Raw genomic sequence first — 112021 nt, forward strand, 5'->3', positions numbered from 1 at the left:
CAGGAGCAGGGCCACGTACCGCCAGCCGAAGAGCGCGAAGAAGAAGGCCCACATGCCGGAGAGCAGGGCGTACCGAGCGCGGCGCTGGGCCGGGTCGGTCGGGTCCCAGCGCATGCCGTTGCCGGGCCCGGACCCGGAGCCGGACGGGCCGTCGGGGCCCTGCTGGCCGGGCCGCTCGCCGAAGCCGCCGCCCTGGGAGCGGCCGGGCTGCCGGTCGCTCCACTGGCTGCCCCAGGGGGACTGGCCCTGGGCGTCGCCGCCGTCGCCGCCGTTGCCGGGGCGGGGCCGCCACGGCTGGTCCGGGGTCCCCTCCGGCGGCGGCGCGAAGGGGTTGTCGTCCTTCTTCCCGGAGCCCCCGGAAGAGTCGGAGCTGCCCGAGCCCCCGGAGTCCTGGGAGTCCTGCGGCGGGGACGACGGGCGGCCGTCGCGCAGCAGCGTCGAGCCGCGCTCCCCTCCGTGCGTCAACCCGAACGCGAAGGACAGCGGGAGGCGGAGGCTACGGTCCGGCATCAGGTGTGCGTCTTCCCCTTGGTTGAGCGAGCTTCTGGACGGTGTGACGTCGCTGTGACGTCCTGGTGCAGACGCTACCTTCCGGCCGCGCCCCCGTCCCGTGAGGGGCCGCACCGTGTGCCGGTATCGTTGCTGACGGTCGGCCGCTTCGTAGAGTTCCCCGTATCGCGGGGTGCGAAGCCTTTGTACGACCCTACAAAGACGACGCACCTCCCGAGAAAGGGCCCCGCTGTGGCCAAGAGCCCTGTGGCCAAGCGCCTCGTCGTGCTGGTCTCCGGATCAGGCACGAATCTGCAGGCTCTGCTCGACAAGATCGCGACGGACGGGACATCGGGCTACGGCGCCGAGATCGTCGCCGTCGGCGCGGACCGCGACGGCATCGCGGGGCTCGAACGTGCCGAGAGCGCCGGGATTCCCACCTTCGTCTGCCGGGTGAAGGACCACGCGACGCGCGACGAGTGGGACGCGGCGCTGGCCGAGGCGACCGCCTCGTACGAGCCCGATCTGGTCGTGTCGGCCGGGTTCATGAAGATCGTGGGGAAGCGATTCCTCGCACGGTTCGGCGGTCGGTTCGTCAATACGCACCCCGCCCTGCTGCCCAGCTTCCCCGGGGCCCACGGTGTGCGCGACGCGCTCGCGTACGGCGCGAAGGTCACGGGATGCACCGTCCACTTCGTCGACGACGGCGTCGACACCGGCCCGATCATCGCCCAGGGCGTGGTCCCGGTCGGGGATGAGGACGACGAGAGCGCTCTGCACGAGCGCATCAAGGAAGTCGAGCGAAGGCTGCTCGTCGATGTCGTGGGGCGTCTGGCCCGCAACGGCTACCGCATTGAGGGACGAAAGGTACTTATCCCGTGACCGCCGAAGGTACGCACGGTTCGCAGCGCCCGATCAAGCGCGCGCTCATCAGCGTCTATGACAAGACCGGGCTCGAGGAGCTCGCGCGCGGGCTGCACGAGGCCGGCGTCGAGCTCGTCTCGACCGGTTCGACCGCCGCGAAGATCGCCGCCACCGGGGTGCCCGTCACCAAGGTCGAGGAGCTCACCGGCTTCCCCGAGTGCCTGGACGGCCGGGTCAAGACGCTGCACCCGCGCGTGCACGCCGGGATCCTCGCCGACCTGCGCCTCGATGACCACCAGCGGCAGCTCGCCGACCTCGGCATCGAGCCGTTCCAGCTGGTCGTCGTGAACCTCTACCCCTTCAAGGCGACCGTCGCCTCGGGCGCGACGCCCGACGAGTGCGTCGAGCAGATCGACATCGGCGGCCCCTCGATGGTCCGCGCCGCCGCCAAGAACCACCCCTCGGTGTCGGTCATCACGAGCCCCTCCCGGTACGCCGACGTGCTCGCCGCCGTCCGTGACGGCGGGTTCGACCTGACCGCCCGCAAGCGCCTCGCCGCCGAAGCGTTCCGCCACACCGCCGAGTACGACCTCGCGGTCGCCTCCTGGTTCGCGGACGACTACGCGTCCGACAGCACCGCCTTCCCCGAGTTCATCGGCAGCGCGTACGCCCGCAAGAACGTCCTGCGCTACGGCGAGAACCCGCACCAGGGCGCGGCCCTCTACGTCGACGGCAACGGAGGCCTCGCCGAGGCCGAGCAGCTGCACGGCAAGGAGATGTCGTACAACAACTACACGGACACGGACGCCGCGCGCCGTGCCGCGTACGACCACGACGACCCCTGCGTCGCGATCATCAAGCACGCCAACCCCTGCGGCATCGCGATCGGTTCGAACGTCGCCGAGGCGCACCGCAAGGCGCACGCCTGTGACCCGCTCTCCGCGTTCGGCGGCGTGATCGCCGTCAACCGCCCGGTCTCCAAGGAGATGGCCGAGCAGGTCGCCGACATCTTCACCGAGGTCATCGTCGCGCCCGAGTACGAGGACGGCGCCCTCGAAGCCCTCACCAAGAAGAAGAACATCCGCGTCCTGCGCGCCCACCAGGCCCCGTCCAACACGGTCGAGGTCAAGCAGATCGACGGCGGCGCGCTCCTCCAGGTCACCGACCGCCTCCAGGCCGACGGCGACAACCCCGCCAACTGGACGCTCGCCACGGGCGACGCCCTCAACGCGGGCGAGCTCGCCGAGCTGGCCTTCGCCTGGAAGGCGTCGCGCGCGGTGAAGTCCAACGCGATCCTGCTCGCCAAGGACGGCGCGTCGGTCGGCGTCGGCATGGGTCAGGTCAACCGTGTCGACTCCGCGAAGCTCGCCGTCGAGCGGGCGGGCGAGGAGCGCGCGCATGGTGCGTACGCCGCTTCGGACGCGTTCTTCCCGTTCCCCGACGGCCTGGAGATCCTGACCGCCGCGGGCGTCAAGGCCGTGGTGCAGCCGGGCGGTTCGGTCCGTGACGAGCTGGTCGTCGAGGCCGCGAAGAAGGCGGGCGTGACGATGTACTTCACGGGTACGCGGCACTTCTTCCACTGAGCCGGGCCGAGTCCTGTGCCGAACGGTGGCCGCGCCCTTCCCCCGAGGGCGCGGCCACCGTCGCTTCGCAGGCGGCCAGTGTGTGGGCGTGCCGGACGCGGGCCTCGCGGGACAGTCGGGCCGCGTAGCCCGGGTCGGTGTGGTCGTGGCCGTGCGCGGCCATGCAGAGCGCGAGCGGCAGGTCGATGCCGGGCCCCGATGACCGGGTCCCCGGTGGCGCCGCATCCCCCGTGGACGGCCCCGCGCACCCGGCCGCGGCGATCATCGACACCGCCGCCGCGGCCGTGCACGCCAGCCTGAGCGTGCGCTTCATGTGGTGCTTCCCCCCTGCCGTGCCGTCCCCCTTGGCGGCACGTGAACACCATGACGGCGTGAACGGCGGGGCGGTACCTAGGAGTTCTGAGGGTCGGCTCCGCACTCCTCGATCCAGCGGTGGGAGAGCACGACGTACGTGCCCGTCAGGTTGCCCTGCTGGCCGACGGACGTGCAGCCCACCGGATCGCGTTCGTCCCGGTAGAGGTCCTTCCACCGGAACTTCCAGTCGCGTCCCACGTAGTACGCGACGTCATGGAGCGGCGAGGCCGCGTCGCCGTTGTTGAAGATCGAATGCACCTTCTTGGTGCGCGTCCAGGGGCACGTGCGGCCCTCCTTCCCGAGCCAGTCGCGGTCGTCGCTCTCCCACGCGCACATCTCCCCATTGCCGTACCTCTCGCTGAAGAAGCAGACGGAGAGCCTCGGGCAGCGGTGATAGCCGTACGTGACGGGGTCGTCCCGCAGCACCTCCACGAGCCCCGCCGTGAGCGCCATGGCGGCCACCACCGCCCCGGCCCCGACCACGACGGGCCGCCCCGGCCTGCGCACCCGCGCCCACCGCGGAAGCCGCCGCACGGACGCGAGCCCCGCCGCCCGCTCCACCCGCCCGAGCAGCGCCTCCGTGTCCCGCACGGCCCGCGCGGAGTGCGTACGGGCCAGGCAGTCGACGACGATCTCCCGCCATTCCAGCGGGAGTTCGGGGGAGAGGCGCAGCTCGTCGAGGCCGCGCGCGTATCTCACGACGGCATCCCTGCGAGCCGACGGAGTGCCGCCGGGCAGGGGGTAGGTGCCGGTGAGGACGAGGTGGGCCAGGACGCCGAAGGCCCAGACGTCCGCGGTCGGACGGATCTGCTGTCCGCGCTCGCCGATGTCCGACCAGAGCAGCTCGGGCGGGGTGTAGTCGGACGTGGAGAAGGCGGGCGTGTACGCGTGGGTGCCCTCCAGCTCGGCGGCCATGTTGAAGTCCGCGAGGCGGGCCGAACCGTCCTTCATCAGCAGGACGTTGGCCGGTTTGAGGTCGCCGTGCACCCACCCCGCACGGTGCAGCTGATGCAGCCCCGCGCAGACCTCGGCGAGCAGCGCTGCCCCGTTCACCGGCGGCGGACCGGCCAGGAGCCCGGCGAGCGAGCCTTCCGCCTTCTCCAGGACGAGGACGGTGGCGCCGTCGAGCGCGGGGTGCTCCGGGTCGTCCACGGTCAGCGTGTCGTACATCCGGATGAGCCGCGGGGAGCGCAGCTTGCGCAGCAACTCGACCTCACGTGCGGTCAGTTCGCGCAGGTGGTTCAGCTGGCGCGGGGTGCGAAGGCCGGTGGGCAGGAACTTCAGCGCGACGGTCCGGGGCAGCCCCTCGGCGGGCGTGGCCCGGCGGGCGGCATAGACGCTCCCGAAGGCGCCACTGGCCAGGTGCGCACCCACGACCCAGGGCCCGACGCGATAGCCCTTCGGCACGTCGACGGCGTACGCACCGCCACTGGTGCTCATGGCTGCGCCCCCCATACTCCGGTTCCGGCGTGGGCCCAGAGTATGAGGGGTGCGGGATGCGGTGAGAGTGTCTCGGGTCAGGCGGCGCAGTTGCGACTGGTCACACTCGGCCATTCCTTGTTGGATCCGGTGTAGCGGACCCCGTTGAAGTGCACCGCCTTGCGGTGGCGCTCGTCGGTGAAGTTCCCGGACGCCAAGTACCGCTGCTCATAGTGCAGATGGGCCCAGCTGGAGTTCCCGCTGGTGCCGATGCGGCCGATCTTCGTGGACGCCTTGACCTTGTCGCCCTTCTGGACGTACTTCGTGGGCGCGTCCTTCAGGTGGTAGTACGCCGTGAACCAGCCTCCCCCGTGGCTCACCTGGATCGTGTTCCCGGAGCCGCGGTCCTTGTACGTGGCGGACACCTTGCCCTTCGCCGACGCGAGGACGGGCTTGCCGCCCGAGCCCGTATTGCCCTTCACGACCATGTCGATCGCCGGGCTGTGGCCCCAGGTGTTCAGCTGCCACTTGGTCCCGCACGGAAAGGGCATCTGAAAGGCCGGCTTCGCGGCGGCCGAGACCTGGTCGTCCCGCTGGTCGTGCGGCGCCGCCTGGGCGAGCCCCGGTGCGGTGAGCAGCGCGGCACAGACTCCCGCCGTGCCGATGACCGCCATCGCTGAACGCGTCGTAGTGCGCGTCGTTGCGTGCGCCTTTGTGCGCGTCTTTGTGCGCATGGAATCTTCCCCCTGGAATTCCGTGCCACCCCCGTGGTGGTGGCACTGACATTAGGAGGGGTGCGAGGGGCGGGGTACCTCGTACGTCAGAGGGTCAGCAGCCCTCGATCCAGCGGTGGGAGAGCGGCTTGACCGGCCGGGTGAGGTTCCGCTTCGTCTGCACCTCGACGCAGCCGAGGCGTTCGCCCTTGAGCCGCGGCTTCGCGAAGTAGACGACGTCGACGAACTTCGTTCCCATGTCGGTGTCATGGCCGTTGTTGTAGATCGACTGCGGGCTCTCCCGCGCCGTCCACGCGCACTTTCCGTCGCCCGTCAGCCAGTTGTTGTCGTCGCCGACCCAGGTGCACATCTGACCTTGGCCGTCCTTCCCGGAGAACGCGCAGACGGAGCCCACGACGCAGCGGGCGTAGCCGGACTTGGGTCCGCCTGCCGCCGTGCCCGGGTCTTCCTCGTCGAGAAGGGCGTTCAGGCCGAAGCCGAGTGCGGTGAACGTGACCGCCGCGGCGACGGTGGCCAGGACCGCGCGGCGGATGCGGCGTGTGCCGGGTCCTGGCCGCCGGGGGAGCCGGGGCGCGCGGTCGGCGCCCGCCGCCGCCTCGGCGCGGCGGAGGACCGACGGGGCGTCGTGGGCGGCGCGTTCCGCGTGGGTGCGGGAGAGGCAGTCGGTGATCAAGGCGTGCCATTCCGCCGGGAGTTCGGGGGAGAGGCGCAGCTCGTCCGTGCCGCGTGCGTAGCGGATGGCGGCGTCCCTGCGGGCCGACGGAGTGCCGCCGGGCAGCGGGTAGGTGCCGGTGAGCACGAGGTGGGCCAGGACGCCGTACGCCCAGATGTCGGCGGTCGGACGGATCTGCTGTCCGCGCTCGCCGATCTCGGACCAGAGGAGTTCCGGCGGGGTGTAGTCGGGCGTGGAGAAGGCGGGTGTGTACGCGTGCGTGCCCTCCAGTTCCGCCGCCATGTTGAAGTCCGCCAGGCAGGACGAACCGTCCTTCATCAGCAGGACGTTGGCCGGTTTGAGGTCGCCGTGCACCCAGCCCGCGTGGTGGAGCTGACGCAGGCCGTCGCCGATCTGGGCGAGCAGGGCGGGACCGGACTGCGGCCGGTGCGACCGGGCGAGCAGTACGTCCAGGGATTCCGCGGCCTCTTCGAGGACGAGGACGGTGGCGCCGTCGAGCGCGGGGTGCTCCGGGTCGTCCACCGTCAGGACGTCGTACATCCGGATCAGGCGCGGGGAGCGGAGCTTGCGCAGCAACTCGACCTCGCGTTCGGCCAGTTCGCGCAGGTGGTTCAGCTGGCGCGGGGTGTGCGTGCCGGTCGGCAGGAACTTCAGCGCGGCCCGCCTCGGCAGCTCCGGGTCGCCGGACGCGGTCCGCCGCGCCGCGTACACGCTGCCGAAACTGCCGGTCGCCAGCGGCTCGCGCACCTGCCACGGGCCGATCCGATAGCCCTTGGGCACCGAGACGGCGTAGACGAGACCGCTCGCGCCGCTCGTCGGGTCGTTGCCCGCACTCATCGGCCGACGCCGCCGGGGGGCGGGATCAGGACGACGAGATCGTCTTCGCGTACGAGATCGAAACGCAGCGCGAGCGAGACCAGCGACTCCTTCTTGCCGTTGAGGCGCGGCCCCGAATCGGCCGTGTCGGGGCCCGGCTTGAGGCGGAGCTTGACCGCGAGGTAGTCGATGTTCCACTGCACGGCGGCACGGTTCGCCGATGGCCAGCCGGGCCTGAGCCGGTCCACGACCTGTTCGACGGTGGGCAGCGGGGCGTGCGGGGCGCCGCGCAGGCGCGGTTCGCACAGGGCGGCGAGCACGGCGAAGTACCGCTTGGTGCGGTCGACGGAGAAGGCGGGACGGGTCGTCGCGCCGCCGAGCCCCGCGCGGTCCCGGCCGCCCAGGTAGTCGTGGCGCGGCGCCCACACCTCGAGGTGCAGGAGCTCGCCCGCGGCGGGCAGCACGATCCGGGAGAACTCGAAGGGGACCGGTGCGTCGAGGCGGCCGGGCCCGACCTTGATGTGCTCGCCCGCGCCCTCGGGGTTCTCCACCACGTACGTCTGGTGGGCGCTGAGGTTGCTCAGTATCCAGAACGCGCCGTGCGCGGCGATCTCGCCTGCCGCGCGTGAGACGCCCTCGTGGTCGATGGGCAGGTCGTTGGCCTCGGCCGATCTGCCGAAGGTGAGTCTTTCGCCCGGGGCGAGGCGGAGTTGACCCGCGCTCGCCGGCGGCTGTTCCCCTGTCCGTTGCTCCACTGTCCGTGGCGGCACGACGATGATGCTGTACAAGGCCTGTCCCCCTCACGCCCGACGTGGTCAGAGTAGAGCGAGAACCCACGGGCCGTGCCCCCCTCGACAGGGTGAGCACGGCCCGTGGGTGTGAATCGCGTGTGGTGCGCGGTGGTTTCTGGCCTCAGTAGCGGGGGCGGTTGAACCACGCGGTGCCGCTCGGCACGACCGGGGCGATCGTGATGATGACGGCGAAGGTGACCCAGATCAGCGGGCCGATGATGGCGGTCGCGAGACCGGAGTCGAGGCCGACGAAGAGGCCGATCAGACCGACGATCCCGCCCAGCGCGCCATAGACGACGGTGGTGATTCGGACACCCTGGCCGCCGCGGCTGAACTTCACGCCGAGCGTGATGGACAGGGCCCCGAGAGCGGCCGCTATGAGAGCGGCGATGATCGCGATGCCGGCGACCGCGTCACCGGCGTCGCTCATGCCGCTGAGGCCAAGGTCTTCACCGCTGTCACCGGCGTCGCTCGCGATCGCACCCAGGTAGAGGTAGACGATCGCCAGGATGATCTGCACCGCCGAGATCAGGAACAGGAAGACGCGCGCGGTGACCAGGAGACCCGGCATCGACTGCTGCATCATGTTGCCGCCGCCGCCCGGGTAGCCGGGGTAGGCCGGCTGCTGCGGGTATCCGTAGCCCTGCTGCGGCGGGACACCGGGCGGGGCCTGGGGATAGCCGTAACCGGGAGCGGCCGGGGGCTGCTGGGGCGGCTGCCCGTAAGGGTTGTTCGGGTCGCCGTAACTCATGGCGGTCTTCCTCCGTCGGGTAATGCGGGGACGACGCGGCACATCACGGAGGAAAGTTCTACAGATGCGGTCCGTCCCCCCGACACTGCCCGCGGCACTGTGCCGCATATCGTTCTTTAGGCCAGGCTTATTTGTCCAGCCGCATTCCCTATGTGTTGTGCAAGTGCAACAGAGCTGGTCAGGTCTCGGGACACAGCTGGGACACAGCCGGGCCGCGACGGCGCCCTGATTGGTACCGGGCGGGTCTCATCCGGGAAGATGGAGTCATGACCGCCCAGATTCTCGATGGCAAGGCCACCGCAGCCGCGATCAAGTCCGAACTGACCGTCCGCGTGGCGGCCCTGAAGGAGAGGGGCTTCACGCCCGGCCTGGGGACTGTTCTGGTCGGTGACGACCCGGGCAGCCAGAAGTACGTCGCCGGGAAGCACCGCGACTGCGCGCAGGTCGGCATCGCCTCCATCCAGCGCGAGCTGCCCGCCACGGCGACGCAGGACGAGATCGAGGCCGTCGTCCGCGAGCTAAACGAGGACCCGGCCTGCACCGGCTACATCGTGCAGCTCCCGCTGCCCAAGGGCATCGACGAGAACCGCGTCCTGGAGCTGATGGACCCGGACAAGGACGCCGACGGCCTGCACCCGATGAACCTCGGCCGCCTCGTCCTGAACGAGCCCGCGCCGCTGCCCTGCACGCCGAACGGCGTGATCACGCTGCTCCGCAAGCACGGCGTGGAGATCAACGGCGCCGAGGTCGTGGTCGTCGGCCGCGGTGTGACGATCGGCCGCTCGATGCCGCTCCTGCTCACCCGCCGCTCGGAGAACGCCACGGTGACGCAGTGCCACACCGGCACCCGTGACCTGGCCTACCACCTGAGGAAGGCCGACATCATCGTGGCCGCCGCGGGCGTCCCGCACCTGATCAAGCCCGAGGACGTGAAGCCGGGCGCCGCGATCCTGGACGTCGGCGTCTCGCGCGACGAGTCCGGCAAGATCGTCGGCGATGTGCACCCGGGCGTCGGCGAGGTCGCCGGGTGGATCTCGCCGAACCCCGGCGGCGTAGGCCCGATGACGCGCGCCCAGCTGCTCGTCAACGTCGTCGAGGCCGCCGAGCGCGCCGCGTCCGCCGTCGCGAGCTGAACGGGGAAGGGTGAAGCCCATGAGCGCAGAACCTGAGCAAGGGGCATCGCCGGCCGACGCTCCGGAGGCCCGGGAGACCGTGGAGGCCCCGCAGGCCCTGGAGGACGCCGAGGCCAAGGGCGCCGTCAGCGCCCCCGGTCCCGGCGGACCGAAGAAGACCACGCGGCGCTTTCCGCTCCTGACCCGGGACACCGCGCGGCCCGAGGGCGGCGGCAGGGCCGCGGGCGGCGACGCCCCCGCGCCCGCCCGGCAGTGGCCGCTGCTCAGCGTGCTCTCGACGGTGGGGCTCGGGCTGCTGCTCACGGCCTTCGACGTGTTCCGCGTCGGGACGATACTGATCGGCCTCGCGCTGATCGCGGGCGCCTTCATGCGGTGGGCGCTGCCCGGCGTCGGCATGCTGGCGGTGCGTTCGCGCTTCACGGACATGGTCACGTACGGCGCGCTCGGCGTGGCCATCGTGCTCCTCGCGATGATGGCGCAGCCCGATCCGTGGCTGGAGATCCCGTTCCTGGGCGACACCCTGCACCGGACGATCACCACGTAACAGGCGGTCGCACGACATGGCCGGCGGCCCGTCCTCTCCCCCGCGGAGGACGGGCCGCCGCCGTATTCCGGTGGCCCACGACGGCCCCGGCGGCCCCGGGCAAGAAGTTACGGCGGCGGGGCGGGGGAGTCGTCCCGTGCCGGGTTGAGGCTCGGGCACGCCCTGCGCTGTACGCCCGCGGTTCCTACAACTTCCGCTGTACCGCGGTGGTTTGACGTACCTGCGCCCGCACCGGGGCTACGCTGCGGCGATGCGGATCCGCCCCCTCGTCGCCGACACGTCGATCGCGGTCGCCCTGACCACGGTCGCCGTACTCCTCGGGCAGGAGTCGGCGCGGCAGAGGTGGCCCGAACTCGACGCCCTGGGCTACGCGTTGGTGGCGCTCGTCAATCTGCCGGTCGTGTTCCGCTCCAGGGCGCCGCTCGCGGTCCTGCTCCTGGTGCACCTGGTGTGGATCGGGTACGTCACCGTCGGCTACTGGCCCGTCGTGAACACCTTCGCGCCCATGCTCATGGTCTACACGGTCGCGTCCCTGCGGCCCGCCCGCGTCTCCGTCCCCTGCGCCGCGCTGATGAGCGCCGTCTGGATCTACGCGGGCGTGGTGAGCGAGGGCGCGGCGATGGCGTCCGTGGTCGGGCAGGCCATCGGATTCCCCCTGGTGATCTGGCGGTTCGGGTACGTCGCGCGCCGCTCCGCCGAACTGGCCCGGCAGCTCAAGCGCGAGCAGGACGAGCGGGCCAGGCGCGAGGTGGCCGAGGAACGCGGGCGCATCGCACGGGAGTTGCACGACGTGGTCGCCCACCACATGTCGGTGATATCCGTGCAGGCGGGCCTCGCGAAGTTCGTCTTCGCCTCGGATCCGGCCACCGCCCACGCCGCGCTCTCCACCATCTCCGGCACCAGCGGCGAGGCGCTTGAGGAGCTGCGCCGCATGCTGCGGGTGCTGCGGGCGCGGGAGGACGGCGACGGCGCGCCCGACGCCCCGATGCCCGGCCTCGCGCGGCTGGGCGAGATGGTCGAGCGGGTGCGGGCCGGGGGAGTCGCCGTCGAGCTGCGCGTCGAGGGGACGCGGCGGCAGCTCGCACCCGGGATCGAACTCTGCGCGTACCGCGTGGTGCAGGAGGCCCTGACCAATGTGCTGAAGCACGCGCGAGGGGCCGGAGCGGTGGTCGAACTGCGGTACACGACGCACCATGTGACGGTCTCGGTGACCAACGACGGAGAGGGGGTGATTCCGGACAGAGTGGTCACGGGGAGCGGTCATGGGTTGATTGGGATGAGGGAGCGGGCCAAGCTCTACGGCGGGACGATCAGCATCGGTCCGCTGAGCGAGGGAGGGTTCGCCGTGCGCCTGACTCTGCCGACCTCCGCGCAGACCGCATCGCAGGGGGACGGCGCGACTTAGATGACCAGGGTGCTCGTGGTCGACGACCAGTTCCTCATCCGGGCCGGTCTCGTGGGGCTGCTGCGCGCCGCGCCCGGCATCGAGGTCGTGGGCGAGGCGGGCGACGGTGCCGAAGCCGTCGAGCTCGCCGCGGCGACCCGGCCCGACGTGATCCTGATGGACATCCGGATGCCCGGCATGAGCGGCATCGTGGCCACCGAGAAGATCCTCGCCGAGGCCCCCGAACCGCCGCCGCGCGTCCTGGTCCTGACCACGTTCGACCTCGACGAGTACGTGTACGGGGCGCTGCGGGCCGGGGCGTCGGGATTCCTGCTCAAGGACTCCGGCCCGGAGCGCCTGCTCGCCGCGGTGGCCGCCGTCGGCGGCGGCGACGCGCTCTTCGCGCCCAGCGTCACCTGCCGCCTCGTCGAGGCCTTCGCCCGGCAGGCCGGGGCCGGGGCGGCCGGTGACTCCGCCGAACCACCCCCGGATCTGCGGGCGTTGACCCTGCGCGAGGTCGAGGTCCTGAAGCTGATCGCCACGGGCCTGTCCAACGCGGACATCGCCGACCGCCTCTACATCAGCGAGGCCACCGTCAAGACCCACCTCAACCGGACGATGTCCAAACTCGACCTGGACAGCAGGGCGCAGGCCGTGGTGGTGGCGTACGAGACGGGCCTCGTCACGCCGGGCGGCGGCGGCCGCTGACCCGGCGGGCAGGAGCCCCGCGGACAAGAAGGCGGGCAGGAGCCCCGCGGACAAGAAGACGGCGCCCGTCCTCTCCCCCGTGGGAGGACGAGCGCCGCCGGTCATGGGGGGGCCGTTCCAACGGGATCCAGCGTCATGCCCCCGCCAACTCCGTACAAGGGATGGGTTGCCTCTGTGGCACGGAGGTGACCATTCCGCAACGGTGTTCTCGGCCCGCTACAGATGGCCGCCCCGTGCGGAAGGAACCACTTCGGGTCGCCCCGCCGTCATGGGGGCAAACTGGGCACATGCTGGGGGTGAAGCATGAGTGCTGCCTGGCAGCCGCTTCCGGAGGCGCTTCCGCCGGAAGTGCGGCATTTCGTGGAACAGCTGCGGCTGCTCAAGGACCGCACCGGCCTGAGCCTGATCGCGCTCGGCAAGGAGACGGCCTACAGCAAGTCCTCCTGGCAGCGTTACCTCAACGGCAGACAGCCACCGCCCCGGCAGGCGGTCGCGGCGCTGTGCCGGGTGGCGGGGGAGGACGGCGAACGGTTCTGCGCGCGCTGGGAGATGGCCGTCCGCGTATGGCCGCGGGGCGGGGCGGGTGATGCGCGGTCCGCTCCAGGTGTCGTACTGAGCAAGGCGGTCGAGGACGCGCCCCCTGCCCGGCGGAGAAAGCCGAGGCGCCCGTCGCGTGCCCGTCCCCCGCGTGCCCGATCGTCGTGGACGTGGCGCTCCACCGCCGGGGTCACCGCGTTCCTCGTCCTCATGGTGCTGCTGGAAGGGCTGCTGCGGTACTTCATTCTGTAGGGCCGCCACGTCGTGGTGGCCCTGCCGGGGGTGCGGGCAAAGTCCGGGATCAGTCCGGGATCAGCCGCGCCAGTTGTAGGCGGCCTTCTTCCACTTGCCGTCGATCTTCACGTAGTACGTGCCGGAGAGGCGCTTGAAGCCGACGTCGTGTTGGTAGCCGCTGTAGGTGACATGGCCGCCGCCACCGGGGCCGTTCAGGAAGTCGTCCGCGACGCCGAACGTCTCCTTGCCGACGATCCCGTCGACGTCCTCCACGTCCTCGCGCTGCTGCCACCACTTGGTGGCCGACTCGGTCTTGCGGCCGAAGCTGCCGTCGATGTCCCACTTCTTGAACGTATGCCGCTTTCCGCTGCTGTCCTTCCACTTGGCCCCGTCCGCGTACAGGACGGACTGCCACAGGCGCGTGGCGTTGCTGTTCGCGTGGCGGTGACGGGACAGATTTCCCTCGTCGCCCCAGTCGTTGTACGCGGCACCCTTGCCGTCGACGACGTGTGGCCCACCGGCCTGCGCGAGCGACGCGGTGCCGCCGAGCGCGATCGCCGCCCCCGCCGTCACGCCGACCGCAGAGCCGAGCAGCCGCTTCGACCTGCCCTTACTGATGCGCATGTAATCCCCCTAGGTGGTGCGTTGACGTCTTCGATGCTTCCGCCCGGGGGTGCTTCGCAAAAGGGTCAAGCAGTGCAATCGGGATGCTTTGGGACGTCCCGGATCGCTACCAGGGGTTCCGCATCGTGGACCGGGACAGCGGTGGGACACTGGACGCTGGACCGCATGGAGTGCGACGGTGCACGCCAGTGGCCCGAATGCTCCCGTGCGCCCCCCGTCCGGGAACTGACATCCTGACTTTTGGCATCCCTCTGGGTAGCCCATGACAGGAGCAGCGGGGGCTGCCCCATGGGCAGAGCGGGGGACACCACGCGCGGGGGCACGTTGGCACGTACGGGGGGAATAGGGGGAGTAATGCCTCGTTGGAAGGCACTGCCGGATGAGCTCGATCCGCAGGTCAGGGAGTTCGCCAGTCAGCTCCGCAGGCTGGTCGACCGGAGCGGTCTGAGCATCGCCGCGGTGTCGGACCGCACCGGGTACAGCAAGACGTCGTGGGAGCGCTATCTGAACGGGCGACTGCTCGCTCCGAAGGGTGCGATCGTCGCGCTTGCCGAGGTGACGGGCACCAACCCCGTTCACCTCATCACCATGTGGGAGCTCGCCGAGCGCGCGTGGAGCCGCTCCGAGATGCGGCACGACATGACCATGCAGGCGATCCGGATCTCCCAGGCGCGGGCCGCGCTCGGAGAGCTGGGGCCCAATCCGCCCAAGAGCAAGGGCGGCGGCGGTACGGCGCGCAACGGCGCGGCGGGCGCGGGCGCGGGCGCCGGTGCGGGCCCCGGCGTCGATTCCGCCGACCGTCCCGGCCGTTCCGACCAGCCAGGCCGTTCCGACCAGCCCGGCCGTTCGCACCGTGCAGGCCGTCCTGGCGGGAGCGTCACCGGGGTCGCGGGCCCCGCGGGCGTCTCGCCCACGGTGCCGCCGCAGTCGCCGTCGTACGCGGCTGCGGGCTCGGGCGGGGGCGACCAGGGAGTCGTCCTGGGCCCGCCCGGTACGCACGAGCCGAGCCACGGCGGGGACTCGCCCGACCGGCAGCGGCGGCGCAGGAAGCTGACGATGTTCCTCGCGGGCGTCGTCGGCGCGCTGGTCGTCATCGCTGCCGCCGTGTTCCTGACGGACTTCGGCAAGGACGACAAGGGCGACGAGAGCGCCAAGCCCCCGGCATCCCCGAGCACGAGCGACAAGGACCTGCCCGAGGGCGTCGAGTGCAGCGGCAAGAGCTGTACGGGCAAGGACCCGGAGACCATGGGCTGCGGCGGCGAGCTGGCCGGCACGACGGCGCGCCAGACGGTGGGCAAGGCGCTGATCGAGGTCCGCTACAGCAAGACGTGCGGGGCGGCGTGGGCGCGGATCACGCAGGCGGCGCCGGGCGACAAGGTGACGATCTCGGGCGCGGGGGGCGCCGAGCAGAACGGCACCGTGAACGCGGACTTCGACGCCTACACCCCGATGGTGGCCGTCAAGGACGGTACGTCGGCGAAGGCGTGCGCGACGCTCAAGGCCGGACAGACCGGCTGCACGAAGTAAGCACAGCCGGTCCGCGCGCCGGGGGTGGCCACCGGGAGGGAGGTGGCGGCCACCACAGGGGGGGAGCGTGGCGGCCGCCTGGGGGTGTGACCACTCCCGTGGGGGTACTGGTCCGTGTGCCCGCACTTGCACGAGCCATGCCTGTCGATTTCGCAGAAATTTCGCGGGCCCGGAGCGCGGGCTTCGAACGGGGGCTCAGGACCCCGGCCGACCAGCCAGGACGGGCCTTTGTGGGGTGGGCCACACCCTCCCGTGGTTCGGGGGTCGGCGGGGCGCGATAGCCTGGCGGCGGATCTCTCTTGATGCCAAGAGATCGATCATCGAGAGGCGATCGACGAGGGCGTCGGCAGGGGATCCAGCACAAGGGGCAGGGACCCCCACCGCCAGCTGTCTTACGGAGATCGCCATGACCCGCACTCCCGTGAATGTCACCGTCACCGGCGCGGCCGGCCAGATCGGCTACGCGCTGCTCTTCCGCATCGCCTCCGGCCACCTGCTCGGCGCGGACGTGCCGGTCAATCTGCGACTGCTCGAGATCACGCCGGCCCTGAAGGCCGCCGAGGGCACCGCCATGGAGCTCGACGACTGCGCCTTCCCGCTGCTGAACTCGATCGAGATCAGCGACGACCCGAACGTCGCCTTCTCCGGCGCCAACGTCGCCCTCCTCGTCGGCGCCCGCCCCCGCACCAAGGGCATGGAGCGCGGCGACCTGCTCTCCGCCAACGGCGGCATCTTCAAGCCGCAGGGCAAGGCCATCAACGACAACGCCGCGGACGACATCAAGGTCCTCGTCGTGGGCAACCCGGCCAACACCAACGCGCTCATCGCGCAGGCCGCGGCCCCGGACGTACCGGCCGAGCGCTTCACCGCGATGACCCGCCTCGACCACAACCGCGCGCTGTCGCAGCTGTCGAAGAAGACCGGCGCCCCGGTCTCCGACATCAAGCGTCTGACCATCTGGGGCAACCACTCGGCCACCCAGTACCCCGACATCTTCCACGCGGAGATCGCCGGCAAGAACGCCGCGGACGTCGTGAGCGACCAGTCCTGGCTCGCCGACGACTTCATCCCGACCGTCGCCAAGCGCGGTGCCGCGATCATCGAGGCCCGTGGCGCGTCCTCGGCCGCCTCCGCCGCCAACGCCGCCATCGACCACGTCCACACGTGGGTGAACGGCACGGCCGCCGGTGACTGGACCTCCATGGGCATCCCGTCGGACGGTTCGTACGGCGTTCCGGAGGGCCTCATCTCCTCCTTCCCCGTCACCACCAAGGACGGCAAGTACGAGATCGTCCAGGGCCTGGAGATCAACGAGTTCTCGCGCACGCGCATCGACGCGTCGGTGCAGGAGCTCACCGAGGAGCGCGAGGCGGTCCGCGGTCTCGGCCTCATCTAGTACGGCACCTAGTACGTCATCTAGTACGTCCCGGCGCGCGGCTCGGTCCGTGCGCACGCGTCTCCACCTCGCCCCCGGCGGCCACCCGATCGGCTGCCGGGGGCGAGGTGCGTCCGGGCCCGGGTGCGCGGGAGCTGTTGCGCGCACGCGGATCCTCACCCGTGTGAGTGGCGGGATTTCACTTGTTCGAGGGGCATAATCACCTTTCTGTGGCCCCTGCACACACGCTCCGTTACCCTCCAATTCCGCTTCACCCCAACGGAGTTGGCCATGGCAGGTAACACCGAGGCCACCAGACTGCTGTGCGCCGGCGTCCATCTGGACGCGGTGTTCCGCAGGAGGGTCGTCTCAGAGCTGGTCGGTCACGCGGAGCGCCCCGTGGCGCCGCCGCTCGGTGCCGATGTGCTTCCGGTGCTGGCGCACGCGCTGCGCGCCCGGCGCGAGGAACTGATCACCGCACTGCTCCTGGCGGCGGTGTGGCTCGGTTTCCTCGTCACCGACGCGGTGATGCTCTGGGACACCCTCGAGGACTCCAGCGGCGGTGAGACGGGCATGTCCGGCGAGGACATCGCGCTGCTCGCCTTCGACCCGGACGACCTCGTGGACGCGGGCCCCGACGGCACGTTCGGCGCCTTCGTGCCGGGCGGCTGGGCGATCGGGTACGCCGTGGTGGTCCTGCTCCTGTGGCTGGCGCGGGTCGTCTCCGGGCGCGGCATGGACGGCGGGATCCTGCGGCGGATGGAGCTGCCCGCGCCGCTGGCCTGGCTGCGGCGCAGGATCGGCTGGCTGGTGACCGCCTTCGTGTGGTGGTGCGCCGCCGCGTACGCCTTCTCCGCGATCTCCGTGATCAAGGACACCCCGTATCCGGTGATCTTCCCGCTGCTCGTCGCGGCCGTGGTGTGGCGCCATCAGTTCCTGCGCAAGCGGACCCTGCGCACGCAGCTCGCCCGGCAGGCCTTCGCCGAGACCGAACAGCCGCGCATCCCGGGGCGGTTCTCCCGCATCGCCGACTGCATCCACCGCGAGCAGAACGCCCCGGTCACCCTCTACGACGCGAACCGCCCCTTCGTGGGCGCCGGAAAGCCCCGCAAGCCGTGGTCGGTCGTCCTCGAGCTGCAGCGCGCCGAGAAACAGACGAACGGCGCGCTGCCGACCCAGCGGGCCTACGAACCGCTCACCGCGCGCGAGGTCATCAAGATGATCGAGCCGCGCCTCAAGGACCTGCGCAGGTCCGCCGCTGCCACCAGCGTGGACCGGCTGCGCGACCTGGAGATCGAGGAGTTCGTCTACCTCCCCGCGGGCGCGGGCCGCGACGAGCAGCTCTACACCGGACAGGGGTACGAGACCGCGGGGCTCTACGACGCCGGGCAGGCCGCCCGGCATCTCGAACGGGCGGCGGGCGAGGGCGGCGAGGCGCGGCGCCACTTCCTGCGGATCCGGGTCGGCGCCTGGAACGAACAGGTCGTCGTCTCGCTCCTGGTCAGGGTGCACACGCAGGGCGGCATGCTGGTCCTCGAAGTGGTGCCACACGTGCTCGGGCCGATCGTCCCCGAGTTCCGCGAGGTCGACACGATCGTGGCCGGCGAACCGGAGGGCCCGGTCCGTGACGCCCTGCGCGCCTGCGTCGACGGTCCCGCGGTCGGCGTGGCGATCGGCATCGCCGCCCTGCGCGCACTGCCCTCGCTCATCCCCTCGTTCCGGCTCTGGCTGGCCCAGCCCGAAGCGCCCGCAGCGCCCGGCGGGGCGGCTCCCACGCCTTCCACGACCCCCGCCGCGCGTGCCGCGCGCGCCCTGCGGTCCGTGTGTTCGTGGCTGGAGATCGGCCGCCCCGTGCAGGCGCCGCCGGACGCCCCGCTGGTCTCGCTGCGCCAACTGGCGAGCACCGACGACCTCTCGCTCTTCCAGGAGATGGACGTCGCCCGCTACACCCGCACCCTCCAGGACCGCATCGGCGAGGGCGTCCGCGACGCGCTGCGGGCCGGCGGCTTCCGCACGGACCGGCTCGAACAGAACATCACGCAGATCAACAACAGCGGGGTCTACATCACCGAGATGTCCGGCGGCGCCATCGCCACCGGATCCCACGGCCAGGCCACGCACACCACCGAGAGGAGCACGGCATGAGTGGCGACGGGGACGACGGCGGCGGTGCGCACGTCCAGATCGGTTCGATCACCGGCGGTTCGCAGGCCTTCGGCTCGCACGGCAAGGCCGAGTCCACCAACCACACGGTGGTGGTGTCCGATCCGAGGCAGCAGCATCTGCTCACCCAGGTCCGTGCCCTGCGCGGCGAACTGCGTCAGGCCGCCGAGCGCACACCCGACGACGAGGCGCTCGACGCCGAACTGGGCGAGGTGGAGCGGGAGATCGGCCGCGCGGGGCATGGCGACAGCGGACTGCTCGGCAGGCTCAGGACCCGTCTTGAGCAGTACGGCGCCGCCGCCGCGACGGCCGCGTCCGTGACGGCGGTCCTCCAGGCGATCGCCCAGATCACGGGCTGAGGGACGAGCGGTGCGGATCTTCGACGCCGACCGCCAGGAGTGGGTCGGGCACGAGCAGGAACGGCGGATCGCCGAGCTCCACGACCGGGACGCCGTGCGCCAGGGCAAGGCGCTGCGCGGCGCCGTGGCGGTCCTCGCGGTGTGCGGCCTCGCCTTCGGCACCTGGGCCCTCGGCTGGAAGGACGAGCCGGGGCCGAGGGGGTATCTGACGGTGCTCCAGCAGCCCGCGCCGGGCGGGGACAAGGACAAGAACACTGAGGGGGACACCACGGCGCCGTCCCCCGCGGGCGTGCCCCCGGCCCCGTACGAGGAGGTGTTCGACCAGGAGGGCTTCCGGCTCGCGGTGCCGCGGGGCTGGGTCCGCGATCTGGTCGAACCGACCGAGGGCTTCAACGTCGTCAACTACCGCAGCCCTCAGGGCGATCGGCGGCTGCAGGTGTACCGCGTGGGGGAGCCGTCGCCGTACGCATCGCTGCGGACCTGGCTCGACGAGATGCCGATGCCCGCCGGCTTCGACCAGCTCGGCCCGCTGGAGCGCACGGACGACGAGGGCCGCCCGGCGGCCCGTCTCGACTACGTGGCCGACAAGTTCAAGGGCGAACCGGACATCGGCACGTGGCACGTCATCGACCATCGCTTCGAGGCGGTGGACGGCGAGCTGTACGCCCTCGCGGTCTACGGCTCCGACGCGGACGGCAGGGACGACGAGGAGGAGTTCATGTCGACGGCCCTGTCGTGGTTCTGCCCGCCGGACGAGGTCTGCCCCGCGCCGGGTTCCGGCTGAACCGGCTGAACTGACTGATCCGGCTGAACCGGCTGTCGTCACCTAGGTGATCACTGTTGCGTACCTGCTCACCGATGTAGTACTTCTTATACATGAGCGAGCAGGTGCACAACAGGCTGGCGATGGTGCGCGCGGAGCGGAAGGTGTCGCGCCAGAGCCTGGCCGAGGCGGTGGGGGTCCACTACCAGACCATCGGCTACATCGAGCGCGGGCAGTACAACCCGAGCCTCGACCTGGCGCTGAAGATGGCGGCGTTCTTCGGGCTTCCGGTGGAGGCGTTGTTCTCCCTGGAGCCGTTCCGCCCGCTCACGGACGAGGTCTACGGGAGGAGTCAGGCATGACGGGTCAGCAGGTGCGGGAGAAGTCGACGCAGCCGATGACCGGGTACGACCGGCGGATGTTCGCGCTCATGAACCGGCGCGAGGGGGCGCCGATGTACGCCACCGCCGCGCGCAGGCGGCTCGCGGTCGGCGCCCACATCACGCTGACGGTGGCGAGCGTCACGGCCTGGCTCCTCACGGTCGTCGGCGATCAGCGCTGGGCGATGTGGACGATGCTCGGCCTCCTGCTGCCGTGGTGCGTCGCCACCGGTGTCATCAACGGCGCCACGCGCGGCCTGCTCGAACTGCGCGAACGCGCCCTCGACGAGCGGCAGCGCGCGGAGCGGGTCCGTGTCGCGGCGCGCGCCCGCCAGGTGATGCAGTGGCTGCTCCTCGCGGCCGCCGTCTGCGCGGGGATCGCCGCCTACCAGGGGTGGGGCGCCGAGGGGCTGCTCTTCCCGGTGCTCTTCACCGCGTTCGTCGTGCACTGGCTGATGCCGCTGTGGGTGGCGGGGCTCGCCGTGCAGGACGACCCCGCGGACCTCGACGAGATGCAGGACGAGAGCCGGTAGGTGTCCGGCCTTCAGTAGGTGTTCGGCTTGTCCGTCACCTGGCCCTGCAGCTGGGACACGTCCACGGAGTCCTCGTCGGACGGAGTCTTCGAGGGGACCGGCTTGTCGTAGTCGCGCAGCGTCAGCGTCGAGTCGGTTCCTCCGCCCTTCTCCGTGGCCCTGAGCAGGTACGGAGTGCCTTCGGTCGCGACGTACAGCGTGGTGGTTTTGCCGTCGTCCTTGCCGGAGACGGAGATCGCGGGGGTGCCGTCGACCTTGGTCGTCCCGCCCTTCTTCAGGGCCGTGTTGTCGTCCGACTTGTCCTTGACCTCGTCCTGGATCGCGTTCAGGTCGCAGACCCCGGCCATGTCCTTGAGCAGGGCGTCGTCGGTCGTGCCGTAGAGATAGCGGTCCCCGACGACCTCGGCGGCGGCCTCGCCCTGGCCGCCGGGGAGCTGGGCCTTCCAGAAGGCGAGGTCGGGCTTCATCCACACCTTCTCGCCCTGTTTGATCAGCTCCAGGCTGCCGCCGTCGTCGGCCATGCGCAGCGAGCCGACGCAGTTGTCGTCCTGGTCCAGGGTGAGGTCCATGGAGACCGGCTCGGCGCTGTCGGTGCCCGTGCCCTTCTGCTCCAGCTTCAGGTGCACCGACTTCGCGTCGAGCAGTTCCTTCTCCGCCTTGTCGGAGATCTCCTGCGCGCTCAGATCCTCCGTGTCGGCGAGCGCGACGGATGGTGCGACCAGGAGCGCGGCCGCCGTACAGGCCGCCGTGCAGACCGCGGTACCCCAGGCATGCCTCGTGGATGTTCCGCGCATAGCGCCACCTCCAGGGATAAACCCCTCTTCGAGCGTACGTTTCGTCCCAGGTGCCTGCACGCGCAGTGACACAGCGCACTTTCAGTTATGTAATGCGCATGGTTTCTTCACGTCAGGGCAGGTGGACCCGGCTACCGCGAGTGACAGGCGGGGCGTATGACAGGAACGGAAGGCAAACGGGACGTGTCCGCACAACAGACCATCCATGTGGGCGGAGAGTGGCGTAACGCCCTCTCCGGCGCCACGCGCGAGATCCTCGACCCGGCGGATGCCAAGCCGTTCGCACTGATCGCCGAGGGCGGCACCGAGGACACCGACGCGGCCATCGCCGCCGCACGCGAGGCCTTCGACCACGGACCGTGGCCGGCCACGCCCGTCGCCGAACGGGCCGCGCTGCTGCGCCGCGTCGCAGACCTCCTCGTACGCGACCGGGAGAAGATCGGGCTCCTGGAGAGCCGCGACGCGGGCAAGACCGTCGAGGAGGGCCGCGTCGACGTCGACTGTGTCGCCGACGCCTTCCGGTACTTCGCCGACCTGGTGATCGGCGAGGGCGCGGGCCGCGTCGTCGACGCGGGCTCGGACGACATCCACAGCGTCGTCGTGCACGAGCCGGTCGGCGTCTGCACGATGATCACGCCGTGGAACTACCCGCTCCTGCAGGCCAGCTGGAAGGTCGCCCCCGCGCTCGCCGCGGGCAACACCTTCGTCATCAAGCCGAGTGAGGTCACTCCGCTGACGACGGTCGCGCTGATCGAGCTGCTCGTCGAGGCGGGCCTCCCGGCCGGTGTCGCCAACATCGTGACCGGCCCCGGCCACACCGTCGGCGCGCGCCTGTCCGACCACCCCGACGTCGACCTGGTCTCCTTCACCGGCGGCCTCGTCTCCGGCACCAAGGTCGCCCAGGCCGCGGCGCTCGGCGTCAAGAAGGTCGCCCTCGAACTCGGCGGCAAGAACCCGAACGTCGTCTTCGCCGACGCCTGTGCCACCGAAGAGGGCTTCGACACCGCCGTCGACCAGGCGCTGAACGCCGCCTTCATCCACAGCGGGCAGGTCTGCTCCGCCGGTGGCCGCCTCATCATCGAGGAGTCGGTGCGCGAGCGCTTCGTCGCCGAACTCGCCCGCCGCGCAAGCCGCATCAGGCTCGGCCGCGGCACCGAGGACGGCGTGGAGTGCGGCCCGCTCGTCTCGCAGCAGCAGCGCGAGAAGACCGAGTCGTACGTCGCGTCCGCCCTGGAGGAGGGCGCGGTCCTGCGCACCGGCGGCAAGCGCCCCGAGCCCAGCGAGGCACGCCCCGCGACCGGCTACTTCTACGAGCCGACCGTCCTGGACCAGTGCCACCGCGAGATGCGCGTCGTACGCGAAGAGGTCTTCGGCCCGGTCCTGACCGTCGAGACCTTCCGCACCGAGGACGAGGCCGTCGCGCTCGCCAACGACACCGAGTACGGTCTCGCGGGCGCCGTCTGGACCAACGACGCGGGCCTCGGCCGCCGCATGGCCAGGCGCCTGCGCCACGGCACGGTCTGGATCAACGACTTCCACCCCTACCTGCCGCAGGCGGAGTGGGGCGGCTTCGGCAAGAGCGGCGTCGGGCGCGAGCTCGGACCGGCCGGACTCGCCGAGTACCGCGAGTCCAAGCACATCTACCAGAACCTCGCACCGCAGCCGGTCCGCTGGTTCGCGGGCTGAGGCCCGACACGTAGAGGCGTGCGCGGGGGCGGAGGTCCCGCCCCCGCGCACGTATGTCCGAAGTCCGAGCACCCCCCGCTCATTACGCGCAAGCACCTTGGCACCACACCTCGCAGGAAGAGGAGCAGCACGCATGGCTGAGACCACCGAGTACGACTACGTCATCGTCGGCGGCGGCACCGCAGGGTCGGTGATCGCATCCCGCCTCACCGAGGACCCGGACGTCACCGTCGCCGTCATCGAGGGCGGCCCCAGCGACATCGACCGCGACGACGTCCTCACGCTGCGCCGCTGGCTCGGCCTCCTGGGCGGCGACCTCGACTACGGCTACACCACCACCGAGCAGCCGCGCGGCAACTCGCACATCCTGCACAGCCGCGCCAAGGTCCTCGGCGGCTGCTCGTCGCACAACACCCTGATCTCGTTCAAGCCGCTGCCGTCCGACTGGGACGAGTGGGAAGAGGCGGGTGCCGCAGGCTGGGGCGCCGCGGCGATGGACCCCTTCTTCGGCAAGCTGCGCAACAACATCGTGCGCGTCGCCAAGAAGGACCAGAACCAGATCGCCACCGACTGGGTCGCCGCGGCGCAGGACGCGCTCGGCATCCCCGAGGTCATCGGCTTCAACGACAAGCCCTTCGACGAGGGCGTCGGCTTCTTCGACCTCTCGTACCACCCGGAGAACAACAAGCGTTCCTCCGCGTCCGTCGCCTACCTCCACCCCCACATGGAGGCCGGTGACCGCCCGAACCTCCACCTCTTCCTGGAGACCTGGGCCACCAAGCTGGAGCTCGACGGCAAGACCGCGCGCGGCGTCCACATCCGCACCAAGGAAGGTGTGGAGAAGCTGCTGACCGCCCGCAGCGAGGTGCTCGTCTGCGCCGGTGCCGTCGACACGCCCCGGCTGCTCATGCACTCCGGCATCGGCCCGAAGAAGGACCTCGAAGCCCTCGGTATCCCGGTCGTGCACGACCTGCCGGGCGTCGGCGAGAACCTCATCGACCACCCCGAGTCGGTCATCGTCTGGGAGACCAACGGGCCGATCCCCGGCAACTCCGCGATGGACTCCGACGCGGGCCTGTTCGTGAAGCGGGACCCGGGCCACAAGGGCCCGGACCTGATGTTCCACTTCTACCAGATCCCGTTCACGGACAACCCGGAGCGCCTGGGCTACGAACGCCCGGAGCACGGCGTCTCGATGACGCCGAACATCACCAAGTCCCGTGCGCGCGGCCGTATCTACCTGACGTCGGCCGACCCGGAGGTCAAGCCCGCCCTCGACTTCAAGTACTTCGAGGACGAAGAGGACTACGACGGTCAGACCCTGGTCGACGGCATCAAGCTGGCCCGCAAGGTCGCGCAGTCCGAGCCGTTCGCCAAGTGGCTCAAGCGCGAGGTGTTCCCCGGTCCCGAGGTGACCGAGGACGCCGAGATCAGCGAGCTCGTGCGCAAGGCCGCGCACACGGTGTACCACCCGGCGGGAACCTGCCGCATGGGTGCCACCACCGACGAACTCGCCGTGGTCGACCCGGAGTTGAAGATCCGGGGACTCGAAGGAATCCGTATCGCGGACGCATCCGTCTTCCCGACGATGCCCGCCGTGAACCCGATGATCGGAGTGCTCATGGTCGGGGAGAAATGTGCCGAGATGCTGGGTGGTGACGGCCGATGAGCGAGGCCTCAGTGAAGAACACGGAAGACACGACGCCGCCGTCGAAGCAGGAGTCCGCCGACGGACCCGTCTTCGCCGTCGAGAACCTCTGGAAGGTCTTCGGCCCGAAGGCCGACCGAATACCGGGCGACACCTCGGTCCACGACCTCAGCCCCGCCGAACTGCGTGAGCAGACCGGCTGCACCGCCGCCGTGCGCGATGTGTCCTTCGAGGTGAAGAAGGGCGAGGTCTTCGTCGTCATGGGCCTGTCGGGCTCCGGCAAGTCCACGCTCGTACGCTGCCTCACCCGCCTCATCGAGCCGACCTCCGGGTCCATCGCGATCGACGGCGAGGACGTCCTCGCCATGGACAAGGCGCGGCTGCGCGAACTGCGCAGGCACCGTGCCGCCATGGTCTTCCAGCACTTCGGCCTCCTCCCGCACCGCACGGTCCTCGACAACGTCGCGTACGGCCTGGAGATCCAGGGCGTCGGCAAGGCCGAGCGCCGCGCCAAGGCCCTCGAAGTCGTCGCCAAGGTCGGCCTCGAAGGACTTGAGCAGCGCAAGCCCGGACAGCTCTCCGGCGGCCAGCAGCAGCGCGTCGGCCTGGCCCGCGCCCTCGCCGTCGACCCCGAAGTCCTCCTCTTCGACGAGCCGTTCAGCGCGCTCGACCCGCTGATCCGCCGCGACATGCAGGAAGAAGTCGTCCGCCTGCACCGCGAAGAGGGCCGCACCATGGTCTTCATCACCCACGACCTCAGCGAGGCCCTGCGCCTGGGCGACCGCATCGCGCTGATGCGCGACGGCCGCATCGTGCAGCTCGGCACGCCCGAGGAGATCGTCGGCTCCCCGGCCGACGACTACGTACGCGACTTCGTACGGGACGTGGCGCGCGCCGACGTGATGAGCGTGCGCACCGCCATGCGCCCCGCCGACGCCGACGAGCAGGACCGCGGCCCCGCCCTCGCGCCCGACGCCAAGGTCGCCGACGCCATCGAGGCCGTCGCCAAGTCCGGCTTCCCGGTGCGCGTGATGGACGGACCGCGCTGCCTGGGCGTCGTCGACCACGAGGCGCTGCTCGGCGTCGTCGCGGGCGTGGCCCCGGCGCAGAAGCCCGACAAGGGGCGCTCCGACACCGGCGAGGTGGTCGCCTGATGGCCACCGCCACCGCATCGAATCCCGTACGAGATACGGGCATCGGCGCGCTCCTGCGTCACCGTGCCGTCGGCAAGATCCTGCTGCTCGCCGTCGCCGCGGCGATCCTCGTGCCGATCGTCAACGCCAAGTGGGCGTCGGGCGCCTGGCCCGAGGCGCTCACCGTCGACCTGACCGAGCCGCTCGGCAAGACCACCGACTGGATCATCGACAACCGCGACAGCCACCCGCTGTTCGTCTATGTCCTCGGCAACATCTCCAACGGCATCGTGCTCTCCATCCGCGGCGTCTACCTCGTGCTGCTCGCGGCCGGCTGGGCCGGAGTGACCGTCGGCGCCGCGCTCATCGCGTGGCGCGTGGCCGGAGTGCGGCTCGCGGTCCTCGCCGCCGCCTCGTTCGGCCTGTGCGGGATGCTCGGCATGTGGGTGCCGACGATGCAGACGCTGGCCCTGATGGTCGTGGCCGTACTCGTCTCCGTCGTGCTCGGCATGCTGCTCGGGCTCGCCGGAGGTCTGAGCGACCGGATCTACCGCGTCCTGCGGCCGGTCCTCGACACCATGCAGGTGCTCCCCGCCTTCTCGTACCTGCTGCCCGTCGCCCTGGTCTTCGGCATCGGAGTGCCCGCCGCGGTCATCGCGACCGTCGTGTACGCGGCCCCGCCGATGGCCCGGCTCACCGCGCTCGGCCTGCGCGGCGCCGACGGCGGCGTGATGGAGGCGGTGACGTCGCTCGGCACCACCGCGCGCCAGCGCCTGCTCTCGGCGCGCCTCCCGCTGGCCCGCAAGGAGCTGCTGCTCGGCCTCAACCAGACGATCATGATGGCGCTCGGCATGGCCGTCATCGCGTCGATGATCGGCGGCGCCGGTCTCGGTGACCGCGTCTACCAGGCCCTCGGCTCGGTGGACGTCGGCGCGGCGCTCGCGGCCGGAATCCCGATCGTGCTGCTCGCCGTGGTCCTCGACCGGGTGACGGGCGCGGCGGGGGAGCGGCTCGGCGACAACACCGAGGACAGCTCACCGCTGCGCGGATGGCGCGGCTGGGCCGTGGCCGGAGCGGTCGCCGTCGTGGCGGCGCTCGCCGCGCGCTTCGCCGACCGCCTGGAGTGGCCGGAGAGCTGGATCGTCAACATCGTCGGGCCGGTCAACACCGCCAAGGACTGGATGGTCGACCACATCTACACCGACGTGCCCGTCGTCGGCGGCACCGCCGACTGGGCGGCGCACTTCACCACCTGGGTCCTCGACCCGGTCCGCGACGGCCTGCAGGGGATGCCCTGGTGGTCGATCCTGCTGATCATCGCCGCCCTCGCCTGGCTGATCGGCACCTGGCAGACCGCGCTCACCGCCGTCCTCGCGATGGCGGCGACCGGCGTGCTCGGCGTGTGGAAGCCGTCCCTCGACACGCTCGCGCAGGTCCTTGCCGCCGTCGCCGTCACGGTGGTCCTCGGCTTCGCGATCGGTATCGCGGCGGCGCGCAGCACACGGCTGGAGAAACTGCTGAGGCCCGTCCTCGACGTCTTCCAGACGATGCCGCAGTTCGTGTACCTGATCCCGGTCGTGGCCCTCTTCGGTATCGGCCGCGCCCCCGCGGTCGCCGCGGCCGTCGTGTACGCGCTGCCCGCCGTCATCCGCATCACCACGCAGGGCCTGCGCCAGGTCAACGGCGCCGCGATGGAGTCGTCCCGCTCCCTGGGCGCCACCAGCTGGCAGCAGTTGCGCCAGGTCCAGCTCCCGCTGGCCCGCCCGGCTCTCCTGCTCGCCGTGAACCAGGCGGTCGTCCTCATCCTCGCCGTCGTCGTCATCGGCGGCCTGGTGGGCGGTGGCGCGCTCGGCTACGAAGCGGTGTTCGGCCTCGCACAGGGCGACCTCGCGACGGGCCTGGTGGCCGGTGTGGCGATCGTCTGCCTCGGCCTGATGCTCGACCGGGTCACGCAGCCGACGGAACGCCGCGCGAAGAAGGGTGCCTGACATGCGAGTACGTACGCGTGTGATGAGCGCTGTCACGGCGAGCTGCGCCCTCCTGGCGCTCTCCGGCTGTGCATCGGACATGACCAAGCAGGCGTCCCCGTACGCCAATGCCGCGGGCGCCAAGACGGTGACGCTGTCCGTCCAGTCCTGGGTCGGCGCGCAGGCGGACGTGGCCGTCGCCGAGTACCTGCTCAAGAAGGAGCTCGGCTACCGGGTCGACAGGGTCCAGATCGACGAGGTCCCCGCCTGGGACGCGCTCAGCCAGGGCCGCGTCGACGCGATCCTGGAGGACTGGGGCCACCCGGACCAGGAACAGCGCTACATCAAGGACAAGAAGACGATCGTCCCCGGTGGGGACGTCGGCGTGACGGGTCACATCGGGTGGTACGTCCCGACGTACTTCGCGAAGAAGCACCCGGACGTCACCAACTGGAAGAACCTCAACAAGTACGCGAAGGACTTCCGCACCTCCGAGAGCGGCAGCAAGGGCCAGCTCATGGACGGCTCCCCGTCGTACGTCACGAACGACAAGGCGCTGGTGAAGAACCTCGGCCTGGACTACGAGGTCGTCTTCGCGGGCTCCGAGGCGGCGCAGATCACGCAGATCGAGCAGTTCGCCAAGCACAAGAAGCCGTTCCTGACGTACTGGTACAAGCCGCAGTGGCTGTTCGAGAAGGTGCCGATGACGGAGGTGAAGCTGCCCGAGTACAAGGAGGGCTGCGACGCCGACCCCGCCAAGATCAAGTGTGCCTACCCGCACACGCCTCTGCAGAAGTACTTCAACGCCGACTTCGCCAAGAAGGGCGGCGACGCGGCGGAGTTCCTGAAGAACTTCAAGTGGTCGGAGGAGGACCAGAACGAGGTCTCGCTGATGATCGCCGACAAGAAGATGTCGCCGGAGGACGCGGCGGAGGCTTGGGTCGCCGACCATGAGCAGAAGTGGCGGGGCTGGCTCCCGAAGTAGCCTCCCCCCGGGCGGGGCGGGCGCGGTCGCTCTCCACTCGGCGGCGCCTGCCCCCGCCCTCCAGGGGGTCGGCCTGCGGGGGTCTTTCGCGCCCGCCCGCCCGATTTCCCCGTGGCGGGTCTTTCCCACCCGCCCGCCCGATCACCCCGTGGCGGGTCTTTCCCACCCGCCCACCCGATCACCCCGCAGTGGGTCCTTCTCGCCCGCCCACCCGATCACCCTGCAGCGGGTCTTTCCCACCCGCCCGCCCGATCACCCTGCAGCGGGTCTTTCCCACCCGCCCGCCCGATCACCCCGTGGCGGGTCTTTCCCGCCCGCCCGATCACCCCGCGGCGGGTCTTTCCCGCCCACCCACCCGATCGCCCCGCAGCGGGTCTTTCCCACCCGCCCACTCGATTTCCCTGCAGCGGGGTCTTTCGCGCCCGCCCGCCTGATTTCCCCGCAGCGGGTCCTTCCCGCCCGCCCCTCCCGATCACCCCGCAGGGTCATGGGTGGGTGGGCGGGAGACTCCCGCCGCGAAGCGGCGGTCCAGGGCGATGCCACGACGGCGGCGCGCCCGGCACGGGGCGGCGCCACGACGGCCGCGCGCCCAGCGCCCAGCGGCGTCACGACCGCCGGGCGCCCGGCACCGCCCAGCGGCGTCACGACCGCCCCGTGCCCGGCACCGCCCAGCAGCGTCACGACCGCCCCGCGCCCGGCACCGCCCAGCAGCGTCACGACCGCCCCGCACCCGGCACCGCCCCGCGCCGCACCGCCCCGCACTCGGCGGTAAGACGGCAGCTACCCCAGCCCGGCGGCAATCTCCCGCAGCGCCTCCGCCGCGCGGACCTGCAGGCCCGGGCCGAACGTGATCCGCGTGGCTCCGAGCGAGCCCAGCTCCCGCAGGGCGGAACCGGAAGCCGGCTTGGCGCCCACGTTGATGGGGCCCTTGATGCCGGCCCGAAGCTCCGGAAGCACCTCCGGCGGCGCACCGATCGGGTAGACACAGTCCGCGCCCGCCTCCACATACAGCCGCGCCCGCTCGATCGCCTGCCCGGGATCCGCGACGCCCCGGATGAACGTGTCCACCCGCGCGTTGATGAAGACCCCCTGGCCCGCGACGGAACGTACCTCCGCCAGCCACTCCGCATGCTCGCGCGGATCCTTGAGGCCACCGCCCGAAGAGCCCGAGCCCGAGTCCTCCAGGTTGCAGCCGACCGCGCCCGTCTCCAGGAGCCGCTCCACCAGCTCCTTCGGCGGCAGGCCGTACCCGTCCTCGATGTCCGCGCTCACCGGCACGGCCCCGGACACCGACCGCACGATGCGGGCCACCGCCGCGAACATCTCGTCCGGCGGCACCGCACCGTCCGCGTACCCGAGCGACGCCGCGACCCCCGCGCTCGGCGTCGCGAGGGCCGGGAACCCGGCATCCACGAAGACGCGCGCGCTGGCCGCGTCCCAGGGCCCCGGCAGGACCAGCGGGTCACCCGGCGCGCGCCCACGGTGCAGCGCGCGGAAGTCGTCCACGAGGCTCATGGCGCGTACCCGCCCGGCTCCGTGCGGCGGCTGACCATCACCCGGTTCCAGCTGTTGATGACGGTGATCACCCCGATGAGATGGGCGAGTTCGGACTCGTCGAAGTGCTTGGCCGCGGCGTCGTACGCCTCGTCCGGCACGAACCCGTCCGTCAGGACGGTGACCGCGTCCGTCAGCGCGAGAGCGGCCCGCTCCCGCTCGCTGAAGACCTCGCCCGCCTCCGCCCACGCGTTGAGCAGGGCGATCCGCTTCGCCGTCTCGCCGTTCCGCACGGCGATGTCCACATGCATGTCCAGGCAGAACGCGCACGCGTTGATCTGCGAGGCCCGCAACATCACGAGCTCGGCGAGCACGGGGTCGCCGAGCCCCTTCTTCGCCGCCGCGCTCAGCGCGGACAACGCGGCCCCGACCCCCTTGTCGAGATGAGTGGTCCGAGCGCTCACTTGTGGTCACCGGCCTTGTAGTGGCCCGGCACCTGACGCGTCGAGACGCCGAAGCGGTTCCACGCGTTGATCACCGTGATCGCGGCGATCAGCTGCGTCAGCTCCTGCTCGTCGAAGAGGGCCGCCGCCTTCTCGTACACCGCGTCCGGCACGAAGCCGTCCGTCAGGACGGTGATCGCCTCGGCGAGCTCGATCGCGGCGACCTCCTTCGCCGTGTAGAAGTGCTGCGACTCCTCCCACGCGCTGAGCTGGATGATCCGCTCGACGCTCTCGCCCGCGGCGAGGGCGTCCTTGCTGTGCATGTCGACGCAGAGCGCGCAGTGGTTGAGCTGCGAGGCGCGGATCTTGACGAGCTCCAGGATCACCGGGTCGACGCCCTTACGGGCCGCCGCGTCGAGCCGGACCATCGCCTTGAAGACCTCGGGGGCGTGCTGGTGCCAGTCGAGGCGGGGCGTGTGCTCGTGGACGTACTCCTTGCTCTGGGCCTGGGTCTGGGTCTGGTTCTGGGCCTGGGTCTGCGTGTGGGGCTGGGTCTGTACCGGGGCGGGAGTGCTGTCATTCGTCGTCATGCCATCGACCGTACGGCCGGAGTAGCCCACAGGTATGGTCCATTCCCATGGAAGATTCCTGGGCCACTTTGGGCGTCGACCTCCACCTGGAGACCGCCGGCGAGGCGACGCACTCCGGCGTGCGCAAGGGACTCACGGACGCCCTGCGCGAGGCGGTGCGCGGCGGCAGGCTCGCCCCCGGCACCCGCCTGCCCTCGTCCCGCTCCCTCGCCGTCGACCTGGGCATCGCCCGCAACACCGTCGCCGACGCGTACGCGGATCTCGTCGCCGAGGGCTGGCTCACCGCCCGCCAGGGCTCGGGCACCCGCGTGGCCGAACGCGCCGTGCCGCGCCCCGCGGCGCCCGCACCGCGCCGCAGGGCCGCCGGCGGTCCGACGTACGACCTGATGCCGGGCACCCCCGACCTCGGCTCCTTCCCGCGCGCGGCCTGGCTCAAGGCCGCGCGCCGGGCCATGGCCGCCGCCCCGAACGACGCGCTCGGCTACGGCGACCCACGCGGCCGGATCGAACTGCGCACCGCCCTCGCCGACTACCTCTCGCGTGCGCGCGGCGTGCACGCGGACCCGGACCGCATCGTCATCTGCGCCGGGTTCGCGCAGGGGCTGAGCGTGCTGGGCGGTGTGCTGCGGGCGCGTGGCCTGCGGGAGATGACGGTCGAGTCGTACGGCCTCGACGTGCACTGGAATCTCCTGAAGCGGACGGGGCTGCGGACCAGGCCCCTGCCCTTCGACGAACTGGGCACATCCACGGCGGAGTTGGGATCCGGGTCGGCAAGGGCGGCGCTCCTGACGCCCGCGCATCAGTTCCCGATGGGGGATCCGCTGCACCCCGACCGGCGTGCGGCCGCCGTCGACTGGGCGCGGCGCGAGGGCGGGCTGATCCTGGAGGACGACTACGACGGGGAGTTCCGCTACGACCGCCAGCCGGTGGGCGCGCTCCAGGGCCTCGACCCCGACCGCGTGGTCTACCTCGGCACGGCGAGCAAGTCCCTCGCCCCCGGCCTGCGGCTCGGCTGGATGGTCCTTCCCGCACCGATCGCCGCCGAGGTCGTCGAGGCGAAGAGCGGCGCGGAATGGGCCTGCGGAGCGCTCGACCAGCTGACGCTCGCGGAGTTCATCACGTCGGGCGCGTACGACCGCCATGTGCGGGGCGCGCGCCTGCGCTACCGGCGCCGCCGCGACCAACTGGTGGCCGCGCTGGCCGCACGCGCGCCGGAGGTACGGGCCACGGGGATCGCCGCGGGGCTGCACGCGGTGCTCGAACTGCCGCCGGGCACCGAACGGTCGGTGGTCCAGGCGGCGAGCTGGCAGCGGCTCGCGGTCCAGGGCCTGTCCGCCTTCCGCCACCCGGCGGCGCGGGTCCCGGGCCGGGACGCGCTGGTGGTGGGGTACGGGACGCCGCCGGATCACGCGTGGGCGGGGGCGCTGGACGCGCTGTGCAGGGTCCTGCCGTGAGGTGCGGGGAATTCAGCCCCACCGGCGTTCGAGGGGCGGGTCCCTGCCGTGAGGCACGGCCGGCTGCGCGCAGCGCCGATCACCGGCTCCGCCGTTCACTGGCTCCGTCGTTCACCGGCTCCGCCGTTCACCGGCTCCGCCGAGTTCACCCTCAAGCGCCGGACGGGCTGGAATCCACCGCCTCCTCCGCAGGAGCCGGCGCCTCACCGAACCGAGCCAGCGCCAGCGCCCCCACCACGGCGACCGCGAACCCGAGGACCGCGACCCACTCCATCCCGCCCCGGGTCCGGTCCCCCAGCCACACCACCCCCACCACCGCGGGCCCGATCGTCTCCCCGATCACCATCCCCGCGGTGGCGGTCGTCACCGAACCCCGCTGCAACGCGGACGTGAGCAGCAGAAACGCCGCGCCCCCGCCCACCAGCAGGGCGTAGGAAGCGGGGTTCGTCACCAGCGCCCCCGGCGAGACATCGTCGATCAGCCGCACGGCCACCTCCACCACCCCGAACCCGAACCCGGCCCCGAGCCCCAGGGCCAGCGCCCGCCCCCGGCCGGGCAACCGCCCCGCCACGGCCCCCAGCAGCAACACCCCCACCGCCACGCCCAGCATCACGTACCGCAGAGTCGTCGACCCGACGCCCTCGCCCTCGTCCCCCGAAGCGAGCCCCAGCATCGCGAGCCCCGCGCACACCACCCCTACGGCGGCCCATTCCACCCCGCTCAGCCGCACCCGCAGCATCCGCGAGGCCACCACCGCCGTGACGGCGAGGCTCGCGGCGAGCGCCGCGCCGACGGCGTAGATCGGAATGGAGCGCAACGCCACGATCTGCAGCAGGAACCCGAGCCCGTCAAGCCCGAGCCCCACGACGTACCGCCACTGCTTCACCGCGCGCAGCAGCAGCGCGGGGTCGACCCCGGACCCCGTCCCCGGCGCCGTGGCGCGCGCGGCGATGGCCTGGAAGACGGAGGCCGTGCCGAAGCAGACCGCTGAACCGAGTGCGCAAATCATCCCAAGAGACACGAAGTGACTGTAGAGGAGAGGGATTCGGCTGAGCCGGTTGGCATGGCGCGCGGGCCCTTACCTACGCTGATCGCCGATCAAGTTTTGACACATGTACGACAACGGGGGCGGTGGACCTGATGGCAGCATCAGAGCAGGCGCAGAAGACGGAACAGGGGGCGCAGCGTCGGAGGCTGCGGTCCAGCACGGTCGTACTCGGCGGAATGGGCGTCCTCGCGGCGGCCCTGACCTCGTGCGGCTCGGAGCCGGACAAGCGGTGCGTGGACCGCGACAGCTACGACTCCCTCACCGGCTACAGAATCGTCGCCGACAAGAACTGCAAGAGCGGTACGTCCTCCTCCTCGTACGGCAAGGGCCGCCAGGCCGGCGGCAGTTCCTACGGAACGGGCACGGGCACGGGCACCGGTACAGGCACCGGCACCGGCAAGTCCGGCCGCATGGACGCCGACTGGTACTACGACGCCGACATCGACGGCCGCCGCGCCGACTACGGCACCTTCAGCCGCAGCGAGGCAGTCGACCGCGACGGCTTCGGCTGCTCGGGCAGCGGAAGCGGCGGCGGCTGAGCGGGACACGAGCGCACCCGGAGACGCGAGACCGAGACCCGAGGACATGGAACGCCGCACCCTCACCCCCCGCCCCGGCTGGCAGCAGACCGTCGAGGACCAGGGGCTCATCTACCCCCTCACCCGCTACCCCGACGACTCGCTGCGCCCCTACTGGGACGAGTCCGCCTGCTACGTCTTCTCGCTGCCCGAGGTGGAGGCCCTCGAAGAGGTCGTCGAGGAACTGCACGCGATGTGCCTCGCGGCAGCCGAGCACATCGTCACGCACGGCCGCCTCGCCGACCTCGGCATCACGGACCCCCGAGTGGCCGAAGCGGTCACCGAGGCCTGGCGCCGCCGCTCCGAACTGCCCTCCCTCTACGGGCGGTTCGACCTGCGTTACGACGGCACGGGCAGCCCGGCCAAGCTGCTGGAGTACAACGCCGACACCCCCACCTCGCTCGTCGAGGCCGCCAGCCCCCAGTGGTTCTGGATGGAGGAGCGCTTCCCCGGCGCCGACCAGTGGAACTCCCTCCACGAACGCCTCGTCGACGCCTGGAAGAAGCAGGCCGCGCTGCTTCCGCCCGGCGGCCCGCTGTACTTCGCGCACTCGGCGGGGGACGAGCTCGGCGAGGATCTGATGACGGTCGCGTATCTGCGCGAGACCGCGCAGCAGGCCGGGCTCGACACCGAGGCCATCTCCATGGAGGACATCGGCTGGGACCGGCTCTCGCGGCGCTTCGTCGACAAGAAGCTCGGCTTCATCCGCAGCTGCTTCAAGCTCTACCCCTGGGAGTGGCTGACCACCGACCGCTTCGCCCCGCACGTCCTGGAGACCCTCGACAACGGCGGCGGCACCGGTTCCACCCTGTGGATCGAGCCCGCCTGGAAGATGCTTCTCTCCAACAAGGCGCTGCTCGCGGTCCTCTGGGAGCTGTACCCCGGCCACCCCAACCTCCTCCCCGCCTACCTGGACGGTCCTCGGGAGCTCGCTTCCGGGCGCGGCTACGTCACCAAGCCGCTCCTCGGCCGCGAGGGCGCCGGAGTCACGGTCCACCCTCCGGGCGTCGAACCACTCGCGAGCGACCTCGTGCGTGAAGAGGCCTGCTGCTACCAGGAGTTGGCGCCACTGCCCGACTTCGACGGCAACCGTGTGGTGCTCGGCGCGTGGGTCGTCGAGGGCGAGGCGGCGGGGCTCGGCATCCGGGAGTCGGCGGGTCTGATCACGGACGAGTACGCGAGGTTCCTGCCGCACGTGATCCTCTGAGGCCAGGTTTCCCAAGGGGCTCGCTCGCGAAGTCCCTTGGGTACGCTGCCGGTTGATCGCGATGACGTACTCGGAGGCGAACCGGACATGGCCGACAACAGGATCAACACCACGCAGCCTCACACGGCCCGGATCTGGAACTACTGGCTCGGCGGCAAGGACAACTACCCCGTCGACCAGGCGGCCGGGGACCAGATCCGCACGCTGCACCCCGGTATCGGCGCGTACGCGCTCGCCGACCGGCAGTTCCTCGGGCGCGCCGTGAGCCACCTGGTGACCGAGTGCGGCATCCGGCAGTTCCTCGACATCGGCACCGGACTGCCGACCGCCGACAACACCCACGAGGTCGCGCAGTGCATCGCCCCCGAGTCCCGTGTCGTCTACGTGGACAACGACCCGTTGGTCCTCACCCACGCCCGCGCGCTGCTCACCAGCGCGCCCGAGGGCAGGACCGACTACCTCGACGAGGACCTGCGCAACGTCGACGCGATCCTCGAACACGCCGCCAAGACACTCGACTTCGACCAGCCGGTCGGGCTGATCCTGCTCGGAGTCGTCATCTTCATCGAGGACGACTCCGAGGCGTACGGCATCGTGCGCCGCCTGCTCGACGCGCTGCCGGCCGGCAGCCACCTGGTCCTCTCGCACACGATCACCAGCCCGGCGATGCCCGACGTGGACGATGCGGTGGCGTTCTGGAACGAGAACGGCACGCCCAGGCTCACGCAGCGCAGGCCCGAGCAAGTCGCGCGGTTCTTCGAGGGCTTGGAGCTCCTCGACCCCGGTGTGGTGTCGTGCAACCGCTGGCGTGCGGAGACGGCGGCCGGGGTCGAGGACGTGGCCATGTTCGGGGGCGTGGGCCTCAAGCGCTGAGGCCGGGGCTGCTCGGACCCGGTCGGCTGAGGCCCAGTCCGTCGAGTGCCGCGTCCGTCTCCTTGAACGCGGCATCGCCCGCGTTCAGCGAGTCGTACACGAAGTGCACCGAGGCGTCGCCGGACCCGATCCCGCAGAACTCCGAGACGCCGACCCGCAGCGTGCGCGTGACCGTCTCGTCCCAGCCGAGCTCGGCGAACTGCTCCCGCCCGTAGCTGACCAGGCTCAGCCACAGCATCCGCTTGCCGGCGAGGCGGGGGCGGGAGCGGCCGTAGGCGAACCCGTAGTTCCACACCCGGTCGATCCACCCCTTGACCAGGGCCGGAAGCCCGAACCACCACAGAGGGAAGACGACGATGATCGTGTCGGCGGCCTCCACACGCCGCATATGGGCGTGCACCTCGTCCGAGTACGTCTTGTCGCGGTCCGCCCAGTCCGGCTCGTCCGCCTCGCTCATCCGGGGATCGAAGCCCTCGGCGTGCAGGTCGAGGAGGTCGACGGTGTGGCCTTCGCGCAGGAGTCTGTCCCGGGCGTGACGGGTGAGCTGACCGGTCAGGGAGTCGGTGCGGGGATGGCCGGTGACGAGAAGTACGTGCGACATCAGCTGGCCTCCTGAACGGGTGCCGGTGCCGGTGCCGTGGCTGCGGCTGTGGCCGTGGCCGTGTCCGGTGCCAGGCGGACGAGCATCTTGCCGGTGTTGGCGCCGCGCAGTACACCGAGGAAGGCGTCGGGTGCCTGCTCGATGCCCTCGACGACGGTCTGTTCGGTGCGCAGGGTGCCGTCGGCGAGCAGGCCGGCGGCCTTGCCGATCCACTCCGGGAACAGGTCGAAGTGGCTGCTGACGAGCATGCCGCGCAGGGTCGCCTCGTGGGTCGCGGCGCGGAAGAGGTTGCTCGGTCCCGGCGCGGGTTCGGCGGTGTTGTAGCCGCTGATGGCGCCTACGAGGGCTATGCGTCCGCCGGTGCGGATGGCGCCGATGGCGGCTTCGAGGTGATCGCCGCCGACCGAGTCCAGGTAGACGTCGATGCCGTCGGGGGCGGCCTGGGCGAGCTGTTCGGGTATGCCGCCCTGGCGGTAGTCGATGGCCGCGTCGTAGCCGAACGTGTCGAGGAGCTTCTTGGTCTTCGCCGGTCCGCCCGCCGAGCCGATCACGCGGGAGGCGCCCAGCTCGCGGGCCAACTGCCCGGCGACGCTGCCGACCGCGCCCGCCGCCGCGGAGATGAAGACGACGTCGCCCTCGCGGACGGGGGCGGTGCGGGTGAGCGCGGCGTACGCGGTCAGGCCCGTGGTGCCCAGAGGGCCGAGGTAGGCGGGGGCCGGGGCGAGCGTGGTGTCGATGACCGTGGCGGTGGCGGCGTCCAGGACGGCGTACTCACGCCACCCGAGGAAGTGCGAGACGGTCGCGCCCACCGGCACGTGCTCGGCACGGGAGGCGACGACCTCGCCGACCGCGCTGCCTTCGAGGGCGGCGCCGAGTGCGAAGGGCGGGATGTAGGAGGGGACGTCGTTCATGCGGCCCCTCATGTACGGGTCCACGGACATCCAGGTGTTGCGGACCAGGATCTGTCCCTCGGCGGGCTCCGGGATGCCGGTGGTGACCAACTCGAAGTCGGCGGAGGTGGGTTCGCCGGTGGGGCGGGCGGCGAGGCGGATTTCGCGGGAGGTGGTGGGGGTGGGGTTTGTGGTGTGGGTGGAGGAGCTGGACATGGTGATGGTCCTTCCGGTTCGTGGCTCGTGCTTCTTTCGTTTTCGGTCTGCGTGACCGGGCTGCTGTCCGGCCCTTCCTGGTCACGTGGACTACCGTGCCCGGGGCCGCGCACGAACCACTGACGGCTCACGCACGGCCGCTGCGGCGCCGCGCACGGCCGCCGTGCGCGGCCGTTGGGGAACCCCGCTCATCCCCGACCCGACCCGCCCCGACCCGACCCGACCCGCATTAACGTGGCGGCATGCGATTCGAGGTGCTGGGCCCGTTGACGGTGCGCACGGCGGACGGGGCGGTCGTCCCGGTTCCCGAGCCGAAGGTCCGTGCCCTGCTCGCGAATCTCCTGATCCACCAGGGGCGGCCGGTCCCCGCCGACGTCCTGATCGACGGCCTGTGGGGCGAGCGGCTGCCGGGCAACCCCGCCAACAGCCTCCAGACCAAGATCTCCCAGCTGCGCAGGGCCTTGGAGAAGGCGGAACCGGGCGCGCGGGAACTCGTGGCGTACGGCCCGGCCGGGTATCTGCTGCGGGCTCCGGAGGGTGTCGCACCGGAGGAACTGACGGACGCGGCAAGGTTCGTGACGCTGACGTCACGCGCGTACGAGACGCACGACAACATCGACGCGCGTACGAGGATCTCGCTCCTCTCCGAGGCGCTGACGCTGTGGCGCGGACCGGCGTACGCGGATTTCCGCGACGCGGATTTCGTGCGAGTGGCGGTGGCCCGCCTGGAGGAACAGCGGCTCACAGCTCAGGAGGTGCGGGCGGAACTGCGCCTGGACCTGGCCGCCCCGGGTGAACACGCCGCGCTCGCGGACGAGTTGGCGGATCTGGTGGCCGAGCAGCCGCTGAGGGAGAGGCTGCGGGGCGCGTACATGAGGGCGCTGTACCTGGCGGGGCGCCCGACGGAGGCCCTGGATGCCTACCGGGACCTGCGCGAGCGCCTGGCCGACGACTTGGGCATCGACCCCGGCGCGGAACTCGCCGCACTCCACGAGGCAATGCTCCGCCAGTCACCGGAGCTGGCCCCGTCGCGAGCGGAAGGCCGACGGCCCTCGTCTGGGCCCTCCTCCGAGCCCTCCGAGGGGGCGCATGGTGAGCACGAGCCGGAGGTACTCCACCCCCGGACGAACCTGCCCGCCCCCGTCACCGCCCTCGTGGGCCGGGAGGACGCGGTCTCCCGGGTGCGAGACCTGGTCGGAGCAGCACGCCTCGTCACGCTGACGGGACCGGGCGGCGTCGGCAAGACCCGCCTGGCAGTGGAGGCGGCCACGGGCCTCACGGACGACTTCGAGGAGGGCGTCTGGCTGGTGGAACTGGCCGGCACGAAGGGCGACGTAGCCGAAACGGTGGCGGCAACACTCGGCATCCGGGACGACCCGTCACTCATCCGCGAGGAGGCGAGCGAGGGGAGGCGCGAGGCGACGTCGGAGGCGGACGGCATCGAAGCCAGGGCAACGGCCGAGCGACAGCAGAGTTCGGCCTCCGGCACAGGGCAGGCCTTCGGTACCGAGGAAACCTTGGGCACCGGGCGGGTGCTGGGCGCAGGGCAAGGTTTTGGGGCCGGGCAGTCCGCACGTGCGGGGCAGGCCTTCGACGCCGACTCGGCCTTCGAGGCCGGTCCAGTCCCCGGCACCGGCCAAGTCTCGGGCCCCGGGCAGGCTTCCGGCGCAAGGCAGGCCTCCGGCCCCGGGCAGGCCCTGAGCGCAGGGCAAGCCCTAGGCGCAGGGCAAGTTCTCGGCACCGGGCGGGCCCCCGGTACCGGTCAAGTCCCTGGCCCGGGGCAGGCCTCCGGCGCAAGGCAGGCCTCCGGCCCCGGGCAGGCCCTGAGCGCAGGGCAAGCCCTAGGCGCAGGGCAAGTTCTCGGCACCGGACAGGCGCCCGGCACCGGGCAGGCGCTCGGCACCGGACAGACCCCCGGCACCGGGCCCGCCCCCGACCCCCGGCCCGCCCCCGACCCCCGGCACACCCCCACCTTGGTGCGCCTGCTCGCCCGAGCTCTCGCCCCCCGTCGCCTCCTCCTCGTGCTCGACAACTGCGAGCACGTCCTGGAGCAGGTGGCCGCCCTTCTCTCCGAGCTTCTCCGGCACGCCCCCGAGCTGCGCGTCCTCGCCACCAGCCAGGAGCCCCTCGCCCTCGCCGGCGAGACCCTGGAGGCAGTCGCGCCGCTCTCGGAGGGCGAGGCCTTGGCGTTGTTCGCCGAGCGGGCCGCTGCCGCCGCCCCCGGTTTCGTACTGGATGCGGAGAGCACCCCCGACGCCGCCCTCATATGCCGCCGCCTCGACGGCATCCCGCTCGCCATAGAACTGGCCGCCACCCGCGTACGCGCCCTCGGCGTGCACGCCCTCGCCGAGCGGTTGCACGACCGGTTCCGGCTGCTCAACCAGGTACGCAGGGACGCCCCCGCCCGACAGCGCACCCTCCGCGCGATGATCGACTGGAGCTGGGAGCTGCTGACAGTGGAGGAGCAGGGCGCACTGCGCCAACTCGCCGTCTTCAGCGGCGGTTTCACCCTGGACTCCGCCGAAGCGGTGTATGGCATCACCCCCGGCGACGTCACTCCTGGCGGCTTCGCTCCTGGCGGCGTCACCCCCGGCGGCTTCACTCCCAGCGCCAGCACCCCCGGCGCCAGCACCCCCGACGACGCAGCTGAAGCAGCGGACGTACTCGACCTCGTCACCCGCCTCGTCGACCGCTCCCTCCTCACCACCACGACCCCCGCAGCAGCAGACCGCACCCACGGCCTCCGCTACCGCATGCTCGAATCCGTCACCGCCTACAGCCTCGAACGGCTCGACGAGGCGGGGGAGACGAAGGGCATACGCCGCCGCCACGCCCACCACTACGCCGACCTCGCCGAACGCGCCGCCCCCCAACTCCTCGGACCCGGCCAGCAACAGTGGCTGCACCGCCTCGACTCCGAGGCCGTCAACCTGCGCGCCGCGCTGGAGTGGGCCGAGGCCGAAGGCGACGCCGCCCTCGCCCTGCGCCTGGCCAACTCCCTGACCTGGTACTGGTTCCTGCGAGGTCGCCTGGGCGAAGCCGAACGCTCCCTGACCCTCGCCCTGAACCTGCCCCCGTCCAGGGAGACAGCCTCCGCCACAGCCCCGCCCCGCGCCTCCGCCCGCACGGCCCACGCCGCCCTCGCGCTGCTCACCGGCGACGACGCCCCCTACACCGACATCGGCACCGACGCCGACCTGGAAGGCGCCGACCTCCGCTCCCGCTGGCTCCTCGCCTACGCCCGCTGCGGATTCGACCGTACGACGAGCGAGGAGACCCAGGTCGACGCGCTCCTGGAGGAGTTCCGCGCGGCGGACGACCGCTGGGGCGTGGCCGCTGCCCTCAGCACCCGCGCCACCCGGGCCCTCTACCGCGGCGACCTCGCGACCCTGCGGCGCGACGCCGAGGCCAGCGCAGCCCTGTTCGCCGGACTCGGCGACCGCTGGGGCCAGTTGCAGGCCTCGGAGCAGCTGGGCGTGCTCGCCGAGATCGCCGCCGACTACGAGGGTGCCGCCCGGCTCCACCGCGACGGCATGCGCGGCGCGGAGGAGCTCCAGCTGTGGACCGACGTGTCCTTCCGCCTCGCCCGCCTCGGCCGCATCGCCCTGCTCACCGGTGACGCCGCTGGGGCCACCGACTTCCACGAACGCGCCGCACGCCTCGCCGCACGGCACTCGCACGGGCCCGCGCAGCAGTTCGCCGAGACGGGCCTCGCCATCGGTGCCCGACGCCTCGGCGAGCTCGACGCCGCCGAGAAGTACCTCCTGCCCTGGCTCGCCTGGAACCGCCGCCTCGGTGTCCACTCCGGCACCGCCCTGATCCTGGCCCAGCTCGGCTACGTCGCCGAGCAGCGCGGTGACGCGGCGCGGGCGGAGGAACTCCACCGGGAGGGCCTCACCGTGGCCCGCGGCACGGGCGACGAGCGCGCGGTCGCCCAGGCTCTCGAAGGCCTGGCCGGAGCCCGCTCCCTCGCGCACGACCACACCCGCGCCGCCGAACTCCTCGGTGCCGCCGCCGCCCTGCGCGAGGCGACCGGCAGCCCCCTGCCGTCGGCCGAACGCTTCGACGTCGACCGCGCCGCGCAACGCTCCCGCACAGCCCTCGGCGAGGACGGCTACGCGGCCGCGTACACCCGCGGCCACGACGCCCCCGTCCCCGCCCTCGCCCCGGACCCGGCTGACGAACCGCTCCCGAGCCGCCCGGCCACCGGCGGCTGACCGCGCCCCCCCAGCAAACGGAACTAGGCCAGCACGGACCGCAGTTGATCAAGCCCCCAGTCCAGGTCCTCCTTGCTGATCACCAGCGGCGGCGCGATCCGGATCGTCGACCCGTGGGTGTCCTTGACCAGCACACCCCGGTCCATCAGCTTCTCGGAGATCTCGCGGCCGGTGCCGTGCGACGGCTCGATGTCGACGCCCGCCCACAGCCCGCGGCCCCGCACCTGCGTCACCGCGGCCGTGCCCGCGAGCAGCCCCAGCTCGGCGTGCAGATGTTCGCCCAACTCGGTGGCCCGCTGCTGGAACTCGCCCGAGCTCAGCATGGCGACGACCTCGAGCGCCACCGCGCACGCCAGCGGGTTGCCGCCGAACGTCGACCCGTGCTCACCGGGCTTGAACACCCCAAGGACATCCGCGTCCGCGACCACCGCGGACACCGGCACGACACCCCCGCCGAGCGCCTTGCCCAGGATGTACACATCCGGCACCACGCCCTCGTGCTCGCACGCGAACGTCCTGCCCGTCCTGCCGAGCCCCGACTGGATCTCGTCCGCCATGAAGAGGACGTTCCGCTCCTTGGTCAACTCCCGCACGCCCTCGAGATATCCGGCCGGCGGCACCAGCACCCCGGCCTCACCCTGGATCGGTTCGAGGAGCACGGCCACGGTGTTCTCCGTGACCGCGGCGCGCAGAGCCGTCAGATCGCCGTACGGCACGATCTCGAAGCCCGGTGTGTACGGGCCGTAGTCCGCCCGCGCCTCGGGGTCCGTCGAGAAGCTGACGATGGTCGTGGTCCGCCCGTGGAAGTTGTCGCGCGCGACGACGATCTTCGCCCGCCCGTCGGGCACGCCCTTGACCTGGTACCCCCACTTCCTGGCCGTCTTCACGGCCGTCTCCACCGCCTCCGCGCCGGTGTTCATCGGCAGCACCATCTCCTTGCCGCACAGCTCCGCGAGCCGCGTACAGAAGTCGGCGAACCGGTCGTGGTGGAACGCCCGCGATGTGAGCGTCACCCGCTCCAGCTGCGCCTTGGCCGCATCGATCAGGCGGCGGTTGCCGTGCCCGAAATTCAGCGCCGAATACCCGGCGAGCATGTCGAGGTAGCGGCGCCCCTCGATGTCCGTCATCCAGGCACCCTCGGCCGACGCGACCACGATGGGCAGCGGGTGGTAGTTGTGCGCGCTGTGCGCTTCGGCCGACGTGATGAACTCTTCGGTAGTCGACACGGGGTCTCCGTTCGTCCTGCGGCATGGGGCGAGTGTGGCGCCCAAGTTCTATCGTCGCTCGGATCCTGGACGAGGAAACCTGCCGACCCGGCGTGCCCGATAGGCTGGTCTCCACTGCACGGCGACTGGCGCACGGGGAACGGACCCCGAGGAAGCCGTGCGAGGCAGAACCTTCGAGGTGCCGACCGCCTGGGCACCCCGGGACCACGACCGGACAGACACCGCTCGCCCCGGAGGACGCCATGACTCACTCCCCTTCGCCCAGTTCCCCGCATTCCGCGGTCTCCGCGGATGCCCCGAACACCCTCAGCCACCCCGCGCTCGCCGCACAGGACCCCGAGCTGTCCGCGCTCGTCGGCGCCGAGGAGCAGCTCCAGGCCGACACCCTGCGCCTGATCCCCAGCGAGAACTACGTCTCCACCGCCGTCCTCGAAGCCTCCGGCACGGTCCTGCAGAACAAGTACAGCGAGGGCTACCCGGGCCGCCGCTACTACGAGGGCCAGCAGAACATCGACCCCGTCGAGCGCCTCGCTGTCGCCCGCGCCAAGTCCGTCTTCGGCGTCGAACATGCCAACGTCCAGCCCTACTCCGGCTCCCCGGCCAACCTCGCCGTCTACCTCGCCTTCGCCGAACCCGGTGACACCGTAATGGGCATGGCCCTCCCGATGGGCGGCCACCTCACCCACGGCTGGGGCGTCTCCGCCACGGGCAAGTGGTTCCGCGGCGTCCAGTACGGAGTCCGCCACGACACGGGCCGCATCGACTTCGACGAGGTGCGCGACCTCGCCCTCAAGGAACGCCCCAAGCTGATCTTCTGCGGTGGCACCGCCCTCCCTCGCACCATCGACTTCGCCGCCTTCGCCGAGATCGCCCACGAGGCGGGGGCCGCCCTCGTCGCCGACATCGCGCACATCGCCGGCCTGATCGCGGGCGGCGCGCACCCCTCACCGGTGCCGCACGCCGACGTGATCTCCACGACCACCCACAAGACCCTGCGCGGCCCGCGCGGCGCGATGCTGATGTCCCGCGAGGAGCACGCCAAGGCCATCGACAAGGCCGTCTTCCCCGGCCTGCAGGGCGGCCCGCACAACCAGACCACCGCCGCCATCGCCGTCGCCCTGCACGAGGCGTCGCAGCCCTCCTTCCGCGACTACGCCCACGCGGTCGTCGCCAACGCCCAGGCCCTCGCCGAAGCGCTGCTCGCCCGCGGCTTCGACCTGGTCTCCGGCGGCACTGACAACCACCTGATCCTGATGGACCTCACCCCCAAGGACGTCCCCGGCAAGGTCGCCGCCAAGGCCCTCGACCGGGCCGGGATCGTCGTCAACTACAACACCGTGCCGTACGACCCGAGGAAGCCTTTCGACCCTTCCGGCGTCCGCATCGGCACCCCCTCGCTCACCTCCCGCGGTCTCGGAACGCAGCACATGCCGACCGTCGCCGACTGGATCGACCGAGGCGTCGCCGCGGCCCGTGCCGGTGACGAGGACGCCCTGACGAAGATCCGGTCCGAGGTCGCCGACCTGATGGCCGCCCATCCGGCCCCGGGCCTGCCGGCCCACTGACCCGCCGGGCCGAACAGCCGCCCCGGTCGGCCAACTCACCGGCCGGGGGCGGCCGCAGCCCTCACACGTCCCTCAACTCCTGGCGCGGGCCGTCCTCATGAGGCCGCCGCCCGCGCCGCGAGGCGAGGAAGGACCACCGCCCGGTGAGCGGCCCCCGCAGCAGCAGCGCTCCCGCGGCCCCCGCCGCGACGCCCCCTGCCGCCCACCACCAGTCCGTGCCGCCGTCCCCTGATGTGCCGTCGGTCCGTGCGGTGGCCGCCTGCCCGGATCCGGCGGCTTCCGGGGCGGACGCCGGTGGTGGGCCGGAATCCTCCCCCGGCGGTATCGCCTGATTGCCCCCGTCCGCCGACGCGCCCATGACCCCGAGCTTCTTGAACAGTGCCGTCAGACGAGCCGGATCCTTCGCCTTGTGCCAGGTGCCGTTCATGGACTCGACGTCCGTCGTCGTGTGGATCCACACGGCCTTGGCGCTCTTGCCGTCCTTGCCGCCCTTGCTGCCCTGGGAGCCGGACGCCACCGGATAGGCGCGGTCCACCCGCCACGGCTGCACGTCGTGGACCATCCACGTCACGTTGATCTGACGGCTGCCGTCTCCCATGTCGAGGCCCGGCGGCTGCTCGCGCCTGCCCTTGCCGATGTCGCCGATGGTGCCCAGACAGCGCTCCAGCTCGCCGTACTCCTCGTCGCTCACATAGCGCGCCGTGCTCTGTCCGCTCTCGGGCGAGACCACGAGGACGCTCGTCGGTCCGCCCGCCACTGCCTGCGGCGCTCCCATCACCACCAGCGCCAGCGCGGCCGCGAGCCCCGCCACCGACCCGCACCTTCCCCTTGCCGTCCGCATCCGCATGTCCGATCCCCCAGCCGCTCTCCGGCACGACCCGTCCGCACCGCGTCACTTCTGGTACACCGCCCGAGCCGTTCAGGTTCCCGATTCGCCCGACCGCGCCGGAACGGATGTCCCGATCTCCAGCGCGCGCTCCTTCGACGCCACGCCTTCGAGCCGCAGGGTGAGCTCCGTCCCGTGCGTCCACAGGAGCGTCGGCCCCGCCGTCCGCTCGGAGCGCGTCCACCGGTCGCCGTCGCCCTCCACCATCCAGAATGTGAGCCGATGCGGGTGCGGGAACCACAGTCCCGTCTCCCGGCCGACCTGGACCCAGTCGGGACGCTCCGTCACCGTCTTGCTGAAGCCGAGGTCGAGGAGCGCCCCGAACTCGTCGAGCCGTATCGTCCGGCCGTCGTCGCGCCAGCACAGGGTGACCAGGGCGCGCCCGCCCGGCTCCCGGGTCACCGCCACGGCGTCCGGCGCGCCGAGCGCCTCGGGCACCGCGGGCACGAACCCGGCCCGCCGCTCGGCCTCGGACAGACTCACCCCGCCGCCGCACCCCGGCACGCCGGCCTTGGCCGGCGGGGTCACCGACGGGTCGTACCGAACCTCGACCCCGCCGAAGTCGAACCACTCGAAGACCGTGGCCCGCACCGGCGGTGTGAGCACCGCCGCCGTCAGGAGCCCGCACAGCGCGGCCGTCAGGACACGCCACCGCGCCCGCAGCCATGACCGCAGCCGGGAGAGGCGACCGGGCGGCTCGGCCACCGGGACCGGCACCGACTCCGCGATGATCTGCGCCAGGACCCGCTCGGCCATCGACGCGCCGGAGGCCCCCGGCGGGTCCAGGGACCGGCCGAGTGCCCGCAGCTCCTCGGGAAGCCGACGGGCGCCGCTGCTTCCGGCCCGCCTTGTGCCGCCCTCGTCCTGATCGTCGCCCCGCTCACTCATGCCCGTCACCTCCTTGCGGCCCTTCCCGTCCTTCCGGACCCTGCGGCAGCAGCCGCCCCAGCTTCCGCAGCGCGCGGTTCAGCCGGGACTTCACCGTGCCCCGCGGCCAGCCAAGGGCCTGGGCCGTCTCCGTCTCGTCCATCTCCAGGAGATAGCGGTACGTGACGACCAGGCGGTGCTCCTCGCTCAGCCGGTCGAGCGCGGCGAGCAGGGCCGTCCGGCGCTCGCCCTCCAGCGCCGCCACGGCGGGGTCGGCCGATTCCGGTATCAGGGGCTCCGCCTCCGCGAGCGCTGCCTCGCGTCCGACGAGCGACCGCTGCCGCACCGCTGAACGCACTGTGTTCCTCGTCTCATTGGCGACGATCGACAGCAGCCACGGCTTGAACGCCGAGTCGTCCCTGAACCGTCCCAAGGAGCAGTACGCCTTGAAGAAGGCCTGCTGCACCACGTCTTCCGCGTCCGATCCCGCTCCGAGTGCCGCGGCCGCCCTGAGTGCGATCCCGGTGAAAGCGCGCACCAATTCCGCGTACGCCTCCGCCTCCCCGGCGCGCACACGCGCGATCACCGCACCCTCGTCGACGACGCGGCCCCCCTCCAGGACCTCCCCCTGTGCCCTCACACTCTTGATACACCGGCCGGACGAGATCGGTTCCGCATTCGCGCGACCCGATCGAAGCGGCGATCGAAGCGGCGATCGGGGCGGCGGTCGGGGCGCGCGAACGCGTCGGCGGCAGTGACAGATCCCAGCCACGCATCACAAGATCGCGGCACACCCGTCACACGTCTGTTTCCGAGCAATGAGAGACACCTGAGAGAATGAGCCTCATGGCCTCTGATCGTCCTCGCGTGCTCTCCGGAATCCAGCCCACCGCGGGCTCGTTCCACCTCGGCAACTACCTCGGCGCGGTCCGCCAGTGGGTGGCGCTGCAGGAGTCCCACGACGCCTTCTACATGGTGGTGGACCTGCACGCGATCACGATCCCGCAGGACCCGGCCGAGCTGCGTGCCAACACCCGGCTCGCCGCCGCCCAGCTCCTCGCCGCGGGACTCGACCCCGAGCGCTGCACGCTCTTCGTCCAGAGCCACGTCCCCGAGCACGCCCAGCTCGGCTGGGTCATGAACTGCCTCACAGGCTTCGGCGAGGCGTCGCGCATGACGCAGTTCAAGGACAAGGCGGCCAAGCAGGGTGCGGACCGCGCCTCCGTCGGCCTCTTCACGTACCCCGTCCTGCAGGTCGCGGACATCCTGCTCTACCAAGCCAATCAGGTCCCGGTCGGCGAGGACCAGCGCCAGCACATCGAGTTGACCCGCGACCTCGCGGAGCGCTTCAACGGCCGCTTCGGCGAGACGTTCACCGTCCCGGCGGCGTACATCCTCAAGGAGACGGCGAAGATCTTCGATCTTCAGGACCCGTCGATCAAGATGAGCAAGTCGGCGTCCACGCCGAAGGGCCTGATCAACCTCCTCGACGAGCCCAAGGCCACCGCCAAGAAGGTCAAGAGCGCGGTCACCGACACCGACACGGTCGTGCGCTACGACACCGCGGACAAGCCCGGCGTCAGCAACCTCCTGAGCATCTACTCGACGCTCACCGGCACGGGTATCCCGGAACTGGAGCAGAAGTACTCCGGCAAGGGCTACGGTGCGCTGAAGACTGACCTCGCCGAGGTCATGGTCGACTTCGTGACTCCCTTCCGGGACCGCACCCAGGCCTACCTGGACGACCCGGAGACGCTCGACTCGATCCTGGCCAAGGGTGCGGAGAAGGCGCGGGCCGTCGCCGCGGAGACCCTCGCCCAGGCGTACGACAAGGTGGGCCTGCTGCCCGCCAAGCACTGAGCCACACAGCCCCCTGCACCACGCCAGGTGCAACAGCGCCCTCTGCCCGCCATCCGACCGACAGGAGTACGACGTGGGGACCGTAACGATCGGTGTGTCGATCGCGGTCCCGGAGCCTCACGGCAGCCTGCTCCAGGAGCGGCGCGCGGGCTTCGGGGACCCCGCGGCGCACGGCATCCCCACGCACGTCACGCTGCTGCCGCCGACCGAGGTGGACTCCACGGCGCTGCCCGCGGTCGAGGCGCACCTGGGGGCCGTCGCGGCCGCCGGGCGCCCCTTCCCGATGCGGCTCTACGGAACGGGTACGTTCCGTCCGCTGTCGCCCGTGGTCTTCGTCCAGGTGATGGCGGGCGGCGCGGCCTGCGGCTGGCTGCAGGAGCGGGTGCGGGACGCGTCCGGGCCCATGGCGCGCGAGCTGCAGTTCCCGTACCACCCGCACGTCACGGTGGCGCACGGCATCTCCGAAGAGGCCATGGACCGGGCCTACGCGGAGCTTTCGGAGTACGAGGCCGAGTGGCCCTGCACCGGCTTCGCGCTCTATGAGCAGGGCGCCGACGGCGTGTGGCGCAAGCTGCGCGAGTTCGGCTTCGGCGGTGGCGGCCCGGTCGTGCCTCCGCAGGCCGCGGCCCCGGCCGCGCACGGCACGCTGCCCGCCCGCTGACCTCGGGCCCCGAAGGGCGGCGTCACACCGGCAGGCGCCGGAACACCGTCCGCGGCACGTGACGCAGCGCCGACATGACCACCCGCAGCGCGCCGGGTACCCACACCGTCTCCGAGCGGCGCCGAAGGCCCGTCTCGATGGCCAGCGCGACCGCCTCCGGAGTGGTCGCCATCGGGGCCTCCTCCAGGCCCGCCGTCATCTTGGAGCGCACGAAGCCGGGGCGTACGACCATCACGTGCACCCCCGTGCCGTGCAGTGCGTCGCCCAGGCCCTGGGCGAAGGCGTCGAGGCCCGCCTTGCTCGACCCGTAGATGAAGTTCGAGCGGCGGGCGCGCTCGCCCGCGACCGAGGAGAGCACCACCAGGGAGCCGTGTCCCTGGGCCTGCAGGGAGCGGGCGCACACCAGGCCCGCGGAGACCGCGCCGGTGTAGTTCGTCTGCGCGACCCGCACCGCCGACAGCGGCTCGTCCTCGTCGCGTGCCTGGTCGCCGAGGATGCCGAAGGCCAACAGGACCATGTCGATGTCGCCCTCGGCGAAGACCTTGCCGAGCGTGGCCTCGTGGGACTCGGAGTCGAGCGCGTCGAAGGCGACGGTGCGGACGTCCGCACCCATGTCGCGCAGGTCCGCGGCGGCCTTCTCCAGGCCCGGGGAAGGCCGCCCGGCGAGCCACACCATGCGGGTGCGCCGCGCGACCAGACGGCGGGCCGTGGCGAGGCCGATCTCGGAGGTGCCGCCGAGTACGAGCAGGGACTGAGGGGTGCCGAAGGCGTCCTTCATGGGACCAACTCCTGAGGTGCTAGAGGGCGAGGCGGCGCGAGAGGTCCGAGCGGAACACGCCGCGCGGGTCGATCTGCGCCCGCAGCGCGCGGAAATCGTCGAGCCGCGGATACATCGCGGCGAGCATCTCGGGCCGCAGGCGGGAGTCCTTGGCCAGGTAGACGCGGCCGTCGGACGCGGCGACCTCCTCGTCGAGCTCGTCGAGGAAGGCGCCGAGGCCCGGCAGGTTCGCCGGGATGTCCAGGGCGAGGGTCCAGCCGGGCATCGGGAAGGAGAGCCAGCCCGGATCGCCCTCTCCGAAGCGCTTCAGTACGGCGAGGAAGGACGGGCAGCCGCGCTCCGAGATGCGCCGCACGATGCGCCGCAGGGCCTCCTCCTGGCCGTACCCGACGACGAATTGGTACTGCACGAAACCGCCGCGCCCGTAGACGCGGTTCCAGTGCGGGACGCCGTCCAGGGGGTGGAAGAACGTCGACATCTTCTGCAGCTCGCCCACCCGCAGGCGCGGTGCCTTGCGGTACCAGAGCTCATTGAAGAGGCCCACCGACTTCGGGCCGAGCAGCCCTTCGGGCAGGAAGCGCGGGGCGGGCGGCAGCTGGCCGGGGCGGAACGTCAACGGGGCTCTACGCGCGCGTGCCGGAAGGGCGTCCAGGGGAGCGTGGTCGCCGCGCGTGAGCACCGAGCGCCCCATCGAGGCACCGCGCGCCAGGAGGTCGATCCAGGCGACCGAGTAGCGGTAGCGGTGGTCCGTGGCCGTGAGGCGGGCCATCAGGTCGTCCAGGTCGGTGGCGCGCTCCGTGTCCACCGTCATCAACGACGTCTCGACCGGCTGCAGTTGCAGGGTCGCGGCGAGGATCACGCCGGTCAGGCCCATGCCGCCGCCCGTCGCGTCGAACAGGGGAGTGCCGCGCTCGACCGCGTGCACCATGCCGTCGGCGGTGAGCAGTTCCACCGCCATCACATGGCGCGCGAACGACCCGGACCCGTGGTGGTTCTTGCCGTGGATGTCCGTGCCGATCGCGCCGCCGACCGTCACGTAGCGCGTGCCGGGCGTGACCGGCACGAACCAGCCGAGCGGGAGCAGGACCTCCATCAGGTGGTGCAGGGAGACCCCGGCGTCGCACAGGACGGTGCCCGCGTCCGCGTCGATGGCGTGCACGCGGTCCATGCCGGTCATGTCGAGGACCGCGCCGCCCGCGTTCTGTGCCGCGTCCCCATAGGCCCGTCCAAGGCCCCTGGCGATGCCGCCACGCTCCCCGCAGGCCTGGAGGGCGGCCACGGCCTCCTCGGGCGAACGGGGGCGGATCAGGCGGGCTGTGGACGGTGCGGTGCGCCCCCAGCCCGACACGGAGACGGACACGGCCTCGGGCTTCATCGCGGATGCGGAGTCGGCAGGCATAGGCGTGACCGTATCGTCCGAGCAAGGGCAGTTTGTTCCTATTCATCCAAGTTCTCACCGAAATGGGTGATTGATGGAGTGTCGTCCTATATTGCCGTAAATATTGAGAGGTTGCCTAGAAGAGTCGAGAGGTCAGGTCCTTGAAGTCCCCGGAGAAGGAGGCCACATGCACGACATGGACCACCGGCTGCTGTCGGCCCTGCGCGACTGCGGCTCCGACGCGCGCGTGGCCGCCGCCGCACGGGCCCTGTCCTGGACCGGCGAGCACGGCGCCCTCTGGCTCGTCGCGGGGCTCGCGGGCGCAGCGATCGACCGCGAGCGGCGCGGCGCGTGGCTGCGCGGCACGGCGCTGACCGCGGCGGCACACCTGGCCAGCATGGGCGTCAAGCGGGTCGTGCGGCGCCCACGCCCCGGCGGCGACACGGGCGTGGAGCCCCTCGTCAGGACCGCGGGACGGCACTCCTTCCCCAGCTCGCACGCCACTTCGGCCGCCGCGGCCACCGTCGCGTACGGAGCGCTGAGCCCCGTCGGAGCGCGCGTCGTCCCGCCGCTCGCCGCCGCCATGTGTGTCTCGCGGATGGTCGTCGGCGTCCACTACCCGAGTGACGTGGCGGCAGGCGCGGCCCTCGGCGCCCTCACCGCGCGCGTAGGCTCCGCCTGGATGAACGGGGGCCGCAGGCATGGCTGACCGCACCGCCCTGCTCGAACGCCCCCAGCCGCCCGGACCGTCGGGCCCGAGCGCCCTCGCGCTGCCGCTCGGCCTCCTGAAGACCGCGCGCCCCCGGCAGTGGGTGAAGAACGTCCTGGTCGTCGCGGCCCCAGCCGCCGCGGGCGAGCTCTTCTCGCGGCACTCGCTGATCCAACTCGGCCTGGTGTTCGCCCTGTTCACGGCCGCCGCGTCCGCCGTCTACCTCATCAACGACGCGCGCGACGCCGATGCCGACCGCGCCCACCCCACCAAGTGCCGCAGGCCGGTCGCCGCGGGCCAGGTGCCGGTGGCGGTCGCATACGTGGTCGGCGGGCTGCTCGCCGTGCTCGCGCCCGTGGCCGCCGCCGCGCTCTGCACGCCCCTGACGGCAGCGCTGCTCGCCGCCTACGTAGTGATGCAACTGGCCTACTGCGTGAGCCTCAAGCACATCCTCGTCGTCGACCTCGCCGTCGTCACCACGGGTTTCCTGATGCGGGCGATGATCGGGGGAGTGGCACTCGGCATTCCGCTCTCGCGCTGGTTCCTGATCACCACGGGCTTCGGCGCGCTCTTCATGGTCTCCGCCAAGCGCTACTCCGAAGCCGTCCAGATGTCCGGGAGCTCCGAGAAACTGGGCGCCACGCGCGCGTTGCTCACCGAATACACCACCGGCTACCTCCGCTTCGTCTGGCAGCTCGCCGCCGGGGTCGCCGTCCTCGCGTACTGCCTGTGGGCCATGGAGAGCGGCGGCACCGCCAACGGCAGCCTGCTGCCCTGGCGGCAGCTGTCGATGGCCGCCTTCGTCCTCGCGGTCCTGCGGTACGCCGTCTTCGCCGACCGCGGCACCGCGGGCGAGCCCGAGGACGTCGTCCTGCGCGACCGGGCGCTCGCCGTCATCGGCCTGGTGTGGATCGCGATGTACGGCCTCGCGGTGGCCGACTTGTGAGCCCCCTCAGGGAGCGGCTGCGGGCCATGGGCCCCGAACTGCTCGGCTTCGCCGCCGCCGGGATCTGTGCGTACGCCGTCGACCTCGGCTTCTTCATCTGGCTGCGCGGCCCCGTCGGCCTCGACCCGCTGACGGCCAAGGCGCTGTCCTTCGTGGCCGGTTGCACGGTCGCGTACGCGGGCAACGCGCTCGGCACCTACCGGCGCAGCGCGGGGGCCGAGGTCTCGCGCCTCCGTCAGTACGGGATCTTCTTCGCCGTCAACATCGCGGGAGCCCTGGTGCAGTTGCTCTGCATCGCGGTGTCCCATTACGGCCTCGGCCTCACCTCACAGCGCGCGGACACCGTCTCCGGCGCGGGAGTCGGTATGGCACTCGCCACTGTTCTGCGTTTCTGGGGTACTCGGACCTTGGTCTTCCGTACAGCGGGCAGGGAGGCATCATGGACTGGCTGAAAAAGCTCCCCGGCATCGGGCCCCTGGTGGAGCGTCTGATGCGCACGCACGCGTGGAGCGCGTACGAGCGGCTCGACAGTGTGAGCTGGAGCCGCCTCGCGGCGGCGATGACCTTCATCAGCTTCCTGGCGCTCTTCCCGCTGATCACCGTCGCCGCAGCCGTCGCCGCCGCGACGCTCTCCAAGAGCCAGCAGGACAAGCTCGAGGACACCATCTCGAAGCAGGTCCCCGGCATCTCCGATCAGCTGAACCTGGACGCCCTGGTCGCCAACGCGGGCACCGTCGGCCTCATCGCGGGTGCCCTGCTGCTCTTCACCGGCATCGGCTGGGTCGGCTCGATGAGAGAGTGCCTGCGGGTCGTCTGGGAGCTGGAGGACACCGACGAGAACCCCGTCATGCGCAAGGTCAAGGACGCCGGGGTGCTGCTCGGGCTCGGCGGCGCCGGGCTCGCGTCCGTCGTCGCGTCGACCCTCGCGTCGACCGCCGTCGGCTGGAGCGCCGACCTCCTGGGGGTCTCCAGGGACGGCTGGGGCGGCGTGCTGCTCCAGACCATCGCGTTCGCCATCGCCGTCCTCGCGGACTTCCTGCTGCTGCTCTACGTCCTGACGCTGCTGCCCGGAGTGCAGCCGCCCCGCCGCCACCTGATCACCGCGGGCCTGATCGGCGCGGCCGGGTTCGAGCTCCTCAAGCTGCTGCTCGGCGGCTACATGAAGGGCGTCGCCGCGAAGAGCATGTACGGCGCCTTCGGGGTGCCCGTCGCACTGCTCCTGTGGATCAACTTCACCGCGAAGCTGCTGCTGTTCTGCGCCGCCTGGACGGCGACGCGGAAGCAGACATGTACGGAACAGGAACAAGAAGAGCGGCAAAAACAGGAGCAGCAGAAACAGGAGCAGGCGGGGCCCGGTGAGGTCAGCGGCGGCTCTTCCGCCGCACCAGGTCCGGCAGCGGCATCCGGCGGCTGATCACGAACCACCCGGCGGCGATGAGCGCCAGGACGCCGCCGACGACCCCGAGCGCGACACCGACGCCGCTGCCCGAGTCCTTGTCGGAGGCGTGCGCCACGTTCTTGGCGGAGTCGGAATCGCCGCCCTTGCCCGCGCCGGGAGCACCCTTGCCGCTGCCCGTACCGGCACCCTTCGGAGCGACGAGTTCACCCACAGGATCGACCTTGCCCGAGGCCTTGAAGCCCCAGTCGAGGAGGCGCTCGGTCTCCTTGTAGACCGCGTGCTGCTCCCCGGAGTCGGGGTTCATGACGGTGACGAGCAGCACCTTGCCGTTGCGCTCGGCGACTCCGGTGAAGGTGTTGCCCGCGTTCGTGGTGCTGCCGTTCTTGACGCCCGCGATGCCCTTGTAGGCGTCGAGACCGACGTCCCCCGTAAGGAGCCGGTTGGTGTTCTGGATCTCGAAGGACTCGCGCTTCTTCTTGCCCTTGTCCTTGCCCTTCTTGACCTTCTTGGTCTCGCCGGGGAACTTGGCGGTGGCCGTCGAGCAGTACTCGCGGAAGTCCTTCTTCTGCAGCCCGGACCGGGCGAACAGCGTCAGGTCGTACGCCGAGGAGACCTGCCCCTTCTCGTCATAGCCGTCCGGGCTGACCACGTGCGTGTCGAGGGCCTGCAGCTCCTCCGCGTGCGACTGCATGTTCTTGACGGTCGCGGGGACGCCGCCGTTCATCGCCGACAGGACGTGCACCGCGTCGTTGCCCGACCGCAGGAAGACGCCGAGCCACAGGTCGTGGACCGTGTACGTCTCGTTCTCCTTGACGCCCACCATGCTGCTGCCCGCGCCGATGCCGGCCAGGTCGGAGAGCTCGACCTTGTGCTTCTGCGTCTTGGGGAACTTCGGCAGGACCGTGTCCGCGAAGAGCATCTTCAGGGTGCTCGCCGGGGGCAGCCGCCAGTGCGAGTTGTGCGAGGCGAGCACCTCGCCCGTCTCGGCGTCGGAGACCATCCAGGAGCGCGCCGAAAGGTCCTTGGGCAGCACGGGCGCGCCCGCCTTCAGGCTCACCTGGGTGCCCGGCTCGCCGAGCTTGGCGCCGCCGACGGTCGACATCTTCGACGGCGGCTTGGGCTTGTTCTCGCCCCCCGGCTTGCCGTCGGCCCATGCGGGAGCCGTGGTCGACATGGTCAGCAATGCGGCGGAAGTGACCAACAAGGCGGTCTTTTTTACGGCAGGCACGGACGAGAACGTACAGGGCGCCGCTGTGGAAGTCGCCGCCGAGGTGGCCTGAGTGTCGGGCCCCCCACCCCGGCGGCGGTGCGGAAGGGAGGCTCGCGATACTGAACGCATGAAGCTCAGCCGCCCGGTCTCCTGGTTCCTGCTCGCCTTCGGTGTGTGGAGCTGGTTCATCTGGATCACTTTCGTCAAGAACCTGTGGAAGGACGGCAGTGGGCTCGCCTTCGATGACGCAGGCGACCCGACCGCGTACTTCTGGGTCCACCTGACGCTCGCCGTCGCCTCCTTTGTCTTGGGGACGGTGGTAGGAGCCATCGGGTTGCGCGGAGTGCGTGCTCTGCGCCGTACGTCATAGCTGATCGGTCACTCCTGAGGGGCGCGCTCCGTGGTCATCCTGTTCGTGCTGGCCGGTCTCGCCGCGCTCGCGGCCCTCGCCGGGATGCAGTGGTACGCCTGGCGGCGCCTGGTGCGGGACACCACGGCCGGGCCCGGGTTCGCCCGGCGCGCGGGCGCCGTGGTCTTCGTCGCCGGGCCGCTGCTGATGTTCGCGGCGATCGCGAGCGAGCGGGCCGGGGCGCCGTTCTGGCTCCAGCAGGTGCTGGCCTGGCCCGGCTTCATGTGGATGGCCCTGTCGATCTATCTCGTTCTCGCGCTTCTCGTGGGGGAGCTCGTACGCCCCTTCTTCTTGAGGCGTCGCACGAAACCCACTCCTACGGAGGAGCCCGCTTCGGAGGGGCTGCCTACGAAGGACCCCTCTACGAAGGACCCCTCTACGGAGGTCCCGGCCGCCGAGGCGCCCGCCCCCGCACAGATGCGGGCGGACCCGGCCACCCCCTCGCGCCGCCTCTTCGTCTCCCGGATCGTCGGCGGGACCGCGGCTGCCGTCGCCGTCGGAACCGTCGGCCACGGAACGTACGGCGTCCTGCGCGGCCCCCGGGTCAAGCGCGTCACCGTGCCGCTGGCCAAGCTGCCGCGCGGGGCGCACGGTTTCCGGATCGCCGTGGTCAGCGACATCCACCTCGGGCCGATTCTCGGACGCGGCTTCACCCAGCGCGTGGTCGACACGATCAACGGCACGCAGCCCGACCTCATCGCGGTCGTCGGCGACCTGGTCGACGGCAGCGTCGAGGACCTGGGGCCGGCCGCCGCCCCGCTCGCCCAGCTCCGCGCGCGGCACGGCACGTACTTCGTGACCGGTAACCACGAGTACTTCTCGGGAGCCGAGCAGTGGGTCGATCACGTACGCGAACTCGGCCTGCGGCCGCTGGAGAACGCCCGCACCGAGCTGCCCGGCTTCGACCTCGCGGGCGTGGACGACGTGGCGGGCGAGAGCGAGGGGCGCGGCCCCGACTTCGCCAAGGCGCTGGGTGACCGGGACCGCTCGCGGGCGTCCGTGCTCCTGGCCCATCAGCCGGTCGTCATCCACGACGCCGTCAAGCACGGCGTCGACCTCCAGCTCTCCGGCCACACCCACGGCGGACAGCTGTGGCCGGGCAACTTCATCGCCGACCTGGCCAACCCGACGCTCGCGGGCCTTGAGCGGTACGGCGACACCCAGCTGTACGTGACACGTGGCGCGGGTGCCTGGGGACCGCCGGTGCGGGTCGGGGCGCCGTCCGACATCACGGTCGTCGAACTGGCCTCCCGCCAGGCGTAATCGCCAGTTGGTTCGATGCGGTACAAACCTGGCTGGATACTGCCGCGCCGGAAGGTGACGGTGTGACACCGAGCACTACCTCTGCGCAGCATTAAGTGTCGGAAGTGTGTGCGGTTCTTGATGCTTTGGTGTGCCATAGGGGGAACGTTGTTGCGACGTCATGCTTTCCGGCTGCCACCGCACCCGGCATCCGTCTCGCTCGCACGGCTCCGTGTGCACGACCATCTGGCCGCCTGGGGGCACAAGGAGGAGAGCGCGGCGCTGCAGGACGCCGTACTCCTCGTGTCGGAGCTGGCGACGAACGCCGTCTGTCACGGCCACGTCCTGGAGCGGGAGTTCGAGGTCGCGGTCACGGTGCTCGCCGACGGCGACTGCTTCATAGAGGTGTCCGACGAGAGTCCGACCGGCCCGGAACTGCGGGAGCTCGGCCCCTGGGAGGAGAACGGCCGCGGCCTGCGGCTGCTCGACGCGCTCTCCGAGGCGTGGGGCGTCTGGCAGCGGGGGCGGTACGGGAAGACGGTGTGGGCGCTCGTCCGGGGGTAGTCGGGCGCGGTCGGGCACAGCCGGGCCCCTGGGCCTCCAGCGAGGTGTCCGGTCCCTCCCGGCGGGCTCCCTTCCCCCGAACGGGCCTTCCTACCCACCCGCCCGGTTGCCCGGCATCCTCCCCTTACCGAACAAGCCTTTCCCGACCACCCGCCCGATCGCTCCGTAGCCTCACCTCGCCGGCAACGTAACCGTCACCGTGAGACCCGCCCCCGGTGCCGTCTCCACCCCCACCTCGCCGCCGTGCGCCACGACGACCCCCTGCACGATCGCCATGCCCAGCCCACTGCCCGCGCCCCCGCCCGCCCGGAAGAACCGGTCGAACACGCGCGCCGCGTCCTCCTCCGCCAGACCGGGCCCCTGATCGGCCACGCGCAGCCGCACCACCCCGTCCCGCCGCTCCACGCCCAGCGTGACCGGCGCGTCGGCGGGCGTGTGGACGCGTACGTTGCCCAGCAGATTGCCGAGCACCTGGCGCAGCCCCGACTCGTCCGCGCGGATCAGCACCGCCCCGTCGGCGCGGACCGTCAGCGGGCGCCCCGGCTCCTGCACCCGCAGGTCGTCGGCGGCGTCCCGTACCAGGCGGCTCAAGTCGACGTTCCGGAAGCGCAGTTCCGGCTGCTGGTCCAGGCGGGCCAGGGTGAGCAGCTCGTCGACCAGGTGCCCCATCCGGTCGGTCTCGGCGATGACGCGGCTCCACGCGCGCGTGCGCTCCGCCGGGTCGCGGAGCATCCCCTTGTCATACAGCTGGAGATAGCCGCGGATCGCCGACAAGGGCGTACGCAGCTCGTGCGAGGCATCGGCGACGAAGCGGCGCAGCTGCGCCGAGCTGCGCTCGCGGGTCTCGAAGGCGGACTCGACCTGGTGGAGCATGGAGTTGAGGGCGAGCCGCAGCTGCTCGGTCTCCGTCGCCGGGGCACGGCTGGAAGGCACGCGCCGGGTCAGATCGCCCTCGGCGATGGCGGACGCCGTCTCGACCATGTCCTCCAGAGGGCGCAGCCGGTGGTGCGCGGAGATCATCGTCAGGACGGCGAGCAGCCCCAACAGGACCACTCCGAAGGCGGCGTCGAGCTTGAGCGCCTTCTTGATGCCCGATTCCACGTTCTGTGTCGCCGCGGCCATCAGGACCGTCGTGCCGTCGGCGAGCCGCGCGCCCACCATGCGATGGGCGTCACCGTCCAGGGTGATGTCCTGCGGCTCGGACTCGTCGGCGACCGCCTCGGGGTCGCCGACGGCGGCGGCCAGGGCGCGCTGGCGCGGGGTCGGCGTGAGCGCGCCGATGGCGACGGGCTCGCCGCGCTCGTCCACCGCCACGAACACCGTGTCCCCGCGCGGCAGGGAGGTCGCGTGCTCCTTGCCGTCGGGCGAGAGCTTGTCGAGCACGACGCCCAGCTCGCTGAGCCTCTCGATGTCCTTCATGGTGAGCCCGGTGCTCAGCAGCGAGGTGCGCGACTGCGTCAGCTCGGCGTCCACGCTGCCGAGCAGGTAGTGGCGCATGCCCATGACGCTCACGCCGGTCGCCACGATGACGCCGAGGGCCAGCAGAGCCACGTTCACCCAGGTGAGCTTGGCGCGCAGCGAGCTCATGCCGCGGCGGTGCGCACGCCTCATGCGAGGCCGTATCCGACACCCCGCCGGGTCGTGATCACCGGCGGGCCCAGGGCGTCCAGCTTGCGCCGCAGATAGCTGATGTAGGTCTCCACGACGGTCGACTCGGGCGTGTGCTCGTACTGCCAGACGTGGCGCAGGAGTTGCTCCTTGGGCACCACTCGGCCGCCGTTGCGGACCAGGAAGCGCAGCAGGGCGTACTCGGTGGGCGTGAGCTGTGCCGTGCGGCCCGCCCTGCGCACCACGTACGTCGTCTCGTCGAGCTCCAGGTCTCCGTAGCGCAGCGGCGGGCGCTGGGGGAGCACGTCGCCGTCCCTGGTGCGGCGCAGGACCGCGCCGATGCGGGCGACGACCTCGTCGATGTTGAACGGCTTGGTGATGTAGTCGTCGCCGAAGCCGAGCGCGCCCACGACCTCCGCGGGCGCGTCCCGCGCGGTCAGGAAGAGCAGGCCCATCTCGGGGCGCCTGGCGCGCAGTTCCCTGGCCAGGGCGCGGCCGTCGCCGTCCGGCAGCATCACGTCGAGGAGCGCCGCGTCGGGCCGGGTGCGCTCGGCGAGTGCCAGGGCGTCGCGCACGGTGCCCGCCACCATCACGTCGAAGCGGTGGTAGCGCAGGGCGATGGCGAGCACGTCGGCGATGCTCGGCTCGTCCTCGACGACGAGGACGGTGGCCCCGGCGCCAGGACCGGTCGGCACTCCGACATCTGTTCCCTGCTGGCCTTCGGCGTGGCTCATGCCTTCAGTATCGGCACGGGCGTTGTACGAAGACCCGGTCCGTGCCTTGGAGTTACTTGAGAATCATGGCCGCGCGGCGCCGTTCGGGCGCGGTGCCGCCGATGCTGAGGCTCCTGAAAGCACGGACCCGGGGGGACCTGGCGACGCGGAGGAGGAGTGGATCGTGACGGCATTGGCGCGATGGTGCTATCGGCACCGTCTGGTGGTCCTTGTGCTGTGGGTGGGAGCCCTGTTCGGCCTGGGGGCGGCGGGGACCTCGGCGGGCACCAACTACTCGAATGTGTTCTCCCTGCCGGACACGGACTCCACGCGCGCGTACGACCTGATGACCAAGGCCTTCCCGGAGCGCTCCGGGGACACCGACACGGTCGTCTGGCGCGTCGACGAAGGCGCTTCGGCCCGTGACGAGGACGTACGGGCGCGCATCGAGCCCGCGCTCAAGGAGATCGCCGGCATGAAGGGCGTCGGCGAGGTTGCCAGCCCGTACGCGTCCAAGGAGGCGGGCGCCGCCCAGACCAGCGAGAACGGCCGCATCGCCTACGCCCAGGTGACGTTCACCGAGCAGGCGAACGAGGTTCCCAAGGACCTGGTCCAGGACGTCGTGGACACCGCCCAGAACGCCGAGAGGTCCGGCCTGCGGGTCGAACTGGGCGGCCAGGCGATCACCCGCATCCAGGAGCCGCCCACGGGCACCTCCGAACTGGTCGGCATCGCGGCCGCGGCCGTCGTCCTCTTCCTGGCCTTCGGTTCGCTCTTCGCGATGGCCCTGCCGATCGTCATCGCCGTCTTCGGAGTGGGCATGGGGATGCTCTCGACGATGCTGCTCAGCCATGTCACGGACATCCCCGAAGTGGCCCCGCTGCTCGGCTCGCTGATCGGCCTGGGCGTCGGCATCGACTACGCGCTCTTCATCGTCACCCGGCACCGGCGCGGCATCCTGCGCGGCATGGAGCCCGAGGAGTCCGCGGTGCAGGCCCTGAACACCTCGGGCCGCGCGGTGCTCTTCGCGGGCGGCACGGTATGCATCGCGCTCGCCGGGATGCTGGTGATGAACATGCGCTTCCTGGACGGCGTGGTCGTCGCCGCCTCCCTGACGGTGGTCCTGAGCGTCCTGGCGGCCGTCACCCTGCTGCCCTCGCTCCTCGGGCTGCTCGGACCCCGGGTGCTCAGCCGCAGGCAGCGGCGGCGCCTGGCGGCCGATGGACCGGAGCCGGCCGAGGCGAGCGGCCTCGCGGCGCGCTGGTCCTCGTACGTCCAGAAGCGTCCGCGCTCGATCGCGGCGCTCGCCTTCGTGGTGATGGCCTTCCTGGCCCTGCCGCTGCTCTCCTTGCGGCTCGGCGCGACCGACCAGGGCAACCACCAGGAGTCGACGACGACCCGGCAGGCGTACGACATGCTGGCCGAGGGATTCGGTCCGGGATTCAACGGCCCGCTCCAAGTAGTGGCCGAAGAGGCCGACACCGGGAACCTGGTGGCGACCATCCGTGAGACGGAGGGCGTGGCGAGGGTGGCGGCGGCTCCGCCCGCGGACGGCATCTCGGTCATCAACGTGGTCCCGACCACCTCCCCCCAGTCGGTGGAGACGGACCAGCTCATCGACCGTCTACGGGATGACGTGATTCCGGAGGCCGGGGTCGAGGCACACGTGGGCGGCGTCACGGCCATCTTCAAGGACTTCGCCGCGGTGACGGGCGACCGACTGCCCTACTTCGTAGGAGCGATCATCGCGCTCGGCTTCCTCCTGCTCCTTGTCGCCTTCCGCTCGCTGGTGGTGCCGCTGACGGCGGCCCTGATGAACCTGATCGCGGCGGCGGCGTCCTTCGGCGTATTGGTGGCCGTCTTCCAGTGGGGCTGGGGCACGGAGCTCCTCGGCGTCGGCAAGGAGGGGCCGATCACCGCCTTCCTGCCCGTCATCATGCTGTCGCTGCTCTTCGGGCTCTCGATGGACTACCAGGTGTTCCTGGTGAGCCGCATGCACGAGGAATGGGTGCACACGAAGGACAACGCCCGCGCGGTGAGGGTGGGCCTCGCCGAGACGAGCAGGGTCATCAACTGCGCGGCCCTGATCATGATCTGCGTCTTCTCCGCGTTCGTCCTGAGCGGCGACATGGAGGGCGCGATGGCGGGCATCGGCCTCGCGGCGGCGGTCGCCCTGGACGCGTTCATCCTGCGCACGGCACTCGTCCCGGCCGCCATGCACCTGCTGGGCCGCTCCAACTGGTGGCTCCCCGCGGGCCTGGAGAAGCGCCTGCCGCACCTGGCGGTGGAGCCGCGGGAGGCGCCGGACGAGCCGGATGCGCTGGATGAGCCGGCAACCGTGCCGCACGCGCGCGTGCCCGAGCCCGACGGTGAGGGCGGCGCCTCCGTGGTGCACGGTTTCATCCGCACCGCGGAGGGCGACCCGGTGGAGGGCGCGATCCTGACCCTGCTGTCCAAGGCGGGCCGCCAACTGGACCGCGTCACCTCACTCGCCGACGGTTCCTACATCGTCGCGGCCCCGTCGGCGGGCGCCTACCTGCTGGCCGTCACGGCCCCCGGCTACGCGGCCCGCGCGCGGCACATCCAGGTCGCGGGCGAACCGCTGGTGTACGACGTGGAGCTGGCGGTGGGTGAGATGGACACGGTGAACTAGCCGCCCGGGGGCCGGGTCAGAGGGCCCGGACCCTCGGCAGCCCCGTCACGGACATCACCAGCGAGTAGAGCGAGGTCGTCGCCGCGATGAAGAGCCGGTTGTTCCTCGGCCCGCCGAAGGCGATGTTGGCGACGGCCTCGGGGACGGTGATCCGCCCGATGAGGGTGCCGTCGGGGTCGTAGCAGTGGACGCCGTCGTGAAAGGCGGCGGCCCACAGCCGGCCTCCGTCGTCGAAGCGGATGTTGTCGAAGCCGGAGTCCTTGGACTCGGCGAAGACGACGCCGTCCGAGAGGGTTCCGTCGTCACGGACGTCGAAGGCGCGGATCTGGGTGGCGCGGGAGTCGGAGACGTACAACTGCCGTTCGTCGGGCGAGAAGACGAGGCCGTTCGGCCCGTCGAAGCCGTCGGCGACGATGCGCACGTCACCGGTCACGGGGTCGATCCGGTAGACGTGGCAGCCATCGATCTCGGCGGCGGCGCGATGTCCTTCGTAGTCGCTGGTGATCCCGAAGTCGGGGTCGGAGAACCAGACCGACCCGTCGGAGCGGACCACGGCGTCGTTCGGGCTGTTGAACCGCTTGCCCTCGAAACGGTCGGCGAGGACGGTGACGCGGCCGTCGTGCTCGGTGCGGGTGACGCGCCGGTTGCCCTGCTCGCAGCAGATCAACCGCCCCTCCCGGTCCAGGGTGTTGCCGTTGACGTACCCGGCGGGCGTACGGAAGACGCCGACGGTGCCGGTCGCCTCGTCCCAGCGCAGCAGCCGGTCGTTGGGTATGTCGCTCCAGATGAGCTGCCGCCAGGCGGGCAGGTAGAGCGGCCCTTCGGCCCACCGGCAGTCGTCGTGCAGGACTTCCAGCTTGGCGTCCCCGTTGGCGCACCGGCCTGTGCGGAAGCGGTCGTCCAGAACCTCGTACGACGTGGGCACCTTCTGGGAAGACATGACGACCCCTGTCTGACGTGTGTGCGAATGGTATTCGGTAACAGGAGGATATTGCAGTACGAGATATGGTGTACGTCAAGGATGGGTGAACGGAAGGCGGGGACGACGACGATGGACGGCATCGACCGGGAACTGCTGGCGCTGCTTCAGGAGGACGCCGCTCAGTCCTACGCGACCCTGGGCAAGGCGGTGGGCCTCTCGGCGGGCGCGGCCCACGAGCGGGTACGCAAACTGCGCGAGCGCGGGGTGATCCGCCGCACGACGGTCGACGTGGACCCTGCGGCCGTCGGCCAGGGCGTGCTGGCGTTCGTCATGGTCGACTCGACGGCGTGGATGGGGGACAGGGCGGAGGACTTCGCCGCGATCCCCGAGATCCAGGAGGCGCATGTCATCGCGGGCGCGGCGAGCGTCCTGGTCAAGGTCCGTACGGGGACGACGGAGCAACTCCAGGACGTGCTGCGGAGGCTGTACGCGATCGACGGGGTGAGCGGGACTCAGGCGACGGTGTCGCTGGAGACGTTCTTCGAGAGGCCGGTGTCACCGGGGGCGTCGTGAGGGCCGTCCGGGTCGCCTGGGCCGCTGGGGCCGTCCGGGCCGCCGGTGCTCGCCCTGAAGCCGCGCACTCCCGGCACGGCCGCCGTCCCCGCGCACGCGATCCCCACCACGGCTGCCGCGATCCACAGCGGGGCCGCCGTACCCCACGCGTCCGCGGCGAGCGGCCCGAGAACGTACGCCAGGGGCATCGCGGCCAACGACAACAGCCAGTCGTACGAGGTGACGCGGGCCAGCGCGCCGGAGGGTATCGCCGCCTGGACCGACGTCTGCCAGACGGGGCTGAGGAAGCCGAGTCCCGCCTGCGCGAGGCCGTACGCGGCGATCACGGCCGGTGTCGGGGCCTCGGCCGCGAGCAGGGCGAGGGGCAGGGCGTATGTCGCGAGGCCGAGGTTGGCCACGAGGACCGGGCGCTTCGGTCTCGCGCGCCCGGCGAGGAGGGAGCCGGCCAGCAGGCCGAAGGCGCCCGCCTGGAGGATCGCGATCCAGGTGCCCTCGCCGCCCAGCTCCTCGACGGCGATGACGGGTCCGAGTGTCATGAGGACGGCGGCGGCGCCGTTCCAGGCGGAGTGCGCGACGAGGCTGGTCCAGTACCAGTCGCGGCTGCGCACCTCGTGCCAGCCCTCGACGAGATCCCTGCCCAGCGAACGGCGCGCGGCGGGCTCCTTGATGCGGTGGAGGCGGACGGCCGTGAGGAGGCACGCGCTGACGGCGAAGGACGCGGCGTCGAGGACGAAGGCCCAGCCGGGCCCCGCGAGCAGGATCAGCAGCCCGGCCAGCGCGGGGCCGCCGACGCGGGAGCCGCTGCTGACCACGCCGATGAGGGCGTTGGCCGCGTGCCGGTCCTTCGCCGCGACCGTGCCGGTGATGAGCGGCGAGAGGGTCGGCATGGCGAAGGCGGAAGCGGCGCCGCCGATGGCTTCGGCGAGGGCGATCTGCCACAACTGGGGATCACCGCCGAGCAGTTGAACGCCGACGAACAGCTGGGTCACGCACCGCACCAGGTCGGTGGCGAGGGCCACGGTGCGGGGGTTGAACCGGTCGCCCACGACGCCGCCGAGCGGCAGCAACAGCAGCTTCGTGCCCATCGCGCAGCCGAGTACGAGTGCGAGCGCGGAGGTGGAGCCGGTGGCGCGGAGCACGGCGAGGGCGAGGGCGGCGGGGATGACGGCGTCGCCGATGAGGGAGAGGGAGCGGCCGAGGAAGAACAGCCGGAAGGACCGGTTGCGCAGCAGGGGGTGCGACAGCATGGAGGGGACTGTATTTCGGATCCGAATTATTCGTCAACGAAATATCAGAGACCGAAGCATACCGAAGTAGGCTGCTGAGCATGGCGAAGAGGCGCGAGAACGAGGGAGCCGCCGAGACCCCGGGGGCTGAGACGGATGAGCGGGACCGCGACTGGACCGACGGTCACGTGGAGCGCTGGCTCCCGGTGCTCCCCGCTCTCGACCCGGACATCGAGGGCGCGGTCACCCGCATGAAGAAGCTCACCGTCCATCTGCGCCGCGTCCGCGAGCAGTCCTTGGTCGACTTCGACCTGGAACGCCCGGAGTTCGACACCCTCCACAAGCTGGCGGGCCGCGGCGGCCGGGCGACCCCGTCGCAGCTGGCCGCCGACCTGGACCTGGCCCCAGCCTCCGTGACCGGCCGTCTGGACGGCCTGGAGCGGCGCGGCCTGATCCGCCGCACCCCGTCGAAGGCGGACCGCCGCCGGGTGGACGTGGAGCTGACGAAGTCGGGCCGGTCGATCTGGCTGGGCGCGATGGACGTACTGGGCCACGAGGAGTACCGCCTCCTCGGGGTGCTTCCCAAGGAGGAGCGGGCGCAGCTCTCGGACATGCTGCGCCGCATCATGGTGGTGGCGGAGGAGGGTGGCGGGGCGCAGTGGCAGTAGTGCACGCCCTGGGGGCTGGCGCCTTGTGGGCTGACGCCTTGTGGCTGACGCCCGCCGGACCGGCTAACTCCGGGCCAGCTCGGGCCGCTTGCGATAGTCCGTGAACCCGGTGACGTTCCCCCACGGGTCGGCGAACTCCACGGTGTACCCGGTGGCGACGGAGAAGGGCGGTGCCAGGAGCTTGACCCCGGCGCCCTCAAGGGCCCGCGCGGCACCCCGCGCGTCGGGCACCTCCAGCCACACCCGGGGCGTGGACCACGCGGAAGGCCGGTGCTCGACCCCGTCCTCCACCCGCAACAGAATCCCGGGTGTCTCTTTCCCCACCTTCAGGATCGCGAGCCCGATCTCGTCGATCCGGTGCGCCACGGGAAACCCGGCACGCTCGTAGAAGTCGACGGCCTCGCCGAGGTCGCCGACGGGGAAGAGCACGTTGTCGAAGCCGAGCAGTTCGGTCGACTGCTCACCGGATTGACGAACGGACTGGTCAACGGAAAGGCCGACCGACTGGTTGTCTGACATTCCGTCACAGTAGGCCGGTCGGCCGGAACCGTACGCAGGCGCGCATGAGCCGCGCTGCGGGTGTGCGTTTCTTCGGCCGTCCGGACCAGGCTTGTTCGCCGGGGCGTGGGGGGCGTGGGGGGGGGCAGGAAGGCGCCAGCCGCCTACGGCCCGAAGGCCGACGTCAGCGGCAAGGGCACGGCCGTGTTCTTCTACGAGACCGTCCCGGGCGGGTGCAAGTAGCGCAGATCACCCTTCGTCCGGCCCACGAAGTTCGCCCGGAACTCGGCCGGAATCTTGATCTCCGGCCACTTCGCACCGGCGGGCTTCGCCGACGGGCTTGCGGAGGCCTGCGAACCGCCGCCCCCGCCCCCTCGATCTTGTCCGAGGAGTCCTTGTCTCCCGTCACGAGCGGGCTGGGGCGGTTCGCTCTGGTACTCCCGTGGAGGCGGAGGCTGTGATTTCTCCGGTCGAGCGCAGCGAAGCATGCGCGCTCAGCGGTTGATCGACTGGACCTCCTGGACGTTGATGTCCTGCGTCCCGTCGAACGTGCCGTTCGGGAGGTCGCCGCCGGTGCCGCCGGAGCCTTCCCAGGTGATCTCCCAGGTGATGGACGCCTTCAGCTGGAACGGCTTGCCGCCGGTGGAGCGGAGGTACGCGATGCCGCACGGCGGGTCCTCCTTGGAGGAGCCCTTCGTGTACGGGGTGCCGATGCTGCCGTCCTCGTCGACCTTGCACTCGCCGGACGCGGGGAAGGTCCGCGCGTCCGCCGTGCCGGGCTCCAGGTGGAGGCTGACCGGCTTCGCCGTGGTCTCCGCCCACACCCCCGTACCCGGCAGCTCGGCGCGGACCTTGACGTCCTCGAAGGTGCCCTTGTCCAGCCAGACCCAGGTGGGCAGATTCACCGTCGACTTGGCTTCGGGCTTCAGCTCGACCTCGGTGTCGGGGACCTTGACCTTGTCGTACGCGTAGGAGGCGAGGACCTTGGGCGAGGGGGCGTTGGCGATCTTCGGAAGGGTCCCGGCATCCTGCCAGAAGAGGGTCTCCTGGCAGTTGTACGCCTCCGGGTCGTCCTCCATGTCAGGGTTGACGACGCCGCGCCAGAACTTGCCGTCCTTGCCGAGGTTGAAGTTCTTGTAGCTCTTGGTGCCGTCGCTCTGCGGCGTGCCCTTCTCGTAGTTGTCCACCATCAGCTGCTCGCCCCAGCTGAGCGTGGGTGTGACCGGGACCAGGTTCTCGTTCGGGTTCTTCTTGAGCTGCTCCGTCGCGGCCTTCACCTGCTCGGACGTCGCCACGGGCTCGTACCAGCAGGCCGGGGGCTTCCAGTTCGGGTCCACCGGAGCGAGGCCCTTGCCGGACGTTCCCGACTTCCCGCCGGAGACCTGCTCGACCGTCACGCTCGTGGCGGTGGCCCCTGCGTTGAGCGAGTTGCCGGAGGCACCGCCGGACGGACCGGCGGGCGGGTGGTCGTTGTCCTCACCGAACGCGTGCGCCGCCGTCGGCCAGGCCCCGAGGGCGAGCACCATCGTGGCCAGCAGAGGGAGCGACCTCCTGAGGGGCCTCATCACTTGTCGCAACCCCCGCGCACCGTCTCGAGCGAAACGGTGCTCCAGACGCCCTCGGACGTCTTCTTCAGGGTGGTGCGGTACTGGAGGACGGGGTTCACGTCGTCAGGAGTGCCCGTCTTCTCCTTGGTCTTGCGGTCCTCGGTGTAGCCCTTGCTCTCGTCCACGCAGTAGAAGAGCACGCCCCCACCGGTGTCGGAGATGCTCACCTGCGGATCGAAGACCCTGGCCTTGCCGATCAGGTTGTGGTTGTTGTCCACGTACCCCTTGATGTACGTCCTGGACGACGTCAACGCCTGCTGCGCGTTGTAGAAACTCACGGCCTTGGACTGCGGGTCCGAGTCGATGATGGCCAAGTACTCCGCCTTCAGGCGCTCCTTGCCGTCATCGAGGATCGCCTGCTTCTTCGGGTCACTGCTCTGCCAGCCGGCGAAGTCGGCCTTGAAGGAACCCGGCAGCTCCACCTCAGGACGCTTCGCACCGCCCGGCTTCGCCGAAGGGCTCGCGGAAGCCTTCGTTCCCCCGCCTCCCGCCCCCTCGATCTTGTCCGGGCCCCCGTCGTCCCCGCCTCCCGAACCGCACGCGGTCAACAGAAGGGCCGCGGATGCGGTGAGCGTGGCCGTCATGAGACGGATGGGGCGGTTCACTCGGGACTCCCGTGAGGTGGGGGGTAACTGAAGCGAACCAACGCTATCTCTGGGGCGAGTGCAGACACCAGGCGGATTCGGTCGACGACCTGGGCTTTTATGCGGGGAGGGTGGCCAGCTGGCCCGACGCGTTCACCGATGCGAGAGAGCGAGGGCCTGGCCGGTTGTCGCCGGGAACAGCGAGAGGGCCCCGCCCCGGCACAAGACCGGGAACGGGGCCCTCAGCAGCTCAGCAGCCGACGTACAGACGTAGAGACGTAAAGACGTACGGCCGACCAAGAAGAATCAGAAGCGCCGCGTGATCAGCGCCCGCTTCACTTCCTGGATCGCCTTCGTGACCTCGATGCCACGCGGGCACGCGTCCGTGCAGTTGAACGTCGTGCGGCAACGCCACACGCCGTCCTTGTCGTTCAGGATCTCCAGGCGCTGCTCGCCCGCCTCGTCACGCGAGTCGAAGATGAAGCGGTGGGCGTTCACGATCGCCGCGGGGCCGAAGTACTGGCCGTCGTTCCAGAAGACCGGGCACGACGACGTGCACGCCGCGCACAGGATGCACTTCGTCGTGTCGTCGAACCGCTCGCGGTCCTCCGGCGACTGCAGGCGCTCGCGCGTCGGCTCGTTGCCGGAGGTCACCAGGAACGGCATGACGTCGCGGTACGCCTGGAAGAACGGGTCCATGTCGACGACCAGGTCCTTCAGGACCGTCAGACCCTTGATCGGCTCGACCGAGATCGGCTTGGACGGGTTGATGTCCTTGATCAGGGTCTTGCAGGCCAGGCGGTTGCGGCCGTTGATGCGCATGGCATCCGAGCCGCAGATGCCGTGGGCGCAGGAGCGGCGGAAGGTCAGTGACCCGTCGAGCTCCCACTTGATCTTGTGGAGGGCGTCGAGGACACGCTCCTTGGGGTCGATCTCCACCTGGAAGTCTTCCCAGGTCGCGTCCGCCGAGATCTCCGGGTTGAAGCGGCGGATACGGAAGGTGACCGTGATGTACGGGGAGTCGGCGAAGCCGGCCTCGGGCTTGGCGTCTTCCTTGTCGAGGGTCGGGGTTGCCATCAGTACTTACGCTCCATCGGCTGGTAGCGGGTCTGGACGACAGGCTTGTAGTCGAGGCGGATCGACTCGGCGCCGTCGTCGCCGACCTCGCGGTACGCCATGGTGTGGCGCATGAAGTTGACGTCGTCGCGGTTCGGGAAGTCCTCGCGGTAGTGACCGCCGCGGGACTCCTTGCGGGCCAGGGCCGACTGCGCCATGACCTCGGCCAGGTCGAGCAGGTTGCCCAGCTCGACGGCCTCCAGGAGGTCGGTGTTGAAGCGCCGGCCCTTGTCCTGGATCGAGACGTTGAGGTAGCGCTCGCGGAGCTCCGCGATCTTCTCCACCGCCGTCTTGATCGTCTGCTCCGTGCGGAACACCATGACGTTGGCGTCCATGGTCTCCTGCAGCTCCTTGCGGAGCTCGGCGACCCGCTCGTTGCCCGTGGCGTCGCGCAGGCGCTCGACCTGGGCCACGACGAGCTCCTCGGCGTTCTCCGGGAGTTCGACGAAGTCGTTCTTCGCCGAGTACTCGGCCGCGGCGATACCCGCGCGACGGCCGAACACGTTGATGTCCAGGAGCGAGTTGGTGCCCAGGCGGTTGGCGCCGTGCACGGAGACGCAGGCGACCTCGCCCGCCGCGTACAGGCCCGGGACGACCGTGGTGTTGTCCGCGAGGACCTCACCCTCGACGTTCGTCGGGATGCCGCCCATGGCGTAGTGCGCGGTCGGCTGGATCGGGATCGGGTCCGTGTAGGGCTCGATGCCGAGGTAGGTGCGAGCGAACTCCGTGATGTCGGGAAGCTTCGCGTCCAGCTGCTCCGGCGGGAGGTGCGTCAGGTCGAGGTAGACGTGGTCGCCCTCGGGACCGCAGCCGCGGCCCTCTCGGATCTCCGTGTAGATCGACCTGGACACCACGTCTCGCGACGCGAGGTCCTTCATCACCGGCGCGTACTTCTCCATGAAGCGCTCGCCGTCCTTGTTGCGGAGGATGCCGCCCTCACCACGGGCGCCCTCCGTGAGAAGGATGCCCATGCGCCAGATGCCGGTCGGGTGGAACTGGAAGAACTCCATGTCCTCCAGCGGCAGACCGCGGCGGTAGCAGGCCGCCTGGCCGTCACCCGTCAGCGTGTGCGCGTTCGACGTCACCTTGAAGAACTTGCCGGTGCCGCCCGACGCGTAGACCACGGACTTCGCCTGGAAGATGTGGATCTCGCCGGTGGCCAGCTCATAGGCGACCACGCCCGCGCTCTTCTTGACGCCGTCGACCTCGACGAGGAGCTGGTCCAGGACGTAGAACTCGTTGAAGAACTCCACGCCCTCCTTGATGCAGTTCTGGTAAAGCGTCTGGAGGATCATGTGGCCGGTGCGGTCGCCCGAGTAGCAGGCACGGCGGACAGGAGCCTCGCCGTGGTTGCGGGAGTGACCGCCGAAACGGCGCTGGTCGATCTCACCCTTGGGCGTACGGCCGAAGGGCAGACCCATCTTCTCCAGGTCGAGGACCGCGTCGATGGCTTCCTTCGCCAGGATCTCGGCGGCGTCCTGGTCGACCAGGTAGTCGCCGCCCTTGATCGTGTCGAAGGTGTGCCACTCCCAGTTGTCCTCCTCCACGTTGGCGAGCGCGGCGGCCATGCCGCCCTGCGCCGCGCCCGTGTGGGAGCGGGTCGGGTAGAGCTTCGTCAGGACCGCGGTCCGGCTGCGCTTCGTCGCCTCGATGGCCGCGCGCATGCCCGCGCCGCCGGCGCCGACGATGACAGTGTCGTACTTGTGAATCTTCACTGGGTTCGCCTCGGCTTTAGCGGATGTTCGGGTCGAAGGTGAAGATCACCAGCGTGCCCAGAAGGATGGTGAACACCGTGGCGGTGTACAGCAGGCCCTTGAGCCACAGGCGCGTGTTGGCGCGCTCCGCGTAGTCGTTGATGACCGTGCGCAGGCCGTTGGCCCCGTGCAGCATCGCGAGCCACAGCATCAGCAGATCCCAGACCTGCCAGAACGGCGAGGCCCAGCGACCGGCGACGAAGGCGAAGCCGATCTTGCTCACGCCGCCGTCGAGCACCAGCTGGATCAGCAGGTGGCCGAGGACCAGGACGACCAGGACGACGCCGGACAGGCGCATGAAGAGCCATGCGGCCATCTCGAAGTTGCCGCGGGTCGAGCGCGGGGTCTTGGAGGTGCGCTTGCGCGGCGCCTCGATGAGGGGGGCCGGGTTGTCGACGTCGTAGAGCGAGGCGCCTTCGACGGGGCCCACTCCGGCTTTGTCGAGCGTGGTGTCGGACATGTCTGGCGTCAGCTCCCGAAGACTTCGCGGACGGCGTGGCCGAGGACCGGGTAGAGCGCCCCCACCATCAGGACGACCCAGATGCCCACGACGGTCCAGAGCATCTGCTTCTGGAAGCGCGGGCCCTTGGACCAGAAGTCGACGGCGATGACACGCAGGCCGTTCAGGGCGTGGAAGAGGATGGCGGCGACCAGGCCGTACTCAAGGAGTGCGACGAGGGGCGTCTTGTAGGTGCTGACGACATCGTCGTACGCCTCCGGGGAGACGCGGACGAGAGCGGTGTCCAGCACATGCACGAACAGGAAGAAGAAGATGAGGACGCCGGTGACTCGGTGAGCCACCCAGGACCACATTCCTTCCCGGCCGCGGTACAGCGTTCCAGCCGGCACGGCAGAACCCTCCGGGAGCGGGGATTGGGGCCAGCCGGCTTGGGTGGTCGGACGGGCCCGGCCGGGTACGGTCCACCGGCCGCTCGTCATCGTATCGACGAGTTGTCGGTTCGTTCGCGCGGGGTAGCCAGGTGTGATCAAACAGGCAATCAAACAGGCACGTACGGGCTATTCAGGTCGTGCACGAGCCGGGTGAGTCGCCCGCGTGCGAGCTTGCGCAATTCCTCGGCCGCCAGGACCCGCTCCTCCTCCGGGTCGTTGGCGAGACGGGCGCGGATTCCGGCGAGCAGATGGTCGAGGGCCTGGGTCGGCGGGACGTCGTCCAGGCAGATCACGAAGACGTGACCGAACCGGCTCTCGTACGCGGCGTGCGCGGCCCGCAGGGCGGTGTCGGCGGCGCCGTACGTGCCCTGCCGGGGGATGACCGGACGCAGAGGTTCGCAGGCCAGGGCCTCGGCGAGGTCCGCGAGCGGGAGGTCGTACGCCGCTTCGTCGGACGCCGCGAGCAGGGCGTCCAGGTCTGGATACGGCCGGTGCGCGACGAGCCTGCGGGCCCAGAGGTGGCTGCCGCAGCAGGTGAGGAGTGCGGCTTCGGCTGCGCCGGGCTCTGCGGTGTTCAAGCGCTCCGGGGTGCGGTTCGGCTCCGCCGGGGGGCTTGGTGAACTGTGCGGGGGCAGCGGGGACTCCTGGGCAGGGGGCATCGATGAGGGAGGCGTGGGGTTTTGTCGTAACGCTAGCGAGACGTGGTGAGGACTGTCTGACGTATGCGTGAATTTCACCCGGATGGGAGAGTTTCGCTTCGCGTGGTGGACGGTAGGGCCGCGGGCCCCGTTCTACCGTGTGCGGATGCTGGCTCTCACTGCTGATGTCCGTGGCGCCCGTGCCGTCCGGTGGGGGGTTCCCTGGACCGCCGCCTCGCGGCGGATCTCTCCCTCCCGTCCACCCCTTTGCCCCGCAGCGCATGGCCCGACGAAGGGCCGTGACCAGTGATCTCCCGCCCCCTCGCCATCGCCGCCGGCGCGGTGGCCGCCGGAGCCGTCGTCCTGACCGTTGCCGTCTGGCCCGACGGCGGGGACGGTGGCGCGCCCGCGAATCCGCCGTCCGACAGCAAGTCCGCCGTCTCCCCGACCCCCTCGCCCACGAAGTCGTACCCCCTCTCCAAGGCCCCCTCCACCATCCCCGCCGTACGCGAGCACACCGCGGCGCGCGGGCCGGGATGGAAGCCGCAGGACGGCGGGCGCGTGGTCGTCGGTGACGGCGACCTCGCGGACGAGGGGAAGCTGCTCGCCGGGGAGCTGAAGCTCAAGTACGCCGGTGAGGCCGACCCCCGCAAGGGCGACGTGGAGCTCGCGCTCACGCCGGAGAAGGCCGACGCCTCGGACGGCAGGGACGAGTCGTACACCCTCACCGTGAAGGGGCAGCGGGTGAAGATCACCGCCCCCGAGGAAGTGGGCGTGTTCTACGGGACCCGCACCCTGAAGCAGGAGGTGCGCGGCGAAGGGACCGCGCCCGAAGGCGTCGTACGCGACCGGCCCGCCAAGCCCCAGCGCGGCTTCATGATCGACATCGCGCGCAAGCACTTCGACGCGGCATGGATCGAGGACCGGATCCGGGAGCTCGGCGACCTCAAGTACAACCAGCTCGGCCTGCACTTCTCCGACGACCAGGCCTTCCGCATCGAGTCGGACTCGCACCCCGAGATCGTCTCGCGCGACCACCTCAGCAAGGCGCAGGTCCGCCGCATCCTCAAGCTCGCGGCCGGCCGCCACATCACGGTCGTGCCCGAGATCGACTCGCCGGGCCACCTCGGCGCGGTCATCGCCGCGCACCCCTCGCTCCAGCTCCGCGACACCCGTGGCGTCGCCGCGCGCGGCGCGGTCGACATCTCCAAGCCGCAGGCCGCGGAGATCGTGGACGACCTCCTGGAGGAGTACGCGGATCTCTTCCCGGGGCGCTACTGGCACCTCGGCGCCGACGAGTACCGCGCCCTGACGGTCGAGAATCCGGAGGCCAGCTATCCGCAGCTGGCCTCCGCCGCCCGCGAGAAGTACGGCTCCGACGCCCGCGTGCAGGACCTCGCGACCGGCTGGCTCAACGACCGGGCCGAGACCATGCGCCCCTACGAGCGCGGGCTCAGGGCCTGGAACGACGGGTTCTTCCGCGGCGGGGTCGTGCAGGCCGACGACGATCTCGACGTCGCGTACTGGACGGGCAAGGAGATCGGGGCGAGGGAGCCGGTCGAGTACCTGAAGGCGGGCCGCAACGTCATCAACTACAACGACGAGTACCTCTACTACGTCCTCGGCCAGCCCAACACCTTCCGTTACCCCACCGGGCAGCGGATCTACGAGGAGTGGACCCCGCTGGTGATCCGCGGGACGAAGCCGGTGAGCGCGGAGTACGACGACCAGATCCTCGGCGGCTCCTTCGCGGTGTGGTGCGACCTGGCCGACTCGCAGACGCAGGCACAAGTGGCGCAGGGGGTCCGGATGCCGCTGCGGGCGACGGTCCAGAAGCTGTGGGATGCGCGCAAACCGGGGCTGTCCTGGGGGGAATTCGTGAAGTTGGCCGACCAGGTGGGGTAGGTTCCGGAGGCCGTCGGCGCCCTGGGGAGGGACGTCGGCGGCCTCTTCTGTCCTGGATTACTGGAGTCCTGAATTCCTGAAGTCCTGGACGGATCCGTCGTCCTGTCCGAACCCGTCGTCCTGTCCGAACCCGTGGGGGGTTGCTCAGCCATGCTGTGCACGGAATGTCAGTTCAATACGGCGACGACGTCGGACGGCCTCTGCGGCGTCTGCGTCATCGCGGCCGCGCAGTCGCAGCCCGCGCCCCGCCCCGGGTACTCGGCCAACGGGCATCCCGCCCACCTGCGTTCGCCGGTCGGCCTCGCCTGGGCCACCATCGCGCTGCTCGGCGCCGTCATCGCCGCCGACCTGTACTCATTGTGGGCGGGCACGGTCGTCCAGGACGTGATGGACGACCTGCTCGGCTCGCGCTACGCGGTGGGCTACGGGACGGACCTGGTGCGGGAGGCCGAACGGGCCGACACGCTGTACTCCGTCTCCGGCTATCTGCAGACGGCCGCGCTCGTGGCCACCTGCGTCGTCTTCCTCTGCTGGTTCCACCGGGTCCGTGTGAACGCCGAGGTGTTCGAGCCGCACATCCACAGCAAGACGCGCGGCTGGACCGTGGGCAGCTGGTTCGTGCCGGTCGTGAACCTGTGGTTCCCGCGGCGGATCGCGCTGGACATCTGGGACGCGAGCGGCGACCGCTCCGTGGCCCTCGACCGGACGATGACCCTCGGCGACCCCTCGGCGCGCGCCACGCACCCGCTGATCAACGGCTGGTGGACGCTGTGGGTGGCGAGCCTGCTCGTCGGGCGGTGGGCGTCCTCGGGGTACTGGGCCGCTGAGGAGCCCGAGGAGGTCGACGCGGCGGTCTCCAGGCTGATGCTCGCGGACGTCCTGGACATCGCGGCCGCCGTGATGGCGATCCTCTTCGTGCGCCGTCTGACGCGGATGCAGGACGCGAAGGCGAAGGCGGACCCGCTGACGGTCGGGCATGTCTCTGCTTGATCTGCTTGACCTGCTCGATCTGCTTGAGGGGCCCGCCCTCCTTGAGCGGCCCTTGAGAGGTCCGTCCTTGAGCGGCCCCTTGAGAGGTCCGTGAGATCCGTTTTCTGCTTTTTGGTGGCGAACTTGCTTACGTCTGTGGTGTATTCGCCCAAAGCCGATCGCAGCCGCCAAGAGCAGTCGAGCAGCGTGAGTCGAGTACACGGGGAGAGACGCAGGCATGGGCTACTGGGGTTATTACGTCGTGGGCAGGAGCGAGCGGCCACTCGTGGAGCTCTCGGCGGTGGCGGGAGTGCGGGACGAGCTCAGCCTCCTCGTGCAGCGGGACGACGGCTGGCAGGTGTGGGAGGTGCCGGGCGGTGACGGCACGCGCGACGTCGGCAACATGAACACCCTGGCCCAGGAGACGGGTTCGCCCGCGCTCTTCGGCTACGTCATGGACAGCGACTGCGTGGTCGTCGAGGCGGCGGCCCCGGAGAGCGGCGTCTGGACGACGTGTCTGGCCCGCGAGGCGATGGCCGGGTACCTCGGCGACGACGGTCTGAGCCTTGACGACTACTTCCTCGAGCCGCGTGACGCGGCCACCCGCGCGGTGACCTGGGCGGCGGAGTCGGGCAGGACGGTGGGGGCGGCGCCCCTGCTCGATGTGCTGAACGCCGCCGCGGAGCCGTCGGCCGAGGAGCTCTTCTTCCGCTTCCTCGACCGGCTCGGCGTGGTGCCGCAGTGACGTTCCTGGGGGCCCGCACGCAGTAGGGGACGTGCATTGTCCGCAACGGGAGGCGTACGACATGGGCGGCCCGAGTCTGGTCGAGCTGATTGCCGAGGCCGACGAGAGGGGTCTGGCGGCGAGCGGGCTCGCCTGCCTCGACCGGTGTGTGCCGCTTCTCGGCGGCGGTGACGAAGTGCTGCGCCCGCTGTGGGGGAGCCTCGCGGAGGGCGGCGCCTGGGACATGGCGCTGGCGGAGGTGCGGGTGAAGCTGGGCGGCGCGGACGTCCTGGAGGACTCGTCCGCCGACGAGGCCATCACCCTCGCCTACCGCATGCTCGGCGCCGTCCCCTCCACGCGGTCCGCCGCCGAGCTGCGGGAGTGGGCCGACGCCTGCTCCGTCGCCGCGCTGCAGATCCACCGTCTGCTGGACACCGCGCCGGACGGAGGCGCCCGCCCGTCGTCCCTGAGCGCGAGGCGTGAGGGCCGTACGGACGGGATGTCGCCGCTGGTCGCCGCGGAGCTGCGGCGACAGGTGCGGATCCTGGAACTGCTCGCGAACCAGGGGGCGGGCGCCGGGGCGCTGCGGCAGGCGCTGGAGGTGTCGATCGAGGGACGGCGCGTCCTGCGGGCCGTCGTCTCGCGGCGGGAGCGCGGCAGCAGGGTGTAGCCGCCGCCTGCTTCGCCCCGACGTCGGCCTCTTGGTACGCGATGACCTTGCCGTCGTCCGCGACGCCGAGCGGGGCCAGCGGGCCGCCGTCGCTCCCTTCCGCCCTGCCGGACTGCTTGCCGGTCTTCAGGTCGTCTCTCCGGCCGCTGAGTTGAAGGGGGAGGAGTTGAAGGGGGAGGAATGGAAGGGTTCGACTTACGGCTTCGGAGCGTGGTCCGGCGGGGGACGCGGGTCCGGTTGATGGTGTTCGTGTGTTGCCTGGGCGCCCTGCCCTCGGCGCTTGTCCTGATGTACGCCGCGCTTGGGTCCGGGCCACACCCGTGGTTCGACGGTCTGGGGATGGGGCTGGTGTACACGGTGATGTGCGGCGGCCAGGCGTGGCGGAACCCTCGGCGGGTGCGGGCCCTGCTTGACGACGGTGAGGAGCTGGTGACGGCCTTTCCGGTCGGGTCGGTCCGGACCCCCTTGTAGAGGCGGCTCGTTGGGGTCGGCGGATTTCTCGTGGTCACCAATCGGCGGGTCCTGGTGTTCGCCCACAACCGGGTCATGGATGTCCCGACGGAGCTTGTCTGGCACGCGCAGAGGCGTGAGTGGTCGGCGAGAATCGGGCCGGGGCGGCGTGAGTTCACGCTTGCCTGCGGTGAGGAGTCCCGGGGGTGGTGGTGAGGGGTGGTGGTGAGTCCTCGCTTGCCCGTGCGCGTGTCGTTCCGTCTGCCGGAACGCCGAGCGCCGTGCTGCTCCCTCAACTTCTGGGAACAGCACGGCGCATGGGGCGTTTCCTGCGGATACGTCTACGGCGTCAGCGTCTCACCCAGGTGCGCCCCCGCCGGAGTACCCAGCTGCGTGCGCCCGTAGTAGACCCCGGTCGTCGTCGAGACGCCCGATGCCCCGCTGTCCAGTTGGAGGATCGTGCCGTTGCCCTCGTCCTCGCCGTCCACGCCGATCGCCAGATCCGCGCGGCCGTAGCCCGACAGGTCTGCCAGGAGCACCGACGAGCCCAGGCGGTCCGACGTCTCCGTCGAGCCGGTGATGCCCTCGGTGTCCTGGGTGAACGCCTGCGTGCCCGTGCCTGTCAGGCCGGACGACGTGCCCTTCATCAGCAGCGACGTGCCCGCGTCCTTCTTCGCCGCCCCGGATCGTGTGATGTCCTCGTTCGGCGCGCCCGTCAGGACGTCCGCGTAGCCGTCCAGGTTGAAGTCGCCCGCCGAGACCGACCAGCCCATCGCGTCGCCCGACTCGGCGGCGCCCGGGACGCCTGACGTGTCCTGGTGGATCGTCTTCATGCCGGTGGTCGTGAAGCCTGTCGAGGTGCCCGGGACCACTGTCACCTGGCCGCCCGCGTGTGCGCCCGACTCGGCCGTGTACGGCTGGCCGATGACCAGGTCGTCGTAGCCGTTGCCGTTCACGTCGCCCACCGCCAGTGACCTGCCGCCCTTCACCGTCAGCGAACCGACCCTGCTCAGGCCCGACCTCGTGCCCTTGAACCACTGCACGCGGCCGATCCCCGCCTGGTCGCGGTAGTTCAGCGCCACGTCCGCGTAGCCGTCACGGTTGAAGTCGCCGGACACGGCATCCGCGTACGAGATGGCCGTGTCGCCCGACGTCAGGGTGCCGCCCACCTCGTTGCCCGCCTTGAAGCGTGCCGCCCATGTGCCGCCGGTGCCGGTGGACGCCGAGAAGACGTCCGCCTTGCCGTCCGCGTTGAAGTCGCCGACCGCCACCGCGGAGCCGAACTTGGCGCCCGGGTAGTGGAAGTCGTCCGCCAGCTGCATGTCCGTGCCGGTGGTGAAGTCCGGGCCGTAGAGCATCGTGACCGCGCCGCGGTCCTTGTTCGTGGCGTCGTCCTCGCCGGGGGCGCCGATCGCCAGGTCCGCGTATCCGTCACCGTTGATGTCACCCCAGGCCGTGGCCGCCGCCCAGTTGTCGCCCGCCTCCGATGCGCCGGGGACGCCGGGGCTGGACTGGGTGAGGGTCTTCTTCAGGCCGCTCACCGGGCCGTCGAGGCCGCCCGGCACGACCGTCAGGCTGCCCACGCCGCCCGACGCCTTGGGCGTGCCCGCCACCAGGTCCGTGATGCCGTCCCGGTTGAAGTCGGCCGTGGGAATCGCGGAGTCGCGGGCCGGGCTTGCCGCGTAGCGGCGGATCTCACCGAGCTTGGCGTAGAGGGTCTTGCCGGGGCATGCCGTCGCGAAGCCGTCCCGGTGGCCGGAGATCGTGTTGAGCGACGGAGTGTCGCCCTTCTTCCACACGCCCGTGTCGTCGGCCGCCGTCAGCGTGACCTTGCCGGTGGGGTCGCCCTCGTACTGGCCCAGCTTCCAGGCCGCGACGCGCGACACCGACTCCAGGGCCGCGCGGGTCGGCCTGCCCGCGGGCTTGTTCGTGGCCGGGTCGCCCTCGAAGTCGCCGAGCACCGCGATGCCCGCGGACTCGCCGTTGAAGCCGTACGTGTGCGCGCCGCGCACCGGCAGATCGGTGCCGCCGCCGCGGCCCTCGAAGACCTGGCCGCACTTGTCCACGAGGAAGTTGTAGCCGAGGTCGTTCCAGCCCTCGGTCTCCACGTGGTACGTCATGATGCCGCGGACCAGGGACGCCGACTGGGCGCAGCTGTAGTCGTTCGTGCCGACCGTGTGGTGGACGAAGACCGCCTTGACCTTGTCTATGTACTCCGGCGGGTCCTTGACCTGCGACTCGTCCGCGCCCCATGCCGCCCTGCCGATCATGGGCGGCTTGGTGACGGTGGACGGCGGAGCCGGCGGAACCGTGGGCTCGGGCTCCGGGTCGGGGGAGGCGGAGCCCGAGGGGGTGGGGGCCGGTGATGACGTGGGGGCCTCGGACGGGGCCTGGGACGGGGCCTCCGAAGGCGTGGGCGACACCGGGTCGTTCGGCTCCGGGGAACTCGGTTCCGGGGTAGTCGGATCGGGGGTCTCGTCCGCCGCGAACGCCACCGGCGCCATCGCCGATCCGTCGAGCGCCGGGTTGTCCGCCTCCTTGGAGGTCACACCCGGGTCCACGAGGTTGACCTCAAGTCCCTTGGGAAGCGCCTCACTTGACGTGCCGTCCGCCGCCACCACGCGGACCTCGACGCCGTCCGACGGGCCGACCCACAGCGGCTCGGAGGCGGCGCGCATGCCCGCCTCGGCCTTCTCGGGCAGGTGCAGCTCCAGGTCCAGGTTCTGCCATCCGGTCCACTTGGCACTCTCGATGGAGCGGGTGCGGACCTGGGCCGTGCCCTCGAGTTCCTTCGTCACGCCGGTCCAGGAGACGCCGAGCAGCGAGAACTGCTTCGTCGACGTGCGCGGCAGCTCCCTCTCCTTGGCGCCGTCGGCCCTGAGCGCGATGTCGTGCACACTGACCGGGCGCTTGTCGCGGGAGACCTCGCCCGGCAGCTCCCCGGTCGAGGACTCCGCCATCGCGTACGTGACGGCCCCCGCGCCCCCCAGTACAACGGCTCCGATCGTCAGCCACGCCCTGCGCTTGAGACTCAGCGGTCTGTACGCATGCGTGGTTCGCGCCGATTCGCGCGGTTTGCGCGGGCTCAAATGCCCCACCCCTTAGCGGAATTGCCGGTTGACCAACAGCGAGTGCGTACGACTGCCCGACGGGGCAAACGGTTGTACGGAGGTGGGTGAAATGTGACGTGACGTATCCCGCACTCCAGGGGTGTGACAGGTGGACGGAAGATTGCGCTGGGTCCCCTGACAGCTGTGAACGGGGAGACAGTGAGTGAGAGAGAAGTGCGGGTGGGGGCTGTGGTTTCTGTGGTGGGCAAGAGACGCCGGATGTGGGTGCGGGGAGTCGCCTGCTGTCTGGTGATGGGGGCGCTCGCGTCCTGCGGCGGTGGCGGCGGGGGGAAGGTGTACGAGGGGCTGGTCACGCGTACGCCGTCGGAGCCGCCGAAGCCCGCCGGCGAGGTGCGGGGCGAGCGGCTCGCCGGGGAGGCGATGGGGCTGCTCAAGGACGCCGAATCGGTGCGCATCGGGGTCGAGATGACCTCACCCAAGGGGCACCAGGAGGTCTCCCTGCACATGGACCGCCGGAGCAACTGCACGGGCACCTTCGACTCGGGGCCCCTGCAGAAGGGCGAACTGCTCATGGTCGGCGGCGGGGATGTCTACATCCGGTACTCGGACGAATCGCTCGACGCGATCCGCGATGCCGCGGTGGCGCGCGGTCCGGAGATCGCGGCCACGGCCAAGGAGCGGACGGCGCTCGCGCGCGGCAAGTACATGAAGGTGCCCAAGAAGAGCGGGAGTTCGGGGGCCGCGTCGCCGGCGAAGATGTGCGATCTCGACAAGGTGCTCGGCCAACTGGGCTCGGGGCCCGACTCCGACATGACCGGCGCGCGTGCCCTGCCGGACCGGCAGTGGCACGGCGAGAAGGTCACTCCGCTCGCCGCGACGGACGGCGGGCACGACATGACGGCCTATCTGGCGGCGGACGGCGAGCCGTACATCGTCGGCATGACGCAGACGCGGGGCGACGAGCGGATGGAGATGCGGATGTCCGACTACGACAAGCCGGTCGCCGCACGCGTTCCCGACCCCTCCCTGGTCCTGGACCCCGAAGCGCTCGGCATGGGCATCGGCGGCGGTTCGCTGTTCGAGGTCTGAGGACCATCCGGGCCTGTGACATTTCTGCGGGCCCTGGCGCAGCTCAGCGTGGGGGCACGGACACGGTGAGCTGTGTCGCGTCGGTACGGATGGGAAAGCGTGGGTCGAGGAGGGGAACCCCGTCGCGCACGGGAGCGGGACGAGGGTCTGGGCGACGCGGTCGCGCGGGCGCAGGCGGGCGACGAGGCGGCTTTCGCCGTCGCCTACCGCCTGGTGCAGCCGGGGCTCGTCGGCTATCTGCGGGGTCTGGTCGGGCACGACGGAGAGACCGCCGAGGACATCGCGGCCGAGGCCTGGCTGGAGATCGCCCGTGACCTGGGGCGGTTCCGGGGCGACGGCGCGGGTTTCCGGGGCTGGACGGCGACCATCGCGCGCCACCGGGCGCTCGACCATCTGCGGCGCCAGAAGGTCAGGCCGCGCCCGTCCGCCCTCGAACAGGACGTGCTGGACCTTCCCGGCCCGTACAGCACGTCGGAGCAGGCGCTCGAATCGATCTCCACGGAGCAGGCCCTCGCGCTGATCGCGGGGCTGCCGCGCGACCAGGCGGAGGCGGTGCTGCTGCGGGTCGTCGTCGGCCTGGACTCCCCGGCGGCGGCGCGGGTCCTCGGCAAACGCCCCGGGGCGGTGCGTACCGCCGCCTATCGGGGGCTTCGGCGTCTCGCCCAGCAGCTGGGCGGTGCGGGATGAGGGGGCGCGTGAGGGTGGGGGCCGATGAGTCGCCGCTGCCTCTCGCCAGGCTCCTGGCGGAGGCGATTCGCGCCGATCGGGTCGACGCGGAGGCCCAGCACCGGGCTGTCGCGGCGTTCCGCTCGGCCCGCGACGAGACCGAGCTCCCCCCACCGACCCGCCCCGACGACGACTGGCGCGCCTGAGCGGTGCCCCGGCCGCGGGCTATCGGTGGCCGCCCGCGCAGTTCCCCGCGCCCCTGACGGGGCTGCCTCGTTGTCTTCGGCCGCGGGTCCGTCTGGGTTGCTCGCGCAGTTCCCCGCGCCCCTGACGGGGCTGCCTTGTCGTCTTCGGCTGCGGGTTCGTCTGGGTTGCTCGCGCCGTTCCTCGCGCCCCTGACGGGGCGCCCCGGAGGTCCGCCCCTGAAAGGGGCGCGGGGAACTGCGCGACCAGCCACCACCAACCCGCGGACGAACAAAGGGAGAGGGAGGGACGGCGCCCGAAGCCGCAGGGGGAGAGCCGCTCAAGGCCCCCGCCAAGGTGAGCGGCCGGGGTCGCCACCCCCCACAGGAGAGACCCCGGCCGTCACGCGGACGGACCGCACGCGGCCCGTACTCCCTTCAGCGCCGTGGGTGCGTTTTCTGTCACACCGCGTACTGTCACGCGCTAGTTGCACGTTGTACCAAACATGGACGTGAGCCCACTTCAGCCCGTAGCGTGCTGCTTCGCGCCAGGCTGCGGGGGCAGGACCGCAACCGGTGTAGGCGCATAGGGAGAAGTTGTGCTGGGGGACGACGCGGAACTGACCGCCGCGGTGCTTGCGGCGCAGGACGGGGACGAGGCCGCGTTCCGGACTGTGTACCGCGCCGTGCACCCGCGGCTGCTCGGCTACGTAAGGACGCTGGTCGGAGACCCGGACGCGGAGGATGTCGCGTCCGAGGCCTGGCTGCAGATAGCCCGGGACCTCGACCGGTTCAGTGGCGACGCGGACCGGTTCCGCGGCTGGGCCGCGCGCATAGCGCGCAACCGCGCGCTCGATCACATACGTATGCGGGGCCGCCGCCCGGCGATAGGCGGCGACGAGACCGAGCTGACCGGGAAGCCGGGCGAAGCGGACACCGCCGACGAGGCGATGGAGTCCCTCGCGACCGGAGACGCCCTCGCCCTGATAGCCCAGCTCCCGCAGGACCAGGCGGAAGCGGTCGTGCTCCGGGTGGTCGTCGGCCTCGATGCCAAGAGCGCGGCCCTGACCCTCGGCAAGCGCCCCGGAGCCGTCCGCACCGCCGCACACCGCGGCCTGAAGCGGCTCGCGGAACTGCTCGGCGCCGACGGCCCGCCGAGCGAGGGTGCGCTGGACGCGGTACCGCCCCAGAGGGAGCGCCGCGGGCCTGCGGTGACGTCCGCCGGTGTGACGCATTCGCGTATCCGGGCGCAGAAGGACATGTGATGGCCGACGAGGATTACAGGTGGCTGGACCGCGAAGCGGCGGAGCGTTTGCTGAGCGGTGAGCCCATCGACGGCACCGACGGCACCGACGGCACTGACGGCGCCGATGGCATCGGAAGCACCGACCCTCACGCGCGGGAACAGGCCGCGCAACTGGCCAAGGCCCTGGCCGCACTGGCCGCCGACGACCGCGCAGGCTCCGTCGTACCCGCCGACATTTCCTCCGAACTCCCTGGTGAAGCCGCCGCGCTCGCGGCGTTCCGGGAGGCTCGTGGCCCTCATGCACGGACAGCTTCTACGCGCGTGGGAGCGGGCGAAACGGGCGAAACGGTCCACATCGGACGCTCGGCCGAGTCTCCGCGCCCCGCACGCTGGGCCCGCCCCCTGCGGTACGGACTCGCCGCGGCGCTCGCCGGCTGCATGATCGGCGGAGTCGCCGTGGCCGCAGGCACGGGCGTGCTCCCCTCGCCGTTCGGCGACCGGGACAAGCCGGGCCCCGCGGCCTCCGCCTCGTCCGTCGCCTCGCCCGAACCGCTCTCGTCCCCGTCCGACGACGCGAGCGGCACGCCGGACGTCGAGCCCGACGACGTGACCACCACCCCGGAAGGCCCCTCGCACGAACAACCCGGCAGCAGCGCGCCGCCGCAGGAGGCCGAGGACCCGGAGAGCACCTCCAAGGGCGGCACCGGCGGCACCACGCAGCCCGGCTCCGGCGACCCGCAGCGCGAGGACGAGGCGAGCGACTGGTACCGCAAGGTGGTCTCCGCATGCCGCGACTACCGCAGCGGAGAGCTCCAGGGCGAGAAGAGGCGCCGCCTGGAGGAAGCCGCCAAGGGCCCCCGGCGGGTGACCGAGTTCTGCGGCCGTGTCCTGGACGGATCCGGCAACGACCGAGAGCACAACAACGGCGGCGGCAGCGGCGACGGCGGCGGTGACGACGACGGCGACAACGGCGGTGACGGCGACCAGGACAACGGCGGCGGATCGTCCGGCGGCGGCAACGACCACTGGGGCAACGGCGGCAGCAGCCCCGTCCCGCCGATCGTGGCCCCCTCGGTGCCGCATCCGGCGCCCACGGTGACCGCCTCCTACAGCGCGCGGCCCGTACTGCCGGGCAACGGGTCCTAGCGGCGTCCTGCTCGCGCCCCGGTGGGCCTCTGACCTGGTCGGAAACATCGCGCGCCGCAGGTGTGACGTTTTTTGGAGCAGCGACGCAGTAAGAAGTGAGCCGACTGGTCATCGGCCCGCGCACGAGCCAGGGGTTCCCCCCGTACCTTTGGCTCAGTGCCACCAGCGTGGGCGGGAGACGTTCCCCCGATCCCGCCCACGCTGATTAATCCGGCCCCGTGCCGTTCTCCGGTTCCTTTACCGGTTCTCCCGCCTCACTTGTAGACGACGACCTTGTCGCCGTTCTTGACCTGCGAGAACAGACTCGCGATCTTCTTCTCGTCCCGGACGTTCACGCAGCCGTGCGAGGCGCCGTTGTAACCCGTCGCCGCGAAGTCCGACGAGTAGTGCACGGCCTGGCCGCCGCTGAAGAACATCGCGTAGGGCATGGCGGTGTCGTACAGCGTCGAGACGTGGTGGCGTGACTTCCAGTAGACGGTGAACGTGCCGTCGCGGGTGGGGGTGTACTGCGAGCCGAAGCGCACGTCCATCGTCGAGACGGCCTTGCCGTCGATCATCCACGTCAGCGTGCGGCTCTCCTTGCTGATGCACAGGACGCGGCCGGTCATGCAGCGCTTGTCGGGCTTCGACGCCGGGATGCCGCCTCCCGAGTACAGCTCGTACTTCGTGGGCTTGCGCGTCATGGCGACCAGCTTCTGCCAGGTCACCGTGTCCGTCGTGCCCGTGCTCGGCAGCCCGCGCTTCTCCTGGAATCCCCTGACCGCGGCGGTCGTGGAGTCGCCGTACGTGGCCGAGGGGTTCTCGTAGAGCCATTGGATCTGCCGGAGCCGGGCCTGCAGCTCCCGCACCTGGTCGCCGCGCTGCCCCGGGGCGAGCAGCGTCTTCGGGGGCGGCTTCGGGCTCGCCGCCCGCTCCGGTGTCCCGGACGGCTCATCGGGGCCGTTCCCGTCCGACTTCGTCTTCGTGGGGGAGATCTTGACCGGCTGCGCCTTCCCGTCCGAGTCGACGGCCTGCGCCTTGCACCCGCCGACCAGGGCGACCGCGACCACGGCCCCCACGGCTATCGCACCTTTGCCCACAACGACCCCCGCCATCGCTCCACTGCTCCACAGCCTCGCTGAGAGTGTTCCCCGCGAGTGACCACCCCTGAACGTTGCCGCATGCTGGGGGAGGACCGCTATACCGGAGAAGTAACGGAGAAGGATCTCTCGCAGGAGGCACAGAGCGATGGCGCGTGATTCGGAGTCCGGACTGCCCGTCGAGCCCGTGTACGGCCCCGAGGCCCTCGACGGCTGGGATCCCGCGACGAAGCTGGGCGCACCGGGCGCCTATCCCTTCACGCGCGGCGTGTATCCCTCGATGTACACCGGCCGCCCCTGGACGATGCGCCAGTACGCGGGCTTCGGCACGGCCGTCGAGTCCAACGCGCGGTACAAGCAGCTGATCGCGAACGGCACGACGGGCCTCTCCGTCGCCTTCGACCTGCCCACACAGATGGGCCACGACTCGGACGCCCCGATCGCGTCCGGCGAGGTCGGCAAGGTGGGCGTCGCGATCGACTCGATCGACGACATGCGGGTCCTGTTCGGCGGCATCCCGCTGGACAAGGTGTCGACGTCGATGACGATCAATGCCCCGGCCGCCCTGCTGCTCCTCATGTACCAACTGGTCGGCGAGGAACAGGGCGTCGACGCAGGCGACCTGACGGGCACGATCCAGAACGACATCCTGAAGGAGTACATCGCGCGCGGCACGTACATCTTCCCGCCCAAGCCGTCGCTGCGCCTGGTCGCGGACATCTTCAAGTACTGCCGGGCCGAGATCCCGAAGTGGAACACCATCTCCATCTCCGGCTATCACATGGCCGAGGCGGGCGCGACGCCCGCGCAGGAGATCGCCTTCACCCTCGCCGACGGCATCGAGTACGTCCGCACGGCGGTCGCGGCGGGCATGGACGTGGACGACTTCGCGCCCCGCCTGTCCTTCTTCTTCGTGGCGCGCACGACCCTCCTGGAGGAGGTCGCCAAGTTCCGTGCCGCGCGCCGCATCTGGGCCCGCGTGATGCGCGACGAGTTCGGCGCGCGGAACCCCAAGTCGCTGATGCTGCGCTTCCACACGCAGACGGCCGGGGTCCAGCTCACCGCCCAGCAGCCCGAGGTGAACCTCGTGCGGGTCGCGGTCCAGGGCCTGGGCGCGGTGCTCGGCGGCACCCAGTCCCTGCACACGAACTCCTTCGACGAGGCGATCGCGCTGCCGACCGACAAGAGCGCGCGCCTGGCCCTGCGCACGCAGCAGGTCCTCGCGTACGAGACGGACGTGACCGCCACGGTCGACCCGTTCGCCGGGTCGTACGTCGTCGAGAAGATGACGGACGACATCGAGGCCGCGGCTCTCGGACTCATGGAGCGCGTCGAGGACATGGGCGGTGCCGTGGCCGCCATCGAGAACGGCTTCCAGAAGAACGAGATCGAGCGCAGCGCCTACCGCATCGCCCAGGAGACCGACTCCGGTGAACGCGTCGTGGTCGGCGTCAACCGCTTCCAGCTGGACGAGGAGGAGCCCTACGAACCCCTCCGCGTCGACCCCGCCATCGAGGCCCAGCAGGCGGCCCGCCTCGCGAAGCTGCGGGCGGAGCGCGACCGGGCGGCGGTGGACGCGGCGCTCTCCTCGCTCCAGGAGGCGGCGAAGGGCGAGGCCAACGTCCTCTACCCGATGAAGGACGCGCTGCGGGCGCGGGCGACGGTGGGCGAGGTGTGCGACGCGCTGCGGGAGGTGTGGGGGGCTTATGTGCCCACGGACGCGTTCTGAGGGATCGGGGATGAGGGATCAGGAATGAGGAATGAGGGCTCAGGTGTCCGCACAGCGGACACCTGAGCCCTCATTCCGTACACGCGTGCGACACTCCGCCCCATGCTGGGTGTCACCGATCTTCCGACCTATCTCGCGGGCCTCGCCCTGATCATTCTGCTGCCGGGGCCGAACTCGCTGTACGTGCTCTCCGTGGCCGCACGCCGTGGCGTACGCACCGGCTATACGGCCGCGGCCGGCGTCTGGTGCGGGGACACCGTCCTGATGACGCTGTCGGCCGCCGGTGTCGCCTCGCTCCTCCAGGCCAACGCCGTGCTCTTCGGGATCGTGAAGTACGCCGGTGCCGGCTATCTGACCTGGCTCGCGTTCGGGATGCTGCGGGCGGCCGTGGGCATGTGGCGCGCGCGGCGCGAGCCGGTCGTGGAGCAGGAGGGCGGGGAGTCCGGGGGCGCCGTGGAGCGGCCGTTCCGCAGGGCCTTGGTGATCAGCCTGCTCAACCCGAAGGCGATCCTCTTCTTCATCGCCTTCTTCGTGCAGTTCGTCGATCCCGGATACGCCTACCCCGCGCTCTCCTTCCTCGTGCTGGGCGCCTTCGCCCAGGTGGCGAGCTTCCTCTACCTCACGGCCCTGATATTCAGCGGCACCAAGCTGTCGGCCGCTTTCCGCCGCCGCAGGCGGCTCTCGGCGGGAGCCACTTCGGCGGCGGGTGCGCTGTTCCTCGGGTTCGCGGCGAAACTGTCGCTCGCCAGTGGGTGAGCAAGGGTGAGTGATGCGGATGGTCCTCAGTGGTGCCAGGCATCGCCGCCCACGTTGTGGATCATGCGCTGGAGGACCTTGAGGGTGCGGATGTACTCCTCGTCCGTGATGCCCTCGTGGATCTCCGCGCGGGTCTTCTGCTGGCGCAGGGCGGTGTTGTCCCGCAGGGCGCGGCCCTCGTCCGTGATGCGGATGCGGCCGTCGGCGTCCTCGGTCAGGAGGCCGCGGTCGCGCAGGGCGTCCATGTCGTGGTGCAGCTTGCCGTCGCCCACGTCGAGGTAGCCGCGCAGGATCCCCACGACGTCCGCGCGCTCGCGGCCGTCAGTGGAGCGGACCTGGTTCAGGATCCACCACTGGGGCTGGGTGAGTCCTGCCTCGGCGAGCATGGTGCGGATGTGGTGGACGACGGCCGAGCCCGCCGCCGATGCCCAGTAGCCGATGGGCTGGGTGATGAGGTCTTCGTCGCTGTGGGAGTACGTGAAAGTGTCCATGCCCAGAAGGTAGAACCTCAAGTTTGATTGAGGTCAACTGTCTTCTCGGTGACTTCCGCGGATCAGCCTGAAGTAGTCGCTCAGGCCCGTCGCGTCCCCGCCCGCCCAGCCGACGTACCCGTCGGGGCGGATCAGGAAGAGACCCCTGCCGTACGGCGCGTAGGCGTCGACGCGATGAACATGGACCAACTCCTCGTCCAGCGGCGGAAGTTCCGTATCGGTACCGACCACGAGCAGCGTGCAGTGCGGGCCCCTGAACGCGTCGAAGAGGCGTCGCGTGCCGCACGGCCCGTCCGGTGCGCGGTCGCCCGCCCGCAGCGCCTCGTCCGAGAGGTCCGTACGGGTCTCCACCGACAGGGAGCTGTCGCGGTAGCCGAGGCCCAGCTGGCGGGTGGCCTCCCCGCGCCGCTCCTCGCCCCGGTGGATGCGGGTGGAAAGGCCCAGCATCTGCGCGGCGTTGGGCAGCCGCTCGGCCTCGTACGTGTCGAGGAGGGCCTCGGGTGCGCCGCCCCGCAGGACCGCACCCAGCTTCCAGCCCAGGTTGTACGCGTCCTGCACGCTGGTGTTCAGGCCCTGGCCGCCCGCGGGTGAGTGCACGTGCGCCGCGTCGCCGGCCAGGAACACGCGGCCCTCGCGGAACCGGTCCGCCATCGCCGCGCGCGGCCGGAAGTCGGAGGCCCAGCGCACCTCGGTCACCGCGTCGGCGGCCAGGTGCGTACGGGCGGCGACGACCTTGCGGACGCCTTCGAGCGAGGTGTCGGGGGCGGTCCCGTCCGTGAACTGGGCCGTCAGCTGGAAGTCCGGGGTGCCCGACAGCGGGCAGATCGCCAGGAAGCCCCCGCCGTCGGCGGCGGGCGGGAACATGTGCCAGTGGTCGCGGTCCAGGGCGGGGACGCGGACGTCGGCCACCAGGATCGGGTTCGGGTCGACGGTCTCGCCCGTCATGCCGATGCCGAGCTCCGCGCGCACGGTCGAACGGCCGCCGTCGGCCGCCACGGCGTAGGCGGCGCGGACCGTCCGGCCGTCAGCGAGCCGGGCGGTGACGCCCTCGTCGTCCTGCGCGAGGCCGGTCAGCGCGGCGCCGAACTCGATCTCCCCGCCGCCGAGTTCGCGCAGGCGGGCGTGGAGGATCTCCTGCGTGCGCCACTGGGGGAGCATCAGCGGCCGGTCGTACGGGGCGTCCTGGGTCGGCTCCGTCTCCTCGAACATCCGGTGCTCGCCCTGCCGCTCGCCGTCCTGCCAGACCATGCCGACCGGGTAGGTGCCGCCCGCGGCCTCGGCCGCCGCGATGACCCCGAGGTCGTCGAAGACCTCCTGGGTGCGGGGCTGGATGCCCTTGCCGCGCGAGCCGGGGAAGAGGGCGTCGGCCCGCTCGACGACCAGGGCGGGTACGCCGCGTCGTGCGAGGTCGCAGGCGAGGGTCAGGCCCGTGGGACCGGCTCCCACGATGAGTACGTCGGTCATGACAGTCATGACGGCTCCTTCCTTAACGCTGTTAAGTGCCATGGTGGGAGCCTGCGCTTAACGGTGTTAAGTTGTCAAGGTGGCTACGACACCCCTGGACCGCACCCGCGTGGCGCGCACCGCCCTGAAGCTCCTGAACGAGACGGGCCTCGACGGGCTCTCGCTGCGCGCCATCGCCAAGGAGCTGGACGTCAAGGCGCCCGCTTTGTACTGGCATTTCAAGGACAAGCAGGCGCTGCTCGACGAGATGGCGACGGAGATGCTGCGGCGCATGAACGAAGAGCTCGCGGCGCAGGCGGTACCGGACGCCGACTGGCCGACCGCCTTCGCCGCCGCGATGCGCGGCCTGCGGCAGCACCTCCTGAGGTACCGCGACGGCGCGAAGGTCTACAGCGGTACGCGCTTCACGGACATGTCGTACGCCGCCCCCATGGAGGCCCACCTGCGCATGCTCACGGCGGGGGGCTTCACACCGGGCGGCGCGGCCCGCGCCTGGCTCACGGGGTACAGCTACACGATCGGTTACGTGATCGAGGAGCAGTCGATGGGGCCCGACCCCGCGACGGAGGAAGGGGGCTACGACCTGGAGGCCCGCGCACAGCGCCTCGCCGCGTATCCGCTCGCCTCGGCGGCCGGCGACGAGATGTTCCGTGACTACGACGCGGGGTTCGAGAAGGGCCTTGCCGCGGTGGTCGCCGGGATCGGGGCGACGATGCTGGAGACCCGGCACGCATAGTCTTGGCCCATGGATGAGGGCGAGACGCTGGAGCGGTTGGTCCAGGAGCTTGTGGACGCGATAGGGGAGGCCGAGGTCGTCATGGGCGAGGCCATGGACGTGGCCCGCGCGGTGGCGGTGGCCGCCGACGCCGACGCCGACACCGACACCGCCGCGGACGGAGTCACTTCCGAACCATGAGCCCGTTCCGGATCAGTGGCGTCAGCCGCTCCTCCACGAAACGGTTCAGGAGCCAGGCGAGCAGCAGCATGGCCGCGATCGTCAGACCGAAGGTCGCGTACGACGGAAGCCCGAGCCCCCGGTGCAGCGCGGCCACCGTCACCCAGCCCAGGTGCTCGTGCACCAGGTAGAACGGGTACGTCAGGGCGCCGGCCACCGTCAGCCACTTCCAGTCGACCCGGTGCAGCGCGCCGAGCGCGATCAGGAGCACCGCGGCGAAGCCCGCCGTCACGACCGCGATGATCCCGAAGGACGTGCGGTAGGAGAAGAAGTCCGGGTTCGGCGCGTGCCACAGGCGCGAGACCGCGTAGTGCTGGCCGATCAGCCAGCTCACCCCCACGATGCCCCAGGCCGTGAGGTCCCTGCGGTCGCGGTGGACGAGGTAGATGCCGATGCCGCCGATGAAGAAGGGGGCGTACTCGGGCATGAGGACGAGGTCGAGCAGCGGCTCGTTCGCACCCTCCGCGATGACCGCGGCCAGGGTCCACACCGCGCAGAACAGGATCACGCGGGCCCGGTTGGCGCCCGGCAGGACGACGAAGAGCGCGAACAGCGCGTAGAAGCGCAGCTCGGCCCAGAGCGTCCAGCAGACCCCGAGCACCCGGTCCACGCCCAGCGGCTGCTGGAGCATGGTCAGATTCACCAGGGCGTCGCTGGGCGAGACCGCCTGGTACGTCACGACGGGCAGCGCGAAGACCGCCGTCACCAGGATGATCGCCGCCCAGTAGGAGGGCAGGAGCCGCGAGGCGCGTGAGGCGAAGAACGCGCGCAGCGGACGGCCCCAGCCGCTCATGCAGATCACGAAGCCGCTGATGACGAAGAAGATCTGCACGCCCAGGCAGCCGTAGGCGAACCAGCTGTGTGCCGTGGGGAATTGAAGCTGCGGCGAGCCGCCCCATGCCTCGCTGATCTCGCCGTCGCGGCCGCCGTAGTGGTAGGCCGCGACCATCAGGGCCGCGATGAGCCGCAGCCCGTCCAGGGCCCTGAGGCGGGGCCGTGCGCGCTTGGCGGCCACGGGGGCCGGAATCGTGCGCGCGAGGGCGTCTGCCTTCTCCGCCCCCGGGGCGTGCTTCGGGAGCGTGGTTCCGGGAGAGGTCATCCGAGTGCGGTCCGCTTGATGGTGCGCTGGACCGAACGGGCCCGGCGCGCGACCCGGCGTACGGCCGCGTTGCGCGGGATGAACGAGAGCTGCGAGGGCAGCGCTCCGGGCAGGGCGAGGGCAGTGAGGCGGCGCCGCTTGAAGTAGCGCCAGGTGTGCGGGGTGAGATGCGTCGAGAGATACCGCTCGGCGGCCCCGCGCAGGCGCGGATAGATCTGCGGCTGCATGGCGAAGCCGACGGCGACGAGCAGCTCGCCCAGGTCGCCGACCGGCATGCCCGGCTGCCGCCCGGTGACCGCGCCCTTGTCGGCGAGGCCGGGGATCAGCGCGTCCACGATGGTGACCGGGACGCGGTTGCTGTTCTGGTAGGGCGCGAGCCGCTCCAGGAGCGTCTCGGTGCCGGTGCGGGCGACCGGCAGGCCGTACAGCGCGGACGCGGTGAGCAGCGCGGTCGAGAAGCAGCCGATGACAAGTGCGGGACGCATCCGCTGGTAGAGGACCTCGGCGAGGACCGGTGATTCGAGGACGGTCAGCTCCACGCCGATCGCCTCCGCCTCCTTCTCCAGCATGCGCGACCAGCGGGCCGGAGCCGTCGGATGCGGCTTGAACACCACGCGCGTGTGGCCGAGTTCGGCCGCGCCGCGCACCATGCGCACGTGCAGCTCCTCCTCTTCCTCGGCGGTCAGGATGCCGAGCGCGGAGAGGTACTGGCCAAGGAGCAGGGCGGGTTCGGCGATGTCGGGGATGTCCGCGGCGTCGGCCTCGGCGAGGCGGTCGAGCACCTTCACGAACGCCTCGGTCGGCACGATCTCCGGCTCCACGCCGAACTCGGTCAGGAGCAGCGGGGTCAGGCCCGGTACCAGGTCCAGGTGCAGCAGACGGCGCACCCGGGTGCCGACCAGCGGGTCGATCTTGTTGCGGGTGGGGCCGTAGCTCATCAGGCCGTCCGCGTAGACGTCCACGGGCGCGCCCGTGAAGATCTGCGTGATGGCCAGGGCCGGGTTGACCTGGATCGACTCGACGGCCAGCTCGATGTCGTCGTCACCGAGGTCCCACAGGAGCCGGATGTACCGCTCCCACATCGGGATGTCGTCCGCCCGGGGAGCCCAGCCGCCCGGATGAAAAGGGGAGATGGCCTCGTTCCAGGAACGTACGTCGTCGAAGCGGTCCCGGAGGCGCTCGAAGCCCGGCATCTCGTCCACGGCGACCGTCGTCTCCGGCGTCGCCGCGTTGTTGCTGACGAGCAGCAGCCGCCGGTCGGCGGGGCCGAAGCGGTCGGCGTCGATCGCCGCGGCCAGCGTCGCGGTGCCGTACAGCGTGGACACGAGGAAGATCTGTGTCGTCGCCATTACGCGGCCACCTCCGCCGACACCGGACGCCGGCGCAGCCGGCGAAGGCGCGTCGCCCGCTGTATGTCCATGGAGTCGAGGGCGTCGTCGAGAACGCCCTGCGGCATCCGCTTCAGTGCCGCCGCACTCAGTGACTTCAATTTCCGCGCCACTTGTGGCTCGAACCTTTCGATGGATCCCAGATGGTGGGAAATGATCGCGCAGTAAGTACGGACGGCCTTCGGCAGGAGTTTGTCCGCATCGCGGTCCTCGGCCGTTTCCCGGACCACCTGGTCGAATGCGCGGATGAAATCGAGCTGCCGTACGTCACCGATCTGCGTCAGTGACGAGGCGACCCCGCGCCGGTAGAAGACACCGAGCAGACCCACCGCCGCGAAGGATTCCGCCTCGCGGTGAAGGCGCCAGATCCACGGCCTGTCCTCCGCGGTGCGCAGGCCGTCCGTGAAGTGGAGCAGTCCCTGGTCGGCGAGGCGCCGGTGGTAGATGCCCGCCCAGGCGTAGGCGTAGTCGACGGACGTCGACCGGTCGGCGGGCAGGATGACGTCCCGCGGCGGCATGACGACACCGCGCCTGCCGTGCGGGACACGGTGGACGGTGCGGGCCCGAGCGGTGCACTGCACATGGTCGGTACGCACGAAGTCGCAGCCCAACTGCTCGATGGATGCCACGAGTTGCGCGTAATAACCGGGGGCGAGCCAGTCGTCACCGTCCAGGAAGGTGAGGTACTCGCCGCGCGCCGCGTCAAGGCCTGTGTTGCGGGCGGTCGCCAGACCGCCGTTCGTCTCATGTCTGAGATGGACGGCGCCGGGCAGTTCGCGCGCGGCACGCTCCAGGATCTCTGGAGTCTCGTCCTTCGAACAGTCGTCGACGAGAATGAATTCGAAGTCTTCGCGTGCGTTCGCTCGCAGACTCTTCAAGGTGTCGGGCGCGTATTGCTGCACGTTGTAGAACGGCACGATGACGGAGAGCTTAACCACGTGGGTGACGTTAGGTGTCGGCCCGGCATTCGTCTTGGCCGAAGGTGAGATGTCAGGTGAACGACGCATGGCGGAATGGTTAACCCGCCTGCCCATCGGTGGTTTCCCGCACTGATTCGCCATTCGTCGGCATGCTGTTAACCGTTTGTTGCACCTGAGTTGGGCCGCCAATCCCAATGCCTTCCTAGCGTCCTTCCTGTGCCAGTAAGCAACAGCGGGACGACACGGATCACCGTGCTCGCCGACTCCGACACCCGGTGGAAATGGGGTGCGCTCACCGCCAGCCGCCTCGCGGGTGAGGGAGCGGACACACGCCTCGACGGACGCCTCCTGAGAGGCCGGGCCACGCCCACCGTCCGCCAGCTCGAAGAGGTCGGGGTGCGCGCGGACTCGCTCCGTGAGGTCACCGCGGTCGAGTTCCTGCGCGAGGTGGAGCGCGAAGCACCCGACGTGATCGTGCTCGCCCTCGTGGGCGGCGCGGTCCAGGCGGTGCTGCACGGTCTGGCCCGCATAGCGGTGGCCTCCAGGCGGCGTCCCGTGATCGTCACCGGCTATGTCGGCGTCGTCTACGAGAAGCTCGCCGACGGCCTGCTGCTCCGGCACGGCGCTGACGTCGTCCTCGCCAACTCCCGTCAGGACGCGGAGCGTTTCCGCGCCGTGTACGAGGGAGTGGGCGCCGACGCGTCGGGCGTCGTGGAGAGCGCGCTGCCGTTCCTCGGCGGCGCGGCCTACCTCGAGAAGGACCAGAAGCACGACCAGAAGCACGACCCCTACACGGTCGTCTTCGCCGCGCAGCCCTCCGTGCCCGACAGCCGCGCACACCGCACGTACCTGCTGAGCCGCATGGTCAAGCACGCACGCCTGCACCCGGACCGCGAGGTCCTGATCAAGCTGCGCAGCAAGCCCGGCGAACACACCACGCACATCGAGGAACTGCCCTACCAGAAGCTCGCCAAGGGCGAGGACCTGCCGCCCAACTGCCGCCTCGTGTACGGAAACATGGGCGAGGTCCTGGACCGCACCGACCTGCTCGTCACGGTCAGCTCCACCGCCGCGCTCGAATCCCTGCACCGCCGCATCCCCACCGCGGTCCTCACCGACCTCGGGGTGCGCGAGGCGCTCGGCAACCACCACTTCATCGGCTCCGGATGCCTGGCGTCCTGGGACGAGATCGACGCGGGGTACAGCCCCGAGGCCGCTCCGGAGTGGGTCGCACGGCAGGGCGTCGCGCCCGACGGGACGTACGAGACGGCCTTCGACGCGGCACGTGAGCGCGTCGCGAGCCTCCTCGCGCAGCCCCAACTGCCGCCCGTCGCCCCGTACTACAGCCTCGTCACCGCCCCCGGATACCTCCCCGGCATCCTGGCCCGCCACCACCTCGGCCCGGACGGCGCCCCGCTGCCCGGCGCCCCCGCGGCGGACCGCGAGCCGGGCCCGGTGCGCCAGGCCGTCCGCAGCGCGGCGCGCGGCGCCTACCGGCACGGGGTGCAGCGCGTGGCCCCCGTCATCCGGCGGATGGGCGAGCTGTGATCCCCCACCCCACTCAAGGAGCCCCCATGTCCCACCCCGCCCCAGGAAGCGTGCCCGCACACCGCGTCCTCGCCGTCATCCCGGCCCGCGGCGGTTCCAAGGGCGTGCCCGCCAAGAACCTCGCCCCGGTCGGCGGTGTGCCCCTGGTGGCGCGCGCCATCCGCGAGTGCCTGGCCGCGCGGCTCGTCACGGACGTCGTCGTCTCCACGGACGACCACGTGATCGCCGAGGCCGCGCGCTCGGCCGGCGCCGAGGTGGTCCTGCGGCCCGCGGCGATCGCGGGGGACACCGCGACCAGCGAGGCGGCCGTCCTGCACGCGATGGACGCGCACGAGTCGCTGCACTCCACGACCGTGGACGTCGTCCTGCTCGTGCAGTGCACCAGCCCCTTCATCGTCCGCGAGGACGTCGACGGCGTGGTCGGCTCGATCATCGACGGCGGCGCGGACACGGCCCTGACCGTGGCGCCCTTCCACGGCTTCGTGTGGCGCGACGCCGACGACGAGCCCGCGGCCCTGGACGCGCGGCGCACCGGCGAGGTCGGCGGCACCACGAAGGTCGCCAACTCCACCGCCACCGACGGCGGTTACGGCGTCAACCACGACAAGTCCTTCCGCCCGCGCCGCCAGGACCGCCCCCAGGACCTCCTGGAGACCGGCGCGGTCTACGCCATGGACGTGTCCGGCTTCCGCGAGCACAAGCACCGCTTCTTCGGGCGCACCGAGCTCGTACGGACCGACCCGGCGCGCGTCCTTGAGGTCGACGACCCGCACGACCTCGCCCGCGCCCGCGCGCTCGCCCCGCTGTTCGACGGCGGCCGGGCCGACGCGCTTCCGACCCGTGACGACATCGACGCGGTCGTACTCGACTTCGACGGCACCCAGACGGACGACAGGGTGCTGATCGACTCCGAAGGACGGGAGTTCGTCTCCGTGCACCGCGGGGACGGCCTCGGCATCGCGGCCCTGCGTGACGCGGGGATTCCGCTGCTGATCCTGTCCACGGAACAGAACCCGGTCGTCGCCGCGCGGGCCCGGAAGCTGAAGCTTCCCGTCCTGCACGGCATCGACCGCAAGGACCTCGCACTCAAGCAGTGGTGCGAGGAGCAGGGCATCGCTCCCGAGCGCGTGCTCTACGTCGGAAACGACGTCAACGACCTCCCCTGCTTCGGCCTCGTCGGCTGGCCGGTGGCGGTCGCGAGCGCCCACGACGTCGTACGCGGCGCCGCACGCGCGGTCACCGCTCTCCCCGGTGGTGACGGCGCGATCCGAGAGATCGCCGCATGGATCCTCGGCCCCTCCCTCAACAAGTAAGGAAAGTTCCTGCCATGAGCTCCAACTCCCGTATGCGCACCTTCGGTTCGAAGACCGCAGGACCCGGTCAGCCCGTCTACATCACCGGTGAGATCGGCATCAACCACAACGGCGAGCTCGACAACGCCCTCGCGCTCATCGACGTGGCCGCCGACGCCGGCTGCGACGCGGTCAAGTTCCAAAAGCGCACCCCGGAGATCTGCACCCCGCGCGACCAGTGGGACATCGAGCGCGACACCCCCTGGGGCCGGATGACGTACATCGACTACCGCCACCGCGTGGAGTTCGGCGAGTCCGAGTACCAGGCCATCACCGAGCACTGCAAGAAGCGCGGCATCGACTGGTTCGCTTCCCCGTGGGACACCGAGGCCGTCGCCTTCCTGGAGAAGTTCGACCTCCCGGCCCACAAGGTCGCCTCCGCGTCGCTCACCGACGACGAGCTGCTGCGCGCCCTGCGCGCCACGGGCCGCACGGTCATCCTCTCGACCGGCATGTCCACCCCGAAGCAGATCCGCCACGCGGTCGAGGTCCTCGGCTCGGACAACATCCTGATGTGCCACGCCACGTCGACGTACCCGGCGCAGGCCGAGGAGCTCAACCTCCGCGTCATCAACACCCTCCAGCAGGAGTACCCGAACGTCCCGATCGGCTACTCCGGCCACGAGACGGGCCTGCAGACCACGCTCGCCGCGGTCGCGCTCGGCGCCACGTTCGTCGAGCGTCACATCACCCTCGACCGCGCCATGTGGGGCTCGGACCAGGCCGCGTCGGTCGAGCCGCAGGGCCTGACCCGCCTCGTCCGCGACATCCGCACCATCGAGGCCTCCCTCGGTGACGGCGTCAAGAAGGTCTACGAGTCGGAGCTCGGCCCGATGAAGAAGCTGCGCCGCGTCGCGGGCGTCGTCGCCGAGGCCGACGCGGCCGACCGCGAGCCGGTAGCGGTCTGAGCGCGCTGACGCTCTTACCGGGACCTTTCACCGGGACCCCTCACCACCAGGACAGGACACGGTCATACGACGATGAGCCCCCGACCCGGGCCGACGGCCCCCACCGCTGCGGCGCCCACCACTCTGGCGTTCGTAGAGAGCCCTGTGCAGCTCCTCAACGTCCTTGAGTGGGCGCATTCGGCGGGGGCGACCGGCCCGGCCGGGGGACTCACCGTCGTCGTCCTCTCCCCGAACGACCCGATGACCCGGGGCCAGTTGCGCCGCATGGCCCAGCTGGCCCGTGACGAGGGCCTGAGCGTCCGCTGGGAGGAGGCGCGCGGCGGCGCGGCTGCTCCCTTCCACACGATCGGCGGCCTGACGGGCCCGCTGCGGGCGGCGGACCGGATCGTGATCGGCGACCCGTTCTCGCGCTACGTACAGCTGCTCCTGACGATCACCAGGGCCCGCTCCCTCGTGGTCGTGGACGACGGCACGGCCACGATGGAGTTCGTGGCCCAACTGGCCGCGGGGGAGCGCCTGGTGCGCTGGCACCGCCGCGGCGGTCGCCCCGGCGTGCGCGACATCGCCTTCGCCCCGATCTCGGCCTCGGCCCGCCGCCGGCTGACACCCGGAGGCAAGCGCACGGTGGAGGTCTTCTCCTCCATGCCGATCGACTCGGCACCCGACGGGGTGCGGGTGACGGTGAACAGCTTCGCGTGGACGCGGGAGCGCTTCGGCCCGCCGCGCGTCTCCAAGGGCGCGGACCTGGTCGGCACATCGCTCGTCGAGACGGGCGTGGTGGACCTGGACCGCTATGTGGAGGCGGTCCGCACCCTGTCCCGCGCACACGGAGCGACACGCTATTTCGCCCACCGCCGCGAGAGCTCGGAGAAGCTGCACCGCCTGGCGGTGGAGACGGGCCTGCAGGTGGTCCGCCCGGACCTCCCCCTGGAGCTGATCGCCCGCCGGGGCCCGATCGGCAGCACGATCCTGAGCTTCCCCTCGACGGTGGTCCACACCCTGCCCCTGGCCCTGGCGGGCACGGAGGTCCGCATCGCCGTCTGCGACATCGACCCGGCGTGGCTGACGGAGAACGCCTCACCCAGGGCCCAGGGTTTCCTGTCGGGCGTCACGGGCACGGCACGTGACGTACACCGCCTGGCGTCGGTGGCCTCCGCGCATTCCGCGGCGCAGGGGGTCGCGGCCACGGCGTGACCAGCGGGTTTCCCCCTGGAAAGCGAGAGAGTTTACCCACCTCAACTAGCGCCTATGCGCCACGCGGCCACTTTTTCTTACCCTATCGGGCTGAACTTTTGTTGATCGTGGGTCAGTTGGCCCCTGCCTCGCCCTACCCTTCAGAGGGTGAACCAACTGATGTCACGAGAGTCCGAGCGAGGGTCCGAGGCCGATCTGCCCGGGGAAGCAGCGGGGGACGCCCCCGGGGAAGCAGCACTCCCCGGTGCGCTCCCGGCCGCCCTGCGCACCGAACTCATCGCCTTCCGCCGCGACTTGCACATGCACCCCGAGCTCGGCAACCAGGAGTTCCGTACGACCGCGGCCCTCAAGGCCCGGCTGGAGCGCGCGGGCCTCAAGCCCCGCGTACTCGACATCGGCACCGGACTGGTCTGTGACATCGGCACCGAACAGTGGGACGGCGTGCGCCCCATGCTCGCGCTGCGCGCCGACATCGACGGGCTCCCCATCCCGGACACCAAGCTCGGCGTCCCGTACCGCTCCACCGTGCCCGACCGCGCCCACGCCTGCGGGCACGACGTGCACACGACCGTGGTGCTCGGCGCCGGCCTCGTCCTCGCCGAGCTGGCGCAGCAGGGGCAACTGCCCTTTCCCGTACGGCTGATCTTCCAGCCCGCGGAGGAGGTCCTGCCCGGCGGTGCGCCCGATGCCATCGAGTCCGGTGTGCTGGACGGCGTCGGCCGCATCATCGGCGTGCACTGCGATCCCCGCGTCGACGCCGGGAAGATCGGGCTGCGGCACGGCGCGATCACCTCCGCCTGCGACCGGCTCGAAGTCTCGCTGGACGGCGCGGGCGGACACACCGCGCGCCCCCACCTGACCACCGACCTCGTCACCGCCGCCGCCAAGGTCGTCACCGAGGTCCCCGCCCTGGTCGCCCGGCGCATCGACGCCCGCTCGGGTCTCGCGGTGACGTGGGGCCGCATCGAGTCCGGCCACGCCTGCAACGTCATCCCGCAGCATGCCGAACTCTCCGGCACCGTGCGCTGCCTGGACCTCACCGCCTGGCGCAAGGCGCCCGACCTGGTGCACGGCGCCATCCAGGAGATCGCCGACCTCTACCGCGCCAAGTCCGAGGTGAACTACATCCGGGGCGTCCCGCCCGTCGTGAACGACCCGGACGTGACCGATCTGTTGAGCGAGGCGATGCGGCTGCGGCGCGGCCCGCACTCCGTCGAGGATACCGAACAGAGCCTGGGCGGCGAGGACTTCTCCTGGTACCTGGAGCACGTGCCCGGCGCCATGGCCCGCCTGGGCGTGCGTACGCCCGGCGAGCGCACCGTCCGGGACCTGCACCAGGGCGACTTCGACGCGGACGAGTCGGCGATCACGGTGGGCGTCGAGCTCTTCACCGCCGCGGCGCTGATCGACGGCGCGCGGTAGGTAAGCACCGCTATCGGCCGGTTACGGCGGACCCGTTCACCCGGACGTAACCGGCCCTCGGCACGAATAGGTAACGCAGTGCGAAACCCCGTTCCCCTCCCTTTCTACGCGCGTTACTGTGCGCCGAAATCAGGCCCTTCAAGGGTGCTTTGGGGAACGTAAGGGGTGCGTCCTATGCGTCTTCGTCGAGGATCTCGTGGAACCCGAGGATCGAAGCTCTCCCAAGTGGCCGTCGTGGTGGCGTCCCTCGCGCTCGCGGCCTCCGCGTGCGGCAAGACCAGCAGCGAGGCCTCGCAGGAGGACGACAAGGACGACAAGTCCGGCGGGTCGTCCTCGAAGTACGACGCCAAGGGCGTCGGCCTCGCGTACGACATCGGCGGCCAGGGCGACCAGTCGTTCAACGACGCCGCGTACGCCGGATACGAGAAGGCGCGCAAGGACTTCAAGATCGGCGGCGTCGACATGGAGCCCGGCGACGGCGAGTCGAGCGCCGACAAGGTGCAGCGCATCGAGCAGCTGGCCAAGCAGGGCTACAACCCGGTGATCGGCGTCGGCTACATCTACGCCCCCGCCATCAAGGAAGCCGCGGCGAAGTTCCCGAAGACCACCTTCGGGATCATCGACGACAACACCGTCAAGGCCGACAACGTCGCCGACCTCGTGTTCCACGAGGAGCAGGGGTCCTATCTGGCGGGCGTCGCCGCCGCGAAGGCGACCAAGGCCGACCACGTCGGCTTCATCGGCGGCGTCGACATCAACCTCATCCACAAGTTCGAGGCCGGCTTCGTGCAGGGCGTCAAGTCCGTCGACCCCAAGATCAAGATAGAGAAGCGGTATCTGACCGAGAAGCCCGAGGACGGTGGCTTCTCCAGCCCCGACAAGGGGCAGAACGCGGCGAGCGGTCAGATCGAGTCGGGGGCCGACGTGATCTACCACGCGGCCGGGCTCTCCGGGCAGGGCGTGATCCAGGAGGCGGGCTCCCAGAAGGTGTGGGCGATCGGCGTCGACTCCGACCAGTACAAGCAGAAGGCCCTGGCCAAGTACAAGGACTACATCCTCGGCTCGGCCCTCAAGGACGTCGGCGGCGCCGTCTACGACCTGACGAAGTCGGTCGTCGAGGGCAAGCCGATCACGGGCGAGCAGCGCTACGACCTGAAGTCGGGACGCGTCGGGTTCGCCGACTCGAACCCGAAGTACACGGCGATGAAGGACGTGGTCGCCGCCGTGGAGAAGGCCGAGAAGGACATCGTCGACGGAAAGGTCACGGTCAAGACGGTGCCGTAACCGGACCCGCACAGCAGGACCGTGACAGGTGGGGCGCCCCGTGACGTGCGGGGCGCCCCACCGTGCGTCCACGCTCCCGCAACCTCGCGGCCACAGCTCGATAACGGACGGGACAGAAGGGTTCTTATGTCAGGTCTACGCGCGTTACGCTGCGGCGAAATCAGCGCCAGGTGAGGCGCTCGTACGTGCTTGTGCTTGCTTGTACATAAGGAGTTCCTCTCTATGCGCCGGGTTTCCCGAATTGCCGCAGCGGGTGTAGCCACCGCCGCACTCGCCGTCTCCGCCACCGCCTGCGGCGGCACCTCCAGCGACGCCGCCGGTTCCAAGAGCGACGGCAAGAACAAGGGCGTCGCCATCGCGTACGACGTCGGCGGCAAGGGCGACCAGTCCTTCAACGACGCCGCGACGGCGGGCATGGACAAGGCCGCCAAGGACCTGAAGGTCGGCAAGAAGGCCGTCGAGCCGACGGACGGCGAGTCCGACGCGGACAAGGCCCAGCGCCTCACCGAGCTGGCCAAGCAGGGCTACAACCCGGTGATCGGCATCGGCTACGCCTACGCCCCCGCCGTGAAGGAAGTCGCCGCGAAGTTCCCGAAGGTCACCTTCGGCATCGTCGACGACGCCACGATCAAGGCGGACAACGTCTCCGACCTGGTCTTCAACGAGGAGCAGTCCTCGTACCTCGCGGGCGTCGCCGCGGCCAAGGCCAGCAAGAAGAAGAGCGTCGGCTTCATCGGCGGCGTGAACAACAACCTGATCCGCAAGTTCGAGGCGGGCTTCGTCCAGGGCGTCAAGGACACCGACAAGTCGGTGAAGATCAAGCGCCAGATGCTCACCGAGAAGGCCGAGGACGGCGGCTTCTCCAGCCCCGACAAGGGCAAGGAAGCGGCCAGCGGCCAGATCGAGGGCGGCGCCGACGTGGTCTACCACGCAGCCGGTCTCTCGGGCCAGGGCGTCATCGAGGCCGCCGCCGCCGAGAAGGTGTGGGCGATCGGTGTCGACTCCGACCAGTACAAGCAGAAGGCCCTGGCCAAGTACAAGAAGTACATCCTGACCTCGGCGACCAAGGACGTCGCCGGAGCGGTGTACAACCTGACGAAGTCGGTCCAGGATGACAACGCCAAGGGCGGCGTGGTCCGTGCGGACCTGGCGTCCGGCGGCGTCGCGCTCGCCGACTCGAACCCCGAGTTCAAGAAGATGAAGGACCTGCAGGCCGCCGTGAAGAAGGCCGAGCAGGACATCAAGAGCGGCAAGATCAAGGTCAAGACCACGCTGTAACCAGACTGCGCTGTAACAGCGAAGTCACGGCCGCGGAACGGGGTGTGGGGGACGATGGTTCCCCGCGCCCCGTTCGCGCGGCCGACTGCTCAACTCCCGTCGAACCAGGGGCGCTACGCGCGTAGGTGGCCCCTTTCCTGAGGATTCCCGAGGAGAGTGCGCCATCGACGCGTCCACCAGCCCTCCGCCCGTCGCCAAGGTCTCGACCGGCTCGGGTGGCACCGCCGTTGAACTCACCGGCATCACCAAGCGCTTCCCGGGCGTCGTGGCCAACCACGACATCCGCCTGACCGTCCGCAAGGGCACCGTGCACGCCCTCGTCGGCGAGAACGGCGCGGGCAAGTCGACCCTGATGAAGATCCTCTACGGCATGCAGAAGCCGGACGAGGGCACCATCGCGGTCGACGGCACCGAGGTGACCTTCGCCAGCCCCGCCGACGCCATCGCGCGCGGCATCGGCATGGTCCACCAGCACTTCATGCTCGCCGACCAGCTCACGGTCCTGGAGAACATCGTTCTCGGCAGCGAGAAGCTGCACGGCATCGGCGGCGCGGCCCGCCGCAAGATCACCGAGATATCCGACCGGTACGGCCTCGGGGTGCGCCCCGACGCCATGGTCGAGGACCTCGGCGTCGCCGACCGGCAGCGCGTGGAGATCCTCAAGGTCCTCTACCGAGGCGCCACCACGCTGATCCTGGACGAGCCGACCGCGGTCCTCGTGCCGCAGGAGGTCGACGCGCTCTTCGACAACCTGCGCGAGCTGAAGTCCGAGGGCCTGTCCGTCATCTTCATCTCCCACAAGCTGGGCGAAGTCCTGTCCGTGGCCGACGACATCACCGTCATCCGGCGCGGCACGACCGTCGGCACGGCGATCCCCTCGGAGACGACCCCGCGCCAGCTCGCCGAGCTGATGGTCGGCAGCGAGCTGCCCACCCCGGAGACCGCGGAGTCGACGGTCACCGACCGGGCGATGATCGAGGTCAAGGAGCTCAAGCTCCTCGCCGACGGCGATTCGGGCCGCGCCCTCCTCGACGACATCTCCTTCACCATCCACGAGGGCGAGGTCCTCGGCCTCGCGGGCGTCGAGGGCAACGGCCAGACCGAGCTGATCGACGCGCTCATCGGCCTCAAGCACGCGGACTCCGGCGTGATCCGCATGGCGGGCGAGGACATCACCGCCCTGGCCACGCGCCACCGCCGCGAGCAGGGCGTCGGCTACATCCCCGAGGACCGCCACCGCCACGGCCTCCTCCTGGAGTCGCCGCTCTGGGAGAACCGCATCCTCGGTCACGTCACCGAGAAGCCCAACTCCCGCGGCAAGGGCGGCTTCTGGCTCGACATCAAGGGCGCGCAGGCCGACACCCGGCGCATCGTCGAGCAGTACGACGTCCGTACGCCCGGCATCGACGTCACGGCCGCTTCCCTCTCCGGCGGCAACCAGCAGAAGCTGATCGTCGGCCGCGAGATGAGCCACAAGCCCCGCTTCCTGATCGCCGCCCACCCCACCCGCGGTGTGGACGTCGGCGCACAGGCCCAGATCTGGGACCAGATCCGGGAGGCGCGCCGCGAAGGACTCGCGGTCCTCCTCATCTCGGCGGACCTGGACGAGCTGATCGGCCTCTCCGACACCCTCCGCGTGATCTACCGCGGACGGCTCGTCGCCGACGCCGACCCGGCCACCATCACGCCGGAGGAGCTGGGTTCGGCGATGACGGGCGCGGCCTCCGGCCACCTCGAACACGTAGAAGAAGACCCCGAAGAGGGCTCTGCCGGCACTTCGGAGGACGAGGCCCGATGAAGAAGTTCGACAAGGAGCGTGTGCTCCTCGCGGTGGCCGGACCGGTCATCGCCCTTGTCGTGGCCGTGGCACTGACCTCGGTCGTGCTGCTCGCGTCGGGCAAGAACCCGATCGAGCCGTACACCCTGATGCTGGAGCAGATCAGCTACTCCGACGTCCAGGTCCTGACCATCAACCAGGCCGGGATGTACTACCTGGCCGCGCTCGCGGTGGCCGTCGGCTTCCGCATGAACCTGTTCAACATCGGTGTGGACGGGCAGTACCGCCTCGCCGCGATGACCACCGCCGTCGTCGGCGCGCACGTCGCGCTCCCCGCCCCGCTCCAGATCCCGCTCCTGATGCTGGTCGCCATGCTCACCGGCGCCTTCTGGGCGGGCATCGCGGGCATCCTCAAGACCACCCGCGGGGTCAGCGAGGTCGTCGCGACGATCATGCTCAACGCCATCGCGACGAGCGTCATCGGCTACATGACCCTCACCGACAACTTCGGTGTCCCGGTCGGCAACAACCAGACCACCGGCGAGATGCACAAGTCCGGCTGGTTCCCCGGCATCAGCATGGGCGAGTCCGGCGAGATCTACGGCTTCGTGATCATCGCCGCCCTCGCGGGCGTCCTGTACTGGCTGGTCCTCAATCGCACCCGCTTCGGCTTCGACCTGCGCGCCACCGGCGCCTCCACGTCGGCCGCCGCGGCCTCCGGCGTGAACGCCAAGCGCATGGTGCTCAGCGCGATGCTGATCTCCGGCGCGGTCGCGGGCCTCGCGGGCATGCCGATCCTGCTCGGCGACACCCACACCTACAGCCTCAGCTTCCCCGCGGGACTCGGCTTCACCGGCATCGGCATCGCGCTGCTCGGCCGCAACAACCCGGTCGGCATCGCGTTCGCCTCGCTCCTGTGGGCCTTCCTCGACAAGGCGTCACCCGCCCTCGACTACGCCCAGCCGGTGGCGTACGACAAGGAGATCGCGGTGATCATGCAGGGCCTCATCGTGATCGCGGTCGTCGTCTCCTACGAGGCCGTACGCCGTTGGGGCCTCAGCCGTCAGCAGCGCCGCGTCGGCGAGGAACTGGCCGCCGCCGCCCGTAAGGACAACGGCAACGATGGCAACAACGACACCGTGAAGGAGGTGGCTGCCCGATGAGCTCGACAACCGTGGCCAAGCCCCCGGCCAAGCAGTCCGCGCCGGGCCGCCGCCGCATCTCGCTCCCCGTCCTCCTGCTGATCATCGCGGGCGTCCTCGTCCTGACGTCCGTGGTCCGGCTGATCACCGACGCGAACGGCATCACCTCCACCGGCCAGATGTCCACCGCGCTGCGGCTCGCCGTGCCGATCGGCCTCGCGGGCCTCGGCGGTCTGTGGGCCGAGCGCGCGGGCGTGGTCAACATCGGCCTCGAGGGCATGCTCATCCTCGGCACCTGGTTCGGCGCGTTCGCCGGTTACCAGTGGGGCCCGTGGGTCGGCATCCTGTTCGGCATACTCGGCGGCGCGCTCGGCGGTCTCCTCCACGCGATCGTCACCGTCACCTTCAACGTCAACCACATCGTCTCCGGTGTGGCCCTGAACATCCTCGCCCTGGGCGTCACCCGCTACCTCTCGACCTTCGCCTTCGAGGGCAAGGAAGGCGGTACGTCCAAGCAGTCGCCCCCGGTCGACTCGCTCGGCAGCTTCTCCGTCCCAGGCCTCTCCGACTGGCTGCAGGACCTGAACGAGAAGCACTGGTTCCTGGTCTCGGACATCGCGGGCCTGCTCGGCGGCCTCTTCACGAACCTCTCGCCGCTCACCGTCATCGCCGTCGCGATGGTGCCCCTGAGCTGGTGGGTCCTGTGGCGCACGGCGTTCGGCCTGCGGCTGCGCTCCTGCGGCGAGAACCCGGTCGCGGCCGAGTCGCTCGGCGTCAACGTCTACAAGTACAAGTACCTCGCGGTGATCATCTCCGGCGGTCTCGCGGGCCTCGGCGGCGCGTTCCTCTCCCTGGTGGCCTCCAACATCTACCTGGAGGGCCAGACCGGCGGACGCGGCTACATCGGCCTCGCCGCCATGATCTTCGGCAACTGGATGCCGGGCGGACTCGCGCTCGGTGCCGGACTGTTCGGTTACACCGACAGCCTGAAGCTCCGGGGCGGCGGCACGAACGTGCACGCACTGCTCCTGCTGCTCGCGATCCTGCTGGTCATCGGCGCGGCGTACCTCGTATGGCGCAAGCGTTACGTCCCCGCGGCGATCACCGCGGCCGTCTCGGCGCTGATGTTCGCGTGGTACGGCTTGACCGACGAGGTGCCCAACCAGGTCGTCACCGCGACGCCGTACGTCGTCACGCTGCTGGTGCTCTCGCTCTCCGCCCAACGCCTTCGGATGCCGAAGGCGGACGGCCAGCCCTACCGAAAGGGACAAGGAACGTGACCGAGACCGACTGGGACGCGCTGCGGGATGCTGCGCGCGAGGCCATGTCCCGTGCGTACGCGCCCTACTCAGGCTTCCCGGTCGGTGCCGCGGCCCTCGTGGACGACGGCCGCACGGTGTCGGGCTGCAACGTGGAGAACGCGTCGTACGGCCTCGGCCTGTGCGCCGAGTGCGGGCTCGTCTCGCAGCTCCAGCTCACCGGGGGCGGCCGTCTGACGCACTTCACGTGCGTCGACGGCAAGGGCGAGATCCTGATGCCGTGCGGCCGGTGCCGCCAACTGCTCTACGAGTTCGGCGGCGCGGCGCTCCTCCTGGAGACGGCCGCGGGCATCCGGACCCTGGGGGACATGCTGCCGGACCCGTTCGGCCCGGAGCACCTCAACTGAGAGCCGGCCCCTGCCTGTTGTGGATCTTCGGGCGGGGGCCGTCTTCATCTCGCGGCTCTATGCGCGTAGAGTCGCGCTCACCGTTTTAGGCGCAAAGAGGGGTTATGCCATGGACGTCATCTCCGTCATCCGTACGAAGCGGGACCGAGGCGAGCTCAGCGACGAGCAGATCGACTGGGTCATCGACGCGTACACGCGCGGCGCGGTCGCCGACGAGCAGATGTCGGCGCTCGCCATGGCGATCCTGCTCAACGGCATGAACCGCGGCGAGATCGCCCGCTGGACGGCCGCGATGATCGCGAGCGGCGAGCGCATGGACTTCTCGTCCCTCTCCCGCCCGACGTCCGACAAGCACTCCACGGGCGGCGTCGGCGACAAGATCACGCTGCCGCTCGCCCCGCTGGTCGCGGCCTGCGGCGCGGCGGTCCCGCAGCTGTCGGGCCGGGGCCTCGGCCACACCGGCGGCACCCTGGACAAGCTGGAGTCGATCCCGGGCTGGCGCGCCCTCCTCTCGAACGAGGAGATGCTCTCGGTCCTGGACGGTGTCGGCTCGGTCATCTGCGCGGCGGGCGACGGCCTGGCCCCCGCGGACAAGAAGCTCTACGCACTGCGGGACGTGACGGGAACGGTGGAGGCGATCCCCCTGATCGCCTCGTCCATCATGTCGAAGAAGATCGCCGAGGGCACGGGCTCGCTGGTCCTGGACGTGAAGGTCGGCACCGGCGCCTTCATGAAGAACCTGGAGGACGCCCGCGAACTTGCGTCCACGATGGTGGGCCTGGGCACGGACCACGGCGTACGCACGGTGGCCCTGCTCACGGACATGGCCACGCCGCTGGGCCTGACGGCGGGCAACGCCCTTGAGGTCCGCGAGTCGGTGGAGGTCCTCGCGGGCGGCGGCCCCTCGGACGTGGTCGAGCTGACCCTCGCCCTGGCGCGGGAGATGCTGGACGCGGCGGGCCTGAAGGATGTCGACCCGGCGAAGGCGCTGGCCGACGGCTCGGCGATGGATGTGTGGCGCCGGATGATCTCGGCTCAGGGCGGCGACCCGGACGCGACCCTCCCGGTGGCCCGGGAGACGCACGTCGTGACGGCGCCTTCGTCCGGGGTCCTGACCCGCCTCGACGCGTACGACGTCGGCGTCGCCGCATGGCGTCTCGGCGCGGGACGTGCCCGCAAGGAGGACGTGGTCCAGGCGGGGGCGGGCGTCGAGCTGCACGCGAAGCCGGGCGCTCAGGTCCGCGCGGGGGAGCCGATCATGACCCTGCACACGGACACTCCCGAGCGCTTCGAGTACGCCTTGCAGGCGGTGGCGGGGTCGTTCGACATCGCCCCCGAGGGCACGGAGTTCGCGGCGACGCCGATCGTGCTGGACCGCATCGCGTAGGCAACCGCGTAGGCAATCGCGTAAGCAGTGGGGGAGGGGCGGGCCCTGCGGGGCTTCCCCCCATCCCGCCCCTTTCCGAAACCAGGGGGCTCCGCCCCCTGGACCCCCGAGCAAGATGTCCTCAATCGCCGGACGGGCTGAAAGATTCAGCCCGTCCGGCGATTGAGGACGAACTCGGCGAAGCCGGTGATGACGGCGCGCAAGGCCCCCGCGCCAGAGCGGGTTCTCGGGAAGGGGCGGGGTTGGGGAAATGCTCGCGCAGGCGGACCTACCGATGAGTTCCGGCCCCCAGGCCAGTCATCCCAACGTGAACCCCAAACCGCAGCCAGACCTGACCCTCACCGGCACCCTCGACCGAGAGGCCACGCACCGCCTCTGCGAGGAGGCCCGCGCCACGCTGCAAGCGACCGGCGCGGACGTCCTCGTATGCGACGTCGCGGACCTGGGCCCGCCCGTCCTCGCCGCGATAGACGCGCTGGCCCGCCTCCAGCTCACCGCCCGCCGCGCGGGCGGCCGGATCCGCCTGCGGAACCCGGCCCCGCACCTGCGCGAGCTACTGGACCTCGTCGGGATCCCCATTGAAATCGAGATGGAGCGGCAGGCCGAACAGCGGGAACCACCGGGGCGTGTCCAGGAAGCAGTGGAAGCCCGCGATCCGCCCCTCTGAGATCTCGATGACCTGAACCGCCCACGGCGCGAACCCGCCCTTCTCGGGGTCGGGCTTGTAGTGGGCGAAGCCCGGCGTGCCGTTGACCTCGACCGGGAACAGTTTGCTGTCGGCGCAGGACGCGCCGATGGTCGACATGAAGCCGGTGATGTCGGACGTGCCGCGCAGCCACAGGTCGAACGGGGGCATCGTCATGATGGCGTCTTCGTGCAGCAGCGCCGTCAGCGCCGCCATGTCATAGCCCTCGAAGGCCGCGACATAGCGCTCAAGCAGCTTCTGCTGCTCGTCGTCCAGAGGGTCGGAGACGGCCGTGTCGTCCGCATGACCCTCGGCCAGCGTCGCCCGCGCCCGCTGCAACGCGCTGTTGACGGAGGCCACGGAGGTGTCCAGGAGCTCGGCCGCCTCGCTGGCCTTCCATGCGAGGACCTCGCGCAGGATGAGCACCGCCCGCTGCTTGGGCGGCAGTTGCTGCAGGGCGGCGACGAACGCGAGCCGCACCGACTCCTTCGCCACGGCCGCCTCCGCGGGGTCGCTGACGGACGGCAGCACGCGCGCGTCCGGCATCGGCTCCAGCCACACATTGTCGGGGCGCGGCGTCAGCGCGGCCTGGGCCAGCGGCGCCGCCGCGGTCAGGTCCATGGGGCGGGCGCGGCGGTTGCCCGCGTTCAGCATGTCCAGGCAGAC

105 protein-coding genes and 1 riboswitch (2 of these 106 only partly in view) are annotated in these 112021 nt (G+C 70.8%); of the genes, 63 read left to right on the forward strand and 42 right to left on the reverse strand.

Going from position 1 to position 112021, the window contains the following annotated elements; all coding sequences use genetic code 11:
- A protein-coding gene (locus tag AC07AG_RS11675; protein ID WP_478754208.1) for a hypothetical protein crosses the window boundary here: on the reverse strand, window positions 1-510 show its 5' portion. 309 nt of this gene lie to the left of the window's left edge; 510 of the gene's 819 nt are visible here — the first part of the coding sequence; the start codon lies at window positions 508-510; its stop codon lies beyond the left edge, outside the window.
- 231 nt (window positions 511-741) lie between these two features.
- Here AC07AG_RS11675 and purN point away from each other — a divergent pair, with 231 nt between their 5' ends.
- Entirely contained in the window at window positions 742-1371 is a 630-nt protein-coding gene (purN, locus tag AC07AG_RS11680) for a phosphoribosylglycinamide formyltransferase (RefSeq protein WP_478754210.1), read from the forward strand.
- Complete coding sequence (gene purH, locus AC07AG_RS11685; RefSeq protein WP_478754212.1) at window positions 1368-2936, forward strand: bifunctional phosphoribosylaminoimidazolecarboxamide formyltransferase/IMP cyclohydrolase; 1569 nt, start codon at window positions 1368-1370, stop codon at window positions 2934-2936. Before purN ends, purH begins: the two co-directional genes overlap by 4 nt.
- Here the strand turns inward: purH and AC07AG_RS11690 are convergent.
- The 6 genes from AC07AG_RS11690 to AC07AG_RS11715 form a co-directional block, all read right to left on the reverse strand.
- Window positions 2908-3249 carry a hypothetical protein gene (locus tag AC07AG_RS11690; RefSeq protein WP_478754214.1) on the reverse strand — a complete coding sequence of 114 codons (342 nt, stop codon included), beginning with the start codon at window positions 3247-3249 and terminating at the stop codon, window positions 2908-2910. The genes purH and AC07AG_RS11690 overlap by 29 nt on opposite strands.
- Before the next feature lie 77 nt (window positions 3250-3326).
- Entirely contained in the window at window positions 3327-4730 is a 1404-nt protein-coding gene (locus AC07AG_RS11695; protein WP_478754216.1) for a protein kinase domain-containing protein, read from the reverse strand.
- A 77-nt stretch (window positions 4731-4807) separates the two neighbouring features.
- On the reverse strand, window positions 4808-5443 hold the full coding sequence (locus AC07AG_RS11700; protein WP_478754218.1) for a M23 family metallopeptidase: 636 nt from the start codon (window positions 5441-5443) through the stop codon (window positions 4808-4810).
- Window positions 5444-5537: 94 nt separating this feature from the next.
- Window positions 5538-6953, reverse strand: coding sequence for a protein kinase domain-containing protein (locus AC07AG_RS11705; protein WP_478754219.1), 1416 nt, complete (start codon window positions 6951-6953; stop codon window positions 5538-5540).
- The gene (locus AC07AG_RS11710) at window positions 6950-7720 is read right to left on the reverse strand and encodes an FHA domain-containing protein (protein WP_478754221.1); all 771 of its coding nucleotides are present in this window, start codon (window positions 7718-7720) and stop codon (window positions 6950-6952) included. Before AC07AG_RS11710 ends, AC07AG_RS11705 begins: the two co-directional genes overlap by 4 nt.
- Window positions 7721-7844: 124 nt before the next feature.
- Window positions 7845-8474, reverse strand: coding sequence for a hypothetical protein (locus AC07AG_RS11715; protein WP_478754223.1), 630 nt, complete (start codon window positions 8472-8474; stop codon window positions 7845-7847).
- Between the two features lie 266 nt (window positions 8475-8740).
- Between AC07AG_RS11715 and AC07AG_RS11720 the strand changes: the two genes are divergently transcribed.
- From AC07AG_RS11720 to AC07AG_RS11740, 5 genes are all read left to right on the forward strand, one after another.
- The gene (locus AC07AG_RS11720) at window positions 8741-9607 is read left to right on the forward strand and encodes a bifunctional methylenetetrahydrofolate dehydrogenase/methenyltetrahydrofolate cyclohydrolase (RefSeq protein ID WP_478754225.1); all 867 of its coding nucleotides are present in this window, start codon (window positions 8741-8743) and stop codon (window positions 9605-9607) included.
- 19 nt (window positions 9608-9626) lie between these two features.
- Window positions 9627-10151 (forward strand): DUF3017 domain-containing protein, encoded by a 525-nt coding sequence (locus tag AC07AG_RS11725; RefSeq protein ID WP_478754226.1) that lies wholly within the window; start codon window positions 9627-9629, stop codon window positions 10149-10151.
- Between the two features lie 250 nt (window positions 10152-10401).
- Window positions 10402-11556, forward strand: a complete 1155-nt coding sequence (locus tag AC07AG_RS11730; protein ID WP_478754228.1) for a sensor histidine kinase — start codon at window positions 10402-10404, stop codon at window positions 11554-11556.
- Window positions 11557-12243 carry a response regulator gene (locus tag AC07AG_RS11735; protein ID WP_478754230.1) on the forward strand — a complete coding sequence of 229 codons (687 nt, stop codon included), beginning with the start codon at window positions 11557-11559 and terminating at the stop codon, window positions 12241-12243. It begins immediately after the preceding gene.
- Between the two features lie 303 nt (window positions 12244-12546).
- On the forward strand, window positions 12547-13032 hold the full coding sequence (locus AC07AG_RS11740; RefSeq protein WP_478754232.1) for a helix-turn-helix domain-containing protein: 486 nt from the start codon (window positions 12547-12549) through the stop codon (window positions 13030-13032).
- 60 nt (window positions 13033-13092) lie between these two features.
- Here the strand turns inward: AC07AG_RS11740 and AC07AG_RS11745 are convergent, their stop codons facing one another.
- Window positions 13093-13638: a peptidoglycan-binding domain-containing protein gene (locus AC07AG_RS11745; RefSeq protein ID WP_478754234.1), complete on the reverse strand. Its 546-nt coding sequence runs from the start codon at window positions 13636-13638 to the stop codon at window positions 13093-13095.
- Between the two features lie 354 nt (window positions 13639-13992).
- Here AC07AG_RS11745 and AC07AG_RS11750 point away from each other — a divergent pair, with 354 nt between their 5' ends.
- The 7 genes from AC07AG_RS11750 to AC07AG_RS11780 all read left to right on the forward strand — a co-directional run bounded on the left by AC07AG_RS11750 (window position 13993) and on the right by AC07AG_RS11780 (window position 20738).
- Window positions 13993-15165, forward strand: coding sequence for an XRE family transcriptional regulator (locus AC07AG_RS11750; RefSeq protein ID WP_478754236.1), 1173 nt, complete (start codon window positions 13993-13995; stop codon window positions 15163-15165).
- Between the two features lie 406 nt (window positions 15166-15571).
- Window positions 15572-16561, forward strand: coding sequence for a malate dehydrogenase (locus AC07AG_RS11755; RefSeq protein WP_361053798.1), 990 nt, complete (start codon window positions 15572-15574; stop codon window positions 16559-16561).
- Between the two features lie 270 nt (window positions 16562-16831).
- Complete coding sequence (locus tag AC07AG_RS11760; RefSeq protein WP_478754237.1) at window positions 16832-18685, forward strand: hypothetical protein; 1854 nt, start codon at window positions 16832-16834, stop codon at window positions 18683-18685.
- Window positions 18682-19062, forward strand: a complete 381-nt coding sequence (locus AC07AG_RS11765) for a hypothetical protein (protein ID WP_478754239.1) — start codon at window positions 18682-18684, stop codon at window positions 19060-19062. Before AC07AG_RS11760 ends, AC07AG_RS11765 begins: the two co-directional genes overlap by 4 nt.
- A 10-nt stretch (window positions 19063-19072) precedes the next feature.
- Entirely contained in the window at window positions 19073-19846 is a 774-nt protein-coding gene (locus tag AC07AG_RS11770; RefSeq protein WP_478754241.1) for a hypothetical protein, read from the forward strand.
- Between the two features lie 92 nt (window positions 19847-19938).
- A complete protein-coding gene (locus AC07AG_RS11775; protein ID WP_478754243.1) occupies window positions 19939-20187 on the forward strand; it encodes a helix-turn-helix transcriptional regulator in 249 nt (82 codons plus the stop codon).
- On the forward strand, window positions 20184-20738 hold the full coding sequence (locus tag AC07AG_RS11780) for a hypothetical protein (protein ID WP_478754245.1): 555 nt from the start codon (window positions 20184-20186) through the stop codon (window positions 20736-20738). Before AC07AG_RS11775 ends, AC07AG_RS11780 begins: the two co-directional genes overlap by 4 nt.
- A gap of 11 nt (window positions 20739-20749) precedes the next feature.
- Here AC07AG_RS11780 and AC07AG_RS11785 read toward each other — a convergent pair whose 3' ends face one another.
- The gene (locus tag AC07AG_RS11785) at window positions 20750-21532 is read right to left on the reverse strand and encodes a hypothetical protein (protein WP_478754247.1); all 783 of its coding nucleotides are present in this window, start codon (window positions 21530-21532) and stop codon (window positions 20750-20752) included.
- A gap of 156 nt (window positions 21533-21688) precedes the next feature.
- On the opposite strand from AC07AG_RS11785, the gene AC07AG_RS11790 reads away from it, so the two are divergent.
- The 5 genes from AC07AG_RS11790 (at window position 21689) to AC07AG_RS11810 (ending at window position 28951) form a co-directional block, all read left to right on the forward strand.
- The gene (locus tag AC07AG_RS11790) at window positions 21689-23218 is read left to right on the forward strand and encodes an aldehyde dehydrogenase family protein (RefSeq protein WP_478754249.1); all 1530 of its coding nucleotides are present in this window, start codon (window positions 21689-21691) and stop codon (window positions 23216-23218) included.
- Window positions 23219-23351: 133 nt separating this feature from the next.
- Complete coding sequence (locus tag AC07AG_RS11795; RefSeq protein WP_478754251.1) at window positions 23352-24887, forward strand: GMC family oxidoreductase; 1536 nt, start codon at window positions 23352-23354, stop codon at window positions 24885-24887.
- On the forward strand, window positions 24884-26020 hold the full coding sequence (locus tag AC07AG_RS11800) for a quaternary amine ABC transporter ATP-binding protein (protein ID WP_478754253.1): 1137 nt from the start codon (window positions 24884-24886) through the stop codon (window positions 26018-26020). Before AC07AG_RS11795 ends, AC07AG_RS11800 begins: the two co-directional genes overlap by 4 nt.
- On the forward strand, window positions 26020-27987 hold the full coding sequence (locus AC07AG_RS11805; protein WP_478754255.1) for an ABC transporter permease subunit: 1968 nt from the start codon (window positions 26020-26022) through the stop codon (window positions 27985-27987). Before AC07AG_RS11800 ends, AC07AG_RS11805 begins: the two co-directional genes overlap by 1 nt.
- 1 nt (window position 27988) lies before the next feature.
- Window positions 27989-28951, forward strand: coding sequence for an ABC transporter substrate-binding protein (locus tag AC07AG_RS11810; RefSeq protein ID WP_478754257.1), 963 nt, complete (start codon window positions 27989-27991; stop codon window positions 28949-28951).
- 780 nt (window positions 28952-29731) lie between these two features.
- Here AC07AG_RS11810 and AC07AG_RS11815 read toward each other — a convergent pair.
- The 3 genes from AC07AG_RS11815 to AC07AG_RS11825 are packed head-to-tail and all read right to left on the reverse strand — an operon-like array spanning window position 29732 to window position 31478.
- Window positions 29732-30466, reverse strand: a complete 735-nt coding sequence (locus AC07AG_RS11815) for an isocitrate lyase/PEP mutase family protein (protein WP_478754259.1) — start codon at window positions 30464-30466, stop codon at window positions 29732-29734.
- On the reverse strand, window positions 30463-30909 hold the full coding sequence (locus AC07AG_RS11820; RefSeq protein WP_478754261.1) for a carboxymuconolactone decarboxylase family protein: 447 nt from the start codon (window positions 30907-30909) through the stop codon (window positions 30463-30465). Before AC07AG_RS11820 ends, AC07AG_RS11815 begins: the two co-directional genes overlap by 4 nt.
- Complete coding sequence (locus tag AC07AG_RS11825) at window positions 30906-31478, reverse strand: carboxymuconolactone decarboxylase family protein (protein ID WP_478754263.1); 573 nt, start codon at window positions 31476-31478, stop codon at window positions 30906-30908. Before AC07AG_RS11825 ends, AC07AG_RS11820 begins: the two co-directional genes overlap by 4 nt.
- A 47-nt stretch (window positions 31479-31525) precedes the next feature.
- On the opposite strand from AC07AG_RS11825, the gene pdxR reads away from it, so the two are divergent.
- Window positions 31526-32932 (forward strand): MocR-like pyridoxine biosynthesis transcription factor PdxR, encoded by a 1407-nt coding sequence (pdxR, locus tag AC07AG_RS11830; RefSeq protein ID WP_478754265.1) that lies wholly within the window; start codon window positions 31526-31528, stop codon window positions 32930-32932.
- A 151-nt stretch (window positions 32933-33083) separates the two neighbouring features.
- Here the strand turns inward: pdxR and AC07AG_RS11835 are convergent, their stop codons facing one another.
- The gene (locus tag AC07AG_RS11835; protein WP_478755507.1) at window positions 33084-33941 is read right to left on the reverse strand and encodes a hypothetical protein; all 858 of its coding nucleotides are present in this window, start codon (window positions 33939-33941) and stop codon (window positions 33084-33086) included.
- 131 nt (window positions 33942-34072) lie between these two features.
- Here AC07AG_RS11835 and AC07AG_RS11840 point away from each other — a divergent pair, with 131 nt between their 5' ends.
- From AC07AG_RS11840 to AC07AG_RS11850, 3 genes are all read left to right on the forward strand, one after another.
- Window positions 34073-34519 (forward strand): hypothetical protein, encoded by a 447-nt coding sequence (locus AC07AG_RS11840; protein WP_478754267.1) that lies wholly within the window; start codon window positions 34073-34075, stop codon window positions 34517-34519.
- Between the two features lie 46 nt (window positions 34520-34565).
- Entirely contained in the window at window positions 34566-35765 is a 1200-nt protein-coding gene (locus tag AC07AG_RS11845) for a glutathionylspermidine synthase family protein (protein ID WP_478754269.1), read from the forward strand.
- An 87-nt stretch (window positions 35766-35852) separates the two neighbouring features.
- The gene (locus tag AC07AG_RS11850; RefSeq protein ID WP_478754270.1) at window positions 35853-36638 is read left to right on the forward strand and encodes an SAM-dependent methyltransferase; all 786 of its coding nucleotides are present in this window, start codon (window positions 35853-35855) and stop codon (window positions 36636-36638) included.
- Here the strand turns inward: AC07AG_RS11850 and AC07AG_RS11855 are convergent.
- Both AC07AG_RS11855 and AC07AG_RS11860 read right to left on the reverse strand, forming a co-directional pair.
- Window positions 36628-37239, reverse strand: a complete 612-nt coding sequence (locus tag AC07AG_RS11855) for an NAD(P)H oxidoreductase (RefSeq protein WP_478754272.1) — start codon at window positions 37237-37239, stop codon at window positions 36628-36630. The two genes, AC07AG_RS11850 and AC07AG_RS11855, sit on opposite strands and share 11 nt — an antisense overlap.
- Window positions 37239-38345: an NADP-dependent oxidoreductase gene (locus tag AC07AG_RS11860; protein ID WP_478754274.1), complete on the reverse strand. Its 1107-nt coding sequence runs from the start codon at window positions 38343-38345 to the stop codon at window positions 37239-37241. Before AC07AG_RS11860 ends, AC07AG_RS11855 begins: the two co-directional genes overlap by 1 nt.
- A 242-nt stretch (window positions 38346-38587) precedes the next feature.
- Here AC07AG_RS11860 and AC07AG_RS11865 point away from each other — a divergent pair, with 242 nt between their 5' ends.
- Window positions 38588-42562 carry an AfsR/SARP family transcriptional regulator gene (locus AC07AG_RS11865; RefSeq protein ID WP_478754276.1) on the forward strand — a complete coding sequence of 1325 codons (3975 nt, stop codon included), beginning with the start codon at window positions 38588-38590 and terminating at the stop codon, window positions 42560-42562.
- A 23-nt stretch (window positions 42563-42585) separates the two neighbouring features.
- Here AC07AG_RS11865 and rocD read toward each other — a convergent pair whose 3' ends face one another.
- Entirely contained in the window at window positions 42586-43788 is a 1203-nt protein-coding gene (rocD, locus tag AC07AG_RS11870) for an ornithine--oxo-acid transaminase (protein ID WP_478754278.1), read from the reverse strand.
- 111 nt (window positions 43789-43899) lie between these two features.
- A riboswitch (ZMP/ZTP riboswitch) is annotated at window positions 43900-43990 on the forward strand.
- A gap of 40 nt (window positions 43991-44030) precedes the next feature.
- Between rocD and AC07AG_RS11875 the strand changes: the two genes are divergently transcribed.
- Window positions 44031-45353, forward strand: a complete 1323-nt coding sequence (locus tag AC07AG_RS11875) for a serine hydroxymethyltransferase (RefSeq protein ID WP_478754280.1) — start codon at window positions 44031-44033, stop codon at window positions 45351-45353.
- A gap of 61 nt (window positions 45354-45414) precedes the next feature.
- Here AC07AG_RS11875 and AC07AG_RS11880 read toward each other — a convergent pair whose 3' ends face one another.
- The 3 genes from AC07AG_RS11880 to AC07AG_RS11890 all read right to left on the reverse strand — a co-directional run bounded on the left by AC07AG_RS11880 (window position 45415) and on the right by AC07AG_RS11890 (window position 47746).
- Window positions 45415-46164 carry a hypothetical protein gene (locus tag AC07AG_RS11880; protein WP_478754282.1) on the reverse strand — a complete coding sequence of 250 codons (750 nt, stop codon included), beginning with the start codon at window positions 46162-46164 and terminating at the stop codon, window positions 45415-45417.
- A gap of 108 nt (window positions 46165-46272) precedes the next feature.
- The gene (locus AC07AG_RS11885) at window positions 46273-47127 is read right to left on the reverse strand and encodes a hypothetical protein (RefSeq protein WP_478754284.1); all 855 of its coding nucleotides are present in this window, start codon (window positions 47125-47127) and stop codon (window positions 46273-46275) included.
- A complete protein-coding gene (locus AC07AG_RS11890; protein ID WP_478754286.1) occupies window positions 47120-47746 on the reverse strand; it encodes an RNA polymerase sigma factor in 627 nt (208 codons plus the stop codon). Before AC07AG_RS11890 ends, AC07AG_RS11885 begins: the two co-directional genes overlap by 8 nt.
- Before the next feature lie 206 nt (window positions 47747-47952).
- Here AC07AG_RS11890 and trpS point away from each other — a divergent pair, with 206 nt between their 5' ends.
- Window positions 47953-48966, forward strand: coding sequence for a tryptophan--tRNA ligase (trpS, locus tag AC07AG_RS11895; RefSeq protein WP_361053873.1), 1014 nt, complete (start codon window positions 47953-47955; stop codon window positions 48964-48966).
- 73 nt (window positions 48967-49039) lie between these two features.
- A complete protein-coding gene (locus AC07AG_RS11900; RefSeq protein ID WP_361053876.1) occupies window positions 49040-49627 on the forward strand; it encodes a 2'-5' RNA ligase family protein in 588 nt (195 codons plus the stop codon).
- Window positions 49628-49649: 22 nt separating this feature from the next.
- Here AC07AG_RS11900 and AC07AG_RS11905 read toward each other — a convergent pair whose 3' ends face one another.
- Window positions 49650-50405, reverse strand: coding sequence for a decaprenylphospho-beta-D-erythro-pentofuranosid-2-ulose 2-reductase (locus AC07AG_RS11905; RefSeq protein WP_478754289.1), 756 nt, complete (start codon window positions 50403-50405; stop codon window positions 49650-49652).
- A 19-nt stretch (window positions 50406-50424) separates the two neighbouring features.
- Window positions 50425-51804, reverse strand: a complete 1380-nt coding sequence (locus AC07AG_RS11910; RefSeq protein ID WP_478754290.1) for an FAD-binding protein — start codon at window positions 51802-51804, stop codon at window positions 50425-50427.
- Between the two features lie 166 nt (window positions 51805-51970).
- Between AC07AG_RS11910 and AC07AG_RS11915 the strand changes: the two genes are divergently transcribed.
- From AC07AG_RS11915 to AC07AG_RS11930, 4 genes are read left to right on the forward strand one after another with little or no spacing between them, the layout of a single operon-like run.
- Window positions 51971-52492, forward strand: coding sequence for a phosphatase PAP2 family protein (locus AC07AG_RS11915; protein WP_478754292.1), 522 nt, complete (start codon window positions 51971-51973; stop codon window positions 52490-52492).
- Window positions 52485-53438 (forward strand): decaprenyl-phosphate phosphoribosyltransferase, encoded by a 954-nt coding sequence (locus tag AC07AG_RS11920; protein ID WP_478754293.1) that lies wholly within the window; start codon window positions 52485-52487, stop codon window positions 53436-53438. Before AC07AG_RS11915 ends, AC07AG_RS11920 begins: the two co-directional genes overlap by 8 nt.
- Window positions 53439-53464: 26 nt before the next feature.
- A complete protein-coding gene (locus tag AC07AG_RS11925; protein ID WP_478755508.1) occupies window positions 53465-53890 on the forward strand; it encodes a GtrA family protein in 426 nt (141 codons plus the stop codon).
- Window positions 53878-54852 (forward strand): YihY/virulence factor BrkB family protein, encoded by a 975-nt coding sequence (locus AC07AG_RS11930; protein ID WP_478754295.1) that lies wholly within the window; start codon window positions 53878-53880, stop codon window positions 54850-54852. The genes AC07AG_RS11925 and AC07AG_RS11930 overlap by 13 nt, the downstream gene beginning before the upstream one ends.
- On the opposite strand, the gene AC07AG_RS11935 is transcribed toward AC07AG_RS11930, so the two are convergent.
- Complete coding sequence (locus tag AC07AG_RS11935) at window positions 54800-56011, reverse strand: D-alanyl-D-alanine carboxypeptidase family protein (protein WP_478754297.1); 1212 nt, start codon at window positions 56009-56011, stop codon at window positions 54800-54802. The two genes, AC07AG_RS11930 and AC07AG_RS11935, sit on opposite strands and share 53 nt — an antisense overlap.
- A 163-nt stretch (window positions 56012-56174) precedes the next feature.
- On the opposite strand from AC07AG_RS11935, the gene AC07AG_RS11940 reads away from it, so the two are divergent.
- The 3 genes from AC07AG_RS11940 (at window position 56175) to AC07AG_RS11950 (ending at window position 58262) form a co-directional block, all read left to right on the forward strand.
- Window positions 56175-56417, forward strand: coding sequence for an SCO4848 family membrane protein (locus tag AC07AG_RS11940; protein ID WP_160506782.1), 243 nt, complete (start codon window positions 56175-56177; stop codon window positions 56415-56417).
- A 30-nt stretch (window positions 56418-56447) separates the two neighbouring features.
- Complete coding sequence (locus AC07AG_RS11945) at window positions 56448-57719, forward strand: metallophosphoesterase (protein ID WP_478754300.1); 1272 nt, start codon at window positions 56448-56450, stop codon at window positions 57717-57719.
- A gap of 147 nt (window positions 57720-57866) precedes the next feature.
- Window positions 57867-58262, forward strand: coding sequence for an ATP-binding protein (locus AC07AG_RS11950; protein WP_478754301.1), 396 nt, complete (start codon window positions 57867-57869; stop codon window positions 58260-58262).
- Between the two features lie 171 nt (window positions 58263-58433).
- On the opposite strand, the gene AC07AG_RS11955 is transcribed toward AC07AG_RS11950, so the two are convergent.
- Both AC07AG_RS11955 and AC07AG_RS11960 read right to left on the reverse strand, forming a co-directional pair.
- Window positions 58434-59849 carry a sensor histidine kinase gene (locus tag AC07AG_RS11955; RefSeq protein ID WP_478754303.1) on the reverse strand — a complete coding sequence of 472 codons (1416 nt, stop codon included), beginning with the start codon at window positions 59847-59849 and terminating at the stop codon, window positions 58434-58436.
- 20 nt (window positions 59850-59869) lie between these two features.
- Window positions 59870-60565, reverse strand: coding sequence for a response regulator transcription factor (locus AC07AG_RS11960; protein WP_478755510.1), 696 nt, complete (start codon window positions 60563-60565; stop codon window positions 59870-59872).
- 211 nt (window positions 60566-60776) lie between these two features.
- Between AC07AG_RS11960 and AC07AG_RS11965 the strand changes: the two genes are divergently transcribed.
- Window positions 60777-63236 (forward strand): MMPL family transporter, encoded by a 2460-nt coding sequence (locus tag AC07AG_RS11965; RefSeq protein ID WP_478755512.1) that lies wholly within the window; start codon window positions 60777-60779, stop codon window positions 63234-63236.
- A gap of 16 nt (window positions 63237-63252) precedes the next feature.
- Here AC07AG_RS11965 and AC07AG_RS11970 read toward each other — a convergent pair whose 3' ends face one another.
- On the reverse strand, window positions 63253-64176 hold the full coding sequence (locus tag AC07AG_RS11970) for an SMP-30/gluconolactonase/LRE family protein (protein WP_478754305.1): 924 nt from the start codon (window positions 64174-64176) through the stop codon (window positions 63253-63255).
- Between the two features lie 111 nt (window positions 64177-64287).
- On the opposite strand from AC07AG_RS11970, the gene AC07AG_RS11975 reads away from it, so the two are divergent.
- The gene (locus AC07AG_RS11975; RefSeq protein WP_478755514.1) at window positions 64288-64731 is read left to right on the forward strand and encodes an Lrp/AsnC family transcriptional regulator; all 444 of its coding nucleotides are present in this window, start codon (window positions 64288-64290) and stop codon (window positions 64729-64731) included.
- On the opposite strand, the gene AC07AG_RS11980 is transcribed toward AC07AG_RS11975, so the two are convergent.
- Window positions 64671-65978: an MFS transporter gene (locus AC07AG_RS11980; RefSeq protein ID WP_478754307.1), complete on the reverse strand. Its 1308-nt coding sequence runs from the start codon at window positions 65976-65978 to the stop codon at window positions 64671-64673. The two genes, AC07AG_RS11975 and AC07AG_RS11980, sit on opposite strands and share 61 nt — an antisense overlap.
- An 80-nt stretch (window positions 65979-66058) precedes the next feature.
- On the opposite strand from AC07AG_RS11980, the gene AC07AG_RS11985 reads away from it, so the two are divergent.
- On the forward strand, window positions 66059-66625 hold the full coding sequence (locus AC07AG_RS11985) for a MarR family winged helix-turn-helix transcriptional regulator (RefSeq protein ID WP_478754309.1): 567 nt from the start codon (window positions 66059-66061) through the stop codon (window positions 66623-66625).
- A 63-nt stretch (window positions 66626-66688) separates the two neighbouring features.
- Here AC07AG_RS11985 and AC07AG_RS11990 read toward each other — a convergent pair whose 3' ends face one another.
- From AC07AG_RS11990 to AC07AG_RS12025, 8 genes are all read right to left on the reverse strand, one after another.
- Window positions 66689-67144: a VOC family protein gene (locus tag AC07AG_RS11990; RefSeq protein WP_478754310.1), complete on the reverse strand. Its 456-nt coding sequence runs from the start codon at window positions 67142-67144 to the stop codon at window positions 66689-66691.
- Between the two features lie 473 nt (window positions 67145-67617).
- Window positions 67618-68688 (reverse strand): hypothetical protein, encoded by a 1071-nt coding sequence (locus AC07AG_RS11995; protein WP_478754312.1) that lies wholly within the window; start codon window positions 68686-68688, stop codon window positions 67618-67620.
- Window positions 68688-69335 carry a hypothetical protein gene (locus tag AC07AG_RS12000; RefSeq protein WP_478754314.1) on the reverse strand — a complete coding sequence of 216 codons (648 nt, stop codon included), beginning with the start codon at window positions 69333-69335 and terminating at the stop codon, window positions 68688-68690. The genes AC07AG_RS11995 and AC07AG_RS12000 overlap by 1 nt, the downstream gene beginning before the upstream one ends.
- Window positions 69336-69620: 285 nt before the next feature.
- A complete protein-coding gene (locus AC07AG_RS12005) occupies window positions 69621-70391 on the reverse strand; it encodes a succinate dehydrogenase iron-sulfur subunit (RefSeq protein ID WP_478754315.1) in 771 nt (256 codons plus the stop codon).
- Window positions 70391-72145, reverse strand: a complete 1755-nt coding sequence (gene sdhA, locus AC07AG_RS12010) for a succinate dehydrogenase flavoprotein subunit (RefSeq protein WP_478754317.1) — start codon at window positions 72143-72145, stop codon at window positions 70391-70393. The genes AC07AG_RS12005 and sdhA overlap by 1 nt, the downstream gene beginning before the upstream one ends.
- 16 nt (window positions 72146-72161) lie before the next feature.
- Window positions 72162-72644 carry a succinate dehydrogenase hydrophobic membrane anchor subunit gene (locus AC07AG_RS12015; RefSeq protein WP_351172835.1) on the reverse strand — a complete coding sequence of 161 codons (483 nt, stop codon included), beginning with the start codon at window positions 72642-72644 and terminating at the stop codon, window positions 72162-72164.
- A gap of 8 nt (window positions 72645-72652) precedes the next feature.
- Window positions 72653-73033 carry a succinate dehydrogenase, cytochrome b556 subunit gene (gene sdhC, locus AC07AG_RS12020; protein ID WP_283779093.1) on the reverse strand — a complete coding sequence of 127 codons (381 nt, stop codon included), beginning with the start codon at window positions 73031-73033 and terminating at the stop codon, window positions 72653-72655.
- A gap of 149 nt (window positions 73034-73182) precedes the next feature.
- The gene (locus tag AC07AG_RS12025) at window positions 73183-73653 is read right to left on the reverse strand and encodes a 2-oxo-4-hydroxy-4-carboxy-5-ureidoimidazoline decarboxylase (RefSeq protein ID WP_478754319.1); all 471 of its coding nucleotides are present in this window, start codon (window positions 73651-73653) and stop codon (window positions 73183-73185) included.
- A 366-nt stretch (window positions 73654-74019) separates the two neighbouring features.
- Here AC07AG_RS12025 and AC07AG_RS12030 point away from each other — a divergent pair, with 366 nt between their 5' ends.
- The 4 genes from AC07AG_RS12030 to AC07AG_RS12045 all read left to right on the forward strand — a co-directional run bounded on the left by AC07AG_RS12030 (window position 74020) and on the right by AC07AG_RS12045 (window position 77981).
- Window positions 74020-75618 carry a beta-N-acetylhexosaminidase gene (locus AC07AG_RS12030; RefSeq protein WP_478754321.1) on the forward strand — a complete coding sequence of 533 codons (1599 nt, stop codon included), beginning with the start codon at window positions 74020-74022 and terminating at the stop codon, window positions 75616-75618.
- Window positions 75619-75768: 150 nt separating this feature from the next.
- Window positions 75769-76608 carry a DUF4328 domain-containing protein gene (locus AC07AG_RS12035; protein WP_478754323.1) on the forward strand — a complete coding sequence of 280 codons (840 nt, stop codon included), beginning with the start codon at window positions 75769-75771 and terminating at the stop codon, window positions 76606-76608.
- Between the two features lie 217 nt (window positions 76609-76825).
- Window positions 76826-77332, forward strand: coding sequence for a hypothetical protein (locus AC07AG_RS12040; protein ID WP_478754324.1), 507 nt, complete (start codon window positions 76826-76828; stop codon window positions 77330-77332).
- A gap of 61 nt (window positions 77333-77393) precedes the next feature.
- A complete protein-coding gene (locus AC07AG_RS12045; RefSeq protein ID WP_478754326.1) occupies window positions 77394-77981 on the forward strand; it encodes a hypothetical protein in 588 nt (195 codons plus the stop codon).
- A 791-nt stretch (window positions 77982-78772) separates the two neighbouring features.
- On the opposite strand, the gene AC07AG_RS12050 is transcribed toward AC07AG_RS12045, so the two are convergent.
- On the reverse strand, window positions 78773-81391 hold the full coding sequence (locus AC07AG_RS12050) for an FG-GAP-like repeat-containing protein (RefSeq protein WP_478755516.1): 2619 nt from the start codon (window positions 81389-81391) through the stop codon (window positions 78773-78775).
- A 351-nt stretch (window positions 81392-81742) separates the two neighbouring features.
- Between AC07AG_RS12050 and AC07AG_RS12055 the strand changes: the two genes are divergently transcribed.
- The 5 genes from AC07AG_RS12055 (at window position 81743) to AC07AG_RS12075 (ending at window position 85831) form a co-directional block, all read left to right on the forward strand.
- Window positions 81743-82591, forward strand: a complete 849-nt coding sequence (locus AC07AG_RS12055; RefSeq protein WP_478754328.1) for a hypothetical protein — start codon at window positions 81743-81745, stop codon at window positions 82589-82591.
- Between the two features lie 99 nt (window positions 82592-82690).
- Window positions 82691-83278 carry an RNA polymerase sigma factor gene (locus AC07AG_RS12060; RefSeq protein WP_478754330.1) on the forward strand — a complete coding sequence of 196 codons (588 nt, stop codon included), beginning with the start codon at window positions 82691-82693 and terminating at the stop codon, window positions 83276-83278.
- A 14-nt stretch (window positions 83279-83292) separates the two neighbouring features.
- Window positions 83293-83463 carry a hypothetical protein gene (locus tag AC07AG_RS12065; RefSeq protein ID WP_478754332.1) on the forward strand — a complete coding sequence of 57 codons (171 nt, stop codon included), beginning with the start codon at window positions 83293-83295 and terminating at the stop codon, window positions 83461-83463.
- A gap of 575 nt (window positions 83464-84038) precedes the next feature.
- On the forward strand, window positions 84039-84704 hold the full coding sequence (locus tag AC07AG_RS12070; RefSeq protein WP_478754333.1) for an RNA polymerase sigma factor: 666 nt from the start codon (window positions 84039-84041) through the stop codon (window positions 84702-84704).
- A complete protein-coding gene (locus tag AC07AG_RS12075) occupies window positions 84704-85831 on the forward strand; it encodes a hypothetical protein (protein WP_478754335.1) in 1128 nt (375 codons plus the stop codon). The genes AC07AG_RS12070 and AC07AG_RS12075 overlap by 1 nt, the downstream gene beginning before the upstream one ends.
- Before the next feature lie 254 nt (window positions 85832-86085).
- On the opposite strand, the gene AC07AG_RS12080 is transcribed toward AC07AG_RS12075, so the two are convergent.
- On the reverse strand, window positions 86086-86925 hold the full coding sequence (locus AC07AG_RS12080) for a L,D-transpeptidase family protein (RefSeq protein WP_478754337.1): 840 nt from the start codon (window positions 86923-86925) through the stop codon (window positions 86086-86088).
- Window positions 86926-87058: 133 nt separating this feature from the next.
- Here AC07AG_RS12080 and AC07AG_RS12085 point away from each other — a divergent pair, with 133 nt between their 5' ends.
- Together AC07AG_RS12085 and leuE are read left to right on the forward strand one after the other, a co-directional pair.
- Complete coding sequence (locus AC07AG_RS12085) at window positions 87059-88639, forward strand: acyl-CoA mutase large subunit family protein (protein WP_478754339.1); 1581 nt, start codon at window positions 87059-87061, stop codon at window positions 88637-88639.
- 102 nt (window positions 88640-88741) lie between these two features.
- Complete coding sequence (leuE, locus tag AC07AG_RS12090) at window positions 88742-89395, forward strand: leucine efflux protein LeuE (protein ID WP_361053977.1); 654 nt, start codon at window positions 88742-88744, stop codon at window positions 89393-89395.
- Window positions 89396-89421: 26 nt separating this feature from the next.
- Here the strand turns inward: leuE and AC07AG_RS12095 are convergent, their stop codons facing one another.
- Both AC07AG_RS12095 and AC07AG_RS12100 read right to left on the reverse strand, forming a co-directional pair.
- Window positions 89422-89886 carry a MarR family winged helix-turn-helix transcriptional regulator gene (locus AC07AG_RS12095; protein ID WP_478754341.1) on the reverse strand — a complete coding sequence of 155 codons (465 nt, stop codon included), beginning with the start codon at window positions 89884-89886 and terminating at the stop codon, window positions 89422-89424.
- Window positions 89887-89919: 33 nt separating this feature from the next.
- The gene (locus tag AC07AG_RS12100) at window positions 89920-91359 is read right to left on the reverse strand and encodes an FAD-dependent oxidoreductase (RefSeq protein ID WP_478754343.1); all 1440 of its coding nucleotides are present in this window, start codon (window positions 91357-91359) and stop codon (window positions 89920-89922) included.
- A gap of 70 nt (window positions 91360-91429) precedes the next feature.
- On the opposite strand from AC07AG_RS12100, the gene AC07AG_RS12105 reads away from it, so the two are divergent.
- Window positions 91430-92086: a TetR/AcrR family transcriptional regulator C-terminal domain-containing protein gene (locus AC07AG_RS12105; RefSeq protein WP_478754345.1), complete on the forward strand. Its 657-nt coding sequence runs from the start codon at window positions 91430-91432 to the stop codon at window positions 92084-92086.
- 9 nt (window positions 92087-92095) lie between these two features.
- Window positions 92096-92266 (forward strand): hypothetical protein, encoded by a 171-nt coding sequence (locus tag AC07AG_RS12110; RefSeq protein WP_478754346.1) that lies wholly within the window; start codon window positions 92096-92098, stop codon window positions 92264-92266.
- Here the strand turns inward: AC07AG_RS12110 and AC07AG_RS12115 are convergent.
- The 3 genes from AC07AG_RS12115 to AC07AG_RS12125 are packed head-to-tail and all read right to left on the reverse strand — an operon-like array spanning window position 92250 to window position 95730.
- Window positions 92250-93404, reverse strand: coding sequence for an acyltransferase family protein (locus tag AC07AG_RS12115; RefSeq protein ID WP_478754348.1), 1155 nt, complete (start codon window positions 93402-93404; stop codon window positions 92250-92252). The two genes, AC07AG_RS12110 and AC07AG_RS12115, sit on opposite strands and share 17 nt — an antisense overlap.
- Complete coding sequence (locus AC07AG_RS12120; RefSeq protein WP_478754350.1) at window positions 93401-94753, reverse strand: alpha-2,8-polysialyltransferase family protein; 1353 nt, start codon at window positions 94751-94753, stop codon at window positions 93401-93403. The genes AC07AG_RS12115 and AC07AG_RS12120 overlap by 4 nt, the downstream gene beginning before the upstream one ends.
- On the reverse strand, window positions 94753-95730 hold the full coding sequence (locus AC07AG_RS12125) for a glycosyltransferase family 2 protein (RefSeq protein WP_478754352.1): 978 nt from the start codon (window positions 95728-95730) through the stop codon (window positions 94753-94755). The genes AC07AG_RS12120 and AC07AG_RS12125 overlap by 1 nt, the downstream gene beginning before the upstream one ends.
- A gap of 198 nt (window positions 95731-95928) precedes the next feature.
- Here AC07AG_RS12125 and AC07AG_RS12130 point away from each other — a divergent pair, with 198 nt between their 5' ends.
- The 13 genes from AC07AG_RS12130 to AC07AG_RS12190 all read left to right on the forward strand — a co-directional run bounded on the left by AC07AG_RS12130 (window position 95929) and on the right by AC07AG_RS12190 (window position 111337).
- Window positions 95929-97260 carry a DUF6716 putative glycosyltransferase gene (locus AC07AG_RS12130; protein WP_478754354.1) on the forward strand — a complete coding sequence of 444 codons (1332 nt, stop codon included), beginning with the start codon at window positions 95929-95931 and terminating at the stop codon, window positions 97258-97260.
- Between the two features lie 26 nt (window positions 97261-97286).
- Window positions 97287-98573: a cytidylyltransferase domain-containing protein gene (locus AC07AG_RS12135; protein WP_478754356.1), complete on the forward strand. Its 1287-nt coding sequence runs from the start codon at window positions 97287-97289 to the stop codon at window positions 98571-98573.
- A gap of 14 nt (window positions 98574-98587) precedes the next feature.
- A complete protein-coding gene (locus tag AC07AG_RS12140; protein WP_478754358.1) occupies window positions 98588-99520 on the forward strand; it encodes an N-acetylneuraminate synthase family protein in 933 nt (310 codons plus the stop codon).
- A gap of 72 nt (window positions 99521-99592) precedes the next feature.
- The gene (locus AC07AG_RS12145; RefSeq protein WP_478754360.1) at window positions 99593-100714 is read left to right on the forward strand and encodes a hypothetical protein; all 1122 of its coding nucleotides are present in this window, start codon (window positions 99593-99595) and stop codon (window positions 100712-100714) included.
- Window positions 100715-100873: 159 nt separating this feature from the next.
- Entirely contained in the window at window positions 100874-102136 is a 1263-nt protein-coding gene (locus AC07AG_RS12150; protein ID WP_478754362.1) for a M20 family metallopeptidase, read from the forward strand.
- 174 nt (window positions 102137-102310) lie between these two features.
- Window positions 102311-103420, forward strand: coding sequence for a BMP family lipoprotein (locus tag AC07AG_RS12155; protein WP_478754364.1), 1110 nt, complete (start codon window positions 102311-102313; stop codon window positions 103418-103420).
- 222 nt (window positions 103421-103642) lie between these two features.
- Window positions 103643-104698, forward strand: a complete 1056-nt coding sequence (locus AC07AG_RS12160) for a BMP family lipoprotein (RefSeq protein WP_361054019.1) — start codon at window positions 103643-103645, stop codon at window positions 104696-104698.
- A gap of 163 nt (window positions 104699-104861) precedes the next feature.
- The gene (locus AC07AG_RS12165; RefSeq protein WP_478755518.1) at window positions 104862-106496 is read left to right on the forward strand and encodes an ABC transporter ATP-binding protein; all 1635 of its coding nucleotides are present in this window, start codon (window positions 104862-104864) and stop codon (window positions 106494-106496) included.
- Window positions 106493-107638, forward strand: a complete 1146-nt coding sequence (locus AC07AG_RS12170; RefSeq protein WP_478754366.1) for an ABC transporter permease — start codon at window positions 106493-106495, stop codon at window positions 107636-107638. The genes AC07AG_RS12165 and AC07AG_RS12170 overlap by 4 nt, the downstream gene beginning before the upstream one ends.
- Complete coding sequence (locus AC07AG_RS12175) at window positions 107635-108897, forward strand: ABC transporter permease (protein WP_478754368.1); 1263 nt, start codon at window positions 107635-107637, stop codon at window positions 108895-108897. The genes AC07AG_RS12170 and AC07AG_RS12175 overlap by 4 nt, the downstream gene beginning before the upstream one ends.
- On the forward strand, window positions 108894-109283 hold the full coding sequence (locus AC07AG_RS12180) for a cytidine deaminase (RefSeq protein WP_478754370.1): 390 nt from the start codon (window positions 108894-108896) through the stop codon (window positions 109281-109283). The genes AC07AG_RS12175 and AC07AG_RS12180 overlap by 4 nt, the downstream gene beginning before the upstream one ends.
- Before the next feature lie 109 nt (window positions 109284-109392).
- On the forward strand, window positions 109393-110670 hold the full coding sequence (locus AC07AG_RS12185; RefSeq protein WP_478754372.1) for a thymidine phosphorylase: 1278 nt from the start codon (window positions 109393-109395) through the stop codon (window positions 110668-110670).
- A 274-nt stretch (window positions 110671-110944) separates the two neighbouring features.
- Entirely contained in the window at window positions 110945-111337 is a 393-nt protein-coding gene (locus tag AC07AG_RS12190) for an STAS domain-containing protein (protein WP_478754374.1), read from the forward strand.
- Here the strand turns inward: AC07AG_RS12190 and AC07AG_RS12195 are convergent.
- On the reverse strand, window positions 111224-112021 hold the 3' portion of the coding sequence (locus AC07AG_RS12195) for a sigma-70 family RNA polymerase sigma factor (protein WP_478754375.1). 210 nt of this gene lie beyond the right edge of the window; 798 of the gene's 1008 nt are visible here — the last part of the coding sequence; its start codon lies off the right edge, out of view; the stop codon is at window positions 111224-111226. The two genes, AC07AG_RS12190 and AC07AG_RS12195, sit on opposite strands and share 114 nt — an antisense overlap.

This window comes from Streptomyces sp. NPDC044044 (assembly GCF_056434405.1).

Coding starts and splice junctions, on each gene's coding strand:
- pdxR (WP_478754265.1), top strand. CDS start 31,526: ATGGAAGATTCCTGGGCCACTTTGGGCGTCGACCTCCACCTGGAGACC.
- AC07AG_RS11800 (WP_478754253.1), top strand. CDS start 24,884: ATGAGCGAGGCCTCAGTGAAGAACACGGAAGACACGACGCCGCCGTCG.
- AC07AG_RS12050 (WP_478755516.1), bottom strand. CDS start 81,391: ATGGCGGAGTCCTCGACCGGGGAGCTGCCGGGCGAGGTCTCCCGCGAC.
- AC07AG_RS12115 (WP_478754348.1), bottom strand. CDS start 93,404: ATGACCTCTCCCGGAACCACGCTCCCGAAGCACGCCCCGGGGGCGGAG.
- AC07AG_RS11735 (WP_478754230.1), top strand. CDS start 11,557: ATGACCAGGGTGCTCGTGGTCGACGACCAGTTCCTCATCCGGGCCGGT.
- AC07AG_RS11725 (WP_478754226.1), top strand. CDS start 9,627: ATGAGCGCAGAACCTGAGCAAGGGGCATCGCCGGCCGACGCTCCGGAG.
- AC07AG_RS11910 (WP_478754290.1), bottom strand. CDS start 51,804: ATGCCTGCCGACTCCGCATCCGCGATGAAGCCCGAGGCCGTGTCCGTC.
- AC07AG_RS12085 (WP_478754339.1), top strand. CDS start 87,059: ATGGCGCGTGATTCGGAGTCCGGACTGCCCGTCGAGCCCGTGTACGGC.
- AC07AG_RS11980 (WP_478754307.1), bottom strand. CDS start 65,978: ATGCTGTCGCACCCCCTGCTGCGCAACCGGTCCTTCCGGCTGTTCTTC.
- AC07AG_RS11930 (WP_478754295.1), top strand. CDS start 53,878: ATGGACTGGCTGAAAAAGCTCCCCGGCATCGGGCCCCTGGTGGAGCGT.
- AC07AG_RS11730 (WP_478754228.1), top strand. CDS start 10,402: ATGCGGATCCGCCCCCTCGTCGCCGACACGTCGATCGCGGTCGCCCTG.
- AC07AG_RS12170 (WP_478754366.1), top strand. CDS start 106,493: ATGAAGAAGTTCGACAAGGAGCGTGTGCTCCTCGCGGTGGCCGGACCG.
- AC07AG_RS12155 (WP_478754364.1), top strand. CDS start 102,311: ATGCGTCTTCGTCGAGGATCTCGTGGAACCCGAGGATCGAAGCTCTCC.
- AC07AG_RS11905 (WP_478754289.1), bottom strand. CDS start 50,405: ATGAAGGACGCCTTCGGCACCCCTCAGTCCCTGCTCGTACTCGGCGGC.
- AC07AG_RS11780 (WP_478754245.1), top strand. CDS start 20,184: ATGACGGGTCAGCAGGTGCGGGAGAAGTCGACGCAGCCGATGACCGGG.
- AC07AG_RS11775 (WP_478754243.1), top strand. CDS start 19,939: ATGAGCGAGCAGGTGCACAACAGGCTGGCGATGGTGCGCGCGGAGCGG.
- AC07AG_RS12190 (WP_478754374.1), top strand. CDS start 110,945: ATGAGTTCCGGCCCCCAGGCCAGTCATCCCAACGTGAACCCCAAACCG.
- AC07AG_RS12145 (WP_478754360.1), top strand. CDS start 99,593: ATGAGCCCCCGACCCGGGCCGACGGCCCCCACCGCTGCGGCGCCCACC.
- AC07AG_RS11810 (WP_478754257.1), top strand. CDS start 27,989: ATGCGAGTACGTACGCGTGTGATGAGCGCTGTCACGGCGAGCTGCGCC.
- trpS (WP_361053873.1), top strand. CDS start 47,953: ATGGCCTCTGATCGTCCTCGCGTGCTCTCCGGAATCCAGCCCACCGCG.
- AC07AG_RS11795 (WP_478754251.1), top strand. CDS start 23,352: ATGGCTGAGACCACCGAGTACGACTACGTCATCGTCGGCGGCGGCACC.
- AC07AG_RS11990 (WP_478754310.1), bottom strand. CDS start 67,144: ATGTCAGACAACCAGTCGGTCGGCCTTTCCGTTGACCAGTCCGTTCGT.
- AC07AG_RS11850 (WP_478754270.1), top strand. CDS start 35,853: ATGGCCGACAACAGGATCAACACCACGCAGCCTCACACGGCCCGGATC.
- AC07AG_RS12015 (WP_351172835.1), bottom strand. CDS start 72,644: ATGTCCGACACCACGCTCGACAAAGCCGGAGTGGGCCCCGTCGAAGGC.
- AC07AG_RS12175 (WP_478754368.1), top strand. CDS start 107,635: ATGAGCTCGACAACCGTGGCCAAGCCCCCGGCCAAGCAGTCCGCGCCG.
- AC07AG_RS11720 (WP_478754225.1), top strand. CDS start 8,741: ATGACCGCCCAGATTCTCGATGGCAAGGCCACCGCAGCCGCGATCAAG.
- AC07AG_RS12100 (WP_478754343.1), bottom strand. CDS start 91,359: ATGACTGTCATGACCGACGTACTCATCGTGGGAGCCGGTCCCACGGGC.
- AC07AG_RS11885 (WP_478754284.1), bottom strand. CDS start 47,127: ATGAGTGAGCGGGGCGACGATCAGGACGAGGGCGGCACAAGGCGGGCC.
- AC07AG_RS12075 (WP_478754335.1), top strand. CDS start 84,704: ATGGCCGACGAGGATTACAGGTGGCTGGACCGCGAAGCGGCGGAGCGT.
- AC07AG_RS12040 (WP_478754324.1), top strand. CDS start 76,826: ATGGGCTACTGGGGTTATTACGTCGTGGGCAGGAGCGAGCGGCCACTC.
- AC07AG_RS11815 (WP_478754259.1), bottom strand. CDS start 30,466: ATGAGCCTCGTGGACGACTTCCGCGCGCTGCACCGTGGGCGCGCGCCG.
- leuE (WP_361053977.1), top strand. CDS start 88,742: ATGCTGGGTGTCACCGATCTTCCGACCTATCTCGCGGGCCTCGCCCTG.
- AC07AG_RS12140 (WP_478754358.1), top strand. CDS start 98,588: ATGAGCTCCAACTCCCGTATGCGCACCTTCGGTTCGAAGACCGCAGGA.
- AC07AG_RS12110 (WP_478754346.1), top strand. CDS start 92,096: ATGGATGAGGGCGAGACGCTGGAGCGGTTGGTCCAGGAGCTTGTGGAC.
- AC07AG_RS11840 (WP_478754267.1), top strand. CDS start 34,073: ATGGCAGCATCAGAGCAGGCGCAGAAGACGGAACAGGGGGCGCAGCGT.
- AC07AG_RS12135 (WP_478754356.1), top strand. CDS start 97,287: ATGTCCCACCCCGCCCCAGGAAGCGTGCCCGCACACCGCGTCCTCGCC.
- AC07AG_RS11760 (WP_478754237.1), top strand. CDS start 16,832: ATGGCAGGTAACACCGAGGCCACCAGACTGCTGTGCGCCGGCGTCCAT.
- AC07AG_RS11995 (WP_478754312.1), bottom strand. CDS start 68,688: ATGAGGCCCCTCAGGAGGTCGCTCCCTCTGCTGGCCACGATGGTGCTC.
- AC07AG_RS12080 (WP_478754337.1), bottom strand. CDS start 86,925: ATGGCGGGGGTCGTTGTGGGCAAAGGTGCGATAGCCGTGGGGGCCGTG.
- AC07AG_RS11690 (WP_478754214.1), bottom strand. CDS start 3,249: ATGAAGCGCACGCTCAGGCTGGCGTGCACGGCCGCGGCGGCGGTGTCG.
- AC07AG_RS12035 (WP_478754323.1), top strand. CDS start 75,769: ATGCTGTGCACGGAATGTCAGTTCAATACGGCGACGACGTCGGACGGC.
- AC07AG_RS11955 (WP_478754303.1), bottom strand. CDS start 59,849: ATGAGCTCGCTGCGCGCCAAGCTCACCTGGGTGAACGTGGCTCTGCTG.
- AC07AG_RS12120 (WP_478754350.1), bottom strand. CDS start 94,753: ATGGCGACGACACAGATCTTCCTCGTGTCCACGCTGTACGGCACCGCG.
- AC07AG_RS11935 (WP_478754297.1), bottom strand. CDS start 56,011: ATGTCGACCACGGCTCCCGCATGGGCCGACGGCAAGCCGGGGGGCGAG.
- AC07AG_RS12095 (WP_478754341.1), bottom strand. CDS start 89,886: ATGGACACTTTCACGTACTCCCACAGCGACGAAGACCTCATCACCCAG.
- AC07AG_RS12150 (WP_478754362.1), top strand. CDS start 100,874: ATGTCACGAGAGTCCGAGCGAGGGTCCGAGGCCGATCTGCCCGGGGAA.
- AC07AG_RS11975 (WP_478755514.1), top strand. CDS start 64,288: ATGGACGGCATCGACCGGGAACTGCTGGCGCTGCTTCAGGAGGACGCC.
- AC07AG_RS12160 (WP_361054019.1), top strand. CDS start 103,643: ATGCGCCGGGTTTCCCGAATTGCCGCAGCGGGTGTAGCCACCGCCGCA.
- AC07AG_RS11695 (WP_478754216.1), bottom strand. CDS start 4,730: ATGAGCACCAGTGGCGGTGCGTACGCCGTCGACGTGCCGAAGGGCTAT.
- AC07AG_RS11835 (WP_478755507.1), bottom strand. CDS start 33,941: ATGATTTGCGCACTCGGTTCAGCGGTCTGCTTCGGCACGGCCTCCGTC.
- AC07AG_RS12045 (WP_478754326.1), top strand. CDS start 77,394: ATGGGCGGCCCGAGTCTGGTCGAGCTGATTGCCGAGGCCGACGAGAGG.
- AC07AG_RS11970 (WP_478754305.1), bottom strand. CDS start 64,176: ATGTCTTCCCAGAAGGTGCCCACGTCGTACGAGGTTCTGGACGACCGC.
- AC07AG_RS11740 (WP_478754232.1), top strand. CDS start 12,547: ATGAGTGCTGCCTGGCAGCCGCTTCCGGAGGCGCTTCCGCCGGAAGTG.
- AC07AG_RS11865 (WP_478754276.1), top strand. CDS start 38,588: ATGCGATTCGAGGTGCTGGGCCCGTTGACGGTGCGCACGGCGGACGGG.
- AC07AG_RS11940 (WP_160506782.1), top strand. CDS start 56,175: ATGAAGCTCAGCCGCCCGGTCTCCTGGTTCCTGCTCGCCTTCGGTGTG.
- AC07AG_RS11750 (WP_478754236.1), top strand. CDS start 13,993: ATGCCTCGTTGGAAGGCACTGCCGGATGAGCTCGATCCGCAGGTCAGG.
- AC07AG_RS11925 (WP_478755508.1), top strand. CDS start 53,465: ATGGGCCCCGAACTGCTCGGCTTCGCCGCCGCCGGGATCTGTGCGTAC.
- AC07AG_RS11790 (WP_478754249.1), top strand. CDS start 21,689: ATGACAGGAACGGAAGGCAAACGGGACGTGTCCGCACAACAGACCATC.
- AC07AG_RS11985 (WP_478754309.1), top strand. CDS start 66,059: ATGGCGAAGAGGCGCGAGAACGAGGGAGCCGCCGAGACCCCGGGGGCT.
- AC07AG_RS11755 (WP_361053798.1), top strand. CDS start 15,572: ATGACCCGCACTCCCGTGAATGTCACCGTCACCGGCGCGGCCGGCCAG.
- AC07AG_RS11745 (WP_478754234.1), bottom strand. CDS start 13,638: ATGCGCATCAGTAAGGGCAGGTCGAAGCGGCTGCTCGGCTCTGCGGTC.
- AC07AG_RS11860 (WP_478754274.1), bottom strand. CDS start 38,345: ATGTCCAGCTCCTCCACCCACACCACAAACCCCACCCCCACCACCTCC.
- AC07AG_RS12185 (WP_478754372.1), top strand. CDS start 109,393: ATGGACGTCATCTCCGTCATCCGTACGAAGCGGGACCGAGGCGAGCTC.
- AC07AG_RS11785 (WP_478754247.1), bottom strand. CDS start 21,532: ATGCGCGGAACATCCACGAGGCATGCCTGGGGTACCGCGGTCTGCACG.
- AC07AG_RS11825 (WP_478754263.1), bottom strand. CDS start 31,478: ATGACGACGAATGACAGCACTCCCGCCCCGGTACAGACCCAGCCCCAC.
- AC07AG_RS11875 (WP_478754280.1), top strand. CDS start 44,031: ATGACTCACTCCCCTTCGCCCAGTTCCCCGCATTCCGCGGTCTCCGCG.
- AC07AG_RS11700 (WP_478754218.1), bottom strand. CDS start 5,443: ATGCGCACAAAGACGCGCACAAAGGCGCACGCAACGACGCGCACTACG.
- AC07AG_RS11715 (WP_478754223.1), bottom strand. CDS start 8,474: ATGAGTTACGGCGACCCGAACAACCCTTACGGGCAGCCGCCCCAGCAG.
- AC07AG_RS11855 (WP_478754272.1), bottom strand. CDS start 37,239: ATGTCGCACGTACTTCTCGTCACCGGCCATCCCCGCACCGACTCCCTG.
- AC07AG_RS12005 (WP_478754315.1), bottom strand. CDS start 70,391: ATGGCAACCCCGACCCTCGACAAGGAAGACGCCAAGCCCGAGGCCGGC.
- AC07AG_RS11705 (WP_478754219.1), bottom strand. CDS start 6,953: ATGAGTGCGGGCAACGACCCGACGAGCGGCGCGAGCGGTCTCGTCTAC.
- AC07AG_RS11805 (WP_478754255.1), top strand. CDS start 26,020: ATGGCCACCGCCACCGCATCGAATCCCGTACGAGATACGGGCATCGGC.
- AC07AG_RS11845 (WP_478754269.1), top strand. CDS start 34,566: ATGGAACGCCGCACCCTCACCCCCCGCCCCGGCTGGCAGCAGACCGTC.
- AC07AG_RS11920 (WP_478754293.1), top strand. CDS start 52,485: ATGGCTGACCGCACCGCCCTGCTCGAACGCCCCCAGCCGCCCGGACCG.
- AC07AG_RS11765 (WP_478754239.1), top strand. CDS start 18,682: ATGAGTGGCGACGGGGACGACGGCGGCGGTGCGCACGTCCAGATCGGT.
- AC07AG_RS11915 (WP_478754292.1), top strand. CDS start 51,971: ATGCACGACATGGACCACCGGCTGCTGTCGGCCCTGCGCGACTGCGGC.